Source organism: Pseudonocardia sp. CA-142604 (assembly GCF_050948475.1).
In the GTDB taxonomy this organism is placed as follows: domain Bacteria; phylum Actinomycetota; class Actinomycetes; order Mycobacteriales; family Pseudonocardiaceae; genus Pseudonocardia; species Pseudonocardia alaniniphila.
The window spans coordinates 3,569,265-3,684,607 of the sequence record NZ_CP192045.1 but is presented as its reverse complement, the minus strand read 5'-3'; the positions used below and the strand labels follow the sequence as shown (position 1 = coordinate 3,684,607).

Genomic DNA, 115,343 nt, shown 5'->3' with positions numbered 1-115,343 from the left:
GATCCGGCGCCTCGCCGTGTAGTCGGAGTCGGTGATCGCGACGCCGGCCTGCAGGGTGTCGTTGTTGTTGACCAGGTAGCTCGGCGTCGTGCCGGTGAAAGTGCCGACGGTGTGCGAGGCGCCCTCGAAGGTCGCTGCCACCGACGGGGCGGTCACCACCGGCGCCACCGAGACCACGTCCGGTGCTGACGTCGGGTCCACGAGGGACTCCGCGTCCTGCAACGTGAGCTGCGGCTGCTGAACGAGCGTGCCGTTGTCCACAGTGGATGGCGCGGCCGCACCGGGCCTGCCTGCACCGCCCCCCGCTCCGCCCGCCCGGGCCACGCCGCCCCCGCCGAGCGCCCCCAGCCCACCACCCCCGCGCGCCCCGCCACCGCGACCACCCGCGCTCGTCGAGGTGGACGTGATCGTGAGCGTGTTGCTGCCCAGGGAGCTGACCGAACTCTGCACCGACGCGCTCGCGCCCGTCCCCGCTGCGATGAGGATGATCACGGCCGCGACACCGATGAGGATCCCGGACATCGTCAGCAGCGACCGCAGCTTGTTCGCCATCACCCCGCGAACGGCGAAACGGGCGCACTGCCGCAGGTTCACGAGGTACCCCGGGCCGCAGACAGGCGGTCCGCCGACCAGCGCGGGGGTGGGCCCGACACAGGCGCGGAACGCTCGTCGGAGCGCACCTTCCCATCACGCATCCGCAGCACCCGCTTGGCGTGCTCGGCCACTTCCTCCTCGTGGGTGATCACCACGAGCGTGCGGCCGGCGACGTTGAGGTCGTCGAAGAGCGCGAGAACCTCGGTGGTGCTGTGGCTGTCGAGCGCCCCGGTCGGCTCGTCGGCGAGCAGGAGGACCGGGTCGGTACAGATGGCCCGCGCGATCGCCACACGCTGCTGCTGCCCGCCCGACAGCTGCGACGGCCGGTGGTTCGCGCGCGCCGCGAGCCCCACCTGGTCGAGCGCGGCCAGCGCCCGGCGGCGCCGCTCACCGGGCCGCACCCTGGCGTAGGCCAGGGGCAGCTCGACATTACTCACCGCTGCCGTCCGCGGGATCAGGTTGAACGACTGGAAGACGAAACCGATCTTGCGGTTGCGGATGATGGCCTGCTGTCGCTCGTCCAGACGGCGGGTGTCGACGCCATCGAGCAGGTACCGCCCCCGGGTCGGGGTATCGAGGCAGCCGATGATGTTCATCAGCGTCGACTTGCCGGAGCCCGACGCCCCCATCACCGCGACGTAGTCGCCGCGCTCCACCAGGAGGTCGACGCCGTCCACGGCCCGAACGACGGTGTCGTCGCTGCCGTAGATCTTGGAGACGCCCTGCAGCGCGATGACCGGGCGCGCCGGGCGGGTCACCCGCGTCACCCGCCGGCCCGCGGGAAGCCCGCGCCGGCGCCCGCCGCGGTGGGAGCGGTGGTGCTGGGCAGCACCAGCACATCACCGGCCTGGACGCCGCTGGTGATCTCGGTCTGGGTGTCGCCGACGAGCCCGATCGTCACCGGCACAACCGTGTCGGTGCCGTTGCGCTGCACCGTCACGGTGTGACGGTCACCGAGCGAGGTGATCGCCAGGTTCGGCGCCTCCAGCACATCGGTGGCGGACCCGGCAGCGATGTTCAGGCTCGCGGTCGAGCCCACGCCAACACCCGGCGGGGCCGTGTCGAGAGAGACCTGGATCGGGTAGAGCACGACGTTGTTCGTCACCGTGCTCTGCGGCGTGATCTGGGTGACCGATCCCGTGGCCGTGGTGTTGGTGGCAGGGAACATGATCGTGGCCTTCTGGCCGAGCTTGATCTTGGCGGCATCGGCTTCGGCGATGTTCGCGGTGACCGCCAGCCGGCTGAGGTTGGCGATCGTGATGAACCCGCTGCCCGCCGACGTCGCCGCCGCGGAGGCCGCGCTGCCGGTGGAAGACCCGGTGCCGGCGCTGCCGGTGGTCGACGCGCTCGGCCCTCCGCTCGACGACTCACCCACCTTCCCGTTGACGGCCAGCACGACCCCGGCCTGGGGCGCGAGCAGGCTGGTCTGGTCGACGCCGAGCTGGGCGTTGTCGACCGTCACCTGTGCCTCGTCGACGCTGGCGGCGTAGCCGGCGATCTGGTCGTCGGTCATCGGGTGCAGGTCCGCCTGCTGGGCGAGTTGGGCGTTGGTGACCAGGCCCTGGTCGGTGATCACCGTCTGCTTGGCGGTGGCGATCGCTTGGTTGTCCTTGAGCAGGGTGTCGTCCTGGGTCTGCTGGGCCGTGGTGACGGCCTGCTGATCGGCGTCGACGGTCGTGGCCTGGGCCTCTTGTGCTGCGGTGACGGCGAGCCGGTCCTTCTGGAGGACGGAATCGCGGGTCTGTTCCGCGTTGTCGAGCGCCTGCTGCTGTGAGTTGCAGTCCGTGCGGGAGACGGTCGTGAATGCGACCGGGGCGGCCATCGTCGTATGAGGTGTCGCCGACGAAGAAGGTTGCGGCGTCGGACGCGGAGTCGACGTCGGACGAGGTGGAGCCGGCGGAGAAGATGCCGCCGGCGGACGAGGTGCCACCGACGAAGGCGTCGCCGCCGTCGTCGTGCCCGCGCTCTGGCATGTCTTCAGCGCTTGCTGGGCCTGTTCCACGGAGGCCTCGTGGTTCGCCTGGTCGACACCGAGCGAAGCCTGCGCGCTCTTCACGCTCGTGTCCGTCGAGGCCTGGTCGTCGGACAGCTTCTGCTGCGCGTTGCTGATCGCCGTCGCCGCAGACGTGGTGTCAAGACCGAGCTGGTTCTGCGCCGTCGTCACGTTCGCGTTGGCCCCGTCGAGTTCGGCCTGGGCCTGGGTGATCGCCGCCTTGTCCTGCTCGCTCTTCACCGCCGTCGGGCCCGAACGCGCCTGGGCCAGCGCCGCCTTCGCGCTGGCGAGCTGGGCCCGAGCCGTCTCGAGGCTGCCCTTCGCGCTGGCCGGGTCGACCGTCGCCAGCACCTCCCCGAGGGTCACGGTGTCGCCCGCCTTCACCTTGACGGCCGTGACCGTGCCCTGGGCCTGGAAGCTCACCGGCGTGCTCACCGAGGACTCGGTGTTGCCGCTGCCCGTCACGCTCGACGTCACCGTGCCCCGGACGACGGCGGCGGTGCGCACGGCCACGGTCGGGTTGCTGGGGTTACCGATGAGGGTGAACGCGAGCACGATCGCGAGGATCAGCAGAACGATCAGGATCAGGTTGAGCCACTTCGTACGCGGCGTCATGGAGTCCACGCGGGAGCGCAGCCTTCCCCACCGCGAGGGCGGCGGGCCTACCGGCTGGACGGAGATGCGCTCCGTGACGATCTCGCTCATGCAGGAGCCTCGGCCCACTGCAGACCACAACTCAGAATGACGTCCTCCTCGAACAGGTGCCGCGCGGTCAGCGCGGAGCGTCGCGGAGCGTGGCGCCGAAAGATCGGAATCACCTGTGGACTCACTGGGAGAACCCACTGAGTTGATCTCGGGCGAGGACGCGGGTTCGGACATGGATGCGGTCGACGTCCCGCACCCGGGTGCCGTAGCTCTCCGGCCACCCAGCGGCAACAGACTCCGAGCTCATGGGACCGCAACGGCGGCGGCCCTCCCGGGCCCGCCGGGCCCGCGGTCTCCCTCGTGGCACCTTCCGGCCGGAGTGCTCTCGTTCGTTTGCCACCATCCGGGAAGTGGCTGACGGACGCGGGGCCGCTTTCTCCATGCTGATCTGTCTGCGCCGAGGGATGCGCTCGCCGACCGCCGAGCTCCTGCCCACCCGACGTCCGCACTCGCGAACGCCGGGCGCACACGCGCCGGCACATCCGCACGTCACAGGAGACGCATGAGCCGCCGACGTCACACACTCGCAGCAGTCCGAGCGCACTGGGCGAGAGCATGAGGGCCGCGCTGGCGCGGCGGTGGTGGGCAGCGGGGGTCTCGCACCGGGTCGCCGTCCTGTCGTGGGTGCTGGCGGTAGCGGGGCCGCTCCTTCTGACCCCGGCCTTCTCGTGGCTCGACGCGTCGCCGGACGCCCCGCACGATGACCGGACCACTGCGGTCGTTCGCACCCACGAGGGCGACGTACAAGGTGTGGACCACAACGGTGTCGGCATGTTCCTCGGCATTCCCTATGCGGCGCCGCCGGTCGGCGACCTCCGGTGGCGACCACCGCAGGAAGTCGAGCCGTGGACACAGACGTTGGCGGCGACGAAGTTCGGCAACTGGTGCCCCCAGCAGCAGCCCGGCGTCTTCGCCGCGCCGAGTACGACCGAGGACTGCCTGTATCTGAACGTCTTCACCCCTGGCCCGGAGCCCAGCACATCGGACAAACGGCCGGTGATGGTCTGGTTCCATGGCGGCGGTCTGATCAGCGGTGAGAGCAACGACTACGACGGCAGCAAGCTCGCCCAGCGGGGCGGGGTGGTGGTCGTGTCGCTGAACTACAGGGTCGGCGCGCTGGGCTTCTTCTCCCATCCGGCGCTCAACGCCGAAGGCCACCCCCACGTGAACTACGGCGTCATGGACCAGCAGGCCGGCCTGGAATGGGTGAAACGGAACATCCGCGCATTCGGCGGTGACCCGAACAACGTCACGATCTTCGGCCAGTCCGGCGGCGGCACAGCCGTCATGGCGAACCTGCAGTCGCCGCTGTCGAAGAACCTGTTCCAGCGCGCCATCAACCAGAGCGGGACACGCATCACCGTCACACAGCCCTCGACGATGCTGAAGCTCGGCGAGGATTTCGCAACCGCCGCCGGATGCGCCGATCAGACCGCGGCCTGCCTGCGCTCCTTGTCCGTGGACCAGGTGCTGGCGAACCAGGCAGGGATCACCAGCGTGGTGCCCGACTTCCCGTCGGTGGACGGGACCGTCATCACCCAACCGGCGTTCGAGGCGTTCCGCGACGGGAACTACAACAAGGTCCCGATCCTGAACGGGCTCGTGCGCGACGAGCAGGCGTTCTTCCTGCCCGAACTCACCACGCACGTTCCGGCGACAGCCGAGGATTATGACCGCTACGCGGCCTCGTTCGGCGCAGCCCACAAGGACGCGCTGCTGAATGAGTACCCGCTAGCGAACCACCCAAGTCCCAGCCTTGCCCTGATCGCGATGGCACAGGGCGCCAAGGCCTGCACGGCGCGCAGCCTCGACCAGCAATGGGCCGAGCATGCCCCGCTGTACGCCTACGAGTTCCAGGACCGCACCGCGCCGTCGTACTTCCCGCCGGTGAGCTTCCCGATGGGCGCCTACCACACATCCGAGCTGCAGTACCTGTTCCCCCTGTTCCACGGCGGTCAAGGGACAGCACACCCGCTGAACACGGAGCAGGAGAATCTCTCGGACGCCATGGTGGACTACTGGACGAACTTCGCCCGGTCCGGATCACCGAACGGCGCCCGGAGTGGAGAAGGTCCGCCGGCCTGGAGCCGCTACTCCGCTGCCGAGGACAACGTGCAGATCCTCGACCTGCCCGCACCGAGGGCGGCGGCAACTGGTTACGGGAGCGAGAACGCCTGTGAGATGTGGGACCCCATCCTGTCGTGGAACTGACCATCCCGACGGCAGCAACCTCTGCACACGGCGGGGCTTGCCCTGATCGCGCGATCCGGCTGTGCGGCCGGCGGGGAGTGGTGGTGCTGCCGCTACTGCTTCCGGTCGATGCGGACGCAGTCCCGGTCGATCTCCTCGCCCTTCGGTCAGCGGCCCTTCGAGGTGGTGGGGACAACCGTCACCGTGACGAGCAGGTCGAGTACGGCGCGACGGCGGCCGACGCCGGATCCGGGACGCCGACCAGCCGCCCGGCAGATCAGGCTGCGTGCGAACGGACGCGCGGTCTCGACCTGCCGTCCCTGGTGCTCGATGACCGGGCAGAACCCCGCCAGGTGGGCGGTTCACGTCGAGCGGCCCGGCATCCGGCGGGAGTGCAGGCCGGGGGTTCGAGACGCCGGCCGGGCGCTACCTGCCCGACTTCCTCCTTTGCGAGCCGCCGCCAACTCGAGGCGGGACTGGCAGCCGGCCTAGTTGTTCTGCAAACTACGCGAGCGCTGCACTTCCGATTTGCCAACGACGACAAACGGATTCGAGGTCACGATGGGACAAGGTGCGCCGTCGACTCGTGAGATGACGGTCGTGCTGGACGGATACTCCTACCTGGAGTGTCCGCGGTGGCATGACGGCCGGCTGTGGGTCTCCGACTTCTACACCAACCAGGTTGTGGCGACCGACGGTCGCGGTCACGTCGAGGTCGTGGCCGAGGTGCCGGGCCAACCTTCCGGGATCGGCTTCCTTCCTGACGGACGCACGCTCATCGTGTCGATGCGTGATCATCGAATCCTGGTGCGCGATGAGTCAGGGTCGCTCACCGAGCACGCCGATCTGTCCGGCGCGGTCTCGGGGGTGCTCAACGACATGGTCGTCGACGATCGCGGACGCGCCTACGTCGGCAACTTCGGCTTCGACCTCATGGGCGGGGCCCCGTTGCGTTACACCACGCTCACGCGAGTCGACACGGACGGGACTGTGGCCACCGTGGCCGACGACCTGGGATTTCCGAACGGCATGGTGATCCTCGGCGGGAATGTGCTGGTCGTCGCCGAGACGTTCGCCGGGCGGCTGACCGCGTTCGACATCGCGGCGGACGGCGGACTGAGCAATCGGCGCGTGTGGGCCCAATTCGGTGAACCGCCGCAGACCGAGGACGTTGGGGAGGCCGTAGAGCAGCTCCAGGTCGGCCCTGATGGCATCTGTGCAGACGCAGAGGGTGCGATCTGGGTGGCTGACGCCCTCAACGCCCGCGTGATCCGGGTGCAGGAGGGCGGCGAGATCCTCGACGAGATCTCGACCGGGCTCGGGGTCTTCGCCTGCATGCTCGGCGGCGACGACGGCTGCACCCTCTTCTTGTGCACGGCTCCTTCCTTTCCCGAGCACGAACGCCGGCCGGTTCGCGAGGCGCAGCTCATGGCTGTCCGTGTTGAGGTTCCCCACGCAGAGCTGCCCTGATCGTCGACCCCCGCACCCGTATTCGGTGCTACCGACCGACGGTCCGTAGCACCCTTCCGATCTGTGGAATGGAGGCTCCTCATGGAGGTGTCTTGCGCTTTTCCGACTGCACTGGACTCCCCTGACAACATTGCTCTGGCCGAGCAACTCGGATACGCGCGAGCGTGGGTCTACGACACGCCCCAGCAGAGCCCGGACGTATGGATGACCCTGGCGCTGGCCGCTGAACGAACCGAGCGGATCGGTCTCGGTCCCGGTGTCCTGGTTCCCAGCTTGCGACACCCGATGGTCAACGCTGCGGCCACCGCCACCCTCGCCGCGCTCGCTCCGGGTCGTGTCTCGATCGCCTTCGGCACGGGGTTCACCGGCCGCCGCGCGATGGGATACCGCGCCATCACATGGGCCTACATGGAGTCGTACATCCGCGCGTACCGCGGGCTGTTGCAGGGCGAGGTCGTGGAGTGGGAGGGGGCGCAGATGCAGATGCTGCATCCCGATGGGCATGCGCCCGCACGCCCGGTCGACGTCCCCATCCTGGTCGGCGCGCTGGGTCCCAAGGGCCACAAGGTGGCCAAGGAACTCGGCGACGGGCTGTACGTGACTCTTCAGCTGCCCCCGTTCATGAACGAGTACTCGTGGGTGCCCAACCTCGTGTGGGGCACGGTGCTCGACGAGGGAGAGGCCACCGACTCCGAACACGCGCGGCTCGCCGCTGGACCGGGGTGGGCGCTGGCCTATCACGGGGCCTACGAGTTCGGGGGGCCTGCTGCCGTGCGTGACCTGCCGGGCGGCGCGGAGTGGATGGCCGTGGTGAACCGGACTCCGGACGAGCGACGGCACCTCGCGGTTCACGCGGGTCACTGCGTCGAGATCGGTGAAGCCGATCAAGCGGCATGGGACGCCGGCGGTCACGCGATCCTTCGGGACGTGACGATCAGCGGTACTCGCGATCAGGTCAGGCATCGCCTCGACGAGTTCGCCTCGAAGGGCGTCACCGAGATCGTGTTCCAACCATGCGGGCCCAACCCCCGGGCCGAGCTCGAGAGGTTCCTCGACGCAGCGACCGCCTGACAGGACCTTCGCTCCGCAGTCGTTGCCGTGGTCGTCACGGCCGGCCGGTCGGAACGCCCAGGCTCCGCTGAAGACCGCGCCGCGCTCGGCGAGCCGTTGCTCGACCTGCGCGGCGGGCCCGGTGCGGACAGCCGTGACGATCCCGGAGCCGGCGAAGTGGCCGGTTAACCGGGTGGGGCGACGGTCGCGTCCGCCTGATCCGCGCGCCGAAGCGCATCGGCGATGAATCCGCCGGCTTTCAGCTCCTCGATGAAGGCCCGGAGGAACTGGACGGTCTCCGGGCCGCGGGTCCTGGTCGTGCCCATCGCCTGCCGGATCTCCATGAACCGACCCTCGATCAGACGAAACTCGGGGTGGTTCCTGACGTACTCGAGCATCGGCTGCTTGATGCCGGCGGCGACCTCCAGGCCCAGGTCACGGAACACGTCGACCCCGTCGTCGACGGGCACCGTTCGCGCGTGCTGGAGGGTGCGGGACAGAAACAGGTCATAGGCAGAACCCTCGTTGACGCCGATACGCACCCCATCACGATCGACGTCCGCCCTCGTCGAGATGACCGAGTCCCGGGGCACGACGAACACTCCCTCGATCACGACGTACGGCGCGGTGAAAGCGACCTCTGCCTCCCGCACGGGCTCGATGGCCAGGAAGCAGATGTCAGCCCACCCCGCTGCCATCGCCTCGAACGACTTCCGCGCCGCATCGAAGCAGACGAGCTCTACCGGGAGCCCCAGCCTCGAGCCCAACTCACGCGTGATGTCGACCGTCACGCCGGTCGGCGCCGTCGGCGTCCCCTGGACCAACACCGGGTTACCCAGATTGATCGCGGCCCGCAGGGTGCCTGTGGGCGCAAGATCCTCGGCGATGGCCGCAGGCACGATACTCATGGAGACGATCCTATGGACGATCCCCGAGGACCGAGGAGCGCAGGCGCGGTCTGAGACCTCCCCCACCACCGAGCCGCGATAGCTGTTCTCGCACTGCGCGTACGACCGTGTGACTCCGATCGCCACCGACCTCGCGGGCGGCGCGGTCATGCTCCCCGGGTGACGTTCGTGACTGTCATGCTCGTGAGGTCTCCGCGGGGGCGCCGTGTCGCTTCGGTTGCGGTCCTCGCAGACCCCTCGAACTGCGAGGACCGCATCCGCCGCCGGAGCACGGAGGGCGGCCACCGACCGCGTCCTCGGCCGCGCCAGCACGGCACGGGTTCGGGCGCCGCCGTGTCGGGGCCCTCACCCCGGCGGACATTCCGAAAAGAAGATGGGACGAGTCGTCAGGTAGATGCTGCGGATCCACACTCTCAATAGAGCCTCGGTTAGTTCTGACGCATCGTGCCGCGGGCCCGAGTTCGCACAGACCGCCAGCGTTGCGCGTTCGTTCATCAGATTGAGAGACATTGCCAGCTCCTCGGGGCATATATCTGACGGAGCCGCTCCCCGCTGCTGCTCAGCACGAATACGCCGGGCGGCTCGATCAATCCAGTACTCGACCATCCCGTCCCACGCCTGCCGGATTTCAGGACTCGATTCTCGCATCTGGTTGGCGGCAACAAAAACATTACGATTACGCAGGATTGCCGCCAGTGGCGCTCCGATCGAGTTGCGCCACACCACCACCGGATCGTCGGATGCCAGCTGGTCGATTCGCGCCTTGTACTCTTCGACAACTTCATCGAGCACTTCACCGAAGAGCGAGACGAGCGCGGCTTCTTTCGAGGAAAAATAGAAGTAGAAGCCTTGCCGAGTGATCCCTGCACCCTGGACCAGGTCACCTATCGAGATATCGTGGATATTCTTACGGTCAAGGAGCGTCCACAGGGTGGAGACTATTGCTTTTTCGCGGTCCGCGCCCGACGGACGTGGGACGCGCGATCGACGCCGTTGTCCACTTTGACCTGTTATCTTCATCAGGGCCTCCAAGGGCGCGCTCCGCATTGTGCAAATATTCGGCCCGCGCGCTCGAGCGCAAACAACGACTGTCATACACAGGCGGGCCACCGATCATCGCCGCAGCCCGAACTTCGAGGCAAACGCAAAGAGGCGCTCGATGAGCATTCAAATATCAGTCCGATACGGCGCTTGACCTCCGGGCTGATCGCCGGCGTCGACCTCGTCGCCGGTTGACAGTGTGTCAACCTGGTTTGCGGGATGTCAAGTACGGACGCTGCCATTCTCAGCCGTCGGCGAAAAGTGGGTTATGGCTAGCGCGGATGCCCTTAGGGGCCGTTGCTGTTATTACCCTACGCGTTGTACGAGGTGGGCGATTTGGCCGTAACGCACAGACAAATATCCAGCCAACGCCACCTCCCGCGCAAACCATCCCGCAGAAGATGTTTCACGCAGGACGTCGAACCGCTCGAGCTCTCCGATGCACCGGCGACATCATCATGATTCCCATAGGGCTCGGCCCTCCTCATCTCGTCGGCCCTCGACACCCGAGATACGTTACACTCCATGCGTGTAACGTTTGTCAGGAGGCAGTCCGCCGACTCCAGAGAGGAACATCATGGCTACTCAGCGGCCGACACTCGTTCTCATTCAGGACGCCTGGCACCTCCCGTCCACCTGGGATCTGCTACGCGGAGAGCTCGACGCCCTCGGCCATGCCGGCCGCACGGCGTAGCTGCCACCACCAGCCCCGACCCGGGTTGGGGCCCACGATTACCGACCAGGGCGCGCAGCGGGCCGGGCGCCGGCGTGGCGTGGCGCCCGACATGATCCGGCACGATTTCGCCTCCCGCTCCGCTGGGAGTGTTTCCGACAGGCCAGCGCCCTGCGCCCGAACTCCGCCGGCGACATCGCGCGAGGGACTTCACGATCTCTTCGGCTGTCTGGGCCCAGATGAACGGGCACGGGCGGGTGTTCCACGCACGGATATCGGCCTCCAGGACGGACGCTCATTTTCTGGTCGCTCAGGAAGCCGACCCACGTGCGTCTCCCCAGTTCCGATCTTCTGATTGCCACTCATCAGAGAAGTGTGATCCGGCCCCGTCTGGTCATTCTTGGACGCTCGACGGACCTGCGTGACCGCGTGGAGTCAGGGGGTTCCGGTCCGGTTGTCTTCGCTCCGAAATATTCGCACTAGCAACAGGAGGTATGTCGTGAGTATTGACGATTCGTCCCTGCCGCCGGTCCTTCCGGAGGATGCTGCTGCCCTCGGTGCCGCGGTGGCAGGTTCGGTTCTACTGCCGGGCGACGCGGGATACGACGACGAACGCGCCGTCTTCAACTTGAATCACGAACTGGCGCCCGCGGTGATCGTGGTGGCGGAGAGCGCCGCCGACGTCCAGGCCGCCGTCGCTTTCGCGGCGGGGCAGCACCGGCCTGTCCTGGTGAAGACGACCGGCCACCAGATTGTCGGCAAGGCGCACGGCGCCGTCGTGATCGCGACCCATCGGATGAATGACGTGGCCATCGACGAGGTCAGCCGCACGGCCCGGGTCGGCGCCGGAGTGATGTGGTCCGAGGTCATCCCGAAGGCGGTGAAGGCCGGGCTGGCTCCGCTGAACGGGTCGAATCCCACGGTGGGAGTCACCGGCTACACCATGGGCGGCGGCCTCAGCCCGACCCTCGGCCGTTCCCAGGGCTACGCCGCCGACCATGTGCGTTCGCTCGAGGTGGTGACCGCGGACGGCGAACTGCGCCACGTCGACGCTCAGTCCGAACCCGAACTGTTCTGGGCGCTGCGCGGCTGCAAGGGCAACTTCGGTGTTGTCACGGCTCTGGAATTCGACCTGTTCCCGGTGCCCCGCCTCTACGGCGGCGCCATCTACTTCCCCGGTGAACGGATGGCCGACGTGCTGCGAGCTTGGACCGCCTGGCTCCCGGGCACACCGGAGACCATGGTCTCCTCGTTCGCCGTGATGCGCCAGCCACCGGTGCCCGAAGTGCCCGAACCTCTGCGCGGCGCGTTCGTGGTGTCGTTGCGGTTCGCCTACAACGGCACCGCCGAGGACGGCGAGCGGATGATCGCGCCGCTGCGGGCGGTGGCTCCGACAGTCCTGGACACCGTGCGGGACATGCCCTACACCGAGGTCGCGTCGATCCACAATGAGCCGACCGACCCGGTGCCCTACTACGAACGGGGCGTCATGCTGCGGGAGTTCCCCGCCGAAGCGCAGGACAAGCTGATCGAGCTCGTCGGCCCGGACTCCGACGCCACTCTGGCGGTCGCCGAACTGCGGGCCCTCGGCGGGGCGTGGGACCGGGAGCCGGCGGTGCCCAACGCCGTGGCGACCAGGGGCCTGCCCTACAGCCTGTTGGGCGTTGCGGTGGGTCCGCTGCCGGAGGAGCAGCAACTCAAGAAGTCGGTCGCCGCGCTGCTCGACGGCATGGAGTCCTGGCGAGGCGACCAGCGGCTGGTGAACAACCTCGCGCCGGACGAGGCGGCCGACGCCGCCGCGATCTACGGCCCGGAGCGCTACGAGCGTCTGGTGGCCATCAAGAAGACCTACGACCCGGCCAACATGTTCCGGCTCAACCACAACGTGGTGCCGGCCGCCTGATCAGTCATTGGCCGGCCGGGCGGGGGCCGGATGTGATCGATTCGCCGATCGTGTCCGGCACCACCGTTCTCGAGGAGAACCAGTCCTGCCCGTCGCAGCCGGATCGCCTGGTCAGCCGTCTCCACGCATTCCCGCCCGGTCGGGGTGAGACGGCAGAGCCGCGGACGCGGTAAATCGGGAGAGGCACGGCGAGGCAGCCAACGGCTTCTCGAGCGTCGAGATGGGTCATCGCGGCAGCGGCAAGGAGGGCAGCATGAAGTACGGGGTCTTGAGTTTCGTCACCGATCAGGGGATCGGACCGGCGGTTCTGGGCCGGGCCGTGGAGGAGCGCGGGTTCGAGTCGCTCTTCGTGCCGGAGCACACCCACATCCCCGCTTCCCGCCGAACGCCCTTCCCTGGGGGCGGCGAACTGGAGACCGTGCACTACCGGGTTCTGGACCCGTTCGTCGTGCTGACCGCCGCGGCAACGGTCACCTCCCGGCTCGTTGTGGGCACGGGTATCGCGCTCGTGACGGAGCGCGACCCGATCAGTACGGCCAAGGAGGTCGCATCCCTCGACCTTGTCTCCGGAGGTCGGGTCGCCTTCGGCGTCGGCGTGGGCTGGAACCGTGAGGAGATGGAGAACCACGGCACCGATCCTCGGACCCGCGGCCGCCTCATGGACGAACGCGTCGAGGCCATGCGCCGGATCTGGACCGAGGAACAGGCTGAGTTCCACGGTGAGTTCGTGAACTTCGACCCGATCTTCTCCTGGCCCAAGCCCGTGCAACAGCCGCATCCGCCGATCTACTTCGGCGGCGGTGAGGCCACCTTTCCTCGCATCGCTCGCTTCGGCGCCGGATGGCTCCCCAACGTGGAATCGCCCGACGCTCTCGCGCCCCAGCTCGCGAAGCTCCGAGACGCGGCCGGTGCCGGCGTCCCGGTCCGGGTGGGGCACATCGGCCCCAAGGAACCGGAGAGCATCGCGGGCTACGAGGCGCTGGGCGTGGAACAGGTGACGATCGGCCTGCCGACGGCACCCGAGCGGGAGACCCTGGAGTCCCTGGACCGGCTGGCCGAGCTCGTCGCGAAGGTCGGGTAGGACCCCGGCGGGACGTCGCCGCTGCACCGTCATCGCGCTGGTCGGCGGTCCCGCCGCCGCGGGCTCGACCGCCTTCACCGCCGCTCGCTGCCGAGGAAGATCGCGTCTCCTGCCGCCGTGACCCAGAGCCCGTACTTGATCACCGACGGCGCCGGTTGGTGGCCTCGGCCAGATCTTCTACGACGTGGACGGCGGTGGGGACCTTGTAGGTGGCGAGCCGGCGCTTGAGTTGTCCCCTCAGTGCGTCAGCTGTCATCGGTTCGTCCGTCACGACGTAGGCGGTGACCGCCTCACCCCATACCGGGTCGGGCACACCCACCACGAGAGCGTCGCTCACCCCGGCCACGGCGAGGAGGGCGTCGCGCACCTCGTCGGGATACACGTGGAACGAACCGGTGTTGATCATTCCGTCGAGCCGGCCGGTCAGGTGCACGTAACCGCGAGGCGTCCGCACCGCGGTGTCGCCCAGGCTGCACCACCCGTCGGGATCTGCGAATGACGGGGAGACCATCGCGTTGCGAGTGCGGATCTCGCAGCTGGACGCGGTTGCGGGCACCGGATGGAGTTCGATCTCCACCTGTTCGATCGGTCGCCCGCAGCTGCCGACGATCTCCGTGTCGCCGCGGAGGACTCCGTCATGGTCGAGACCACTCAGCACCGTCAGGGGCCACCCGGCCTCGTACCGACCGTAGAGCTGGCAGAGCGCAGGTCCGAACACGCCGATCAGCCGCCGCAAGGCGTCGGGCTCGACCGGCGCGCCCCCGTACAACACCCGCCGCAGTGACGGGAGGGAGCATTCGGCCGGGTCCGCGGGGCTGGCGCGCTCCAGATGGTCGGCGATCCTGGTGAGCATGCCCGGCACCACGAAGGCCGTGGTGACGTGGTGACGTCGGATCGCCTCGATCGCCGCAGCGGCGTTGAACCGTGGAAGCATCACCTGCGGCAGGCCCAGGTGCAGGAACGGGAAGCTTCCGACCATGCCGGTGGCGTGCATCAGCTGGACGACGGTCAGGTAGCACTCGTCCGGTCCGAGCGTCGGTCCATAGCCACCGCTCTCGTAGAGCTCCCGGTTGATTCGGATGATCGACCGCCAGTTCGCGTAGCTGGTCGGAATGCCGAAGAGCTCGCCCCCGCGCACCGCCCTCGGATACACCACGAGCGGTGCGGACTCCTCGACCCAGGTGTCCGCACGCCGTCGCGGGCCGTCGAGCGGCCGGTCGACGGTATGAACGAGGGTCGCGTCCGAGAGAGGGCTCCACCTCGGGATCCTCGGGTCGGTGGCGGGGACGTCGTTGCGGTCGTCGTCGGTGACGACGACCCGAGCACCACCGGCTTCGTAGATGGCCCGGGCTTCGGCCGGAGCGGCCGACGGTTCGACCGGAAGTCGCGTGGCACCGATCAGCTCTGTCGCGATGAAGGCCTCGAGGGCCGCGGCGCTGTTGCGGTAGGACAGCCCGACGACGCCGTGTTCCAGCCCGAGATCGGCCAGGGCGCCGGCCAGGCATTCGGCGTGCTCGAGCAGCTCGGCGCCGGTTCGAGCGGCCGATCCGTCAGCGCTGAGCACCAGGACGGTGTCGGCTGCGCGATTCAACGCCTGACGGATCTCCTGCCCTGCCGCCATCATCGTCGCGACCATGGCAGGCCCTCCTCACAGCGCGGGTGCACATCGCCCGTCGCTTCCCGCCGGAGTCGGCCGAACTCGTCACCGAGGGCCTCGACGGTCCAACTCCTGTTCAGGCCACTCGGGTTCGGGAGCACCCAGACGCCGGTGCCCGCAAGCGTGAGCGTCTGACGGCCGATCACCGCGCGAGGCATCCTGAAGGCCACCCGGAACGCCGTGATCCCGAGGAATCCGAGCCACGCGGGACGGGTTCGGATCAGCAGGTCCGTCAGCCGTGGCACGTTGCCCACCAGCTCAGCAGGGCTGAGCTCGTCGGCTCGGGCGGTCGCGCGAGCGACAAGCGCGGTGATCCCCAGTCCCGCGCGCGGGAGCTTCCACTGCTCCTCGGGCGCCAGCACGGTCGGGGTGAAACCCGCGAGATGCAGCGCCCTCCAGAATCGATTTCCGGGGCGATGGAAGTGCAGTCCGGTCTCGACCGTGCTGAGCCCGGGATTGACGCCGCAGAACAGCACCGACAGAGGCGGATCCGCCTCTGTCGGCAGGAGATCCACGATGGTGGTTCGCACGGTACGTCCTCTCGGAGCCTCATTTGACCGGTAGGTCAAATATACCTACCATCAGTGCATGGCTGGACGACCACGAGAGTTCGACGACAAGGCCGCAGTGGACGCCGCCGTGGAGGTCTTCTGGCGGAAGGGTTACGCCGCCACCACTCCCCAGCAGCTCGCCGACGAACTGAGCATCGGCAAGGGGAGCCTTTACAACACCTTCAAGAGCAAGGCGAACCTGCTCTCCCTGGCCCTGCACCGGTACAGCGATCGCAAGCTGCAGGCCCTCGACGACGAACTCGACGCCGACGGCCCCGTGCGCGACCGGATCCGCTCCGCCCTTGCCATGCTGGCAGGCATCGGGATCCATCGTCGCGGATGTTTCGCCGTCAACTCCGTCGTCGAACTGGCAGGCACCGCCGGCGACGCGACGACGGTTCCCCAACAGCTCTTCGATCGCATCGAACAGGCTTTCAAGGACGCGATCGTGCGCGGCCAGCAGAGCGGCGAACTCGCTGCCGATCGCGACCCCGCGGTCGAAGCCAGCCTCCTGCTCTCGGCAGTGATGGGGGCCAGCGTTCTCGCCCGCTCCGGCGCCGACGCGGAACGGCTGCAGAGGGTCCTCACCGGCGCCGTCGCGAGCCTCTAGCGCTCGCTGCGGCCACGGATCAGCCGTCTCCGCGGACGACCGCGGCGGCGCCAGACCCTCGGCATGCGTGCGCCGCTCCGTGCTCGTCACCACTGACCTGCCTCCAATTATTGACCTCAAGGTCTAAAATAGCCTACCGTCCTCGCGCCGGCACGTCTCAGCGCGTCCCAGGCTCCGGCCACAAGATCGACGTGGACGCGATGGAAGTGGGCGACCGGCTGTGTCGATCAACGTGACGGGTTCGGACACCAGCAGCGCGTGGCCACCGGAGTTCGGCGTCAACGAGTGGATGCTCGATGAGCTCTACGACAGGTTCGTCGAGGATCGCCACTCCGTCGACCGGTCGTGGTGGCCCCTCCTCGAGGCTCACGCCGATCAGTCGAAGCCGGCACTCTCGACGCCACATGAGGTGACAACCGGCACCACTGCGACCCGCGCCGCCGACGAGCCCAGCGGCTCCGACGACGACACCCGTGTCGAACGGATCCGTGGTGTCGCGCGCAGCCTGGTGTCGTCCATGGAGGCGAGCCGGCAGATCCCGACCGCGACGAGCGTCCGCACGATGCCCGCGAAGCTCCTGATCGACAACCGGCTCGAGATCAACGAGCACCGCGTCCGCACCCGACGCAGCAAGGTGGGTTTCACCCATCTCATCGGCTGGGCCGTCGTGAAGGCGGTCACGCGGTACCCGGCCCAGAACGTGCATTACGAGGAGCTCGATGGCAAGCCGTCGATCGCCACTCCCCCACACCTCAACCTCGGGATCGCCGTCGACGTCGCACGGCCCGACGGCGCGCGGACGTTGCTGGTCCCGAACATCAAGGCGGCCGACTCCATGGGCTTCGCCGACTTCGTCAGGGCCTACGACGACATCGTCCACCGCGCCCGAACCGAAGCGCTCACGGTCGCGGACTTCGCCGGAACGACGCTGTCGCTCACCAACCCCGGCAGCATCGGGACCCAGCACTCGGTGCCGCGACTGATGCCGGGCCAGGGCTGCATCATCGGGGTCGGGGCACTCGAGTACCCGGCCGCCTTCCAGGGCGCCGACGCCCAACTCCTGGCCGATCTCGCCGTCGGCAAGACGATCACGCTGACCAGCACCTATGACCACCGGGTGATCCAGGGCGCCTGGTCGGGCGAGTTCTTGGGCATCATCGAAGACCTGCTCCTCGGACGGCACCATTTCTACGAGGACGTCTTCACCGCGCTCCGCATCCCCTACGCCCCGATCCGCTGGGCACGCGACCTCGAAATCGGGCCCGACAGCGGCGCCGACAAGGCGACGCGGATCCAGGAGCTGATCCACGCATACCGGGTCCGCGGGCATCGCGTGGCCGACGTCGACCCACTCGAGTACCGGCAGAAATCACGTCGGGACCTCGACATCGCGGGCCATGGCCTGACCCTGTGGGACCTCGACCGCGAGTTCGCCACCGGTCTGCTCGGCGGCGAACGCAGGCGGATTCCCCTGCGGGGCATACTCCGGGTGCTGCGGGACTCCTACTGCCGCACCGTCGGCATCGAGTACATGCACATCCAGGATCCGGCCCAGCGGGAGTGGCTCCAGCGGCGAGTCGAGTCGCCGGTCGAGGAACCTTCGCACGACCAGGTGCTGCGCATCCTCGGGAAGCTCAACGAGGCCGAGGCGTTCGAGACGTTCCTGCAGACGAAGTACGTCGGCCAGACCCGCTTCAGCCTCGAGGGCGGTGAGTCGACCATCGCTCTGCTCGACGCCGTCGTGTCCTCAGCCGCACACGCGGGGCTGGAGGAGGTCGCGATCGCCATGGCGCACCGCGGCCGGCTCAACGTGCTGGCCAACATCGCGGGCAAGACCTACGGCCAGATCTTCCACGAGTTCGAGGGCAGCGAGGACCCGCTGGCAGGCGAGGGGTCCGGTGACGTCAAGTACCACCTCGGCACCGAAGGGACCTACCGCGGCGCCGCGGGCGAGTCGATCGCGGTGACCGTCGCCGCGAACCCGTCGCACCTCGACGCGGTCGACGGCGTGCTGGAGGGGATCGTCCGGGCCAAACAGGACCGTCACCCCATCGGCTCGTTCCCGGTGCTGCCGATCATCGTGCACGGCGACGCGGCCATGGCCGGCCAGGGCATCGTGGCCGAGACCCTGCAGATGTCGCAGCTGCGCGGCTACCGCACCGGCGGGTCGATCCGGGTCACCATCAACAACCAGGTCGGGTTCACCACGCTGCCCGGCGACGCCCGGTCCTCGATCTACTCCACCGACGTCGCCAAGGCCGTCCAGGCCCCGATCTTCCACGTCAACGGGGATGACCCCGAGGCCGTCGTCCGGGTGGCCGAGCTCGCCTTCTCCTACCGGCAGGAGTTCCACCGTGACGTCGTCATCGACCTGATCTGCTATCGGCGCCGGGGCCACAACGAGGGCGACGACCCCTCGATGACCCAGCCTCGGATGTACTCGGTCATCGGCACCAAGGAGAGCGTGCGCCGGATGTACTCGGAGGCGGCACTGGACCGCGGCGCCATCTCCGAGGCCGAGTACGAGGCCACCCAACGCGACTTCCAGGACCGGCTCGAAGCGGCCTTCGCCGAGATGCGCAAGCCGTCGGCCGCGGCCGCCGAGAGCATGGCCGACGGCGATCGCCCGTCACTCGTACAGGAACCGGCCGACACCGGTGCTCCGCTCGACCGGATCGCCCGGGTGGGTGCCGTCTTCGCGAGCCCGCCCGAGGGCTTCACCGTGCACCCGAAGCTTCAGCAACTGCTGATCAAGCGCGAGGAGATGAGCCGCGACGGCAAGATCGACTGGGCCTTCGGCGAGCTGCTGGCCGTCGGCACCCTGCTCATGGAGGGCGTCCCGGTGCGGCTGGCGGGCCAGGACTCCCGCCGGGGCACCTTCGCGCAGCGGCACGCGGTCCTGCACGACTACCAGGACGGACGCGAGTGGAGCCCGCTCGGCGACCTCACCGAGGACCAGGGCCGATTCTGGATCTACGACTCGCTCCTGAGTGAGTACGCCGCGATGGGCTTCGAGTACGGGTACTCGGTCGAGAACTCCGACGCCCTCGTGCTGTGGGAGGCCCAGTTCGGGGACTTCGTCAACGGCGCCCAGATCGTCGTCGACGAGTTCGTGAGCTCCGCGGAACAGAAGTGGGGCCAGCCGTCGTCGCTGGTGCTCCTGCTCCCCCACGGCTACGAGGGCAGGGGCCCGGACCACTCGTCCGGGCGGATCGAGCGGTTCCTGCAGCTGTGCGCCCAGCAGAACATGACCGTCGCGTGCCCCTCGACGCCCGCCTCGTACTTCCATCTGCTCCGACGCCAGGCCCGGACGCGGCCGCGCAAGCCGCTGGTCGTCTTCACCCCGAAGTCCGTGCTGCGGACCAAGGCGGCCAGGAGCGACGTCCAGGAGTTCGTGGCCGGCCGGTTCGAACCCGTCATCGACGACGCGTCGGTGCGCGAACCCGGCCGGGTCGAGCGGGTCGTCCTGGTCGCCGGGAAGCTCTACTACGAGCTCCGCGCCGCGCTGACCCGATCACCCGACCCGCGGATCGCCCTGGTGCGGGTGGAGCGGTTCTTCCCGCTGCCCGCCGACGAGCTCGCGGCGACGCTCGCGCGCTACCCCGGTGCCGAGGTGGTCTGGGCCCAGGAGGAACCGCGCAACCAGGACGCCTGGAGCTACCTGCTCACCGAGACGACCGCGACCGGGTTCAGCTCCTCGCTCCGCGTGATCTCGCGTCCGGCCTCGGCCTCGCCGGCGACCGGTTCCGCGGCCCGCCATCAGGAGGAGCAGCAGAAGCTCGTCTCACGGGTCCTCGACGTCGACGACGCGAAGGGAGCCGGCCGCGCGCGCCGATGAGCGCCGGTGCGGGGCGGTACGGGATCAGGTGGTGCTGCCGGACGACGCGGCGAGTCGCGGCCGGGCGCCCACCCAGCCTGCGACCCGGTCGGCGACGTCGTGCGCGGTGATCCCGAGGGTCGTGAGGATCTCCGTGCGGCTGCCGTGCGCCAGAAACTCCTGGGGCAGGGCGACATCGCGCTGGACGACGTCGACCTCGCCGGCCCGCAACGCGTCGGCGAGCGCAGAGCCGAACCCGCCGTGGTGCCCGGAGTCGGCGATCGTCACCACGAGCGGGTGCGCGCTTGCCATCTCGACCAGCGCGGCCGGCACCGGCAGCACCCACCGCGGATCGACGACCGTCGCGGAAACACCCTGCCGCGCAAGGATGTGTGCAGCCTCGACACCCAGCTCGCCGAGAGCTCCCGCGCACACCACCAGAACCGTCGGCTCCGGCGACTCCCACAGCACGTCGACGCCGCCCGTGCGGTAGAGCGCCGGCAGCGACTCGACGACCGGGCCCTTCGCGAAGCGCACCGCGGTGGGCCCGTCGTCGACGGCCACGGCCTCGGCCAGTTCCTCGCGCAACGTCACTGCGTCGCGGGGTGCGGCCACCCGCATCCCCGGCACGACGCCGAGGATCGACAGGTCCCACATCCCGTTGTGCGTGGGCCCGTCGCTGCCGGTCACCCCGGAGCGGTCCAGCACCAGGGTCACCGGCTCGCGATGCAACGCGACGTCCATCATCAGCTGGTCGAACGCCCGGTTCAAGAACGTCGAGTAGAGCGTGACCACCGGGTGCATGCCACCACGGGCCAGGCCCGCCGCCGAGGTCAGCGCGTGCTGCTCGGCGATGCCGACGTCGATGCAGCGCTCGGGGAACTCCCGCTGGAACGCGCCGAGTCCGGTCGGGTGCAGCATCGCCGCGGTGATCGCCACGACGTCGGGCCGCCGGTGCCCGATGCGCACCATCTCCTCTGCGAACACGTCGGTCCAGCCGAGAGGCTTCGGCTTGCTCGACCGGCCCGTCCCCGCGTCGAACGCCGACGGGCTGTGCATCTGCTCGGTCTCGTCGTTCTCGGCCGGGGCGTACCCGTGGCCCTTACGCGTCACCACGTGCACCACGACCGGCCCGCCGAAGCCACGGGCCCGCGCCAGCGCGGACTCCAGCGCGGCGATGTCGTGTCCGTCCACCGGACCGAGGTACTTCAGGCCGAGATCGCCGAACAGCACCTGCGGGCTGATCGCGTCCTTGAGCCCGACCTTGAGCGCGTGCAGGCCGGCGTAGACGGCGTTGCCGACGACCGGTGCGCGGCGCAGCCGTTGCTTGCTCGCCTCCAGATAGGTCTCGTAGCCCGGCTGCAGGCGCAGGGTGGCGAGCCGGTCGGCGAGGCCGCCGATCGTGGGTAGGTACGACCGGCCGTTGTCGTTGACGACCACCACGACGTTGCGGTCCTTGGCCGCGGCGATGTTGTTGAGCGCCTCCCAGGCCATCCCGCCGGTCAACGCGCCGTCGCCGATCACCGCGACGACGCGGCTGTCCTGGCCGCGCAGCGCGTAGGCGTGCGCGATCCCGTCCGCCCATGACAGCGACGACGAGGCGTGGCTGGACTCGACATGGTCGTGCGAGCTCTCCGCCCGGCTGGGATATCCGGACAGCCCGCCGGTCATCCTCAGCCGATCCCACCCGGTCTGACGGCCAGTCAGCAACTTGTGGACGTAGGCCTGATGCCCGACGTCCCAGATCAGGGTGTCGCGCGGCGAGTCGAAGACCCGGTGCAGCGCGATCGTCAGCTCGACGACGCCGAGGTTGGGGCCGAGATGGCCGCCGGTGCGCGACACCGCGTGCACCAGGAACTCGCGAATCTCGGCGGCCAGGCCCGGCAGCACGGAGTGTTCGAGCCGCTTGAGGTCGGCCGGAGACCCGATGGTGGCCAGCACGTTGAGCGCGCGCGACGCCGGCGTGGAAGTGGCACGGCTCGCACCGCCGGGCGGCGCGTCCGGGACGGCCGCCGGGGATCTACCCGGTGGCGTCCGTGTGCCGGCCGGAGCCGGGGTAGCGTCCACCGGGAGCGGCTGTGAAGCTGTCGAGCCGAATCCGGTCCTCGGGGCGTGCGGGGGCTGCTCCTTGAACTCCACGGACCCAACCTAGTTATTCTTGACCTGCGGGTCAAAGAGCTGGCGTGGCCCGGTACTGCCCGCTGGACGGCGTCCCACCCCTCGCCGTCATACTTGACCCGTAGGTACAGAAATGGCTAGTGTCTTCACCTGACGGGTGATCGGCGCCGGCGACAGCCGGGTTGATCGCCCGGAATCGTCGAACCGTCCGGGTGCCGACCCAACGGACGGCCCCGTTTCCATTCCGTGTCGGTTCCTACAGTTTATTTGTTCGGATATTCGGCCGGGCAGATCGTGCATGCCGCCGACGGATCCGGCGTGCGATGTCGAACCGTCCACCCCGAACGTCTGCTGCCGTTCGGCGGCAGTGCGGACACCCGGCCCGTCGGCGAGGAATTCGCCTCGTTTCGCCGCCTGATGCGGAAGTCCGATGGGCCAACAACAGGAGTTCTGTAGATGTCTTCGTTGTCAGTACCGCGTCCGAGCGAGCCGACGGAAACCCACCGTCGACGATGGTGGGGCCTGGCGGTACTAGCAGTCGCGCAGTTGATGCTGTTGGTCGACACCACCGTGGTCAACCTGGCACTTGCCCCCATCCAGCAGGACCTGCATTTCACTCACCTCGGGCTGTCGTGGGTGGTCAACGGCTACACGCTGCCCTTCGGCGGCCTGTTGCTACTCGGTGGGCGGATCGCTGACGCGCTCGGCCGCAGGCGCGTCTTCCTTGCCGGCCTGGCCCTGTTCGCGGTCGCGTCGGCGATCGGGGGACTCGCCGGCTCGCCGTTCGCGCTCGTACTGAGTCGGGTCTTGCAGGGCGTCGGCGGAGCATTGGTCGCGCCGGCGGCGTTGTCACTGGTGGCGGTGCTGTTCACCGGGCCGTCGGAACGGGCCAGTGCATTGTCGATCTGGGGAGTACTGCGCGGGCTCGGGGCCGTACTCGGCGCCGTACTCGGCGGAATCCTCGTGAGCTATCTGTCGTGGCGATGGGTCTTCTTCATCAACCTGCCCATCGCCGCTATTGCCCTTGCACTCGCGCCTCGCCTCGTGCCGGAGAGTCGTGCCCCTCAGCGAGGACGTCCCGACATTGCCGGCGGGGTCCTGGTGACCGCAGCGATCACCTTGTTCGTCTACGGGCTGCTGGCAGAGGCTGATCACGAGTGGGCGTCGGCCTTCGTGATTGCTCCGGTCGCGGCGGGCGTTCTCCTGCTCGCCATCTTCTGCGTCGTCGAGTCGAAGGTGCTCAACCCGTTGGTGCCACTGAGCTTCCTGCGATCCCGGCGCCGGGCGATCGGCAATCTCGTGTTGCTGTCATACAGCGCGGCGATGGGCGTGCTGTTCTTTTCCATGGCGCTGTACCTGCAAGAGGTGCTGCACTATCCGGCGTTGTGGTCCGGCCTTTCGTTCCTTCCGATCGGCCCGTTCTTCATGCTGACCGGTGGACTGAATGCTCGCCTGGTACCCAGGATCGGCACCCGCCCGGTCATAGTGACCGGCCTCTTGCTGATCACGGCGGCGTTCGCACTGTTTGCACAGGTGGGTGTCGGTGGATCGTACGTGCGGACGGTGTTGATCGGCATGATCCTCTTCCCGATGGGCGCCGGCTTCGCCGTCATCTCTTCCATGATCGCCAGCGTCGACGGCGCCACGGGAGAGGACGCCGGCCTGGCCAGTGGCATCAACAACACCGCGCAGCAGGTCGGCACAGCACTTGGCCTGGCCGCGCTGGTGTCCGTCGGTGACAGCCACACGGCCAGTCTGTTGCGGGCCGGCGTCGACGCCGGCCAGGCGGCTGCCGCTGGCTACGCGACAAGTTTCGCGGCCACCGCAGTCCTGATGGCCGGCACCGCCGTGCTGGCGATGGTCGGCATGGGCGCCGACCGCGACCGCAAATGACCGACGGAGATCACCAGAGCGAGAAGAAGCTGCGCAGCGGGTGCGGATGGTAGGAGTCGAACAGCGCAAAGTTGATGAATGGGGCAGCGGCCACTCCGAGCAGGGCAAAGGTGTGGTTGAGCCTTGTCATCGTCTGCAGGTAACGGCGGTTGCCATCGACGTCGATGGCCTCGTCAGGGGACGGCTCTTGGTCCCCCGAGTCGGGCGGGCCGGCTGGGGGTTCGCGTCGCGTGACCACCGTGCCGACCAAGGCCGCGGCGCCGGTGAGAACCGTGCCGGCGACGAGCACATCCTTGGCCGTCACCATGACCTTCGCGTCTCTGTCGAGGGACCGGCCGCGCAGAGTACGTCGCTCACTCAGCCATCCGGTCGCGATGGCGGCGTTGACGAGCAGTTCGGGTCCACCGGCGGCTCGGGGTCGCCCGCCGCGGGCGAGCGTCGGTCCGCCGAACGCGGCGGCGGCCAAGCCGAGGCGGCCGATCGAAGCTGCCGTGGTCTGCATGATCGTCATCATTGTTACCACCCTTTCATCAGGTGAACAGCCGGAAGATTGTTCCAGGCCGGTAAGAGCGCAATACGTTGAAGTTCACGCGAGGCGTGAAACCGATTGCACCGGCCGCCAGGGCGCGATTGAGAATCTTCAGCGCCATGAACCATTCGTAGTAACGTTTCCCGCGGCGGGAGGCGGCGGCCGCGAGGTTGCCCTCCGCGTCCAGCGGCGGCCCCTGCGGGAACTCCCGCTTGACGAGTTGACTCGCGGCGATAGCGGCGATGTTCGTGAGCGCGGATCCGATGACGGCGAGATCCTTCAGCCTGACCGCATCGTCGGTGGCTTGATCGAGGTGACGTTCCGTCCTCAGGGTGTGCTGCTCGATCAGCCAGCCCCCGACAAGCATCGCGTTCGCCGCGACATCGAATCCGCTCCACAGTCCGCCGGCCCGGGCGCGACCTGTCGCACCGGGGTCGGGAGGCTGCGGACCGCCGACGAAAGCGGCGGCAGCGCCCAACTGATGGATGGATGCCGCGGAGGTCGTGAGCAAACTCATCAGTGCTCCTCGCGTCGAATGTGTGATCTAGAAGTAGATGTCCGTTCACATGCCACGCTATGAATTTTTGACCTGTGGGTCAAGTTTGACGATGGATATTAATCGTGACGGCAGTCACACACCTCAGGACCGCTGGTCGTGACGCCGTAGCCGCCTCCCGGCGTCATCCCGCAAGATCATCGATCTCGCCGAGACTGCGCAGCGAGCCGCGCCGGAAACGGTCACGAGCACCCGTGCCACTTTCGCGGTGATCACGATGGGCCAGCTGTCCCGTCGCTGTTTAGCTGACTATTGCGCACTATGGTCGCTCAATGGAGCTGAGGCAGGTCGAGCACTTCCTCGCGGTGGCGCGGTGCGAAAGCTTCACGGGGGCCGCGCAGGAGGTGCACGTGGTGCAGTCGGCGTTGAGCGCGTCGATCCGCAAGCTCGAGGCCGAACTGGGGACGGCGCTGTTCGAGCGGACCACCCGCCGCGTGGCGCTGACCGAGGCAGGGCGGGCGCTGATGCCACTGGCGCACCGGATCGTCGCGGACGTGGTAGCCGCGCGTGGCGAGATGGCGGCGGTCACGGGCCTGACGAGCGGGCGGGTGTCGATCGGGACGATCCAGACCCTGAGCGTTGTGGACCTGCCGGTGAAGCTCGGAGACTTTCGGGTGCGCTATCCGGGTATCCGGATCCACGTACGTGACGGCACCGTGCCCGACCTCGCGGCCGCTGTCGCGAGCGGTGAGCTCGACCTGGCGTTCCTGGCCGGCGACGGACCCCTGGCCGAGGAACTGTTCGGCTTCGGACAGTGGAGCCAGCAGTTGGTGCTGCTGTGCCACCCGGGCCACCGGCTGGAGCGCCGCCGCCGCGTCCGGCTCGCGGAGCTCGACGACGAGCCGTTCCTCGATTTCAGCGGCAGCGGTATCCAGGCGATGGTCGCCCGCCGTTTCGCCGACGCGGGGCTGCGGCAGAACCGCGTGTGCGAGGCGACGCATATGCCCTTGCTGGTCGAGCTGGTGTCGGCGGGACTGGGCGTGACGATCGTCCCGCAGCCGGTGGCCGAGAAGTCCGGGCTGCCGTTCGCGCGGCTCGAACAGCCCAGCTTCAGCCGCGCGATCCACCTGGCGGGCCGGGGTCCGACGCCGACGAACCCGGCGGCTCGAGCGTTGCTGGCGCATCTGCTGGCGTGACCTGGTGCGGCTTGACGGGCGCGAACAGGAACCCGCACCCGACGAGCGCGAGGGCCATCCCCACAGTGGTGTAACCAACCAGAACGGCGACCACGGCCAGTGCGAGCGATTGGACGCCGAACCGCCGCAGCAGCCGAACGAGGTCGGTGGTCTCGGTGTCCGCCATGGTTCGAATGTTGGCCTCGCGGCAGTGATGAGTCCAACGCACAGTAATGCTGCAATTCAGCTCTCGAATCGCTGAATCAGACGCAGAAGCAGACCAGGCGGTGCTCACAGCCCGACAGCCGATCACCATCCAACGCCGCGCCTCCGACAGCGGAGTCGTCATGATCACCGGAGACTCGAACGTCAAGCATCAGGTGGGACCGGACAGCGGGGTTGCCCGGTGCGACAGGGATGGGCTCGGCGTCACCGAATAATCAACCCCGTCGGGGAGTCCAGGAGGTGTCGAGTCCAGTGGACCACTGCCTAGGCTCGCGGGCATGCCGGACACGCAGTACGAAGATCTGCTCCGCCGCGTGCTCGACACGGGCGCCCGCAAGGAGGACCGCACCGGCACAGGTACGCGGTCGGTCTTCGGCCACCAGCTGCGCTACCGGCTGTCCGACGGCTTCCCGCTGATCACGACGAAGAAGGTCCACTTCCGCTCGATCGCGTATGAGCTGCTGTGGTTCCTGCGCGGCGACGCGAACGTCACGTGGCTACAGGAGAACGGCGTCACGATCTGGGACGAGTGGGCGGCGCCGGACGGTGATCTCGGCCCGGTCTACGGCGTGCAGTGGCGGTCATGGCCGACTCCGGACGGCGGGCACGTCGACCAGATCAGCGAGGTGCTGCGCACGCTGCGCGAGGACCCCGACTCTCGGCGGATCATCGTGTCCGCGTGGAACGTCGCCGATATCCCGCGGATGGCGCTGCCGCCGTGCCACGCGTTCTTCCAGTTCTACGTCGCCGACGGCGAGCTCTCCTGCCAGCTCTACCAGCGCAGCGCAGACCTGTTCCTCGGTGTGCCGTTCAACGTCGCGAGCTACGCGCTGCTGACGCACATGGTCGCCGAGCAGGTGGGCCTCGGCCTCGGCGACTTCGTCTGGACCGGAGGCGACTGTCACATCTACGACAACCACGAGGACCAGGTCCGCACACAGCTCGCACGCCAGGCGCGACCGTTCCCCACGCTGAGCCTGAAGCCGGCGGACAACCTGTTCGCCTACACCTACGAGCACATCGCACTCGACGGGTACGACCCTCACCCCGGCATCAAGGCACCGGTGGCGGTGTGATCGGGCTCGTCTGGGCGCAGTCGGCGAACGGTGTCATCGGCCGCGACGGCGCGCTGCCGTGGCACCTGCCGGAGGACCTCAAGCATTTCCGCTCGCTGACCGCAGGCGCGACCGTGCTCATGGGCCGCCGTACATGGGAGTCGCTGCCGCCGCGGTTCCGGCCGCTGCCGGGCAGGCGCAATCTTGTGCTGTCGCGCACGCCGCAGGAGGGCGTGGAGACGTTCCCCGACCCGCCGCAGGCACTCGCTGCGGTGTCGGGGGACGCGTGGGTGATCGGCGGCGCGGCGGTGTATCGGGCGGCGCTGCCGTTCGCGGATCGGATCGTGGTCACCGAGATCCGAGAGTTCTTCGACGGTGACACCCACGCGCCGGATGTCGGCCGCTCGCCGGACTCCGTCGGAGCATGGCAGGAGTCGTCGACCGGGCTGCACTACCGGTTCCTGACCTGGGACCGGGCTTCGAGATCGGCGCCCTAGCCGCTGGACTGCAAGATCGATCTCGGCTAGCGATATCGCCATGCATTAAATCGCCTCGAAACTTTTCACGTCCTTCGGCATGGTCCAACACTCGGCCCACGACGTCGTGGGTTCTGCCTACGACGAAGCCACGCGATGCTCGCCGGAGTCGCCTGGAGTCGCCGGGGGAAATGGCTCAGGTTGCCGTTACCAGGAATACGTACCGGTTCATGCTGTACAGGTAGTCGCCTTCAGCGCTGCGAGCGCGAAGATCGGCGCGCCACGCTTGGGCATCGGCCTCGGTCAGGCCCTGCCGACCTACGACGAAGTCGGCCATCGTGTCCATCATGCGGCTGCTGAACGAATCCGCCGCCATCTGCGGGTTGAACATCACGTACACCTGCTGTCCGGTGATCTCGAATCCGGATCGGCGCAGCAGCCCGGGGAGGGTCCGCGGCAGGCGCGGGTGCGCGAGGTGCTCCTCCCACGCCGCCAGGACGCGTCGGTGCAGCTCCCGGTCGGCCGTGTGCCACACGAGCGAATCCGCGTCCGTGTCGAGGATCAACGCTCGCCCGCCGGGCCGCAGGACCCGTCGCAGCTCGCTGAGCGCCCCCGTGATGTCGACAACGTACTCATAGACCTGTGTCGACACCGCGGCGTCGAATGTGCCGTCGGGATACGGCAGCGCGCCGGCGTCTCCTTCGTCGGTATGGGCCCATGGCATACCGTTGGTGCGAGCGGCCGCTAGCTCGTTCATCGCCGCGCTCTGCTCCAGACCGTGCGTCGCGCCCGTCGGGCCGACCGCATGTGCGATCGACGCCAGCAGATAACCCGGCCCGGATCCGACGTCGAGCACACGCTCGCCGGGCTGTGGGGCGAGCAACGACATCACATATTTCCGTTGCGCCTCGACATCAGGGCTCGCATACAGTCGCTCGGTACGTCGCGCGCCGTTGCCGTCGAACTTCAACATGGTCATATCTCCCGTACTACTACGTGGGCCCGTCGCAAGCCTCGGTGTCACAGTCGATCAACGCCACCGGATCCGTCCCGATCATTGTGTGGGGTACCCAGGGGCCGGCCGCCACGGTCGGGATGGGGCCGCGGCCGTCGTACCGGGAGGCGGCAGGGTCAACCGGTCAGTCGGTGCGGACCGCCGCGGGCCGCCGCGGGCGCCTGCCGTCAGGGGTTCCATGCCGTCATCGTCTAGCTGCCACCACAGTGGCGCCACGACCAGTTGCCTCCTTGCTGGGAGGCATGGCCTCCCAGCCGAGTTAGCATGGCGAGCGTGGAGCTGCGCCAAGTGCGCTACTTGGTTGCGGTCGCCGAGGAGCTGAACTTCAGCCGAGCTGCCAAACGCCTGCTGATCGCAGGCCCCTCCCTGTCCCAGCAGATCAAGGCGCTCGAACGGGATCTGGGCGTACGCCTGTTCGATCGCGACCGCCGCTCGGTGTCGCTCACTCCGGCCGGGGCTGCTCTACTGCCGTACGCCCGTGACCTGGTGGAACGGTCCGACGACCTCAAACGCCGCGCCGTCCGGCTGTCCGAGTCCGATCCGGTACGGCTCGGCTACGTCACGTGGCTTCCGGCCGACCTGCCCACCCGTACCGCCGCCGCGGTACGGCTGCTCCTCGACGTGTGGACCGGGCCCTCCCACACGCAGGCCGACCGAGTCGCCGACGGCAGCCTGGACCTCGCGGTGTGCTGGGTGCGGACCGAGGACGTGAAACGGCGCGGCCTGCACGCCCGGACCATCGGCGCCCACTGGCTTTACGCCGTTGCCGCCGATACCGATACCGGCGAAATTCCCGCCCGGGACACCGTCATCCTGGTCGACGACGACACCACGTCCTGGTCGTCCTGGAACGCCTACGCCGAGGAACTGGCCCGGGGCACCGGCGCACGCGTGGTAGGCATCTCCGACGGAGGCATCACGGGCCCGGCCTTCTTCGACCACGTCCGCCGCAGCAGCCGACCGGTGATCTACGCCCCCATGGGCCACTCCACGCCCCTGCCGCGCGACCTGGTGCGACGCCCGGTCGTCACCCCGGAAATCTATTGGACCTGGCTGCTCGTCTGGCGTGCGAATGAAGACCGGCCCGCCGTCCTCGCCGCCGTCGACGCACTCTGCGAGGGCGTCGGCGATATCGGCATCCACTCCTCTGACGCATGGGTCCCGGAGGGAACCGACACCGGCGCTCGGCACCACCGCTGACGTGGTCGACCCTGTGAACGACACCGCCGGCGCTCCGTGGCCCCGATGCCAGCGCTTGCGCGACCGCATCGCCGGTCCGCGGGTGCGCGGCCGCTAGATGCGGTGCTCGGTGAGCGCGTCGGCGCTGAGTTGCTGGGCCGTTCGCGACCGGTCGATGTCGGAGAGGAACACCGCGACGTAGAGGGCGTCGAGCACCGCGATGTGGGCGATGCGACTGGTGATGGCTTCCATGCGGAAGTCGGTCTCGCGGGACCCGGCGACGAGCGCGACGTCGACGAGTTCGGTGAGCGGGGAGTTGAAGAAACTGGTGATGGCGATGGTGGCAGCGCCGGCTTGCTTGGCGGCGCGGACCGATCCGAGAGACTCACGTGTCTGCCCCGTGTGACTGAAACACAACAGGACGGCGTCCGGGCAGAGCAGCCGGGCAGCGACGTGCTGGACATGCGGATCGTAGGGGGCCTCGGCCCGCAGGCCCGCCGTGCGGAAGCGGTAGCCGGCGTCCTGGGCGAGCGGTCCGGAGGTGCCGACGCCGATGCACAGGAGCTGTCGAGCACCACGCAGCAGGTCGACAGCCCGCGTGAAGGACGCGGCGCTGACCGTGTGGGCGGCCGCGGTGACAGCCGTCGCCGTGCTGGCGAGGACCTTCGTCAGGATCGTGGCCGTGGGGTCACCGACGACGACGTCCTCGTGCAGGCCGCGGTCGGCGGGGATGGTCTCGGCGGCCAGACGGATCTTGAGGTCGGCGAAGCCGCGAAGCCCGACGTCCTGGCAGAACCGCACCACCGTGGCCACCGACGTCTCCGTGCGTTGGGCGAGGTCGGTGACGGTGAGGTGGATGACGTCGAGTGGGTTGTCCAGAATCGTCTGACCGATGCGGCGCCCGCGGGTGGTGAGCGCAGGCATGCGGGCTCGGATGTGTGCGACGACGGAGCCTGCAGGCGGATCGCCGCTGGCTGTGGTCACGGGGCGAATGATGTCACGACCGCTGCCACAGGGCCGCGGTGGCGAGTTCGGCCCCCTGCACGAGGCTGCTGAGCTTGGCCCAGGCGAGCTGTGGCGACACGGCGAGGAAGGTGGCGTAGGACGCGAAGCCGCAGTCTGTGCCGGCGAGGACGTGTTCGCGGCCGACGATGGAGGCGTAGCGGGTGATGCGTTCGGCGACCAGTTCGGGGTGCTCGACGTAGTTGCTGGAGGTGTCGATCAGGCCCGGGATGATGACCTTCTCCTCGGGCAGCTGCACGTCGTGGAAGACCTTCCACTCGTGGGAGTGGCGGTGGTTGGCCGACTCGAACGCCAGCCCATTGGGGCGCAGCCGCAGGACGGTGTCGATGATGTTGTGGAGCTCGATGTCGCGATGGTGGGGCCCTTGGTAGTTGCCGTAGCAGAGGTGGACTCGCACCCGATCGGGATCGATGTCGCGGACTGCGTGGTTGATCGCGTCGACGTGCACGGCGGCACGCTGCTGGAAGGCGGCGACGTCGAGGTGGGTGTACTTGATGTGGCGGCCCATCGCGAGATCGGGCGCGTCGATCTGCAGGATGAACCCGGCGTCGGTGATGGCCTGGTACTCCTCGCGCATCGCCTCGGCGAGGGCGAAAAGGTAGGCGTCCTCTGTGTCGTAGTGCGCGTTCGGCAGGTAGAGCGAGATGACGCCGGGCGACGCCGCGTTCATGAACGGTTCGACTCCCGCCTCCTCCCCCAGCGCGGCGCGGAAGTTGTCCATGTCGGTACGGAGGTCCGCCTGCCCGATGTAGGTCACCTCGCCGGTACAGCTCGGGGCGGTGGTAGGAAGGCCTGCGAGTGAGGTCTCGGCCATTCCGGGGTAGTCGTCGAGGTCTGCGATGCGCAGGCCGCCGCCCTCGGGGACCTCGGCGTCCTCGAAGCCCGAGAGCCGCTCCGTCACGTAGGTCGCGTAGCCGATCTTGCTCATCTCCCCGTCGCTCACCACGTCGAGGCCTGCGTCAGTCTGGGTGCGAACCACGTCCGCGACTGCGGCGCGGATCGTCGCGGGCAGGCGATGCAGCGCGTCCGAGTCGAGGGTGCCGTTCTCGCGGGCCAGGACCGTTTCGGCGAGGTCGGCAGGCCGGGGAAGGCTGCCGACGTGAGTGGTCAGGATGCGGTCTGTGCTGCGTCTCATCGGATGCCTCCACGGCGGGGACGGAGATGTCGAAGTTAGGGAGCCGACGAAACCTGTCACCGAACGCGGCGTGAACACCGTAATGAAACTTCGTTTCATCGTTGGTTGCTCTCTTGAAGACCTCATCCGACGCTATCTAACGTCCGTAGCCATGACGACGACATCCCGGGCCGAGGAAGCCGGCGGGGCAACTCCGACAATCGAGCGCTACCGGTCCGCCGTCCTACGCCTCGCGGGGTTGTCGGCGTGATCTCCACCCGTGCGTCCGATCCCATGGTCGTGCTCGCCGTGGGCGACGTGGTCGGCGCAGAGGCGGCCGGCTGGCTGGCCGACCGGCTCCCGGCCCTGCGCGAAGAGGTCGCAGCCGACTGGGTCGTGGTGAACGCCGAGAACTGCGCCGTCACCGGCCCGTCGCCGATGAACGGGTTCGGGATGACCGTCGATGTCGTCGACACCCTGCTCGAGGCCGGCGTCGACGCGATCACCGGCGGCAACCACTCCTGGGACGGTCCCGACGTCGACACGGTGTTGGCCTACGCCCAGGTGGTGAGGCCGGCGACCCGACCATGCGCGGGCACGTCCTGCCACGTGGCACCGGCTTCGTCACGGAACTGGGCATGACAGGCCGGCTCGGTTTCACCGGTGGCGGCTTCGACCCCGCGCATTTCGCCGCGAGACTGCGAGGAGAGGACATCTCGGCGCTGCCCCCGTACGAGCTGGCGACCGGTCCACTCGCACTGGGCGCCGTCGCCATCCACCTCGACGTGGCCGGCTCCACCCGAACCATCACGCGAATCCACTAGACCCCGCGCCCGCTCGGGGTCAGCACAGAAGACACTGTTGATCGCCTGCCGTCTCGGGGCCGCTCTGCCGCACAGCACGCCTCCCGGACGAGCGCCGCATCGACAGATTGGGGAAGTCCGTACCAGTGGACACTGGTCGCAGCCAGCGGCAGCGGGCCATCCTCCGATTCGCGGTCGACCCCGCACAGGATCTGGTCGCATACGCTCGGCGGCTCTGACCGGTCGCTAGCCCTGGGCGCCGCGCGCGGCGCGCCATCAGTGCGAGGTGACGGGGACGCCCATCCTGCCGAAGAACTCGACCATTCCCCGTGGAGAGTCGTCGGCGAAACACAGATCGAGCCCACGGGCGGACTGCCGGGCGGCGGCCTCGGCGCGCGGGAACATCGCCGTCTCGTACTGGTGGAGCGCGCCCTCCACGTCGTCACCGTGCTCGATCAGCGCCAGCGCCAGCTCACGGGCGTCGTGCATCGCGGCGTTCGCGCCCTCGCCTGCGAATGGCGACATCAGGTGGGCGGCGTCGCCGATCAGGGTCACGCCCGGGATGCGCGGCCACGAGTGGCCGATGGGCAGGGCGTAGATCCGGCGAGCCACGATCTCGTCGTCGCAGTGGCGGATCAGGTTGGTCAGCGCCGGGGTCCAGTCGGCGAACTCCGCCAGCAGAGCGGTGCGGGCGGCGGCCACGTCCGACCAGTCGACGCCGCGCGTCTCGATCCAGTCAACGGCGGTCCGCAGCATGGCTCCCAGGTGCAGGTCGCGGCCTCCGTGCCCGCCGAGGTTCTTGTTGTCCGACAGGGCGAACAGGCTCCCGGTGCCGACCAGGGCGGCCGAGGCGGGCAGCTTGGTCGGGGCATCGGTGACGTGGAACTCGACGTAGCTGATCCCGGCGTACTCCGGGGAGGCACTCGAGAGCAGGGGCCGGACTCGCGACCAGGCGCCGTCGGCCCCGATCAACAGATCGGCGGTCCGGCGCGAGCCGTTGGCGAAAGCGAGCTCGAACCGTCCGTCGTCCAAGCGGTGGGCCCGGCTGAGCTTGTGGTCCCAGACGATCCGTCCCGGGTCGAGCGAATCCAGCAGCAGGGCGCGCAGTTCCGTCCGGTCGATCTCGGGTCGTCCGCTTTCACCCGACCCGTCGTCAGGGGCCTGGTCGATGAAGACGGTGCCCGCCTTGTCCATCACCCGCATCGCCTCCGCCTGCGGCCGGGTCAGCCGGCGGAACTGCTCGTGCAGTCCCGCTTCGCGCAAGGCCAACTGGCCGGACTCGACGTGCAGGTCGAGCAGGCCGCCCTGCCGCCGGGAGTCGGCGGTGGCGTCGAGTTCGTAGACGGTGCTGGCGATGTCGTGCTGCTGCAGGATGCGGGCCAGCACCAGCCCGCTGAGGCCGCCGCCTACGACGGCGATGGACAGGGCGGACGAAGAGGGCATGTCGATACCTCGAATTGCGTCGGCGGTAAGACGTGTACAGCGTATGCGACTGGTCGAGTACACCGTAAGCGTCCCGTAGGATTCCCGCAATCCACGCGAGGAGCGCTGCCGTGACCGACGAACCGCCGCCCGTCATCTGGGCACGTCTCTCCAGCCAGGGGCGGGGGCCAGCGCGCACCCTCGACCACAGGGCCATCACCGCGGTCGCGATCGCCCTGGCCGACGAGGACGGGGTCGACGCGGTCTCGATGCGCAAGGTCGCGGCGCGGATGGACCACAGCCCGATGGCGCTCTACCGGCACGTCGGCAGCAAGGACGACCTGACCGAGCTGATGTACGACGCGGTGCTGGGTGAGTTGGACCTGACCGGGATCCCGTCCGGGAGCTGGCGGGCCGACGTCGCCCGGCTGGCCCGGGAGACACGCCGGCTGCACCACGCCCACCCGTGGATCGCCCGGTTCGGGCACCGGCCGACCCTCGGGCCCAACGCCCGGCAGTTCCTCGAAGCCGGTCTGGCCTGCGTGGACGGGCTCGGTCTCGACATCGACGCGATGATGGACCTGCTGTCCACCGCCCTGCAGTTCACCCGGGGGTTCGTCGTGCAGGAACTGGGAGAGGTCGAAGATCAACGGCGCACCGGCCTGGACTTCGCGGGCTACCAGCGCCAGACCGGGCCGTTCATCTCGAAGTTGCTGCAGGAGGGCAAGCTCCCGTACCTGCGGCGGCTGATCATCGAGGCCGAGGACTCCCCCGATCCGGACGTGGTGTTCGAACGTCGCCTGACGATGGTGCTCGACGGGCTGGCGGCGGGGATCGGCCGCCCGGGCTGACGACGGGTTCATCTCCCGACCGATAGCGGAGGGCGGCGGGAGAGCTCAGCCCTGGCGCTCGTGGACCGGCTGGAGCTCGGCTCGGGGGCGGTGGCGATGCGGTACGAGCAGATCCAGACCCACGACGAGCAGAAGCGCCTGTCGAGAAAGATGTCGAAAACGACCCTGAGCGTTCCCAGGTCGCGAGGCAGCCTGGCGATCGCCGGACGCGGCCGCTACAGCGTCGCGGAACCAGGACGTCGGCGCAGCTCCCCGAAGACCAGCGGCACGAACAGGACGCACAGTACGGCGATGACCACGGCGACCCACTGGGTGGCGACCTCCAAACCGTGCTGTGCCGCCAGCAGCCCGAGCCCGATCACCGGAGCGCCGAGACCGAGGTAGCTCACCACGTAGTAGGTACTCGTGACCGCGCCACGCTCGGACGGCGGGGTGGTCTCGGTGATCTCCCGCAGCGCCCCGGAGTACACGAGCCCGTGCCCCACGCCGGTGCTCAGCATGGCCGGCACCGTGACGACAGCGCCTGCACCCATGTCCGCGAGCACGAGCAGAGCCAGACCGAGGGCCAGTGCGCCCAGTCCCCAGGCCTGTGCGGGCAGCGGGCGCAGCCGCCGGAACACCAGCTGCGCCGCGCCGGAGGTGCCGATCATGAGTGCCAGCGCACTGGCCGTGAGTGCCAGGTTGGTGGTGCCGAGCAGGTCACCGACCAACGACGGCAGCACCGCGGAGAACGCTCCGAGCACACCCCAGGCCAGGAACGACGAGGCGCTCGCCACGAGGAAGGTGCGACGGACATCCGCCGGGACACCGAGGCGGGCCGGGCGCCACCGACCGCCTGCGGCAGCTGCTCGTCCCGGCGCCGCGCAGACCACCGCCACCAGCGCGACCACCACTGCCGCGGCGTGCACGACGAACGCCAGCTGCAGTGGTGCCGGTGCGTACTGGGCCAGGAGCCCGCCGAGCAACGGCCCCACCGCCAGACCGAAGGTGATGCACGCTGTTGCGGTCATGGCCACCCGCCGATGGCCCCGCGCGGGGTCACCGGGCATGATCCGCCCGACACTGTCAGCCAGGGTCGCCTGGGCGGCCGCGGTGGCCGCCCCCATGCCGAACCCCTGGGCCAGGCGGGCCGCGAACAACCAGCCGACACCCTGCGCGGAAGCGAACAGCGCGTCACCGGCCAGGAACGCGAGAAGCCCGACGATCATCGGCACGCGCCTGCCCACCACGTCGGAGAGCGGTCCGAACACCAGCAGGCAGGGCAGGATCACCGCGACCGCGATGGCGTAGAGCAGGGTCTGCGTCAGCGCGGAGAATCCCAGATCGGCACGAAACGTTCCGTATAGAGCGCTGGGCAGGTTGTTGCCGACGTACAGCACGGCCAGAGCCACCGCTCCCGCCATGAACGCCGGTGATGCCCATGCCGCACGCGGAGCGGCGTGACGAATCCGGTTGAGCATGGGGAGCAGCGTAGGCCTTCAGACTTTCGTTTCACCAGTCAGCGAGGCACCGGCAGGCAGTGTCCCTCCCCACAGGTCCGACGTCAGATCGAGGTGAACGGGTCGTCGGGGTCCGGTCAGGGCCCGCGGCCTGAACGACGTCGTCCATCTCGGGTGAGATCACGTACGCCTCGACGTACGAGGGGTAGGACTCCCATGCGCAATCAGGGCGCGGGTACGAAGCGGGGGCCGCTGGTTTCAAAAGCGGAGAGGTTCTGCCGCACGTATTGTTCGACCGACAGCGGCGGCTGCCCACCCAGCTTCTCGATGTTGTCGTTGGTGCCGGCGAACACGCCGTTCTGGTAGTCGACGGCGACGTTGCTGAGGTGCTGGACGAGATGCTCGTCGTGCCCGCGCTCGCGCATCGCCAGGGCGAACTCCTCAACGCTGATCGGCTCGTAGTGCACGGGGATGCCGAGTGAGGTGGCCATTACCCCGGCGATCTCGTGGTGGTTCTGCTCGACCGGGCCGTGCAGGGTGTAGACCGCGTGGTTGTGCGGTTCGGGGTCGCGCAGCAGCGCGGCGATCACGCGGGATTGGTCGGCCGCGGCGATCGGGGCGTGGCGGCCCTCGCCGAACGGGAGCCGCAGATAACCCTCGCCACCCCGCCTCTCCCACTGCACCGTCAGCCATTCGGCGAAGAAGGTCGGCCGGATGTGTGTGGTGAGCAGGTTGGTCCGGTCGAGCAGACGCTCGCACAACCAGTGTTGCCGGGCGGCGTTGCTGCCCGCCTCGCGGCGGGCGGAGATCTGCGACATGTTGACCACCGACCGAACCCCGGCCTCGGTCGCCGCCTGGGCGAAGATGACGGTCGACTCCACCAGGCCCGGCAGGATCGGGTGGCAGAAGTAAACGCCGGTGACCCCATGCAGCGCAGTGGTCATGCCGTCGAGGTCGTGCAGGTCGGCCACGACGATCTCGGCGCCGGCCTCGGCCAGCGCGCGGGAGCGTTCGTCCTCCCGATGCACCATCGCCCGGGCGCGATGGCCGCGCTGGAGCAGCAGTTTGATCGCGCCGCCTCCGGTCCTGCCGGTCGCACCGGTGACCAGGAACAGCCTGTCATCGTGAGTCATCTGAACACCTTTCGTAGGACTACCACTTGCTGGCGAAGGGAGAACAGCGCGTCTCGGGGCTCGACTCTCGGACGCCGAGTGCTGTCCATGCGGTGACACGGCCTCTGTGGACGCAACAAGCCACTGGCCGTAGTCCTCGACGATCCGCACCACCTCGGCGGGCTCGCCGTCGATAGGGTGCGTCGCTCGTGTGGGTCCCGGAACTGTCACGGTTCCACAAATTCACGCCACGTCGGCGCTGTACGGACCTCCTGGACCGCCATCAACTGCGGATGAGATCGGCGGCTTTCTCGGCGATCATGATCGTGCCTGCGTTGGTGTTTCCCCGCACGATTCGTGGCATCACGGAGGCATCCACGACGCGTAGTCCGCCCATTCCGCGCACCCGCAGGTGGGGGTCCACGACGGCGTCGTCGCCTGTGCCCATCGCGCAGGTGCCGACCGGGTGGTACATGGTCTGCGTCCATCGGCGGGCATACGCGGCCAGGGCGCCCTCGTCGAGGTCGGTCGGGATCGGAAGCAGCGGTTCGACCAGGTACTGCGCCACAGGGTCGGTCTCCGTCATGGCGATCGTGTTCTGCAGTCCGTGGACGAGATCGTCGAGGTCGCGCTGGTCGTCGTACAAGGCGAGGTCGATCTCCGGACGGCCCAGGGGGTCGGCCGATCGCAGTTTCACGGCGCCGCGGCTGCGGGGCGCGAGCAGCGAGACGGCGGTCGTGAAGCAAGGGCGGCCGGGCGGAGCGAGGGTGTCCGCGAACGGCATAGCGCCGGCGTGCACCTGCATGTCGGGCACGGTCAGGCTGCCGCGGGTGGAGAAAAAGGCGCACATCTCGGAGGGGCTGGTGGCCAGGGGGCCGCGCCGGCGCTGGGCCCAGAGTGCCCGTGCCTCCGGGGTGGCGGCGAGGTCGGCGAGGTCGGGTCCCGTGATCACCTGGATCACCGGCACGGTGGGGTGGTCGTGCAGGTTGGACCCGACTCCTGCTAGGTCCACGACGACGTCGATGCCGAACTCACGGAGGTGGTCGGCGGGACCGATACCCGAGAGCAACAGCAGCTGCGGGGAGTTGATGCTTCCGCCGCACAGCAGGATCTCCGCGTCGGCACGGACGGCGACCTCGTCGTCTTTGCCGGCGCCGTCACGCTCGCGGTAGACGACACCGACCGCGCGGCCGTTCTCGACGACCACCCTGGTCACCTGCGCGCCGGTGCGGACCTCGAGGTTGGGCCTTCCCAAGGCCGGCCGCAGGTAGGCATCCGCCGCGGACCAGCGCTGCCCGTCGTGGCAGGTCAGCTGGAATGGACCGGCCCCCATCTGGGACTCGCCGTTGAAGTCGTCCGTGCGGCGCAGCCCCCACTCGGCCGCTGACTCCACCCAGGCCAGGCAGACCTCGTGATCGAACACCTTGTCCTCGACCCGCAACGGCCCGTCGGTGCCGTGAAGCGGCCCGGCCAGGCGGTTGTTGCCCTCCGCGCGGACGAAGTACGGCAGCACGCCGTCGAACCCCCAACCGGCCGCGCCGTGATGGTCACGCCAGCCGTCGTAGTCGGCGCGGTTGCCTCGGATGTAGACCATGGCGTTGAGCGAGGAGGACCCGCCGAGCATCCGGCCGCGCGGCATGCGGACCGAGGTGCCGGTGTGGGTCTGTCTGACGGTGCTATAGCCCCAGTCACACTCGGTGCCCATCAGCGTCGCGAAAGCCGCCGGGATCCGCACCGCCGGCGGCGTGTCCTCACCCCCGGCCTCCAGAAGCAACACCCGCCGGCCCGGGTCCTCGCTCAACCTCCCGGCCAGCACGCAACCAGCACTGCCGGCGCCCACGATCACGTAGTCGAACACGTCCATATAGGACACAAGGCTCCTTCAAGAATAGATCGAAACAACCGCGCCAGACCGTGAGCACGGATGCCACGAAACGCACCGGCATCCCAGCCCGCGAACGAAACCCTCGGCCCGACTCTCAGTAATCGAGCCCGGCCTATCCGCCCATCGCGGCGGTTGCGACCCCGAAGAGCTGCACGACCTGGTTGAGACTCATGAAGATGCTGATCAACTCGAAGACGAGCTGCTCCGGATGGTGGCGGCGGGCAGCCCACCCGCAGCCACCGCCTGGCTCACGTCTTCGGACAGCTGCCGCTGCCAGACCGCGAAGACCTCGACGATGTCGTGGATCGGTCCCGGCCGGATGTCGTACATCCCTCCCCAGCCCCCGTGACCCGGGAAGTCCCCGGTGACGAGCCGGTACTCGGGTTGGCTGCGCTCGGGCGGCGCCGTCGTGGGCACGCCCGAGCCGGGCGGGAATCCTGGGCTCCGCTAGTACTGCAGCGAGGGGTAGGCAGCGGACTCTCCGCGGCCCTCCGGTGTCAGGTCGAGAGCGCCCCAGATCGGCCAGATCGGGTCCATGGCCGTGGAGTCCCCGCGTGCGAAGACCTGCTCGCTCGCCCACCGATGGTGGATGCCGTCCTCGTCGCGGGAGAACACATTCAGGATCGGCAGCTGAACACCGTCCGCTGTTTCGGCGTGATAGTCGCGGTTGAAGGTGTTGTTCTTCGACGACAGGAGCCGCAGGTTCCGCCACTGGCGCTCCCAGGCGTAGGCGCCGAGCCGAGCCGCGTCCGTCTTCGCAATCACGACGAGGTTGATCCGCTCGGCGAGGTGGAAGGCGGCACCTTCGAGCCCGTCGACGACCGAGGTGCACGACGGGCACGGCTGCTCGACGAGCGGCAGCAGAGCCGTCTGCCCCTCCACAGCACCCGCTCGCGGGTCCTCCGCCCAACGCGGGAACATCATGTTGTAGATGACAAGCGTGTTCTTGCTCGACGCGAACAGTTCGGAGAAGCGCACCTCGCTTCCGTCGGCGGCGGACTCGAAGACGTAGTCCTGAGCGAGGAGGCCGCCGGACGGCAGAGCCCGCCGCTGCGCCGCTACCTGCTCGTTGATCTGCCGAAGCCTTTCCTCCGCTTCCAGCAGTTTCTTGCGTGATTGCCGGTATTCGGTCGACTCGCCAGGAAACTGAATGTTCGGATCGCGCAGCATTGCCGACCACTTGCTCATATCACGTGGACCACCCTTGAGGGCCATCGGCTCATCCTTTCCTCGTGCTTCGATCGCCCGGTTGTCGGCCTCGGACACGCGTCGAACCTTTTTGAGATAATGCGTTGACTGGACCCGGCCCAACGACCTGCGATATCCGACTTGCAGACAGCGCGGTACTACCGTGACAACAACTCCGCCGGAGGCTCAGCACCCAGCGCCGAAACGATCCCCGCTACCTTCGCGTCCAGGACACGGCCGACCTCGGCGATCCTGTCATCACCGAAACCTTCATAGAGAGTGCTCCGACACCTCATACGGCATGCCGAGCGAAACAGCGAGCCGGCGTTGATTCACCGAGCTGACCGGACGACCGACATCCGTCATCATCACTCCTCTACAGCGAACCTGAGCCATCCTCGATACGAGAACCGGAACCTTCCGACGAAGTCGCCGCATCGTCGCGGAGCACAACCTCAGCGTCCCCCACCACCTCACCGCAGCTGGCGCACACCACGGCCGGCACCAAATCGTGGTCGCGATGACGCAGCTGCCGAGTCGGCGACGACACCGCCCACTGGTTGCCCCACGAAATCAGCCCCTGGATGACGGGCGCCAGATCCCGCCCCGCCGCGGTGAGGAAGTAGCCATCACGACCACCTCCCTCTCCCAACGGGCGTCGCTCCAAGATCCCGGCAGTCACCAGCTCGCGCAGCCGCTTGGCGAGCCGATCTGTCGGAGCACCGGTGTTGCGAGCAATCTCGGTGAATCGATGTTGGCCGAGAACAACTTCACGCACGGCCAACATCGCCCAACGCTCACCCACGAGCTGCAACGCTGCCGCCATTGCACACGGCCGGCCAGGCAGCGACGCGGGATCGATCCGAGTCGTACTCACGCCACGAACCTAACGCTGGACGCTTTGAAAACCAAAGTGTTATGCCCGGCGTCACACCCGCCACCAGCAGCGACCCGCCACATCGGGCGGACTGACCGAATCATCCGGTGCTCCATCACCGGCTGCTCGAGTCGGCCCGCGACCGCCGCCGGGGCGGGCGCATCCGGCTGGTCCCTGACGAGCACGGCTCGGATGGGTAGGCCGCTCCGGCCGGATGATCCGGCGCGCCGGCCCGAGCCATGCCGCGCTGCGGCGCTCAAGCGGACCCTGCTCATTGGGACGAGGTCGTCAGGGGCCTCGGCCTCGAGCACCTGCGACGGCACGCCCTCCGTCACACCGGCCTGACGTGATGGCAGATGCCGGCGTCCCTGTGCACGTGCTTCGCACGATCGCCGGGCACGGACGGATCGCCGACCACCGCGCAGCGGTGCCTGCACCTGAACCGACGCCCGGTCACGGCGGCCGCCAACGCCCTGAGTGCCTTCCTCACGTACGCCCGGCGGGGCAGGGCCGGGCCGCGTCGCCCTTGGCCCGGCGCAGCCGGATGCCTCGAGGGGCGTGCTGGTCATCGATCCCCTCGAGGCACCCGGCATGGGCCCTGCCCGGCCGTCAGAGGACGGGGTACTGGTCGCGGACCGGGCTCAGCGACTCCAGCAGCGAAGCGATGTGCAGGATCGTCGACTCCGCGTGCCAGGTGGCCGCCAACTGCACACCGATCGGCATGCCGTCGCTGCTCGTGCCGAACCGCATGGACAGGGCCGGGAGGCCCGTCAGGCTGAACGGGACGGTCGTCGAGCTCACGTGGAAGGCGTCCACCGTCCGTCCGTCGAGGGTGAACTGCCCGAGCTGGTGCGCGTGCGCAGGGATCGTCGTCACCGGGAGCAGCAGCACGTCGTACCGCTGGAAGTACTCCGCGAACCCGTCCCGGAGCCGCTCGATGCCCTGCTCGGCCAGGACGTAGTCCTCCACGGACGTGTCGGGCAGGGCGAGCAAGGTCTTGGAGTAGCTGAACATCTGGTCCTCGTGACCCGCGGTGACCTCCCGGAAGGCCGGCTTCACCTCCATGACGTGCTGCCGCATGAAGAGGTCGAGAGGGTTGTCCCGCTCGAGAGCCGGGATGCTCACGGCCTCGACCCGGGCCCCTGCTCCCTGCAGTGCGTCGGCGGCCGCCTGCACGGTTGCCGCGACCTCCGGGTCGGTCGGACCGAGCCCGGAGTCGACCAGCCAGCCGACGCGGACCGGCCGGTCCGGCGAGGCGCCCAGGCCGGCGTCGAACTCGCGCGGGACGGTGGCAAAGCCGTCGGCGCCGTCAGGACCGGCCAGCAGTGAATACGCCAGTTCCAGGTCGCGAACGGTGCGGGCCATCGGACCGGCATGCCAGTCACGGCGCGGCTCCCGCGGCCAGATCCCCGTCATCGGGATGCGCCCGTGCGTCGGCTTGAGGGCCGCGACACCGGTGTCGGCCGCCGGACCGCGCACCGAGATGGACAGGTCGCTTGCGAGTCCGAGCGGCGACATCCCGGCCGCGATCGCGGCGGACTCGCCGCCGCTCGAGCCGCCGGACGAGCGGTTGATGTCCCAGGGGTTGTTCGTCCTGCCCGTCAGGAGGTTGTCGGACTCGATCCAGTAGGAGAACTCCGGGAGATTGGTCTTCGCCAGGAGGATCCCGCCGGCGCGCTTCATACGCGCCACGCTGGTGGCGTCCGTGTCGGGGATACGCCCCGCGAAGATGGGCGAGCCGCGCTGGGTGAGCACCCCGGCGGTGTCGAACGCGTCCTTGGCCGTGAAGGGCACGCCGTGGAGCGGCCCCACCTGCGTACCCGCTGCGAGCTCCTCGTCCGCCGCCCTCGCGGCGTCCAGCGCACCGTCGGCGAGCGTGACGACGGCGTTGAGCTTCGGATTGATGGCCTCGATGCGGTCGAGGTGCGCCTGCACCACCTCGACGGAGGAAACCCTCCTGGCGCGAATCAGCTCGGCGAGCTCGGTCGCGTCGGAGTGGATGAGGTCGGTGGTCATGATGAATTCCTCTCTCTTAGACCGGTCTACTAGTAACCGACACAGCCTGGGCCCGGTGTGCCGCAGGCGGCGGTGTCTCGTCAGACGTGGAGAACCCGGCGCGTGACCGCCATGGCGCGGTCGAGCTGGCCGGGGTTGCTATGGATCTTCGCAATCATGCTCGCCCCGAGCCACAGGTCGTAGAGGGCCTCAGCCGTCGCGCGGGGGCTGTCGTCGACGGACACGGATCCGTCCGCGATGCCGTCGACGATCATCCGCTCCAGACGGTCGACGATCGCCGCGGTCCCGTCCTTCGTCGCGACGCGCATCGCCTCCGACAGGTCGGCGATCTCCGTACCCAGCTTGACGACCAGGCACCCGCCCTGGCAGTCGTCAGCGACCTGGGTGTCGTAGAAGTACTGCCAGTACCGCATCAGGTGCTCCGCCGAGCTCTTCTCCGTGTGGGCGACGATGCCGTCCATGGTCGCGAAGTAGTCGTCGAAGTAGCTCTTCATCATCGCCTCGCCGAAGGCGTCCTTGGAATCGAAGTAGTGATAGAACGACCCCTTCGGCACGCCGGCCTCGGCGAGCACCTCGTTGATGCCGACCGCGGCGTAACCCTTGGCGAGGACGATCCTCCGCGCGGCGTCCAGAAGGCTCTGACGGGTTCCCATCTTGGCTGGCATGGCGCCACGGTGGCACCGGATTAGACCGGTCGTCTAGAGACTGTGACGAGTGCCATCGCACCTGGGACCTGGTAGGGCTGTGTCAAGTCGTGGCATGCGGGTGACCGGCCCACCAGCGCTGAGAATGCTCGGACCACCCACCGCCCAACTCGACAAACTCGCCCAACTACGCGAACTCGGGGTCGACCAATTCGCCATCTACGCCATGCACGACGCACGCGAACAGACGATCGAGGCCTACGGGGAATCGGTGATCCCCACGCTGTCCTGAACACCGCTCGCCAGCCCGGCGCAGATGGGAGCGGAATGCCGCTCGTCGCCGCCGAGTTGGTTGCAGCGTGAAGAAGATAGGGTTCCTCTCCTTCGGGCACTGGTCGGCGGCGCCGCACTCGATGGTGCGGTCGGCGGCTGACGCGCTGCTGCAGTCGATCGAGCTCGCGGTTGCCGCGGAGGAGGTGGGCGCCGACGGCGCGTACTACCGGATACACCACTTCGCCCAGCAGCTCGCCTCCCCGTTCCCGCTGCTGGCCGCGGCCAGGGCGCGGACCAGCCGGATCGAGCTGGGCACGGCCGTGATCGACATGCGGTACGAGAACCCGCTCTACATGGCGGAAGACGCCGGTGCCGCCGATCTCATCTCCGGTGGCCGGCTGCAACTGGGTATCAGCCGCGGATCACCGGAGCAGGTGATCGACGGCTTCCGCTACTTCGGGCACGTGCCGCCGGAGGGCACGAGCGATGCCGACATGGCGCGCGAGCACACCAAGGTGTTCCTCGAGGTGCTCAAGGGCAAGGGCTTCGCCCAGCCCAACCCGCGCCCGATGTTTCCCAACCCGCCCGGCCTGCTGCGGGTCGAGCCGCACTCAGCAGGTCTGCGGGACCGGATCTGGTGGGGCGCAGGAACCCGAGCGACCGCGGAGTGGACGGCCGAGCAGGGGCTGAACCTCATGAGCTCGACGCTGCTCTCCGAGGACACCGGCGTGCCCTTCCACCAGCTCCAGGCCGAACAGATCCAGCGGTTCCGCAACGCCTGGGAGGCCGCTGGGCACGACCGCGAGCCGCGCGTCTCGGTCAGCCGCAGCATCTTCCCGATCGTCAACGACCTCGATCGGCAGCTCTTCTGGCAGCAGCGGGACAGCACCGACCAGGTCGGCTGGCTGGACGGGGGCAACGCCCGGTTCGGCCGGACGTACGCGGGTGAGCCGGACAAGCTGGTCGCCGACCTCGCCGAGGACGAGGCGATCGCCGCTGCGGACACGCTGCTCCTGACCGTGCCCAACCAGCTAGGCGTCGAATACAACGCCCACGTCATCGAGAGCGTGCTCACCCACCTCGCCCCCGAGCTGGGCTGGCGCTGATCCGGCGGGAGAGGTCGGCGCTGGACGTTGAAGCGGAACGAATCCGCTGGTGCCTCCCCGATCCAGGACCACCGCCAGGCCGGTCGGCGCCACACGTTCCTGGATCAACACGGGTTCCGTGTCAGAGAACTCGTCGCGACCACCGGCGGGATCGGGGTGCGTAGCGGGGTTGACGCCGATCGGGGACGCTGGGACGACCTGCGGCCGGCGGGGATCACCTCGTCTCCGTCGCACAGCTCCCCTGTCGGCGCGTGGCCTGCGGTCCTCAGGCGCGCTCCGCCCGGGAGAGGAGCGCGAGGTAGCGGCCGCCGGGTATGCCGTCCGGCGCAGTCCGGCCCGTCCCCGGGACGGACGGTATGAAAGACGCTTAGGAGTCCTCAGACCGCCTCGACGCCCTCTGGACCCTGCTGCTCATGCCCGGGCTGCGCCGCAGCGCGAAGCCTGCGCCCTGCACCGGGACGACGTCGACTCCGCCGCGCGCACCCTGCGGATTTCCAGAGCGCACAACGCGGCGATAGCCAACTGCGCGAGTTGCCGACCAAGACCCGGCGCAACAACCGCGCCGTCCACCTCCGCGCGCTGCGCCTACGCCCTCGCCGACCGCCACCGCCGGCTTCAGGAAGCCCACGGGCAAGAACCAGGCCCAGCCCTGGCCACTCGCCATTGAGGCGACCATGAACGCCTACGGCCACGGGAAGTACCGAATGCTGCCCGACGCGGGCACCCACGTTCGCGACCTGGTCCTGCAAGTTTCAAGAAGGAAATGCCCATCGGCTGACGAGGAAACGCCCGTCCCGAGATGGTCCGGTGCGGTCGACTGAGGTACGCCATCCAGGACCGCCTCGCCCTGCCATGAGGAACTCTGTTTACCTGCGCCAACCCGTCCGAACGGACCGAACTCGTCTCGCACGCCGCACCTGCGTTCGCAGACGTCCCGTTACGGTCTCGTTTTCAGGATGAAGGCCACGCCGGCAGCCCGATCACTGGTCCGCTGTCCCTACGGCGCACCGATCGCGGCTTGGGCAGACCCGCGGCTTTCCTGCCGCACGCTGTGACGGCCAAGCCGCCATCGATAGAGCTCGACGAGATCCAGAACGTGATCATTCCCTCCATAGAGCCAGTCGGAACCTGCCGACGTCACCGCTTGGCAGCCGAGGGAACAAGACCGCCGCGGAGCCGGTTCCGCGACAAATTCGTCACGCTGGTCAAGGCGAGCAGCGCGTGCGCGACGGCGCCGCATGGCAGCAGCCCTCAAACAATCATCACATCTAACATCGGCACAAAGGAGTACGAATGGAATTCGAGAACACCAACACGGCAGTTGTTTTCATCGACCCTCAGAATGACGTCCTGAGTGAACATGGAGTCAACTGGGGGGTACTGGGGGCGAGTGTCACAGAGAACAAGACCGTCGAGAACATGGAGCGAATCTTCGAGGCCGCAAAGACCCGTGGATACGAGGTCTTCATCTCTCCCCACTACTTCTATCCCACCGACAACGGGTGGCGAATGAACGGTCCGCTCGAGACGGCCGAGTTCGATACTCATACATTTGAGCGCCCCGGACAGCTCGACCTGACTGGCTTCACGAATTCGGGCGCCGACTGGCTGAACCGCTTCAAGCCTTACATCGAGGACGGAGCGACCGTCGTCGTCAGCCCGCACAAGGTCTTCGGGCCTCAAACCAACGATCTGGTACTGCAACTGCGCAAGCGTGGGATCGACAGGGTCATCCTGGGCGGAATGCTGGCGAACATGTGCGTCGAGTCCCATTTGCGTGACCTCATCGAGCAGGGATTCGAGGTAGCTGTCGTCGCGGACGCAACGGCTGCCCCCCGGCACCCCGTCTGGGGAGACGGCTATCCGGCGGCACTTGTCAACTACCGGTACTTGGCACACGCCGTGCTGTCGACGGACGAAGCCGTCGAGAGAATGTAAGAGGCACCGTCAACCTGCATCGCTGCTGATCAGCAGCGCCGGTGCGCCCGCCGGCGTCGAATCCGCCGCCACCGCCGCAATGGGGCAGGTCGCGTCTGTGACCGAGCCGGACCCGGTCGGGTCAATCGGCACCGGCGATCGCAGCCTGGACCACTGGAGCCGCCGTTCCGCATCGCGGCGTTCCCTCGCGGCGCGCACATCCACCGGCCCCGCGGCGCGAGCACCTGCCTCCCCGCAGGTGGCCGGGGGCGACGGCGCTGCGGATCGTCCCTCCGATTTCCGGGTTTGCGCCGTCCCGGCTGGTCCCGGCGAGCGCGTCGGCAAGGGTCTGGCGGCCGCACGCTCAGTCCGTTGTGGCGGCAGAGGTCCGCTCCATGAGGCGCTCGCGTGCCTCCGTAGGTTTTGTGTTGCAATCGTGAAGTGTCTCTGGACGAGCTTCGTGTGCTGCTGGACCGGCATGCGCGTCCTGATCTGGCTACCTCCATCGACGGCGTCCGGATCTGCAAGGTCGACTACGCCGCTGCGCCGGAGTCCTCGATGTCCGGGACGGTGCTGGCGGTCATCGCCCAGGGCGGCAAGCGTCTTGCGCTAGGCGACCGCTTCTACGACTACGGCGCCGGTCAGTATCTCGTCGCCTCGGTCGACGTCCCGGTCACCGGACATGTCATGGACGTCGCTCCCGGCATGCCCACGCTCGGCTTCGGAATGACTCTGGAACCTGCCGTCATCGCGGAGCTGCTGCAGGCCGAGCCGGGGGATCTGCCGTGGTCTCCTGGCACGGCGCAGCCAGGGATCGCGGTGAGCGACGCCCCGGATGAGTTGCTCGACGCCGTGGTGAGGCTGCTGCGCCTGCTCGACCGGCCACGAGACCGGAAAACACTGGCCCCGCTGTACGAGCGCGAGATCCTCTGGCGGTTGATGACCGGGGAACAAGGTGACGTCGTCTGCCAGCTCGGCGTGGCGGACAGCAGCCTGGCCCACGTCAGACGTGCCGTGCGGTGGATCCGGGAGAACTACACCCGGCCGTTCCGGGTCGAGGAGGTGGCACAGCTGTCGGGGATGAGCGTCTCCGCCTTCCACCGGAACTTCCAGGCGGTGACGGCAATGAGCCCGATTCAGTTCCAGAAGAACATCCGATTGCAGGCGGCGAGACTCCTTCTGACGAATCGTCCGAACGACATCACAGGCGTCGGCCAGCGTGTCGGGTACGACAGTCCGTCCCAGTTCAGCCGAGAGTACCGGCGCCAGTTCGGTGTCCCGCCCAGCGTCGATGCGGCTCGATTGCGTGGTGGAGCGGGGCCCGCTGGCGCAGCGCTGCCGTGAACGCCGCATGAGCGAAGAGGAATGTGCAAACACGCGAGAGGATCTTGCTAGCCCGGCGTCAGCAGCGCTGATTTCCTGAGAAGTATGAAGCACCGCAGGCTGGGCCGGACCGGAGTTGGGGGCGACGACGTATCCCCCGACAACGAGCGGCAGAGCGGACTGTGACCATGGACGACGCTGTAGCCCGCGCTCTCGACATCGGGCCGCACTCCTCCACGACCGAGCGCACAATCGACATCACCACGCTGGGCAGGCGCAGCGGTATCCCGCGACGCATCGAGGTCTGGTTCCACCGCGTCGACGGTCGTTGGTACCTGACCGGCACGCCCGCTCCCCGCAGCTGGTGCGCGAACTTGCGCGCCAACCCGCGGTTCGTCGTCCATCTCAAGCACGGGGTGACGGCCGACCTGCCCGCGACCGCGAGGCCGGTGGACGAGCCGACACGACGGCGGGTGATCACCGCTGTCCTCGACCTGCAGAACCAGCCCGAGATCACCGCGCGGGTCAGCCGACGCCAGGACCTCGACGAGTGGCTCGCGCGCAGTCCGCTGGTCGAGATCGTGTTCGACGACAAGCAGTTGCGGACTGAGCCTTCGGCGCGATCCGAATGGTCCGAATCTCAGTAATCGGTGGCGTCGGGCCCGTCTCCGGGTTCTCAACGTCAGCATGTCGGGTCCGCCCCGTCGCACGGCGTCTACCAACGCAGGCCGCCGCAACACGCGTCTGCCGATTTGCGCGTATCGATGGCACTCACTCACGCTCCACGACCACGTCCACAGGAGAAGCATGAAGTACCGCACGCTGGGCCGGACCGGAATCGAGGTCAGCCCGTACTGCCTGGGCACCATGATGTTCGGGGCCGTGGGAACGATCACGACGACTCGGTCCGGATCATCCACAAGGCCTTGGACGCAGGGATCAACTTCGTCGACACCGCCGACGTGTATTCCCACGGTGAATCCGAGGAAATCGTCGGCAAGGCGCTCAGGGGCCGCCGCGACGACGTCGTGCTCGCCAGCAAGGTGCACTACCCGATGAGCACCGGCCCGAACCACAAGGGCAACTCACGGCGCTGGATCGTCACCGCAGTCGAGAGCTCCCTACGCCGCCTGCAGACCGACCACCTCGACCTCTACCAGATCCACCGCCCCGACCCGACGGTCGATGTGGAGGAGACACTCTCGGCCTTGTCCGACCTGATCCACAGCGGCAAGGTGCGTGCAATCGGTACGTCGAGCTTCCCGGCCTCGGAGATCGTCGAGGCGCAGTGGGTCGCCGAGCGGCGCGGCCTTGAGCGTTTCCGGACCGAGCAGCCGCCGTACTCGATCATCAACCGGAACATCGAACGCGAGGTGCTGCCGATCGCTCAGCGCCACGGCATGGGCACGCTGGTCTGGAGCCCGCTGGGTCAAGGCATGCTCACCGGCCGATTCCGCAAGGGCCGGCAGGCCGACAGCCACCGGTCCGGCCTCATGCCGGGGCACTTCGGCGAGCGCAAGCTCGACGTGGTCGAACAGGTCATCCCGCTCGCCGAGAAGGCCGGCCTGCGGATGACCCACCGCGCGATGGCGTTCGCGCTCGCGCACCCGGGCGTCACCTCGGCGATCATCGGGCCGCGCACCATGGAACAGCTCGACGACCTCCTGGCCGGCACCGACGTCACCCTGGACGACGAGATCCTCGACCGGATCGACGAGATCGCCCCACCGGGTACCGACGCCGACACCAACGACGTGGCCTACACGCCTCCGGCCGTCTCGAACGTGAGCCTGCGTCGCCGACCCGTCGCTGAGCGCTCCGCCGCCTGAACGACCACCAGGTGACGCTCCGTCATACGGAGCCCCGTCGCCGAACCGGCCCCGCTACCGTGACGCCGACCGGGACTGCCATGCGCGATGGTCCCGCGGCGAGGGTACGGGTGCCGGAAACCATGTCACCGCGGATCGTGGGTCGAGGTGTCGCGCATCGATCGGTTACGACTGCTCCGCCCATGCCGTGGCCAGCAGTTCGTAGGACCGCACCCGGTCGGCGTGTCCGTGCGTGATCGTGGTGATCAGCAGTTCGTCGGCCGCGGTGACGTCACGCAGCGCTCGTAGCCGGTCGACGACGCCACCCGCCGAGCCCACGAACTGGGTGGCCACCCGGTCGGCTACGAGCTTGCGCTCCTCGTCGGTCCAGGTCAGCGCTGCGGCTTCGGCGGGGGTGGGGAAGGGGATCGCTCCCACGCCGGTGCGGATGCTGCGCACCCACGGGGCGTAACCGGCCGCGAGCTCACGAGCCGTCTCGTCGTCGGGCCCGACGACCACATCGGCCGAGACCATCACGTACGGAGCAGCCAGGCGAGCTGACGGCCGGAACGCGCCCCGGTACCCCTCGACGGCCTCGAGCACTGAGCTGGGACTCACGTGGTAGTTCGCTGCGAACGGCAGACCCCGCGCCCCGGCGACCTCGGCGCTCTCCCCTCCGCTGCTGCCGAGGATCCACGGCTCGACGCCGGCCTTGCTTCCCGGCACGGCCTGCACCGCCACTCCCTCGGGGGTGCGGTAGCTGCCTTCGAAGAGCGCCAGCACCTGCTCGACGACCTCGGGGTACGGCGGCGTCCTCGCGTCGGGCTGGCGGATCAGGGCAGCCTGTGCCCGGAACCGCGGCGAGGCGAGCAGGCCCGCGTGGGAGAACCGCGAGGGGATGACCACCCCGCCGACCGTTCGCGTGCCGACGGCGACGCTCTCGACCGGAGCCGGGGCCCTGCTCGGGGTGCGCGGCCCACCCGAGCGGCCGAGACCCAGGTCGATCCGGCCCGGGTACAGCGCGTCGAGGGTGCCGAACTCCTCGACCACTGAGAGGGGGGTGCGGTGGCCGGTCTGGACCGCTCCCGAGCCGACCCTGATGCGGTGGGTCTCGCGCGCGACGGCGGCGATGAGAAGCGCAGGGACGGACCCGGCCACCCCTGGGTTGAGGTGGTGCTCGGCGAGCCAGAAGCGCCGGTAGCCCAGCCGCTCGGCATGCCGTGCGAGGTCGACGGTGTGCTGCAGCGCCTCCGCGACCGTCGAACCTGAGGAGATCGGGGATAGGTCGAGAACGGACAGGGGAGTGACCGGCACGGTCATCGGGGGAACTCCAGGGTGTGGGGCACGGCCCGAGCGCCCTGCACGTCACTCACGGTGGGGCAGCCCGGGAAGGGACTGACGGGGAGATCCGGGTCAGCGACAGAACTCGTCGAACGCGAGACCGCGCCGGGACGGCCAGAACCCCTCCAGGAAACACCCTGGCTCCATGACCATCATCGTCGTCCGGGACGGTCGTGCAGACAAGTGGCCTCGGTGCACGCCGACGACACGGTCACCTGAAGACGTCGGCGATCCGATCCTGACAACGGCGAGCTCCGGTGGCGGGCTGGAGCAGCTGCACGGGCACGCACAGGGGCGGGTCGAAGGGCCGCACCGCGAGAGAGCAGGAGCTGGGATCGCCCTGCTCGCCGACGACCACGGTCCACGCGTCGGCCCCGGCGGCGATCTCGAGGGCGGCGTCCTCGACCGAGACGACGTGGCGACCACGGCCGGGTACGAAGCCCACCTCCGCGCAGCGGGCGATCACTGCGTCGTGGAACGCAGGGTCACCGGCGGCCGACGGCAGTCGCAGGCGCAGGTCGGCGAGTGCCTCGACCTGCACGGCCGGTTCGGCGGCGGCGGGGTGCGCGGCCGGCAGGACCGCCAGCAACTCGTCGGCCCCGACCTGGGTCGCGCGCACCCCCGCGGCAACGACGGGGCCACGGACCAGCGCCATGTCCAGCTCCCCGGCAGCGACGGCTGCTGCGTGTGCCGGGCCGGCGCCGTCGACGAGGACCAACTCGACGTCCGGCGCCATGCCGCGCAGTGTGGTGAGCCCGTGCAGCAGCCGGCGCCCCAGCCCCGGTGCCGTCCCCAACCGCACCACGTTCGCCCGGCCCCTGGCGAGCACGCCTGCGACGTCGCGGATGCGGTCGACGGCGGCCAGCGCAGCACGCACCTCGGCCAGCACACGGATCCCGTCGTCGGTGAGGGCCACCCGGTGGGAGGTGCGTTCGAGCAGCCGCACGCCCAGCTCCCGCTCCAACCGGCTGAGCTGCTGGCTCACGGCGGGTTGCACGAGGCCGAGCCGGGAGGCGGCTCGGCCGAAGTGCAGATCCTCGGCCACTGCCACGAAGGAACGCAGCTGCCGCAGTTCCACCTGACCTCCCACGATCACTGCTCGTTATCGTGCGCAGGGTAGTTGCCCATTGCCGGCTGTGATCCCCCACGCTGTGCTGGCCGGTATGAGAATCGGACTGTCGATCGAGGGCTCCGCACCGCTGCCCGAGGTGCTCGCGAGGATCGAACGGGCAGCGGCGGACGGCTTCGCCCGGGCCTGGCTGAGCGACGTGGGAGGCTGGGACCCGCTCACGGCGCTGGCGGCGCTGGGTGAGCGCGCACCGGGGATCGAGGTCGGCACCGCAGTCACCCAGCTCTTCGGGCGCCATCCCCTCCTCCTCGCCGGCCAGGTCCTGACGGCGCAGGCCGCGGTGGGCGGTCGGCTGACGCTCGGCGTGGCGCCCAGCCACCAGATGGTCGTCGAGCAGCGACTGGGTCTGCCGTGGGATCGCCCGGTGAGCCGGGTGCAGGAGCACCTCGACGTTCTCGTCCCGCTGTTGCAGGGCAAGGACGTCGAGTTCCACGGGCGCACGGTCACGGCGGCGGGTGGGGTCGACGCACCGGGCGCGACCCCAACAGCGGTCCTGCTCGCCGCCCATGGTCCCCGCATGCTCACCCTCGCCGGGGAGCGGGCAGATGGTGTGCTCACGCTCTGGGCCCGCCCGGATCTGGTCGCCGACTACATCGTCCCGACGGTCACCACCGCGGCCGCGGGCCGGGCGGCGCCTCGAGTGGTGGTGGGGCTCAACGCGACCGTGACCGCAGACCCGGACCGCGCGCGGCGCTACGTCGCCGAACACCTCGCACTTGCCGCGACGCTGCCCAGCTATCGCGGCTCGCTGGATCGGCAGGGCGCCGCGGGGCTGGAGGACGTCATCGTCGCCGGGGACGAGAAGGACGTCGAGGCCGCCGTGCGGCGCTACGCGGACGCCGGTGCGACCGAGCTCGTGCTCCTCTCCAGCGGGCCGCAGGACGACCGCGCTCGCACGATCGCGTTCTTCGCCGATCTCGCCCGACGAGCCCGTTGACCCGCCACCGCGAGCCACGCCGGAGGGTCCGGACCTGCCCGCCCTCGCGATGCCCTACCGGCCGCTGAGCAGCCAACGGGCGAGCGTGTCCAGCACGAACCCGAGTAGCCCGATCACCAGGATCAAGGCCATCACCTGGTCGTAGGCGAGCTGGTCGCGGGAGTTCAGGATCTCGTACCCCAGCCCGGAGGTGACGCCCAGCATCTCGGCGGGCACCAGCACCACCCAGGCGATGCCCAAGGCGAGCCGCAGCCCGGTCAGGACGTGCGGTCGGATCGCCGGCAGCACGACGGTGGTGAGGGCCTCGGCACGGGTCGCGCCCAGCGACCGGGCGGCTAGCAGGAAGCCAGGGTCGATCGAGCGGACCCCGGCGATCGTGTTGAGCACGATCGGCCAGATCGCGGCGGCTGCCACGAGGAAGTACACCGGCCGGTGCCCGATCCCGAAGAGCCCGATCGCCACCGGCGCCCACGACAACGGCGAGACCATGCGCAAGAACTGGAACACCGGCCCGGTTGCGGCGTCGAGGAGCGGGAGGAGCCCCACCGCGAGCCCGATCGCGAGGCCGAGCACGGCGGCGACGAGGAGGCCGACGAGGAGCCGCCACAGGCTCGTCGCGACGTCGTCGAGAAGGACACCCTGCCGGGCAAGGTCGACGACGGCGGGCAGCGCGTGCTGCGGGGCGAACGCGCGCAGCATCGAGTCCGGTGCCGTCAGGACCGTGGTGATCGTCCACCACACAGCGGTGGCGACGAGGATTCCGGCAACGGCTGGGAGGAGCGCGCCCGTCGGGCCTGCGACCCGCTGCTGCGCGGTGTGGGCGCGGGGAGAGGCGGTCACCGTCACGGGAGGAGCCCTTCGGTGCGGGAAAGCGAGGAGGACAGGCCGAACGCCGCGGGTCCGCCGACCGTGTCCAGGCTCGCGGTCACGAACCGGTCGTCGACCAGGTCGGCGTGCACGGCGGCCGGATCGAGACGGTCGAGGAAGCTGGTGTCGCCGTCGACGACGGTCTCACGCATCGCTGCGACGAGAGCCGCGGTGTAGGTCGGGAAGGGGTAGGGGGCGAAGCCGATGCGCTCCCCGTGCCATGTCGGCTCCTGGAGGACGCTCGCGTACTGGGCCGCCGAGCGGTTGAGCGCCTTCGCGACCGCGGGCCGCGGCTGGGGGAGGTACCGGCCGTTCGTGAGCAGGGCGGCCGCCTCGTCGCGGTGCCCGCCGATCCACAGCTGGGCTCCGACGAGCGAGTCGGTGAGCGCCCGCACGGTGTCGGGCGACCGCTCGACGAGCTCGCGACGGACCACGACCACGCAGCAGGCGTGGTCGCGCCACACGTCACCGAGGAAGCGCAGCACCCGGCCGACCCCGCGCAGCTCGGCGGCGGCGTTGAACGGATCCGCGACGACGTAGCCCGCGATCGTGCCCGTGTCCAGGGCGGGCAGCATGTCCGCCGGGCTCATCACGACGAGCCCGACCGTGCGCCCTGCCGCGGACGGCTGACGGCGCACCACCGGAACGAGACCTGCATCGCGCAGCATCCGCTGGAGCAGCACGTTGTGGATCGACCACCAGAACGGGATCGCCACCTGGCGCCCGGCCAGGTCCGTGGGGGCGGTGACCTCGGGGCCCACGGTGAGGGCGGAGCCGTTGGTGTGGTTCCACGCCAGCACGCGCAGCTGCGCGCCCAGCGCGTATCGCAGTTGGACCGCGAAGGGCATCAGCATGTGCGCCACGTCGATCTCGCGGGCCAGGAAGGCCTGCGCGAGCGACTCCCAGGCGCGGAACAGCACCGGTCGATCGACGGACAGGCCTGCGGAGGCGAACCGCCCGTCGGCGTGCGCGACGAGCAGCGGGGATGCGTCGGTGATCGGCAGGTAGCCGATCCTCACCGACCCGCCGGCCGTGCCGCCCCGCGCCGTCGAGCGCGGCGCCGTCACCAGGTCGGCGACACCGGCCACCCCGCCGGCCGCACCGGCGGCGCCCAGCGCGACGCCCCCCGCGAGCAACGCGCGACGCCCGATGCGGCCGGCCGTCACGTCACCGCTCCCCCGGCCGCGGCGCCGACCTGCGACCGGTAGCCGGCGAACAGCTCCGCCCGCAGGGGGTGGGTGGCGAGGTCGTCGTGCGCGACCGGGGGCAGCTGCTGCCAGTGCCCGGCGAGCGCGCCCGAGCCGTCGAGCAGCGCGATCTCGGAGGCGAGGTAGAGCGCCTCGTCGACGTCGTGGGTGACCAGCACGACGGCGACACCCAGCCGGTCGGCGGTCTCCCGCAGCCAGGTCTGCATACCCCGGCGGGTGGCGGGATCGAGCGCACTGAACGGCTCGTCCAGCAGCAGGACCTCGGGCGCCACGGCCGCCGCCCGTGCGATCGCCACCCGCTGCGCCTCCCCGCCCGAGAGCTGCGCCGGCCGAGCCGGTGCGAGGTCGGCGAGCCCGAACAGGTCCAGCAGCTCGTCAACGCGCGTCGGTTCGAAGCGCTCGCGGTTGACCCGGTAACGCCCGCCCAGCGCCACGTTCTCCCGAACACTCAGCCACGGCAGCAGCAGGGGCTGCTGGAACACCGTGCCCATCACCCCGGTGCCGCCGTCGGGCCTGCTCACCGTGCCCGCGTCGAGCGGTTCCAGCCCGGCGAGCAGGCGAAGCAGCGTGGACTTCCCGCTGCCGCTCGGACCCAGCACGACGAGCCGGGCGTCCCGCTCGACGTCGAGGTCGACGCCGTCGAGCACGGTCTTGCCCGGGTAGCGCTTCGTGGCGCCGGTCAGGCGCAGCGCGACAGTTCCCACCGCAGTTGCCCTTCCGTCGGAGCCTGCACGGGCAGGAAGGACGCCTCGCGCAGACGCCGGGCCACCGCGCTGCCGGATCGGTAGCCGGCACCACCGCGAAGCGTGGCCTCGAGACGCGCCGCTGCCACGGCTACCGCGGCAGAGTCCAGCCGCAGCCGCAGCAGCTCGGCCTTCTCGGGCTCGTCGGGACGGGCGGCCCAGCGGTGCAGTCGGCGCCGCACGTCGAGGAGGCGGGCGCCGAGCTCGTCGTGGTCCGGTTGCAGAGCGAGGTTCACGCCGGTGAGGTGCGCGGCGCTCTCCGTCACGCACCGCGTGGCGAGGCCGGCGCAGAAGGCCGTCTGCAGCAGCAGGAACGTGGGGCGGACCGTCGCGACGAACCCCGCGAGGTCGGTGGAGAGCAGGGCGTCGGGCGCCACGGCCACGCCGTCGAGCCGGGCGGACGACGACGCGGTGGAGTCCAGCGCGAGCAGCGGCGGGGCCGGGGCCACCTGCACACCCGGATCGGAGAGCCGGATCCGGACGACGGCGCGCTCCGCGGTGCCGGGGTCCTCGCCGATGCGCACCGGGAGCACCACCAGCGCGTCCGGGTAGAGCTGGGACGCCCAGTGGATCGGTCCGTGCAACCGCAGCCCGCCGGACGTGCGTTCGGCGACGACGGGAACCGGGGCGATCCCTGCGACGTCCCGCAGTGCGGGAGCCATCGCGGTGCAACCGGGCAGGGCTCCGCTGCCGACACCCTCGATCAGCTCCGCGTCGGCGCAGGCGGCGGCGCGGAGATAGGTGAGAACCATGCGCTGCGCCCACAGGGAGAACGCCGTGCTCAGGCACTCCCCCGCCACCTCCTCGACGAGACCGGTCACCCGCACGAGCAGGGTGTCGAGTAGCCCGAGGCCGCCGGCGAGCCGGACGGTGGCCCGCGGGTCCGTCCGTCCTGCGTCGATGTCAGCCGCCAGCTCCCGGGCCTGGGCCACCACGAGAGTGGCGGCGTCGGCCGGTGCCGCGGCGAGCGTGGCGGAGCCGTCCTGACTCATTCGGATGTCCCGGCGTCGAGCGCGTGCAAGCGGTCGATCGGGGTGTCGACGGCGGCGCGGCCGCGGCGCACCACGTCCTCGTCCGGGGCGTCGTAGAAGCACAGGCACTTCTCCATGTCCTCGCGCACGTAGGTGCGCAGGAAGCTCACCTCGGGCACGTCGGCGTAGCGGGGAGCCTTCGTGCGCTTGCGCTCGAGGTAGGTCTCCATGTCCAGATCGGCGGGCAGATCCCACTCGACGAGGTAACCCGCGCTCGGACGAGCGGCCTTGAGCGCGGCCAGGTCGGCGCCGACGAGCCGGACCTGGTCGGGGCCGCTGACGTCCGCGGCCGAGGAGACCGTCGTCCGGTTGATCCCCGCGGACAGCGGGGCGGAGCCGGCGGCCTCCACGACGGCGAAGACGCGGTCAAGTCCGGCGGTGACCTGCGACTCGATGAGATCGGCTCCAGCGTCGGCGGCGGCCTTGCTCACCTCGTCGACGAGTGCGTTCACGGCCGTGCGCTCGGCAGGGACGACGGTCAGCTCGAACAGGAACAACGGCATGGCTCTCTCCCAGAAACGACGCAGGCGTCGGCCACGGCGCGACGCGGCAGCGCGACGCCCTCAGATGAGTGGCGGGGGAACGGGTCGGCTCAGACCGACAGGGACAGCGAGGCCCGACACGCCGCGGAGACGACCCGAAGCAGGTCGACGTGGCGGCGCTGCACCAGCAGGGCGGGGCTCACGCGGCCGACAGTAACAGACAGAATGGTCGGTCTGTAGTGCGTCGGGCCTATCCTGATCAGGTGCCTTCTCCCAGCACTCGTCCACTTCCGGCGGAAAGGCTCGTCGCCAGCGCGGCCCGACTGTTCGACCGGCACGGCATCCGCGCGGTGGGCGTCGACCAACTCGTCACCGACGCCGACGTCGCGCGGGCGAGCCTCTATCAGAACTTCGGCTCCAAGGACGGGCTGGTCACGTCGTGGCTGGAGCAGCAGGACCTGCTCGACCGGGAGGGATACGAACGGGCGGTGCGCGCGATGGCCGACGACGCGGCCCCCCGGGTGCAGGTGCTCTTCGACAGGGCTGCCGCGGCCGCGCGGCGGCGCCGGTTCCGTGGCTGCCTCTATCTCAACGCGGCCACCGAGTTCCCCAATCCCACCCACCCCGTCCACGCCGTTGTCGCCGCTCACCGCCGCTGGCTGCACGCCGTGCTCGCCACCACGCTGCGGCAGGCGAGCGCGACCGACCCGGAGGAGGCGGCCCGGCGCATCCAGGTCATCTACGACGGCGGACTCGCCGGCAGCAAGGCCGCACGCTCCGACGACCCGATCCGGCTCGCCGGCGCCATGGCTGCCGAGGTCGTCGCCACCGCGCTCCGGGACACCAGGGCGACGGTCGGCGAGCCGGCGACGGCCGACTGAGCCAGATCCGGCACCCCGCGATATCGAGGGAGCCCGCGAGCACACCCACACACAATGTCCGGGCATATTCACCCATGTAGTGATACCGATCACAGCCGGCTGTGTGGTTTCAACCACCCGCTTAGCGTCACCAACGTGACGGGCGTGTCATCTACCACTCGCCTGACGAGCAGGCTGTTCGTGGACCTCATGCTGGTCCATGCCGCACGCTGTTCGCGCTCATCCCACTGACGCCGCCGCACGAGTTCGCGGCGTTCCCCATTCCCGCCCGGCCCGGGCACCTTTTCGGCATGCTCGCAAACACTGAGGAGTGCAATTCACGATGACCACGTCCGTCTATTTCGAGGTGCAGCGCACCAGCCCGCGCATCGGCGCGGAAATCGTCGGCCTCGATCTGAGGCACGACATCGATCCTGCGACGGCCGAGCAACTGCGCGCCGCCTTCCGCGAGCACAAGGTGCTCGTGTTCCGCGACCAGCACCTCTCTCCCGGCCGGCACGTCGAGGCCGTCCGGATCTTCGGTGAGCCGTTCGACCACCCGACCGCTGTGCGCCACCCGGACAACCCGCTCGTGTACCCCTACCGGGTGGAGCAGACCGGCAAGGCCAGCCACTGGCACGTCGGCGGCACGTGGCGCACCCCACCGTTCCGGATCGAGTCGCTCACCTACCAGGAGGTCGCCGACGTCGGGGGCGACACCCTGTGGGCCGACCTGCAGGCTGCCTACGACGACCTGTCGGAACCGCTCAAGGTACTGACCGGCACGCTCGGCGCGCTCTACGACGCCGATCCCGCGCACTACGCCCAGGGCAGCGAGAAGGGCGCCGTCACGACCACCGTCGAGCACCCGGTCGTGCTGGCCCACCCGGACACGGGCCGCAAGGGCCTGTTCCTCTCCCACGGCGCCCTGCGCCTCACCGGCGTCACCCAGGCGGAGTCCGACACACTGCTGCCCTACCTGCTCCGCCATGCCTCCTCACCGGACTACACCGTCCGCTACAGCTGGAAGCCCGGCGACTTCGTGCTCTGGGACAACCTCGCGACCTGGCACTACGCGGTCGACGACTACGGCGACGGACCGCGCGCCTACCAGAAGGTGATCGCGGCGGATCCGGCGATCTGAGACGCCGCCCACCCGGCCTCCGTCCCAGTCGCGTGGGCGCGGCGGTCGGCGGGTCGGCGAGCCGTGTGCGCGTGATCGCGGCGGCTGCATGGTCGTGGGTGCGGACCTCCCGCCAGAAGCGGTCGGGCCCGACGCTGTTGCCGGTGGCGCGGGCGCCCGTCACGTCGAAGACGCGGGCGGTGACGTCGCCGGCGATGAGCGCCGCCACCTCGCCGCGCTCGCCGAACGTCAGCGGCGCGCCCGCGTGCCCGTCCCCACTCCAGCGCCTCGACGAGCACGGCCGCGGCCTGCACAGCCGCGACCGGCTCGCCGGTCCGGGTCAGCGCACCGGGGAACCCGTCCCGCCGGTGTGCGGGACGGGAACGGGGAGCAACGCAGTCAGAGGCCGATCAGCGAACACGGCCGCCTCACCCGTCCGCGCAATTCATGGCGTCGCTGCCGGCGCCGAGAATTCTCGATTTATCGTTGATCGACATAACCGCACGTTGGCGATCCAGGTCCCCTGTCCGACCGGCGGATCCGCGTTCCGAGCGACGAACAGATGGAAACAGGGGCGTTCACGATCGTATTCACAGAGATTCGTCCGAACAAATCTGCCGACGCTCCCGATAGACAGACATCGATCCTCCGCTTCTGCGAGCGGGACAACCACGAGAAACCGTTTGTCGCTCGCGTCGCTCCCCTCGCACGGAATGAAGGGCCGCGCGGCCACTCCCCCGTTGCAGCCGACGTCTCATCGTGTTCGTCGCCCCGTACCTGCCCCGGCCACGACGACAGACGAGCGGGGCCCGGTGGCGGCTACCGCAAGCCTCCGCGGAAACGCCGGCAGTATGCGTCGTTTCACCGATCGCGCTGGACCTCTCGCCGGCGGCGCCGCAGCCGGCGCCGGCCGGTGGATGGTGCCGTGCCGCCGCCCGCCCGTCGGAGGTGACGGGGTGGGAGGCATCCGGGGTCCGGGGCGGTGTCACCGGCATCCGGAGCGGGTCCGGGCGGCCGGGCACGGCGGTGTCGAGTGCGTGGGCGGCGGCATCGACAGGACGTCGTCCCGACGAGGGAGTAGTCGATGTGGCGCCGCCGGGTCAGCCCGGTAGCCGGCACGTCACGGAGCAGCGACGAGCGGAGCCTCGCGGGCGGCTTGTTCAGCCTCCTTCTCCCTGATGATCGGGAGCACGTGGCGGCCGAAGTACTCGACCTCCTCGTGGTAATGGAGGAAGCCGAGCAGCAGCAGGTTCGCGCCACGCCGCTTGTACTCGACCGCCCGATCGGCGATCTGCTCGGGAGTGCCGATGAGCTGGCTGCGGAAGCCGTCGTTGTACTGGACGAGGTCGTCGAACGACGAGTCGGCCCACATACCGCGCTTGTCCCCGGTGGAGGCGCCTGCCTGCTGCACGGCGCCTCGGAAGCCCTCCACAGCGTCGACGTCCGCCTTCGCGATGATCTCGCGGAGCGTCTCGCGAGCCTCCCGTTCGGAGTCACGGGCGATGAGGAAGGCGTTCAGCCCGAACCGGACCGCGCCCGCCCGGCCCGCGTCGGCCGCATACCCGTTGACCTCCTCGACCTGCTCGATGAAGCCCTCGTAGTCCTTGCCGTTGGAGAAGTACCAGTCCGATACACGGCCGCCGTTGCGGCGCGCGGCCGTCGAGTTGCCGCCCTGGAAGATCTCCGGGTGCGGGCGGCCCGGCACATCGAGAGGCTTGGGCTTGAGGTCGAAGTCATGCAGGCGGTAGAAGTCGCCGTTGAACTCCGCGTGGTCACTCGTCCAGATCTCCCGCAGGACCCGGATGAACTCCTCGCTGCGGCGGTACCGCTCGTCGTGCTCGAGCCACGGCTCCCCCAGCTTGGTGAACTCGTCCTTGAACCAGCCCGAGACCACGTTGACGGCGGCCCGGCCACCAGAGAGGTGGTCGGCGGTGGCGACGAGCTTGGCGAGCACGCCGGGTTGCCACAGTCCTGGGTGCACGGCGGCGATGACCTTCAGCCGCTCGGTCGCGAGAAGCAGCGCGAGCGAGAAGCTCGTCGACTCGTGCTGGTACGCGGCGCCGTAGCTGGCGATGTAGCGCACCTGGGAGAGTGCGTACTCGAAGCCGTTGTCCTCGGCGAGCCGGGCGAGGCGCTTGTTGTAGTCGTATCCCCAGTCGGTGCGTTGCTCGATGGCGCTCGTGACGAGGCCACCGCTGACGTTGGGCACCCAGTAGGCGAACTTCAGCGGTTCGTGCGCAGGCATGCGTGTCTCCTCGAACGTGGTGACCGGTGGCGGGAGCGCCGATCAGCGACATGCACAAGAGACGACACGCAGATGATCCACATGACGCCTGCGTACGAGCGGCGATGTGGTCATGGCTCGAACACACCAGACGGTTCTCCGGGCTGTCAAGCTGGTCACAGAGGATTCCCGCGATGCGGTCCAGGCGGCCGACCGGGCTGCAACGGTACGGACAATCCCTGCTGCTTCCGGCTCGGGCTCGACGTGGACGTGACCCGCTACGGCGGCGGCGAGGTAGGCGCGGATCGCGATCGCTGTTCATCGGCCGTGCAGCGCACTCACCAGCGTCGAGAGGGTCCCAGCGGGCCGTCCAGCGCCCGTGTCCACATGCCCCGAGCAGCAGTATCACGGGCCGGGAATGCCGCGCCCTTGCCATCGGACCACGATGGGTGCACCGTATCCCGATCCGAAGCGGACCCGGCCGTGGCCGAATCAGGAGGCCGGTCATGGGTGACCCCTGGGGGTTTCTCCGCACCCCCCGCGAGGCGCCGCCGCGGCGCCCGATCGGCCTGCGCCTGCGCGACTGGCGCGAGGTCCACGAGCCGATGCCGGACGACCAGCTGCGTCGACAAGCTGGTCGGTGCATGGACTGCGGCATCCCGTTCTGCCACCAGGGCTGCCCGCTGGGCAACCTCATCCCCGACTGGAACGACCTCGTCCGGCGCGCGGAGTGGCGCCGGGCGATCGAACAGCTGCACGCCACGAACAACTTCCCGGAGTTCACCGGCGTTCTGTGTCCGGCACCGTGCGAATCGGCGTGTGTGCTGGCGATCAACACCGACCCGGTCACGATCAAGCAGATCGAGCTACAGATCATCGACCACGCCTGGGACGAGGGTTGGGTGACGCCGCTCCCAGCGAAATCGCGGACGAAACGGACCGTCGCCGTCGTCGGCTCCGGTCCGGCCGGGCTCGCCGCCGCCCAGCAGCTCACCCGGGTGGGCCACGACGTGATCGTCTATGAACGGGCCGACCGGTTCGGCGGGCTGCTGCGCTACGGCATCCCCGAGTTCAAGATGCAGAAGCGCCGGCTCGACCGCCGCCTCGAGCAGATGAAGGCCGAGGGCACGATCTTCCGGGCCGGAACGGAGGTCGGCATCGACCCCGACGTGAAGCAGCTCCGGTCCCGGTCCGATGCCCTCGTCCTGGCCTGCGGCGCCACCGCCCCGCGCGAGCTCCCCGTACCAGGTCGCGAACTCGACGGAGTCCACTCGGCGATGGACTACCTGACCTGGGCGAACCGGGTGCAGGAAGGCGACCTGGAGGTCTCCCCGATCACCGCCGAGGGCCGCGACGTCGCCATCGTCGGCGGGGGCGACACCGGAACCGACTGCCTCGGCACCGTCCACCGCCAGCGGGCGCGGTCAGTCGTGCACATCGACATCCGGCCACGCCCGCCCGAGCAGCGCACCGCGAACATGCCATGGCCGACCTACCCCGCGATCTATCGGACGTCCCCAGCACACGAGGAGGGCGGTGCGCGCCTGTTCAGCATGGACACCCTCGAGTTCCTCGGCGATGCGAACGGCAGTCTGCGGGCGATCAAGATCATCGAGGGGTTACGCGACGACAACAAGCGGTTCTACCCGACCACCGCATCCGCGACCGAGATCCCCACGCAGCTCGCGCTACTGGCCCTCGGTTTCCTCGGCCCCGAGCGTGACAGGCTCGTGACCGACCTGGGCGTTGAGCTCGACGAGTGCGGCAACGTCTCCCGCGACGAGAACTTCATGTCCAGCGTCGAGGGCGCCTTCGTAGCAGGCGACATGGGCCGCGGTCAGTCGCTCATCGTGTGGGCGATCGCGGAAGGCCGCGCCGCCGCGGCATGCGTCGACAAATACCTCACCGGACGAGACGTCCTTCCCCGCCCGATCGACCCCACCGACCGCCCGATCGCCTGACCCAGGGAGGCCTCCCGCTCCCGGGTCCTGTCGCCTGACCAGCGGCGATGCCAGCGCCGGGGCAGGCTCTAGTCCGCGTCGCGGGCCGCCGACGTCCCCCGTTGCGCGCCTCACCTTGAAGGCCGGCCGCGAGCCCCGGGCGATGGTGCCCTCGTCCTCGTAGGGGTTCGAAGAAGGCTCGCGGTGCCCACGGGCAGCAGGATCCATGACGGGTCGGCCGCGGGATCGCCTGCGCAAATCTCTCCGAAGTCGATCACCCCGGAGAGCGTCCCCTCCTACGCGGTCACCGGCGGAGCCCGGATGGACAGGTTTCCACCCAGCACCGCCTTGCACGCATCGGCACGTTTATTCGCACACAGTCACTGGTCGACTACGCGTCGCGCTCCGATGCTTAGCATTACAACCTAACGGGGTGTACTCAGCCCCCCATCGGGCGACAGCTGTCTGACAACCGACCCGCAGGGCCGAACAGCCTTCCGACAGCCCGCGAACCGACGACGCTCAACTCAACGGAGAGTGAGTGACAGCCATGCGGTTGCGAACGCGAATCCTCGGCCTCGTTACGGTGGCGCTCGCGCTGATGGCGTTGGCTGCTTGTGGCGCCGTCGGGGCGAACGACCGCTCGACCGTCCCGGCGAATGAGAAGGTGAAGGAGCTCGATCCTTACGGTGGCAACCTGGCCGCCGAAGGCACCCCTCGCCGCGGCGGCACCCTGATCATCGGTAACGACCGGGAAATCGTCAGCTTCGACCCCACGGTCTCCAACGCGAACCTTGCGTCTACCGCCGTCTACGACATGTTGCTGAAGATGGCCCCCGACGGCACGGTGAAGCCTTACCTCGCGCAGTCGATGGAAACCCCGGACAACGGTCTGACCTGGCGGATGGGTTTGCGACCCGGTGTCCAGTTCAGCGACGGCACCCCAGTCGATGCCGACGCGGTCATCGTCAACACCCAGCGGCATATCGACAAGGTCGCCTCGCCGGCGCACTCGTTCGCCGAGCACATCGCTTCCATGCGTGCGGTCGACCCGACCACCGTCGAGTTCACCCTGAAATCGCCGCTCGGCGATTTCCCCGTCTATTTCGCCCAGCCGTTCAGCGCCACCCTTGGCATGCTCGTCTCGCCGACCGCGCTCAAGAACGGCACCGACATCGGTAAGCAGCCGGTCGGGACCGGACCGTTCGTCCTCGAAAGCTGGCAGCGCGACAACAGGATGCGGCTCACCCGCAACCCGCACTATTGGCAGCCAGGCATGCCCTACCTCGACGGTATCGAGATCCGGCCGCTGTCCGACACCGAGACGCGCTACGCCACCATGCAGAACGGCGACGTCGACATGATCAATGGTGGCTACAACGCCGAGGTGGTCCGTGCGTTCGCCAACCCGAACCTGAAGGTCTACTTCGGTCCCGGCAACTCCGGAACGTACTTCGTCTTCAACTTCACGCACCCGCCCTTCGACGACCTGCGCATGCGCAAGGCCGTGATGGAGGCTCTCGATCTCGACGCGGCGTCGGCGAGCCTGTACATGGGCCAGCGGGTCCCCACGGACTCGCTCTTCCGCGAGGGCAGCCCGTACCACACGCAGCAGGCCTCCGACATCTTCCCGAAACAGAACCTCGAGGACGCGAAGAAACTCGTCCAAGAATACGTCGCCGACGGCGGGGATCCGAGCTTCTCCTACACCACCAGCACGAGCCAGGTCACACAAGGGGAGTTCGTCCAGGCACAGATGGCCAAGGCCGGCATGAAGGTGACGCCACGCTATTACGACCTCGCGCAGTTCACCACGGAAGTCCTGCAAGGCGGGAACTTCGAGCTGACGAGCAGCGTCACGCCGATGGACTACCCGTTTCCTGCGGTATCGCGGACGTTCCGCAGCGATGGCAGCGCCAACTACGGGAAGTACAAGAACCCTCGGGTCGACGCGCTGATCGACGATGCCGCTGCCACCACCGACCCGGCCAAGCGGACGAGCGACTACCAGCAAATCGAACGGATCTTGAACGAAGATGTCGTCCTCGGCTGGATGACCTCGAGCTACCTCTCGACGATCACGAAACCGGACGTACGGGGCATCGACCGGTACATCACGCGCGACCTCTTCTTCGCCAGCATCTGGTTGGATCGGTGAACTGACTATGGACCGAGTGATCGACGCGAACCTGCACGCCGTCGTTCCGGGGATATCGGCGCTCCTTCCGCACCTGCCGGCCTTCTGGCGGGAGCAGATCGCGACCACCGCGTTTCGGGGACCCACCGAGTCGGCCTGGCCACCCGGGATGCCCATGTCCGAGCATCCGAGCGCCCTGCGCCCAGAAGGCGGTCCGGCCGGTAGCGATCTTGAGCTCTTGCGGATGCAGACGCTGGATGCTTGGGACCTGGAGCAGGGGATCCTCAACTGCGGCTACGCGATCGAATCGATCCGCAACCCGGACGCCGCCGCGGCACTGGCCGCCGCGGTGAACGACTGGCAGATCGCCCGATGGCTGGAGCCGGAACCGCGTCTTCGGGCCTCCGTAGTGGTGCCGAGCCAGAGCCCGGCGCTCGCGGTCGCCGAGATCGAACGGATCGGCCATCACCCTGGCTTTGTCCAGGTGTTTCTGCCCATTCGCTCGGCGATGCCCTACGGCAGGCGGGAGTACCACCCCGTCTATGCCGCTGCGGTCGATCATGGGCTGGCGGTGAGCCTGCAGTACGGCGGGTTCACCGGGAACGCCCCGACGCCGGTCGGCTGGCCGACCTACCTGATCGAGGAATACGTCGGCATGGCCTCGATCGCCCAGTCGCAGGTCATGAGCATGATCATCGAAGGTGTGTGTGACGCCTTCCCCGACCTGCGGGTCGCTGTCGTCGACGCGGGATACACCTGGCTCCCGGCGACGATGTGGCGCTTCGACAAGAACTGGCGCGGACTGCGCCGCGAGGTGCCGTGGCTACGCCATCCACCGTCGGAGTACGTGCGCGAGCACTTCCGGTTCGTCAGCGGCCCGCACGACGCGCCGCGCGACGGCGCCGCGCTCGCCCACGTCCTGTCCGACATGTGGGGGGCCCAGCTGTTGCTGTTCGGATCCGGCTACCCACAAGACCACCACGCCCAACCTCGCGACGCGGTGCCCAGCCATTTCAGCCCTGCGGAGGCGAACCAGATGATGTTCGACAACGCACGCGACTTCTACCGACTCGACGCCACCATGCCCACCGGAGGCCGGTCATGAGCGCGGCTACCGACACCGCGGTCCGGACTCGACCCCGGCAACGCACCACATGCATCGACTGCGACGTCCACATCACGATGCACTCTCCCGCCGTGCTGCGCGAGCACCTGCCCGAGCAATGGCGTGACCGACACGACCGCTACGGCGGCAACCCTTACCACGCCTCGCTGTACCCGCGGATGGCCAAGGGCGCGGCGCGCGGCGACGCCTGGCCGCCCACGGGCGGCGCACCCGCCTCGGATCTGCCGTTCTTGCGTGAGCAACTGCTGGACCAGTGGGACATCGAGTACGCGGTGCTCGGCCCGCTGGTTCGGGCTGACCAGTCCGGGATGCGCAACGCGGAGTACGCCGCCGCGCTCTGCCGTGCGACCAACGATTGGGCGGCGCGCGAATGGCTCGACGCTGAACCACGGCTACGCAGCTCGATCGTGCTCCCGGCCGAGGACACCGAATACGCGGTCGCCGAGATCGAACGCGTTGCTCCTGACCCGCGGTTCGTCCAGGTCTATATGCAGATCAAAACCCCGCTACCGATGGGCAACCGCAAATACTGGCCGATCTACGAGTCCGCCGCCCGCCACGGCCTTCCGGTCGGAGTGCACTTCGGCGGTGTCGGCGGCCAGCCAAGCACCGCCTCCGGCTGGGCGTCGTACTACCTCGAAGACCACGCCGGAAATGCCCAGTCCTTCCAGGCTCAGGTGGTGAGCTTGGTGTTCTCGGGGATCTTCGAGCGGCTGCCGGACCTACGCATCGTGTTGATCGAGGGCGGGATCGCCTGGGCACCGCCGCTTGCCTGGCGCATGGACGCCGCGTTCGAGCGGATGCACGACGAGGTGCCGCACCTTTCGCGCCGCCCATCGGAGTACCTCGCGGAGCACTTCTGGTTCACCACGCAGCCGGTGGAGGAACCGCCGGATCCACGCAGCTTGCTGCGCGTGTTCGAGGACTTCCCGGCGCTGCAAAAGCGGGTGATGTTCTCCAGCGACTACCCGCATTGGGACTTCGACGCCCCCGACCAGGCGCTGCGCACGGTGCCGTTCTCCCCGTCGGTCCGGGCACAGATCATGTCCGAGAATTCGCGGGCGCTCTACGGCCTGCCCGGCGATCCGGCCTCGGACGGTCCCCGTTGAGCCGGCATGTCGTGGGGGTCGCCGCGCAGCTGCAGCCGGGGGAACACACGATCGTGACCGTCGAAGGGCGGGAAATCGGCGTGTTCAACATCGACGGCACCTACTACGCGGTGCGTAACCGGTGCCCCCATCAGGCCGGACCGCTGTGCGAAGGGCTGCAAACCGGCGCCGTGACATCCCCGGGCCCTGGCATGTACGAGTTCGACCCGCGGCCCTCCATCCTGCGCTGCCCGTGGCACCAGTGGGAGTTCGACATCACGACGGGACGCTCGTGGTGCGACCCTGAACGGCTGCGCGCCCGTGCTTACCCGGTCGAGGTCACAGCCGGAAGCGAGTTGACCGGGCCGCCCGGGAAAGTTCCTGGCCCCTACACCGCCGAGACGTTCCCCGTCTCCGTCGAAGAGGACTATCTGGTGGTCGACCTGAGCGGGCATGTCGATGGCTGACCTGGTGCTCGGCGTCGCACTCGCGACCGGCTACGCGCTCGCCGGCGATCCGGGCCACCCACTGCCCGACACCGCCACCGCGTTCGATCGCCACCGCATGCGCACCGCGCTCGACGCACTGGAGCGAGCCGGCGTGCACTTCCTACTCCTCGACGACGACTTCGGTCCCTTGCAGGAGGGGGATCGGTGGATCCCGCGACCGGACCCGACGGTGTTCTGCTCGTTCATCGCGCAGCTGTGCACCCGAATCGGGTTCGTCGTCACCACACAGACCGCGCAACTGGAGCCGTTCCACGTCGCCAAGCATCTGCAGACTGTCGACAACGCGAGCCACGGCCGCGCTGGGTGGAGTGTGCGCGTCGGCCAGAGCGCGATGGCCGTCGCGCACATCGGGCGGGGCACGAAGATGTCGGCGCAGGACGAGCTGGCGGAAGCCGGTGAGTTCGCGGATGTCGTCACGAAGCTGTGGGACTCCTGGGAGGCCGGCGCGGTGATCCGCGACGTCGAGCGCGGCCTCTACCTGGACCTCGACCGGGTCCACCACATCAACTTCCGCGGCCGCTTCCTGTCCGTGCGCGGCCCGTCGCTGCACCCGCGTTCGCCCCAAGGCCGTCCCCCGATCTTCACCCGCGTTGTCGACGCGGGAACGGCCGGATTCGCCAAGGACTGGGCCGACGTCGCCATCGCGGCGGACGACGCATCGACACCAGGTACCCCGCGAACGCTCCTGGAGATTCCGCTGACCGGTCGGGAGACCGCGGCGAGCCTGCGGGAACAGGTTTCCGCTGCGGGCGCGGATGGCCTCGTGCTCGTCTGCCCGACGGGGAGGGCGTTGCCCCTATCCGCGATCGCGGAGCTGGCCGCGGGCCTGCCCCTTCGCCAGCCCCCACTCGGAGCGAGCTTGCGCGAGGCCCTCGGCCTCGACGTCGCGGACAACCAGTACACGCGGGCCAGGAGGGCGTGATGGGACGTCGGCAGTTGATCCTCGGGGCGCACTTCCCCGGCAAGGAACAGGTCGCATGGCGGCACCCGGCGAACATGAGCCTCATCGATGTCGACACGTTCCTCGCGAACGCCCGGGCCGCCGAACGCGGCAACATGCATTTCCTGTTCCTCGCCGACGCGCTCACACTCGCCGAGAAGGACGGCACCGTGCTCGCGCACACCCTCAACGGGCGGCCGGACACCTTGAACATCCTGGTCACGCTGGCCGGTGCGACGACCAACATCGGCTTCTTGACAACACTCAACGTCACCTACAACGAGCCGTATGACCTCGCCCGCCAGATCGCGACCTTCGATCACCTCTCCGGTGGACGGGTGGCATTCAACCTTGTGACCTCCGCCGAGAGCACAACCCACCCGAACTTCCGCCGGGGTGACTTCCTGGACCCCTCGCAGCGCTATGTGCGCGCCCAGGAGTTCCTCGCCATCTCCCAGGAGCTGTGGCACAGCTGGTCAGGCGGGCGGGCGCCGGATCCGGTTGAAGCGCACACGACGCAGTTCAACCTGCGCGCCACACCGGCGCTCCCGGAAAGTCCCCAAGGGCACCCGGTGATCGTGCAAGCGGGGGCGTCCTCGGAGGGCGCCGAGTTCGCCGCCCGGTTCGCCGAGGTGAAGTACATCATTCCGCGCACCATCGAGCAGGCGCGCGCGGACTACGCCGACGTGAAAGGCCGTCTCGCGAAGTACGGCCGCAGCCGCGACGACTTCAAACTGATCGTCGGGCAGCGGTTCGTCGTGGCCGACACCGACGCCGAGGCTCACGAGAAGTTCGACCACCTCCTCGATCTCGAGTTCACCGACCAGGCCGTCATCGAGGAGCTGGAGCGACTCTGGCTGCGCGATCTGTCCGGAGTGGACCCCGATGGCCCGTTGCCCGCGATCGAGCCGGACTACGCTGCACTCGGGGTGTACCTGCGCCGGAGCCCCTCCGCCCAGAAGGATCCGTACGTGTACATCGCGGAGCGGCGGGCCATGGCCGAGGAGGCGGGCTGGTCGATCCGGCAGTTCGTCCGTCGGGCGACTGTGCGGCCGGCGATCGTCGGCTCCCCGACGACGGTTGCCGACACCATCGAACACTGGATGGACACCGACGCCGCCGACGGGTTCATCAGCGCGCCCCAGGTCGTCCCGATGAGCAACGTGGAGTTCGTTGACCGCGTTATTCCCCTCCTTCAGGAGAAGGGCATCTTTCGCACCGAATCGCCACGGCAGACCCTCCGGAAGTCACTCGGCCTCCCACCGGGCGGCGTGCGGCTGCCGGCCGCCGCGGTGAGCCAGTAGCCTGCGACGCTCCGAGGTCGACGGCGTGCTGAATGGGATGTGTTCGCCGCACCACCGCCGGCGCCTGCCACACCCACCATCACCGAGGACATCTCCCACCTCGTCGGCCACAGCGGCACCGCGGCGACCGAACGGATCTACCGCCACCGACTCCCGGCCGTGCGGATGGTCACGTCACGTCTTCGTTGCGCAGGGTCAGGTGCCCAGCACCCGCATGACAGTGCGCAGGTCACGAAGGGAAGTCCGTGCTCACGGTCGTGGCCTCCCAGGCGTCGAGCTCCGCGCTCTGCCGATTCAGAACCGACCTGAAGCTACGCAGGGCGTCCGACCCGAGTACGAGGAGCTCAGGTGCATGGCCGGACCCCACCACCTCGATGATCGCGGCGGCCGCGCGGGTGGGGTCACCCGGCTGGGTCCCATGGACGGTGTCGTTCTCCTTGCGTCGCTTGCCCGCGGTCTCGGCGTAGTCGTGGATCGCCTGCGCCGACTGTGTGAGAGAACGGCCGGCGAAGTCTGTGCGAAATGCCCCGGGCTCGACAGCCAGCGCGGTGATACCGAGAGGTTGCACCTCCTTGCGCAAGGAACTCGTCATCGCCTCCAGGGCCGCCTTGGTCGCCGAGTAGTACCCGGAGCCGGGCGGGCAGCGGCGCGCGCCGATGGAGGAGATGTTCACGATCGTCCCGGACCTGCGGGCGCGCATGCCCGGCAGCACGGCCCTGATCATCGCGATTGCGCCGAAGAGGTTCGTGTCAAACAGCTGCCGCACGTCGGTGTCCTCGCCTTCCTCGACCGCGGCCCGGTAGCCATAGCCTGCGTTGTTCACCAGCACGTCGACCTGTCCGAACCGTTCCTCGGCGCGTCGGACGGCAGCGCACACGTGTGCTGGTTCGGTCACGTCCAGCGTGAGCCCGAGAGCCGTGTCGGTGTGCGCCGTGACCAGGTCGCGCACCGTCGACTCGTCCCGTGCGGTCACGACCGCGTCGTGGCCTGCGTCGAGGACGGCCTCGGCCAGCGACCGGCCGAGGCCGGTCGAGCATCCCGTGATCAGCCAGGTGCTCATCGTCGTCACACTCCTCATCAGTCGATCTCCGAGCCCCCAGTCAAGCGAATCGTGCGGGACCGCGGGAGGCACCGCCAGGCCCGGTCTCGTGCGCGAGCGCGGGGCAGCGGCCACGGCCGGAGGGGACGCACGAAAGGGGGCAACGGCGGGACCTCCGTGGGAACGCCGTCCTTCTCCTGGCCTGGGGGTACGACGACGAGGCTGTCCCTGAACATCGGGATTGTGATGCCCGCGCACGGTTTCGGTGTGTCCAGACGCCGCCCGAGGAGACCGTCGAGTCGGTCGTGACCGCACTGTGCACTGGCTACGCCACATCGACGAGGCCGCCTACGGAGAACGAACACGAGGTCAACCTCGACGTCCGAACGCGCGGTCCGCGGGCTTCATCGGCAAGCTCAACATGAACGCGGCGTGCGCCTCACCGCCGGCTTGAGCTACCGGGCCAAGACCTGGCCTTTACCCGCCGCACCGGCCAACCGCTGCGCCACGAATACGTGCTGCGCCACCTTCACGAGCTCACTTGCGACGCTGGCCTGCCGCGGATCCGGGTGCACGACCTCCGCCACTTCGCAGTGACAACCATGTTGTCTTCGCAGGTTCCCTTGGCGATGCGCGTCCAAGACGATTCGACACCATGTCGACCACTACCGAGGTCTACGGAGCAGCTGTTCACAGCCACCTCGTCGACAACGCCACGGCCGTCGCCACGGCCGACCCGGAAGCGATCAGCAGACGAGCCGGCACAATCCTGGAGTCATCCCCGGCGGCGCGGGTGGTCTACATCGTTGGGACTCATCGGTGTCGGCGTCGCAGACGGCCGAAGGGTTTGAAGTATGCGAGCAGGATCGTCACGAGCAACACTGCGCAGGCGCCTCCGGAGTCCTTGACCAGCGCGAACGGGTCGGAAAGGGCCCGCCGGGCGAGCGCGTCAGTGGCCGCCGCATCGAGCGTGGGCACCAGCACGAACACGGCCAGCACAGTTCCCCCGGCGGTGAGCACCAGTTTGATCAGGATCCACCAGTGCCGCAGCAGCCCCCACGGGGTGAGCAGCCCCAGTGCCACACCCGTGGTAAGGGCCAGCAGTGCAAGGGGCACGATCAGGGCCTGGCCGAGCAGGTACGCGGCGGGATAGACCGTCAGCGGCTCGGAGCCGCCCCAGCCTGCGACGACGAGGGCGAGGACGGCGGCGTCGGCGCCGAGAAGGCCCACCGATGACACAACGTGCGTGGTCAGGAGCGTCTTTCGCCCCGTCGGGGACAGACGCCGGCCACGGTTGCGTCGATCCACTCGTCCGCCTGCATCCCGGCCGCCGGGACCCGGTGCGGTGGCGGCCCAGGATGTGCGGGAATCCCGTGTCATGTTCACCCTCGGTCTTCGAACGACGTGTGACCGCTCCGCCTGGCCGAACACAGCGATCGCACCGAGGGTCACGACGAGACGCAGGACGTTCCCGAGAGCACTCGCGCTCCGGACCGGAGTGGAAATCGAGGTCGTCATAACAGGATGATCGCGACACGGTCACTGAGGCGCGTCCTGCCTCGGGCAGCTGTTCGCCTGCCCCACAGAGCACAGCACACGAGAGCCGCATACACCGTCAGGAGTACGGCCGCAGACTCCCGGAGGATGACGCGGCGGCGGCTTGCACGCGCCCGCGGCGGTGTACGCCGCGAAGCTGCGCGCACGTCGAGACACTCGCCGCCGGCCTGCGGTGCCTTACGTGGGCGAACTGACGGCCGGCGACGCCGGCGGCGTCTCTGTCATTGCTCGGCTACGAGTCCGTCGGACGCCGGCGATTTCGCGATTCCGATCCGCCTCGTGACCGGTGGCCGCCGGTGACGGTCCCACGACGTGTGCCGCTTCGCCGGCGCCGACATGGCTGCCTTCGCCGGCACGGTCGGTCCGGGCTTGTGTACTCCCGGCAGTGCAGCGGGATAGCCAACCAGGGAATGATGACTCGTCACAGCGACAGTCGCAGGCTCGTCCCATGCCTAGAGCACGTGCAACAGGCACGAGCGCGACATGAGCGTGACGATCGTCGACGGTGCTGCCGTCGACTCCATATCTCCGCAGGGGTATCGCCGCGGCCACCAGCAGCACTCGGTACTGGTGCAGCTGGTCCGCTTCGTCTTGGTCGGCGGGCTGATCGCCACCCTCAACACCGTGATCTTCCTGGTGGCCCGCGTCTGGTGGGACGCACTACCAGCCAACCTCGTCGCGGTCATCCTGAGCACCGCGGCGAGCACTGAGCTGAACCGGCGCTTCACCTTCCGCGGCGCCAGGGTGCGCGGCAGGCGTCTCCACGCGCAGACCGGCATCGCGGTGCTGTGCTACGCGTTCTCGAGCTCCGCCGTGCTGCTCGTCCTGCATCTTCTGGTGACCGGCGGCACCACCCCGGCCCAGGAGTCGGTTGCAGTGTCGATGGCAGGCGTCCTCGCCGCGCTCGGGCGGTTCCTCGTGCTGCGGAACTGGGTCTTCAGAAGATCCGAAGCCGTCGATGTCGGTGCTCTTCAGAACGTTGACGTACGCCATCCGAACGGGGTCGGGCTCGACAGGGTGCTCTTTCTGACCGCAGATACCGGCGGTGGGCATCGCGCAGCTGCCGAGGCGATCAGTCAGGCCCTGCACAGCCGGTACCCAGGCCGGTTCGTCGCCGTGGTCTGTGATCCGTTGACGGGCTCAGAGGCCCACCGCCTCCTGCGCCGATTGTGCCGCTGGTACGGCCCGTTGACCCGTGGAGCGCCTTGGCTGTGGTCCGTCATCTTCCACGTCACCAACGCGCCGGTGACGCTGTGGATCATGCGGCCGCTGGTGAGATGGCTCGTGGTGGTACCGCTGGTCGCCGCGCTGGACCGGCACCGGCCGAGGGTGGTGGTCTCGGCGCACCCGCTGATGGTCGACGCCGCCGTGGCGGCACGGAGGAGGAGTGAGCACCACCCGTCACTGGTCACGGTCGTGACGGACTTGGCCACGGCGCACCGCACCTGGTGGCACTCGCAGGTGGATCGGACGGTCACCCCGTCGGACGAGTTGTTGCGGGCAGCGCGCCGCGCCGGGGCGGCCAACGTGCACGGTCATCCGCTGGGGATTCCCGTGCGCGAGCAGTTCCGCTCCGGATCCCCTCCGAGTGAGGACAAGGCCACGTTGCAGGCAATGCTGGGCGTCCGACCCGGGAGGTTCGTCGTTCTGGTCACCGCAGGTGCCGAGGGCGGTCGCGGCTTGGAGGTATGGGTACGGACGATCGTCAGTGGACTGCCCGAGGTCGACGTCGTGGCGGTCTGCGGTCGGAACGAGTCCCTTCGTGCCGAACTCTGTGAGCTCGCCGCGCCCGCCGGTGGCCGGCTGCTGGTGACAGGCTATGTGGACACCATGTCCGACTGGATTCGTTGCGCCGACCTGGTGGTCACCAAGGCCGGCCCCAGCATCATCGCCGAGGCGACGTCGGTCGGGGTGCCGTTGCTGTTGCCGTCCCACATACCGGGCCAGGAAAGGGGAAACGCCGACATCACCGTGGCTGCCGGTGCGGCCCGGCGGGTTCGCGGTCGGCGCCACCTCATTCGACAGATCGATGCGCTGAGGCAGGACGCGGCGGCCATGGCGGATATGCGCGCCGCAGCCACCCGCTTCGGTCGACCGCACGCAGCAATACGGATGGCGGAGCTCGTCGCCGACGCGGCCTCGACGAACGCCGATGCCTCCGCAATCGCCCCTCTCCGAAAGAAGGCACGATGACCCCGCGCACCATCGTCTCCCGGGCGCTACTGGCCGCCGGGCTGGCTACCGCAATTCCGCTGGTGTCCGAGATGCGAGCCGGGCCGGCGGAACGAGTGCTCACCGACCGCTGGAACGTGGTTCCGATCGAACCTCGCGGGCAGGTCGAGCTGGGTGTGAGCTTCCGTCCCCGGCAGGCCGAGGCCCTGGGCCTCGGCGTCCGTCAGACCCTCACGACTCTCCTGGCCTACCCGTTCGAGGTGATCCGCCTGTCCGCGTACTGGGACCGGATGGAACCGGCCGCCGGGGTGTTCGACACCACGGAGCTGGACTGGCAGCTGGACGAGGCCGAACGATCCGGCAAGCAGATCATCCTCTGCCTGGGCGCCATCAAGTCCTTCGGCTACCCCGAGTACTTCGTCCCGCGGCACCACGTGTCCGGCGGTCTCCCCGAGGGCCGGCTCGTGGACGAGAAGTCCCACCCCGCATTGCTCGAGGCAGTGACGATGCACCTGACCAGGCTCGTGCAGCGCTACCGGGATCGTCCCGGCATCCGGGCATGGCAGGTGGAACACGAAGCGGCCGACCCGCTCGGCATGGAGCATTCGTGGCGGCTGGCGACCTCCTTCATTCGGCACGAGGTGCAGGCCGTCCGCGCCGCGGACCCGACGCGGCCGATCCTGATGAACGGCTTCCTGCCCACTTCCACCGCTGTCCTGGCCCAGCAGTGGTGGCGCACCCGCGACCAGGGCGACTCCCTGGCCGTCGCGGCGGAACTGGCCGACATCATCGGCATCGACTTCTACCCGCGCCATGCCGTCACCAGCCTCGGCCGCTGGAGCCTCTACCTCGACGGCGCCAAGGGGCTCCTCCCCGCTCTGCGGCGCCGAAGATTGCTCGCCTGCCGGCAGGAACTCGTCGTGACCGAAGGGCAGGCCGAACCGTGGGAGTCGATCACGGTGCCCCCCAGCCCGGACGGCCGTGCCTCCTCCAGCTGCCCACCTGATCGGATCATCGACAACTACAACGAGTGCCTTCGCTGGACCAGGGACGACACGAGGCTGGGCGCGTACCTGTTCTGGGGCGCCGAATACTGGGTGATGCGCGACCGTCACGGCGACTCCCGCTACCTCGACGCCTTCGCAAGGATCCTCGAGCAGACCTGAGGTCACGGGAGATGGCACACACCCTGGTCGCATTCCACGCCCACCCCGACGACGAGGCTGTCCTCACTGCGGGAACCATGGCGCGGGCCACCGCAGAGGGGCACCGCGTCGTACTCGTCATCGCGACCGACGGCGGCCGCGGACAGGCCGACATCGACGACGCTCGGCTGGGCGAACGTCGGCTGGGCGAGGCCCGCGAGAGCGCGCGAGCCCTCGGCGTCGCCCGGATCGAACACCTTGGATACGCCGACAGCGGCATGGAGCCGGGGGCCGGCGCCGACCCGGCGGGACGGACGACGTTCGTCCAGGCGCCAGTGGCCGAGGCCGCACAGAAACTCGCAGCCATCCTGCGCGAGGAGACCGCGAACGTCCTGCTCAGCTACGACCGCAACGGCGGCTACGGCCACCCCGATCACATCCGGGCCCACGAGGTAGCCGCCATGGCAGCGCACCTGGCGCGCACCCCACGGGTGCTCCAGGCGACCGCTCCGCGCGACACCCTCTGCCGCGCCCTCGATCTCCTCGCCACGGTCCGCTGCCTCCCGCCGGGGCTCGACCGCTCGAGCTACGACTGCGCCTACAGCGCGCGCTCCGAGATCACCCACCGCATCTCGGTGCGCCGCTACGCCGGTCAGAAGCGCGCGTCCCTGCGGGCCCACGCAAGCCAGACGGCAGCACACGGCGGCACCGACCGGACTTTGGCCACGTTCCTGCGGATCCCCCGCCCCCTCTACGACATCGTCTTCGGGCAGGAGTGGTTCATCGACCCCGACCACCAGGGACCGGTCGCACACGACGTCTTCGAAGGACTGCCGTGACAGCCGCCGCCTACTGAACTCGGCCGGCTTCTCACCGGGCTCGCAGGCGACGGTAGCGCCGATCAGCGCCCAGCGTTTCGGCCAGTCGCGCGGCAGCCCGGACGACCATCCCGACCAGCCGGGCGGGAAGATACGGCGCCTGGACCTCCGCGCGGAAATCGCACATGAACAACATCAGATCCACCGGCCGTGGCATCGCGCTCGCTCGGCGGCGTTGCTCCTGGGCGAGCCCGGCCGCGGTCCGCAACAACTGCTCCATCTGCAACGCCGGCCGCGTCTCGACGTACACCACGGCCTCGACGGACCCCACGTTCGCGAAATGATGGGCCGTGCCCGCCGGCACGACGACCGAATCACCCGGCCCCACCACCACGGTGCGCCCCGCGATCCGGAAGCACAGCCGTCCCTCCCGAATCGTGAATCGCTCCTCCTGTCCAGGGTGGGTATGGCCGCTCGGAACCCTCCCTCCTGGTGCAAGCCGGAGATCCCAGGCCAGCAACAGCCCGCCGGTCTGGGCAGCCGACTGACGGATCACGATCGTCTCCCCGCTGACAGGGTTGTGGATCACTTCACCTGCCAGTGCCTCATCCGTGGTCATAGCCGCGATGATTGCGAGCGGGCGCCGTCCGCCGCGTCCCCCTGGCGCAGGCATACGACATCATGCGATCGACGTAGCCTCGAACCGGCAACTACAACGGCAGGCGTACGGAGCCCTACGTCGCGCACGTCAAAGGCCCACAATCGCCTCGAACTCGATGATCGGCGAGATAGGCGATCCGGCGAGGGAAGGATCCGCAAGATCCCGGGCGTCGAGGTGCTCGGCTGCCTCGGTCGCCGGCCTGGTCGCCGTCGGCTTCGTACTGGCCCGAGCAGGACAGAAGTACGGCACCGAGCAACTACTCCGGATCGGACTCGCCGTGATCTCGCTGGCTCTCGGGTTGTGCCGTGTTCGGCGAGGAACGGATAGTCGAATGCTTCGCGCAGATATCCGGTAGGTGATCCCGAACAATCGAGAACGGAGGATTTCGGAGTCAGCCAGCGCATCGGATACTGCTGGATCGGTCATCGCGCCACAGGTGATCAGGCGATCCGGGCGGTCATCGCGTCGCCGGTCGTACCCACGATCGACGAGCCTGACTTCCGATCACGCCGGTGAACGTTGGCGGCCGGTTGGGTGGTGTCTGTCCTCGGTTCGGTCATTGTCCGACCTTGACCCCGGAATCGTCGGCGGCGTACTGGATCGAGAGGAGCGCACTAGTGTCGAGATGCGGGTGCCGGCGCCGTTCTCCGATGGGAAGGACGGGTCGCCCAAAGGTGGCGTGCAACACCATGGCGCCGGCGACGTACCAGGCGAGCAGGGCACTGGTGATCAGCTGGTAGGCGCCGATGATCAGGACCGTGGCCTGGGCGTCGAGCAATCCGATGGCCAGGAGTGTGCAGCCGGCGGCGAGCATCGAAAGCACGCCGGCAAGAGCGACGTTCTCGGTGATCGCGGCGGCGGCCCCGATCCAGGTGACGACGCCGAGCACGACGAACCAGGAGCCGTAGGCGCAGGCGGCGCTGCCTCCGACGAGGATCGGGGGAAGGACACCGAGGGCCGTGAGCAGGGTGTAAAGACCGTAGGCCATCCAGAAGGAACCCCAGAGTCCGTGCATGACGGCGGCGAGGGCATCACGGGAGTGGTAGGCCCACATGCCGGCCAAGAACTGCGCAACGCCGCCCGAGGTTACAGCGCAGTAGGCCCACATGCCGGCCAGGAACTGCGCGATGCCGCCGGCTGTCCGAGCGAAGGGGAATAGCGCCAGAGGAGGGTCGGTGCTGCTGCGCCAGGCGGCGAGGTCGACCGCAACCATCGAGATGACCGCGACGATTCCGAAGAGGCCGAGAATGGAGCGCGTGAAGACGCGAGAGGGTGTGGTCATACTGTTGCCGCGCCAGAAGTCAGCCGTATCGGTCCCGGCTAGGTCCAGGCCGACTGGATTGGTCACGTTTCTCCTCCGGATGCGGTGCGGCTCCTGGCTGCCTCTGAGTTCATGCGAACTCGATTTGCGGTGGGCAGCTGTATCTTGGCATTCCTCGACGCACGCTGTGAGCGTTTCTACGCGGGTCTCGGCGATTCGCAGAACGTTTCGTCGACCTGAGTGGGGCGACGATCCGTTTGGGATTATCACGCCGTCCTGCCATCGGTAATCTTCCAAGTGCGGCCGATGCCCCGGCGGTGCCAGGAAAACAGTCGGTGTGACGTCACGGGTTCGTACATCGATGATCAGCAGCGCCGGGTTGGCCAGGGAGGTGAACAGTAGCTCACCGTCCGCCGCCGGGCAGCTCGCCTGGCCGCCGACGAAAGGATCCACCACATCCGGAGAAGTCGTCTTCTCGGATGTGGTGGTGACCTCGGCCTTCATGCTCACCTACGACTTGCCATTTCCTCACCTCCGACGTGGTCCGACTTCTTCCGCGCAAGCAGGCTGCTGTGGATCAGGCCGATCTACTGGTCCTCACTGCGGCCTGTCCTGGGCCTCAGCTGTCGAGCCGCCGGCTCGGTCTCGCCGTGGGTGCGTCGCGGCGCCCGTTCCGGAAAGGGTGCACGACCGTTTCTCTGAGTCTGGCCTCTGCAGGATCGAAGAGAGCGGCTCGGACCACGGTGTGCCGGGCATCGTCGATGTGCTGCCAGTCGAGCATCTCGCCATCGACGCGTATCACTGACGTGGGCGAGGCACGGGTGGCGGCGAGCACCCGACGTGCCCATGCGAGCTTGCTCGGCGCCGGTGCGAACGCCGAATTGGTCGTGCGAAGCTGCCGGGAGTGCAGACACAGCTTGCCCGTGAAGCCGAGTCCGACCGAGTGCCGCAGGTCCTCACCCAACCCGACGATGTCGTCGAAATCGAGACTGGGCCCGTCGATCGGCCCGGGCAGCCCGGCCGCGCAGCTGGCCATCACCAGTCGTGAACGTGCATACAGCAGGGCAGCCGTCCCGCCCGCGATCCCCAGCTCACGGCCAAGGCCTGGCGATCCGAACGCGAGCCGCAGCGTGCCATGAGCAGCGGCGATGCCATCCGCGTTCTCGATTCCCGCGGCTGTCTCCAGCATCGCCACGATCATCACACCCGCGCGCAGCTGCGCTTTGACGGCCCGGACCTGATCGGCCGACTCGGTTCTCGGCAGTACGACCCCCCGCAATCCCGGGCCGGCGACGACCGCGCGAAGGTCACCGCTGCAGAGGTCGGTGTCCGAACCATTCACCCGGACCCACGCGTTACCGCCTCCGGCAAGGTGCCTCGCGACCGCGTGGCGGGCAAGTTCCACGTTCTCGGGTGCAGCGTTGTTCGCCAGATCGAGAACCAACGCGTCCGCCTCGCAAACCTCGGGTGTGCTGAACTGATCGGGACGGTCGCCGGGAACGAGCAGCCACGTGCGAGCGTCGACTCGGCTGATTCCTTTCACAGATCTCCTTCATCGATTGCGCCGATGGAAACGGCGTCTACTTCCGGGTCGTGCTGATACAGGAAACTTTGGATCAGATGCGCTGTCACGGCATTCAAGAAGTGCCACACGTGGCCGGCGACACGACTGCTTCCGACGAGTGCGGCAATCTCGCACTCAACCTGCACCACGACGTTCTTGTCAATTTTTTTGGATGCCTGATCCGGATCGTCGGCCTGCCGGATCTCGGGATACTCCACCAAGGCTCAGACCTTTCGTGCGAGATTGGTTGAAAATTGGCGCCGAGGCGACGTGTCAACACGCAGAGCCGCTGGCCGGCTCGTGCCGTGAGTTGCCCAGTAACAGACACGACGACAGTTCATGCAGGCGCAGCAGTCAACAGACTGCAGAACAGTCCAGACGGCGGAGTGAGTCGCTTCCGCAGCTCCGAACCGAAAGCGGAAGCAACTCTACTGCTGCCCAGGTCGGCCAGCATATGCACGACGGGCCGAGCGCGGGCGTGGCCCGGCAGATATCCTCATCAGCGCAGGAAACACAGATTGGGAAGGACATGGTCAGCTGGTCACCTCAGGCGGGGTGTAGCGGCCGGGAACGCCGCGCGATGTCACGCAGAAGCGGTCCATGCGTTGATGACCGTGATCGCCGCGATCAGGTACGCCGGCGCCACCTCCTCGAAGTGCTTCTCGGTGATCGCATCGGTCAGCTCGATGGCTCCCTATCCGCCATCGAACACCGCGCGGGCCGACGCCACGGCCTCGTCGATGTCTTCCGGACCGCCGTCCGCGAGTCGCGCACATGCAGTGCCGGTGTAAGGCTGCTGGGACCCGAACGTTCGGCCGGAACTGGCATCGACGGACTTGCCGTGAAGAGCTTCAGCCCCTCGAGCTGTGCTGGTTGTGCGGCCGTCGTCATCGACCTCTCTCCGTCGGAGCCGACTGCTGCGCCTGGAGGCAGCAGGTGCGCGGGCCCATGTTAGGGACGGGGCGCCCATATCCGATATCCGACGACGGCGGACCTGGATCCGTTGAGCGCAGGCGCGTGGTACTTCGCTGCGCGGATGGCGCGGCCGAAAGCTCAGAGGTAAGGCTGCCTGGGACTTCTTCGCCGGATTGACCGACTCCTTCCGCCAGGGCTTCCGCGATGCTCTCGGTATCGCTTCCTGTCCACCGTTTTCGCCGATTTCGGTCGAGGTTGATTGAAGCTGATCAACGAGGGAACCTTTCATTCAACGGCTGGTAAGCTGAGCCAAGGTTATAGCGGCTCGCATCTCGCAGAGGCCGTAACACACATGGGGGCGTCGAGACGGAATGAGTGCACTTTCAGAACAAATCACCGGCGCAGACACCGAAATGCCGCGCTTGACCCGTTTCCCGGTGCTGCGCACGAAGAGCTTGGACGAGGCACGTGACGCCGTCTCGCGTGTCTACCTCGACCACGAGCTGACTGCGCAGAATGACGCCCTCCATATGACGCTCAACGCCGTGTCGCTTCGGCTGTTCACGCTCGGATACCTGAGGTACGAATCCTCCGCGAAAGCCGTCGTGCCCCCGCCGGGGGACTGCTACCAAGTCAATCTCACCGTCGCCGGTCGCACCAACGCCGACCGCACCGACGGCGACCGGGCCACCACGCTCGCACACAGCAGCGGCATCGTGCTCTCCCCCGAGCAGCAGAACACCGTGCGCTGGTCACCCGACGCACAGCATCTGATCCTGAAGATCCCTCGACTGAGCCTGGAGAACCACCTGGGCGACCTACTGGGCCGCCGCGTCCGCGAGGTTATCGACTTCGACTTCGGCATCGACCTGACAACAGGTCGGGGCAGAAGTTTGCTGGCATCGGTTGAGTTCCTGGCACGCGAGCTCGATCGGCCAGGAGGGCTCACCGACATGCCGGTGGCTCGCGAGCAACTCGAAGCGTTCGTCATGACGCAGCTGCTGCACACCGGCCGGCATCAGTTCGCCGACGAGCTGGCCGCCCCGGCCGAACCGGTCCGGCGCGGCCGGCTCGCACCGGTGTTGGACTACATGGAGAAACACGCCGACGAGCCGCTCACTCCACAGGAACTCGCTCGGGTCGGCTGCATGAGCGTGCGCACCCTGCACGCCACTTTTCAGCAGGCGCTGGGCGAGTCGCCAATGAGCTATCTGCGCCGGATCCGGCTCGATCACGTCCGCGCCGAGCTGCAGCGCAGCGACCCCACCTTCGTTCGGGTCACCGACGTTGCCATCAGATGGGGCTTCCTGCACCAGAGCCGCTTCGCCCAGCAATACCGCGCGCAGTTCGGCGAACTGCCGCGGGAGACGCTGCGCGCAAGCGCCGGCGGATGGCCCCAACCAGGTCCAACCCGGACGCGACGCCAGCGCCGGATCGGGTCAACCGCGACCGAATCGTCGGCAGGACGGACTTACCCCTTCCACGGCTGCTCTCCGCCGTTCTAGACGACCGCACGCTCGCCGACGCTCTCCTACACCGCCACACAGAAGATCGCGTTGCAGCCGCAAGGCCCAGGTCGCGCTCCAACCCAACGGGTCCGACCGTAGCGAGTTTCCCCGGCAGCCAAGCCGAGGCCTGGGCCGCCGCCGACACACGAGGTCGTGCCCACCGGGCAGGAACGGCCCACAGCATGGACGCCGCGTGGCGGACCGAGACACGGTGCCGCCTCCCGGAGGCCGACCCGGCCAGCCTCCAACTCAGAAATCCAGCTCACCGACACCCCCGACCGGGCGGCAGGTCGACCTGTGTCAGCTCCAGCCCATCGCGGTAGATGACGAACTCGGCGCCGAACCCATGGGTCAGGCGGTCCCCCCGATCGGGACGACGACCGCCGCGCGTGCGCGCGCACTCGGCGGTTTCGGGCCCGACGAGGCCTCCGCGCCGGCGACGATCACTCCGGTCACACCACCACAGACCGGCCAACGGTTTTGACGTTGTGATCAGTTGTCGGGAAGTGTTGAGCCTCTACCGGCGTCGGCCAGCCGGCCGGCGGCGATGTCCTCGATCATCCCGACACCCAGACCCGCTCGGCGCCCGACCGCGCGATCTCGTACTCAAGCCCCAGCCGCGGCACCCGCGACGCGTCCCAAGATGCGAGCGCTAACCGACGGCGCGCGTCGGTCGCCCGATACTCCAGCGCGCAGTGTCGGACGTGCAGTGCGGCGCTCGCTTCGAAGATCGGCAGGCCGCTGGCGAAACGACAACGCGGCGACGAGAAAGGTGGATAGATCAACGCGATCGGTGTCTCGTCGTTCCGATCCCCCAGTCCGGCCGGGACGCGTGTGCGTTCTCGCTGTCCGTGCTCACGAGAACTCCTCGCTGCCGAGTTGCCGACGATCTCGAACGGCAAGGGGGTGGTGGCGGAGGGCGCGCGGTGTGCTGGTGGGGATCGTCTGCTCGTTGCCGGGCGCTGGATCGCCGACGACCGGGGCGTCACGCGTCGGTTGCGCCCGCGGGCCGGGGTCGCTGATCGTGTAGGGCAGGTCTCCGGGCAGGAGCATCTGCGGCACCTGCGCGAACCGCCAGCCGTCGCCGTCGCGGGTGAACGTCCACACGACGTCATAGCGATCGGCCGGCCAGTGCGGGGGCGGGGCCGGAGTGACGTCGCCGAGATGTTCGACGATCTTGTGGATTGATTCGTGCTTCCACGCCACCACCGTGGCACCCGGGCGCGTGGTCAGCTCCCTGGCCAGTTGTTCCTCCTCGCCCGCGGCGTAGCGGGTGATCACATCGAGCCCGAGCCGCGCCGCCAGTGGCATGACCGTCTCCACCGATCGTTTGCTGTGGCCTTCCTCGAACGCCGGCCCATAGACCGTGTCGGGCCGGTGCAAACCCGCCGGCGGTTCCCCACGCGACGGGGCGAACAACCCGACCAGGGCCCCCGCCCTCACCCACCCGTTCACCGTGAGGGAGTACCGGTCCACCTCCCCGTCGGGCTTGATACCACGTACGTTCCCCGACGGGTGCGGCTTCTCCGCATGCCGGATGATCATCACCACATGCTTGACCAGGGATGACCCGCCCATCATCTGGCCACCTCCACCGACCGCATCGGCTGCCGCGGCGCCCGCGTCGGCGCCTCGTCCAGGACACCACCCCGGCGCAGGTAGACGGTGCGCGTGGCCAAACGGGTCAGCGCCGGTTGATGGGTGGTCATCACCACGGTGCGACCCTCGACCAGACGGGTGAGCGCCTGCACCACCAGCTCCTCGGCGGTGACGTCCAACCCGGCGGTGGGTTCATCGAGCAGCACGACCGGCGAGTCGACGAGCAAGGCACGGGCGATCCCGACGCGCTGGCGCTGCCCACCCGACAACCCGATACCACCGGCGGAGATCACGGTGTCCAGGCCGTCGGGCAGCCGGTCGGTGAACTCGGTGACCAGCGCAGCCTGCGCCACCTCCGCCACGACCTCATCGGTGGCGTCGGGCCGGCCGTAGCGCAGGTTGTCGGCCAGCGTGCCCGAGAACAGGAAGGTGTCCTGCAAAACCATGGCCACCTGCTGGTGCAACCAGTGCTCCGGCACCTCGGGCACCGACAACCCGTCCAGCGACACCCGCCCACTCGTGGGCGGATACAGGCCGCCGATCAGTGAGAGCGTGGTGGACTTACCGGCCCCGTTGTCACCCAGCAGCGCGATCCGCTCCCCCGCCCGGATACGCAGGTCCAACCCGCACAGCACCGGCCCTCGCCCGTAGTCCAGGCCCACGCCCCGCAGTTCGATCTCGCCCTCGACCCTGCTGGGCAGCCCTTGGGCGCGGCCGAGGTGTTCACGGGGCTGGTCCAGGATCGCGCCGATCCGCTCGGCCGAGGCGGCGGCCTGGGTGAAGGTGGGCAGGAGCTTCGCCAACTGCTTCATCGGTTTGAGGATGTTCTGCAGGTAGCTGGTGACCACCACCAACAGCCCCACCGACCACCAGTTCTGCAGGACCCCATAGCCGCCGACGAACAGCAGCACCGCGGTGCCGATCGCCGCGACCGACTCCAGCGACGGGGTGAACCGTGCGCTGAGGTCGACCCCGCGCAGACCGATGCTCAGCACACGGTCGTTCGTCGACCCGAACCGCCGGTCCTCCACCGCCTGGCTGCCGAACGCGTGCACGGTCCGGATGCCCTGCAACGACTCAGTCACGAAACCGGTCAGGTCACCCACCGCGGCCCGGCGCTGACGCGAGTTCACCCTGGTCAACCGGGCGTAGCGGACAGCGGTGAGGAACACCAGCGGGGCCGCGCACAACGTGATCAACCCCAACCGCCAGTCCACCGACACCACCACCGCGGCCGTGCCCACCAACGCCAGAATCCCCGGCACCAACGTGGAGAACAGATCCGTCAAGCTGGTTTCGATGCGCTCGGTATCGGTGATCACCCGATTCGTCAGCTCACCGGTGGACTGATGATCGTGATATTCCTGGGGAAGCCGCTCAACCCGACCGAACACGTCCGCGCGGATGCGCGAGCTGATCCGCTCACCCGCACCGTTCATGAACCGATCGCCCAGATAGTCGAAGACCCCCGACGCGACGGTGAACACCAGCACAGCCACCGCGGCAACCCCGAGCATGGCGATCGCCGATCCACCGAACCACTGGGCCACCCCATGCAGCGGACTGCTGCGCTGCCGGCCCTGCAACAGATCATTGATCACCAACGCCAACGGCCACGGAGCCGCCAGATCTGCGGCCAACTCACACGCCCGCATCACCACCCCGACCAGCAACCACCGCAGCTCCGCCCGCCCGTAGCCGCGGAACCGCCACAACCCACGGATCGTCCCCACATCCACCGCCGCACCGCGGCCACCGGAATGCGCCGACGCACCGGCCGTCACGGCGGTCGAAGCGACATCACCGGATGCGCCGGAGGGATCTCCACCCTCGCCATCTCTCACAAGTCGAGAGGTATCTCCGATCACGGTTCTCGGCATGGGATTCCCCGTCAACTCTGTTCGTCCGGCAAGGCAGTAAAGCTTATTCGGAGCGCTCTCGCTGGCTCATGGCGTCGCCTGCGGTCAGCAAGGACGCCCCCAGAAAGACGATGTCTTTCACCAAGAACTGCCCCGCAGGGGACAACCTGGGATCCTTGCGCCGCTCTTCCCAAGCCTCCGGTGTTGTCGCCAGAAAGCTCAGCGTAGTGGCAAACATGCCCGCGCCCGCCGCACTGCCGAGTGCTGACAGCCGAGGCGACAGCGGCTTCGCCGCTATCATCGCTCCGATAACGATCTCGGTAGTACCGATGATCCTGGCGAGTTTCCGTTCACCGAGCATGTTAGCAAGGCGGGAGAACAGCGGACTCCCATTGATCAGCGGCCGAATGTTCTCGACCTCAAACTCTTCGAACTTGAGGCGGCCGATTACCATGAGATTCAACGCCAAGCCGTAGCGAAGTGTCGCCATCCCGAGCGTCTGACCTTTTCCGACGGCCGTCTTCCGCAATCTCACGCCGGTCTCCTCCCGCACGCCATCACCAATCCTTCTCGCTCGCATTCAGTGTGATCGTGTCTCTGGGCTGGGTTGTGTCTTCGCGGTCGCCAGCTCGGAGGGCGCGGCCCGGCCGCTGGCGTGTGCCTCGCGGCGGTAGCGCTCCACCATGTGCGGGTAGTGCAGCTCGAACGCCGGGCGCTCGGAGCGGATCCGGGGCAGCTCGGTGAAGTTGTGCCGCGGCGGCGGGCAGCTGGTGGCCCACTCCAGCGAGTTGGCGAAGCCCCATGGGTCGTCCACCGTGACGATCCGTCCGTAGCGGTAGCTGCGGAAGACGTTCCAGATGAATGGAAGCGTGGAGGCACCCAGGACGAACGCGCCGATCGAGGAGACTGTGTTGAGTGTGGTGAAGCCGTCGGTGGGCAGGTAGTCGGCGTAGCGGCGGGGCATGCCCTCGGCGCCGAGCCAGTGCTGCACCAGGAATGTCAGGTGGAACCCGACGAACGTGAGCCAGAAGTGCACCTTGCCGAGGGTGTCGTCCATCATCCGGCCGGTCATCTTCGGGAACCAGAAGTAGATGCCGGCGTAGGTGGCGAACACGATCGTGCCGAACAGCACGTAGTGGAAGTGCGCGACCACGAAGTAGGTGTCCGAGACGTTGAAGTCGACCGGTGGTGAGGCCAGCAGAACTCCGGTGAGGCCGCCGAGCAGGAACGTGACCAGGAAGCCGAGCGCGAACAGCATCGGTGTCTCGAAGGTCAGGTGGCCCTTCCACAGGGTGCCGATCCAGTTCACGAACTTGATGCCGGTGGGGATCGCGATCAGGAAGGTGGTGAAGGAGAAGAAGGCCAGCAGCACTGCTCCGGTGGCGTACAGGTGGTGGGCCCAGACCGCTACCGACAGCGCGGCGATGGCGATCGTGGCGTAGACCAGGCCCTTGTAGCCGAAGACCGGTTTGCGGGCGAACACCGGGAAGACCTCGGAGACGATGCCGAAGAACGGCAGCGCAATGATGTAGACCTCGGGGTGGCCGAAGAACCAGAACATGTGCTCCCACAGGATCGTCCCGCCGTTGGCGGGGTCGAACACGTGGGCGCCGAGTTGGCGGTCGGCCAGTAGGCCGAGTAGCGCCGCTGTGAGCTCGGGGAACGCGATGAGGATCAGGATCGCGGTGATGAGGATGTTCCAGGTGAAGATCGGCATCCGGAACATCGTCATGCCGGGGGCGCGCATGCAGACGATCGTGGTGATGAAGTTGACGGCGCCGAGGATCGTGCCCAGTCCTCCGACGACCAAGCCGACGATCCACAGGTCCGACCCGCTGCCAGGCGAGTGGAGGGCGCCGGACAGGGGCGTGTAGGCGGTCCAGCCGAAGTCGGCGGGCCCGCCCGGTGTCAAGAAGCCCGACAGTACGATCAGCCCGCCGAACAGGAACAGCCAGTACGAGAAGGCGTTGAGCCGCGGGAACGCCACGTCAGGGGCGCCGATCTGCAACGGCACGATGTAGTTGGCGAAACCGAACACGATCGGCGTCGCATACAACAACAGCATGATCGTGCCGTGCATGGTGAACAGCTGGTTGTACTGCTCGTTCGACAAGAACTGCAGACCGGGGCGGGCGAGCTCGGCGCGTATCAACAACGCCATCGCCCCACCGGCCAGGAAGAACACGAACGACGTCACCAGGTACAGGATGGCGATGTCCTTCGGATCCGTCGTCCGCAACATCCTCGCCAGAACGGTCCCCGTGGCCGCACGGCGCACCGGTGCCGCACGAGCACGAACCGGAACCGGAACAACTTCCGTCATATCGCCTCCCGGACCAATCAGCCCACCGGATCAAGCGGTCTTCTACGAGCGAGTCCTCGGCAGCCGGCACAGGCCTCTTTGCCGCTGATGCGGCCCGTGGCTACAGGCCCCACCGCCGAACCGTGACAGTCCCAGAAGGCCCGATTGCCTACCCCACCACTGCTGGCATCACCGCTGGGAATGGCCGTCGGGTCGGGACGGGACGAGCCAACGTCACTGGGGTCGCCCGGCCGACTATCGTCGTCCCGCGAACGGACTGTCAAGTCCACCTTCGCGACTCGTCGACACCCGAGATCGATAGCGCGCGCCGAGCCGTCGACTGGCGTTTTGTCACTTATCGCCTGGTATGATGCCGATAACCGTGGGCGCTCCCGCACATACACTAGCGCGGACAGACTCCCGATACTGGACTTGACGGTCCGAGTTTTGCCGGGTAGACAGGGTCCGCGCGGTCTCGTGAGCATGTCGATCCTTGACCGCTGCCTCCTGTCGGCGCGTCGCGGGGCCGGCAGCCCATAGCCGGCATCCGGCGCCTGCCGTCGCGTTGACTGCGTAGTCACGCGGCTGGGCGGGTTGTGCCGGCTGAACTCAATCGACGACAGCGGCGGCACAGCACACACCTGCCTTCGCGACTTGTAGTTCGTGTCGTCTGTATCTGCGCCTCGATCACGGATCGGCGCGAGAAGGGACAGAATGATGACCGACGAGTTCGAAGGTCAGAAGCTCGTTGTAGTCGGGGGCAGCAGCGGTATGGGTCGTGCTGCCGCGCTCGACGTGGTTGCGGGCGGTGGTAGCGCCGTGATCATCGGGCGTGATCGAGGGCGCGTGGAAGACACGGTGAGAGCCCTGTCGGCGGGCAAAGCCTGGGGTATCACCGCCGACATCACGCGGCGCGACGAAGTGGAGAATGTGCAGAAGCAGCTGGCGGGTGAACATGCGGACGCCACGCTCCTGGTGAATGCGGCCGGGTTCTTCATCCCGCGCGACTTTGTCGACTACGACCCGGCCTTCTATGACTCCTACCTCGAGCTGAATCGTGCACTGTTCTTTCTGACACAGACTCTGGTGAACGGAATGATCGCGGGCGGTCGAGGCGGTTCGATCGTGAACATCGGGAGCATGTGGGCACATCAGGCGATCGGTCTCACGCCCTCGTCCGCGTACTCGATGGCCAAGGCCGGGCTCCACGCGCTCACCCACAACCTTGCGATCGAGCTCGCCTCGCACGGCATTCGCGTCAACGCGGTCGCGCCGGCGGTCGTCGCCACCCCACTGTACGAAGGGTTCATCCCGGCGGAGCAAGTGCATGAGACGGTCGAAAGCTTCAGCGGGTTGCATCCGCTGGGGCGGGTCGGCTCCGCGCAGGACATCGCCTCGGCGATCACCTTCCTGCTGTCCGGTCAGGCGTCCTGGGTGACAGGCGCGATCCTGAACGTCGACGGCGGGGTCATGGCGGGCCGGAACTAAGCCGCCGCTTCGGCGGCACGAGCACCGGGTCGTCCGATGTCCCGGGGCCTTGCGGCGCCCCTGGACGGAGACCGTGATGTCTACGTCTGCGGGTCCGCCGCCTTCTGCGATGCCGGCACCCAGCTGGTCGCGGCGGCCGGTGTGCCCGCTGAAGGAATCGCCCTTCACCTCGAGCACTGCGCTGGTCAACTGTCTTCACGGCCGACGATGGGTCGAGCAGACGACAACTCGTTGGCCGCTGCACTTGACCAACGCCGTCAGCGAGCAATCTCAATGCCGGTCGCAGCGAACCGGATCGGCACGCGCACCGCTCATTGCCCGCGCGGCGCGCCAAGGCCGCTCGCTGCGGACGGCGCCGAGTGGGAGCAGGTCTGGCCACAGCCGGCGAGCTCGCTGCGTGCCGAGTCGAATTCCCCAAGCGTTGACCTCGAGAGGCGAGAGCTGTCTGTGTGAACACCGTCGGTGCTGCGCTGCGTGACACGTGCGCCACCGTCCGGGACCAACACTCTGCGGCACGACCATCGCTGCCGTCGACGCGCGGCGGCACCCCACCTTCTCCCAAACTGGACCGGATAGTCACGGAATCAGGGAGAGCGCCGAACCGTCAAATCCAGTATGAGAGTGCTGATACTGGTCTCGAAGACTGGAGGCGCGCTTGCACGCCGGGCTCGCCGGACCCGAGCGACGCTCGATGTCCTCCGATGTCCACACGCCGACGCGCTCTGACCATCCAGCCGACTATCAGGTCTTTTCGTCGAGCTGTCAAGGCCACTGAGACCTGACTCGACCCGTGTTCGGACAGAGCCGGAGGCCGGACCACCGCGGTGCAACTGGCGAGTTATGTTCCCATTGCGCACCTACACGGTAGCGAGCGCAGGCGGTGGAAGAGGATCTAACCCGTCTATACACTGGACCTGGCAGTACTAAACTTGACGGGCAGTTAGATGGCGCACGGTCTGGCGGGCACCGCGTCAAGTTGTCCTGCGGTCGCTCGTGCTGGCCGGATGACCGGCAAGATTCGAACACCGACAGTGACGTCGTGGCGGCCAGTGCGAATCGCACGGCCGAACACGGACGAGAGGAACCGCCATGCCGGTCACCAGAGGCTTCGCGGGGCGTGGCCACACGGCGCGTGATTCGCACCTGCCGCCGGGTCAGTACGACGCCGGCGACGGGTGGCCCGTGCTGCACGCGGAAGCCACCCCGTCCATCCGCACCGATCGCTGGACCTTCACCGTCGACGGCCTCGTTCAGTCGCCCACCACGTGGAACTGGCAGGAGATCCAGGCACTCCCGGGGTCCCGGTACGAGGGCGCCATCCACTGCGTCACCACCTGGTCGAAGTTCGGCATGACATTCGACGGGGTCTCCGTCGACACCCTGCTGACGTCAGCCGGTCCACGCGACGACGCAGCGTTCGTGCTCGCCCGTTCACACACCGGCTACACCACCAACCTGCCGATCGAGGACGTGACCGACGGCAAGGCCTGGGTGGTCTGGAACGTGAACGGAACACCCCTGGAGGAGATCCACGGAGGCCCGGCCCGGCTGCTCGTGCCCCACCTGTACTTCTGGAAAAGCGCGAAATGGGTGTCCGGGCTGACGCTACTGGCCCAAGACCAGCCCGGCTTCTGGGAGCGCAACGGGTACCACGACCGGGGAGACCCCTGGCTCGAGCAGCGCTACCAGGGAGATTGACATGTCCACAGAACCGCGGGGTCGGGGACGTACTGGACGAGGGCTACTCCCCTCCGGACCGTCCGTGGGAGCTCAACGACTACGGCCTCACCGCGAGAGAAGCGGCCGAACACGAAAGCCTCGACGGCCGCCTGGCACGCGAGCTGCCCGACATCATGATCCCCGACGGGGACGGGCTGGGAGACACCTCCGACACCGACGGCGAGCTGTACGACAACGAAGCCGGCACGGCCCGCTCAGGGAGGTTGATCGACGTCGAAGCCACCGGCGAGATCGACGACTACGCCTACCTCTACGCGGTGGACATCGGTCGCGACGGCGGCGCGGCCTCCGCCGAAGAGGCCGCAGCACACATCGTCGCCGATGAAGACGAACCCGAACCGGTCTGAGAACGCCAACGCGCCTGAAACGACAGTGCTGCTACCCGATCAATCAATCGGTGAGCCGCCGGCTTGCTACCGGGTTTCGTGGCAGCTACCTGGACCGGACCAGACCTGCAGGCGACGACGAGCTTCAGGCCAAGAACCGACTCGCCGGACGATCACCTCCTGGCCACTGGACGCAACCAGCTGGAGTATTAGGGTGAGTACGGATGCGATCCGGCTGGGGATCCATCTACAACCGGGGAAGACCGACGGGCAACACCGTCGGCCACCAACCGCAAGCATTGATCGTCGCCGCGACGGCAAACCCACACCTGGAGCATGACGAACTCGACCCCGGCCCGTCGATCTCGATGGGATTCAGGTCGACGATATGAGCAACGGACCGAGCACCGCCCGAGCCCCGGCCACTTCCCAGGTCATGCGACGAAGTGGGGCTCTCGTGGGGCAGGGAGGTCCGATGACGACCGAAGATCCGGAGTTGCGGGTCCTGGCCCAACAGGTCGGTACCGCTGACATCGTCGACGCCATGGGACGGTTGCACCGGCACCGATGTGACCTTCTTGACCTGGTGAGCCCGACGCCGGACAGATTGCTCTTCGGCCCGGCGGTCACGATCTCGTACTTTCCGTCCTGCGAAGTGGCACTGCCACCCGATCGGTACAACTTCGGCAAGTTGTTCGACGAAGCGGTGTCCGATGGTGGCATGGGCAGCGTGCTGGTGTTGGCGAGCAACGGTCATCCCGATGCCTCGATGGCGGGGGGCACGAAGCTGAGCCGGCTGGCCCGTCACAATTTGGCCGGTGTGCTGACCGACGCGCGGCTACGCGACTTCGCAGAACTGTCAACGTACGGCTTTGCTGCGTACTGCCGAGGTGAGGCGGTTCACTGGGGAGGTGACGTCGTCACTCCGTTCGAGGCGAACCGGCCCGTAGTGGTGAACGGTGTTGCCGTTCGGCCAGGCGACTACGTGTTCGCAGACGCGTCAGGCGCCGCGGTCATCCCGCACCTCCAAGTGAGGACGGTGCTTCATGGGGCCCTCAGCGTGGTCTCCGACGACGCTGCGACAGTCAAAGCATTGCTCGACGGCGACCAGGGGACGGACGCGAGTGCCTCGGAGCGGTGACATCCTTGGAGCCAGGCGTCCGCCGCGTTACTGGGTCGAGCGCGTGTTCACCGCCCCGGCGATCGCTTGTATCAAGGACCTGTCCGGCGAGGTCGAACGAACGACCTCACTCGCTTCGAAGGAATTCAGATGGATCTTCGTTTCGATGGCCTCCGAGCCTTGTTCTTCAACGGAACCCTAAAGCGGTCTCCAGAATCGAGCAATACAGAGGGCCTGATCCGGCTCAGCGCCGACCTGATGAAGCGGGAGGGCGTGGAAGTGGAGGTCATACGGACCATCGACCACGACATCGCAGTCGGGGTCTATCCCGACATGACCGAACACGGTTGGACGACCGACGAGTGGCCTGCCCTCTACGACAAGGTCCTTGCTGCCGAGATTCTCGTGTTGTGCGGTCCGATCTGGCTCGGCGACAACTCTTCCGAGATGAAGAAGATCATCGAGCGGCTCTATGCGTGCTCACACCTGCTGAACGACGCCGGACAGTACGCCTACTACGGTCGAGTAGGCGGCTGTCTCATCACGGGCAATGAGGACGGCGTCAAGCACTGTTCGATGAACGTGCTTTACAGCATGCAGCACATTGGGTACACAATCCCACCGCAGGCCGATGCAGGCTGGATCGGGGCCATCGGCCCTGGCCCGTCTTATCTCGATCCGGGGTCGGGTGGACCGCAGAACGACTTCACCAATCGCAACACCACGTTCATGACGTGGAACCTCATGCACCTGGCGCAGATGATCAAGAACGCCGAGGGCATCCCTGCATATGGCAACCGGCGGTCGGAGTGGGACCGAGGTCGCCGATTCGACTTCGACAACCCCAACCCCGAGTACCGATGACGAGCCGCCGACCAGCGCCTGCTGCTGTCCCCTCACTCACCACACCCAAGCCGCTACCCAGCGCCACTAGCGGCGCGCTGACATTCATCTCGGCCTCTCCGGCCTGAAGTGGCTACGGCCACCAGGAACGATGCCGGCGTGCCTGCCCCTCACCCTCTCGAGTTCCGTTGTCGTGCTGTCGAGCCGGCCCGTGAGCGGACCAAACCCGCGGGCGCAGGACGACGGCTCCGACGGGTGCGCGCCCCGCGTACGTCAGGTCGCCGCGGCCCGCGCCTGCGCCGCGCCGAGCAGCGCGTCGGCGTCGCCGTCACGCAACTCGTACGAGGACGAGGCATCGAGCGTCAGCAGCGTGTGCTCGCGCATCAGCCACCGCCCGTCCACCATGGAGTCGACGACGGCGTGCCCGCTCCCGCCGTAGACCAGCGCGGATTCCAGTGACTGCATCCGCACCGGTCCCCGGCACAAATCCGCCGTCGCCACCGCGATGAGGTCGGCGGGTGCGCCAGGGACGATCGTCCCCGCGGCCGGTCCGGTGCCCAGGGCGCGATGCCCCGCTGTGGTCGCCATCGCGAGCAGGGTGCGCGCCGGGACGGCATCGGGGACACGGCTGACGAACGACGCCAGCCTGCCCATCGCACGCATCTCGGCGAACATGTCGTAGCTGCCGTTGTTGCACACGTTGTCCGTGCCGAGCGCGACCGTGACCCCCTGGTCGAGGGCCTCCCGGAACGGCGGCGGAGACGCTCCGCTCGCCATGCAGACGTTGGGCGCGAACACCAGGGAGACATCCGTGTCTGCCAGCAGCGGCAGGTCCTCCGGGAGGACGGTGCAGCCGTGGGCCAGCAGGACCCGCCTGTCGAGCAGCCCGAGCGCTTTCATCCGCACCAGCGCAGTGGTGCCGACGGTCTCCCGGCACCACGCGTCCTCCTCGCCGCTGGTGGCGAAATGGGCGTGCAGACCGGTGCCGTGGGCGTCGGCGAGCGCCAGTTCCGCTTCGATCGTCTGCTCGGAGTTGTCGACGAAGAAGGCGTGCGGACCGACCCAGCCCCGCACCAGTGGTCCCGTTCCCGTCGTGCGTTCGAGGAATTCGCTGCACGCGGCGAGCTCCCGCTCGCGTGCGGCGTCGTCGCCCAGCTCGACGATGCCGTACGCCACGGCCGCCCGCAGGCCGCTGCGGACGACGGTCGGCACGATCTCCTCCGCGAAGAAGTACTGGTCGGCGAAGGTGGTGGTGCCGGACGCGATCATCTCCGCGCACGAGACCGCGACCGCGCCAGGGATCGCGGACGGCGTCAGCCCGGCCTCCAGCGCCCGCACGCGGTTCAGCCAGCCCTCCTTGGTGAGCAGTGACCAGCCCTCCGCGACACCCTTCAGCAGCGACATCGGGGTGTGGGTGTGTGAGTTGACCAGGCCGGGCATGAGGATGCGGCCATCGAGGCGGATCGTGTCCGGCCCGGCCGGTGGTCCGGCAGGACCGATCGGATCGGCCGCCGTGATCGTGCCGTCCTCGACGCGCACCACGCCCGGGCTCAGCACGCCGTCGGGGAGCAGGACGTGGTCGGCGGTCAGTGTCGTTCTCATCCGATCTCCTCCGACGAAGGCCTCCAGGAGCTTGTGACTGATGACAGCACCGTCCGGCCCGTCGCGGCCAGCCGGCAGCAGGTCGCAGGCCGGCGAGCAAACCGATCGGGATTCACGGCCGGTGATTCGTGACCAACTTCGGGGTTTCCAGTGGCGCATCATTCCCGGCGGAGAGCGTCCGCCTCGTCTGCTCGATAGCCATGTCGAGTGCGATTTCGAGCGGGCGCGGGCTGCGCGCTGTGCGGGCGAGGAGTAGACCGCCCGCGAGCGCTGCCATGACGCCGGCCGCAATCGTGGCCGGTTCGGCGTCGGACACGACCCCCTCCTCCCTGCAGATTCGAGCCAGGCCGGCTGCGAGGTGGGCCTGCGAGTCCCGGATTCCGTCCAGCGCCGCTGGACGGCCGCACCCGCACGGCCCGCCGGCAGCACAAGTCAATATGGCGGTCACGGAAGCGACGACCGACTCCTGCCAATCGCGGAGATCGTCAAGAGTTTCCAGGTCTCGGAGGAGGGGCTCGGACGGGCACACATGAGCCCAGCCGTCAGTTCTCATTCCGCAGTCGCCTCATCGCACTGGAGTGGCAGGAGTGGCGCAGAGAACTTGGTCACGTGGTCGTCCAGCTCTGGCGAAAAATTCAATGCCGGAGCCCAGGGATGACCGTTCCGGCGGCCCGGTCGGTCACCACGATCGCTTTCATCTGAAACCTCTTTTGTATCAGTTCTTCGCCTACACGGCGCTTTGAGTCTGCGAATGTTGGCGGCACCAGACCTCGATGTCTTATCACGTGCACCTCGGCCTCATCGGAGGTCACGCCCGGTCGCTTGCCGGCGCTCACATGCGATGTGAACCGGTATTCGCAGGCGTGCGGTGGGGCCCGGAGCACCCGCTGCACGTGGAACCTCACGGGGGGCGGACGACGGTCGCGGGGAGCCCGACCGGCGAGCCGCCGGAGCCTTAGGCGCCGGTGCCCCGGTCCGACCGAGCCCGAAGAGCACGGACGACCGCATCCTCGAGCCAGGCCTCTGCCGGATCGAAGCGGGCACACGAGCCACGATGTGTCGTGCGGCTCCGACGCGCTGCTGGCCGCGATCTCTCTGTCGACGCGCACCGCCGGCTCGGCCGAACCGCGGGTCGCGCGAGCACCCCCCGGGCCCACGCAAGCTTTTGGGGGGCGTGAACGCCACATTGGTCATCCGAAGCCGGCGCGGGTGCAGGCACGCCTTGCCGGCGAATCCGAGGGCCGACGCCGCGATGTCGTCCGGATCGAGGCTCGGCCGGCGATCGACCCCGGCAGGGCCGGCCGCGAAGCCGGCCATCACCAGCCACGAACGCGTGTAGAGCAGGGCCGCAGCCTCACCGGCGATCCCCGATTCATGTCCGGGTCCGCCGATCCGAATGCGAGCCGCAGGATCCCGTGGACGGTGGCGATGGAGCCGGCGTTCCCCAAGCCGGCTGCCGTTTCCAGCAGCGCCACGATCGTCACGCCCGCGCGCAGCCTGCCCCAAGGAACGTCGTGCCCGGCCCCGTACGCGACTGTTCACGGTGCCCCGCACTGCACGATGCCGGTCGCAGGATCAGCATCCGGAACGGCGACGGCCAGGCGACAACGCCGTGCGAAGCACACCGGGGACGGCACCAGCGCAGTTCGACCGTCAGATGCGCACGAGAGGCGTGTCGACCAGATGCTCAGCCAGGAACCAGCACTGCAGCTCTCCGGTCCGGATGACCTGCGAGACGAGCAAGTCGTTGGTTCCGTCGTCGCCGAGCTCCGCGCTCTTGGCAGCCGCTTTGTGGGCGTCGATCAAGATGCGCTCATGCGCGTCGAGCAGCCGGGAGAGCATCGCGGGAACCTGCTCGACACCATCCGGCGGTCGCGGAATGCTGCTGAGCTCCGCCGCATGGCGCGGATCGCCCACCGCTACGCCACCTAGGCTCTGGATGCGTTCGGCGATCGCGTCGACGAGAGCGAGTTGCTCGTCAGCGTGCTTGTCGAGCAGGAGGTGGAGCTGGTAGAAGGTCGCACCTCGGACGTTCCAGTGACTCTTCTTGTAAAGAGCGTAAAGAATCTGAGTGTCGGCCAATGCCCGGTTGAGCATTTCGGCCGCGTACATGCGCGCGTCATAGGATAATCCAACGGGGAACTGCTTCACGGTCCCGAACTTCTGGATCTCCCCTCCCCCGTGCTGATGCAGCCACGGCTGGCTCGACGGCGAGACGCGATTCTTTGCGCCCTGAGTTGCGGTCATCGGTGGACCTCCTCCACGTTCACGGTTCGTACCGACACGCTTTTGCGCTGATCTCGCTTCGCATTGCGCACCCACGTGCGCCAGCCACGGCGAGCCCCTACTCGGCCGCTTCCATGGACCGCCCGACGGTCTCATGCAGCTCCGCCCAGGAGCGGGCGAACCGATCAACGCCGTCACGTTCCAGGACCGTGAAGACCTCTGAGAGATCGACGCCTGCGGCAGCTATCGCGTCGATCACCTCACGGGCCTCCGGGGCACGACCGGTGACGGCGTCACCGCCGTCTGCTCTGCGCAGTGAGCCGTGATCGGCGAAGGCGTTCAGCGTTGCTTCTGGCATCGTGTTCACAGTTCCGGACACCGCGAGCTCGGTGACGTACATCGTGTCCGGGTAGGCAGGATTCTTCACGCCCGTCGAGGCCCAGAGCGGCCGCTGAACACGAGCGCCCTTTGCCGCGAGGCGCTCCCAGCGCCGACCGGCAAACGTCTCCCGGAACGCTTGATACGCAAGTCTCGAGTTCGCGATGCCGGCCATGCCCCGCAACGCGAGCGCTTCATCCGACCCGATCTTTTCAAGGCGTTTGTCCACCTCCACGTCGACACGCGAGACGAAGAAGCTCGCGACCGAGTGGACTGAGGTCAGAGGCACGCCGTCGTCGAGCGCCCGCTCGAGGCCGTCGAGGTACGCCGCCATGACCTCCCGGTACCGCTCCACCGAGAAGATGAGCGTGACGTTGATGTCGATGCCGAGCGCGAGAGCTTCCGTGATGGCCGGCAGGCTCGCCCTCGTCGCGGGAATCTTCACGTACAGGTTTGGGCAGCCGACCGCTCGCATGAGGCTCACCGCCTCGACGACAGTCGCTTCGCTGTCGCCGGCCAGATCGGGGTTGACCTCGAGCGACACCCGCCCGTCCACACCGTTGCTCGCCTCCCAGACGCCGTGGAACAACTCGCAGGCCTGCTGGACATCCACGACCATGAGCTTTCGTACAGCGTCTCCGACCGTCGCCCCACGCCGCGCGAGTTCCCGGATCTGCGACGTATAGACCCCTCGGTGCGCGAGCGCAGCCGCGAAGATGGTCGGGTTGGTGGTGACGCCGACGACGTGCTTGTCGTCGATGAGTCGCCGAAGATCACCGCTGACCAGGCGATCACGCGACAGGTCATCAAGCCAGATCGAAACACCCGCCGCGGTGAGCGCAGCAAGTCGGTCGTCTGCCATGGGGATTCCTCTCTGGACTCTCGGGGGGCGCTGACCTCCACCCTGGCGTTCCAGCCGGGCTTGCGACCGTCCACGACTTCCCCGTCGGCACGACTCAGCGCTCCGTCGATCTACTCAGGGCGGGATGCGGCCCTCGTCGAGCAGCCAGCACAGCAACTAGACTGACTGTTCCAGACTATGGCATCAAACAGGCGGCCCACAGGAGGGCGCCAAGTGGCGCGCATCACATCGCCCAGGAGTCCCCCGGTCAGCGCGTGGGCACTCTCGGTGGCCGCGCACCCAACCCGCCCACCTGCATGAACCCGGGAAACCAGCGTCGTCCTCCCCGTAACGGCGAGGACCCGCGCAGGCACCCAAGGGACCGGCGATGCTCCGATTCGATCGTCCAACCGGCCGTCCGCCCTCCCATCCACGCCGGAGAGCGATACAAAGATGGACCAGATAGCACCAACGAAGCGGCCACAGGTGCGGTTGGCGCCTGGATTCGCCCAAGTCCACGTAGATGACGGAAGGCGTCACAGCGCGTCACCCCGCCTGGCAGGCTGCCCAGGCACCGATCCCACACTGCCCCACACCCGAGGCGATCGATACGGGTGGCAGATGGTCGGCAGCCGGGCGCGCGTTGCCATTAACCGTTTAGTCCAATTCGGTCACCTGCTCGCCGCCCCGGGGCAGAGGCCTGCCGCCACGCGCTCGTCGCGGCATTCGCCTGCGCCTGCAGCGTCACTCGGCGATGAGAGCGGCCGCCCGTTCCGCGATCGCGCAGACCGTGGCGTTGGTGTTCGCGGAGACGACCGACGGCATCACGGACGCGTCGGCGACCCGGAGCCCGTCGATCCCGCGCACTCGCAGCTCCGGGTCGACCACGGCCATGTCGTCGATCCCGATCCGGCAGGTGCCCGCGTAATGGAAATAAGGCATCAGGCTTCCTCGCAGGTACTCCCGGACGGCAGCCGGGCCGTCGGGGTCCGACACCGCGGGTGCCTCCTCGCCCCGCCAGGGGGCAAGCGCCTCGGCGCGCCCGATCCGCCTGGCGAGGCGCAGGCCCGCCGTCATCGTCTCGACGTCACGGTCGTCACCGAGATAGTTCGGGTCGACGAGCGGCACGGCCTCGGGATCGGCGCTTGCGAGCCGCACCGACCCTCGGCTGCGCGGAGTTATCGCGCTGAACATGATCGAATACCCCTGAGCCACGTCGGTGCGGGCGGCCGGATGGATGGGCCGGCTGAGGAAGAGCATCTGCAGGTCCGCGCCGCCCAGAGCGGGATCGCTGCGCACCAGTCCCATGGCCTCACCCGGGGGATTGCCCGGCATCAGTGGCACCGGACGGGAGGCGCTGTAGCTCACCATCGCCGCCGGATGGTCGTGGAAGTTGGCCCCGACCCCGGGAAGGTCGTGCACGACCTCTACGCCGACGTCACGCAGGTGATCCGCCGGCCCGACACCGGAGAGCAGCAACAACTGCGCCGACCCGATCGTCCCCGCCGTGAGCACCACCTCCCGCGAGCACTCCGCGACGCTCACTGTGCCGTCCAGCGAGTACTCGACCCCGGTACAACGACGACCGTCGAACCGGAGCCGGTGCACCACGGCGCCGGTGACCACGTCCAGGTTCGGCCGGTCCAGCACGGGGCGCAGGTAGGCATCGGCCACGCTCTGCCGCACCCCGTCGACGATCGTGTTGTCGCAGCGCCCGAAACCTTCCTCCAGGCCGCTGCTCACGTCCGTCGCCGCCGGACACCCCACTTCGACGGCCGCGTCGAGGCACGCGCTGATCACCGGATGTGGCTCGGGCGGTGGCGACACGACCATCGGCCCGTCCGTGCCGCGGACGGCCGGATCCCGCCCCACCGCGCGTTCACTGCGCCGGAAGTAAGGCAGGAGGTCGTCGAACTCCCACCCCTTCGCCCCCATCGTCGCCCACCGGTCGTAGCTCGAGCGATGGCCGCGCAGGTAGTTCAGCCCGTTGATGGCCGATGAACCCCCCAGGGCGCGTCCGCGCGGCAGGACGATCGATGAGCCCAGGAAGGCCTGCTCGGTGGACGGGGTGCACCAGTCGGCGGAGCTGCCCAGCAGGGCGAGCCAACCAGCCGGGCTCGCCATTGCCGACAACTGATCACGTCCTCCGGCTTCGACAAGAAGTACGCGGATGTCGTCGTTCTCCGACAGTCGAGAACCGATCACACAACCGGCGCTCCCGCCGCCCACGACAACGAAATCATAACCAGAACCCGATTTTAATGCGCTCACGACCTCATCATCGCCAGGTCAACGCTCGGCGGCAATACCGTTTCTCATTCGGTGCCACACCGGTCCGCAAATGCCGATTTCGCAAGAGTCCGATTCGCGAGCCCGGTTCATTTATGTCGCAAAACGTCGACCCGCCGACGGCGTGGCCACGAGAACGTCGCGTGTGCGACGAATCACGACGCCGTCCACCTCGAGGTGCGCGATGACCACCTCGGGTCATCACCGGCTCGACCTCCGCGCGTCGAGCTGCAACGGGAGCCCGAACATCGGGAACAGCGTTCGGCTCGGGTCCGACCATGGCAGCACCGCCGCCATGCGCGAAACCGCCGGAGCCAGCAGCACCAGATGGGTTTCCGCCGTCTTGTGGAGGGTCCGGGCACGTGAGTCGGAAATCTTGACCACGTGAGGTGTGGTGGTACCCGGCCGATAGCCCGTTCATGAGAGTGGGAACCGGGTCTTGTGTGATGCGGGCGGCTTCATCATGTGGTGGTGGTTGTCGGCGCCATCGCGGAGGGGTGTGGTGGGTGTGTGTCAGGCGGGGGGTTGTCGTGTTGCGGTGCCGAGGGCGTTGTCGATGAGGTATCGCCAGCGGCCGTCGGCGCCGCGGCGCAGGATGTCGGCGGCGGCGCCTTCGAGGTGTACGTGTGTGCCGTCGGGGCCGGTGCCCTCGATTGACCAGTCCAGGACGATTTGGGCGATGTCGCCGGCGACGAACACGTGGCGGGTGGTGGCCTCGAGTGGCAGGCCGAGTTTGAGGTCGCGTTCGAGTTCGGCGGCGATCTCGGTGGGATCGGTGACCGAGCGTCCGTCTCGTGCGACGAACACGGCTCCGGGCTCGTAGTGGATCATCATGGCGCTGACCTTGCCGGAGTTGAACCGCTCGACCAGTGATGCGGCCATGTTTTCGGGTTCGGTCGGGAGTGAATAGGACTCGGACATTCCGGTCTCCTGTTCATGGTGGTTGATCTGGGATGCGGCGATGACGGCGCAGCGTGTCGTCGATCGAGCCGGGGCCCGGATGCGGCCCGCGGAGCGCAGTCGGCAGCCTAACTGGACTGCCTGTTCCAGGCTATGGCATCAGTTAGGCGGCCCGCAGGAGGGCACCGAGTGGCGCGCGCCACATCACCCGGGCGTCCCCCGGCCGGCGCGTGAGGCATCCCCGGCGCCCGTACACACACCCTCTCTCACCTGCATAAACCCGAGGAACCAGTGCCCGGTCTCCGCGCAGTGGTGACGAGCCGCGCAGGTGCCCGGGTGGCCGGCGATGCTCCGATTCGCTCGTCCGCCCCGCCGTCCGTGCTCTCCCACCTACGCCGCAGGGAGCTACAACTATGGACCATCTAGACCAACGAGGCGGCCGCAGGTGCGGCTGACGCCCGGGTCCGCCGGAATCCACGTAGACAACCGACCCACCATCCGGGCCACCGGGAAGACACCACAACACCTCAACCCCTGCCTCACCGCCTGCCCAGACACCGATCCCACCCGCTACCGCCCCACACCCGAGGCGATCGATACGAATCGCAGACGGACGGCAGCCGGCCACACATGGCCTTTGACCGTTCGGTCCAACATCGCACACACCACCTGGACGGGCTGGACGCAATTCATGTCCTCGAAGAGGGGCATGGTTCAGGGCGGGACGCGAAGGTTGCGGTCGGACACGCGGCGGCCCCGTGACGCAAGCCTTCATCGGAGCAAGCGCCGAAGCTGACGGCCGGACGGGCATTCGCGACGCGGCACGGCCCCGTTCGATGCCCACCCCCGCGACGCCGAGCCGGAAGACAACCTCCGCAGCGCCCCGCACAATGCGGTCCCGCGTCGCCGCATGCCAGCCAACCCGCCCCGAGGCTCGCTCCTCGGGTTCCCCTCTGGACACGCGCAAATGCTCTGGAACCGGTACTGGGTGGTCCGTTTTGACTGTCACATCTTCGGTGGTGTCGAGCGACGAGCGCTTGTGCCGCTCCAACACGAGCCTCCTGAGGTGCGCAGGAGGGCAACCGGTCCACAGACCCGATCTCCAACGCCACGCGACGGGCCTCCGTATCGCACGGCGTACGGGATCCTCTAGACTAGTCGGTCTACAATGTCGCGTTTCAGACGTTCAGCATCACGTCGTCAGGCTAGGATCGCGTCCGTGACGAGTGCCCGAGCCGAGCAGCCTGCGCGGCGCCTGACCGCCCGCGGCGCCCTCACGCGCGACCGCATCGTCCAAGCCGCGGCCGAGCTCATGCACGCCAACGGGGTCGCCGGCACGACCATGGACCAGGTGGTCGAGGCCTCCGGTACCAGCAAGTCACAGCTCTACCACTACTTCGACGACAAGGACGCCCTGGTCACCGCGGTGATCAAAATGCAGACCGCACGTGTGATGGAGCGGCACGAACCCCACCTCGAACAACTCAACTCCCTGCAGGGTCTGCGGCGCTGGCGCGACGCGAGCGTTCGTTTCGTCGACGAGCGCCACGGAGCCCACGGCTGCGCGATCGGCTCGCTGGCCAGCGAGTTGGCGGACCAGTCCGAACCAGCCCGGATTCTGATCAACGCTGCGTTCCAGAACTGGGAGTCCTACCTCGCCGCGGGCATCCGACGTATGCAGGACCGTGGCGAACTCGACGCGCAGGCCGACCCTGCCGAGCTCGCCACCGGCATCATGGCGGCTTACCAGGGCGGCTATCTCCTCTCACAGGCCGCACGAAGCGCGCGGCCGATGGCACTGGCGCTCGATTTCGCGATCCACAACGTGGAAGCGCTCGCGCTACCGCAGAAACGTGCATCCGACGCAGCGAGCTGATCAGCCCAACTCGGGGAAAGTCCCGCCGACATGCGGACACTTCGGTCTAGTACTGGCATGTCATGCGATCGCCAGCCCGGGGCACCGGAGATCAACTTGCCTGTCGAGTTGTCGCCCGGCAGCGGCGTCTCCGGCATCCTCCACCGTCTGGTCGAGTCCAGGGGCGTCCCCGATGTCCCCCGACTGATCGGCGGCCACTCTTGCCTGGACCAGCGACCCGCCGTCGCAGTCGTCGGCGGGCCTGACACGCGGGGAACGATTGTCGCGGACAAACCTGCCGCAGCGCGTTAAGAGCGATCTGTCCTACAAGTTCGGAGTAGTCCTGCAGGCCTACCTGCGCCTACCGCCGCCGTGCGCACCGCCGGGCAGCTGGAAGCGTCCTGGCATACCGCGACCGAGCGAGTCCGCCGAAGAACGCGCGATCGCAGAACCTGAGCTCGCCCCGCTGGGTCGACTCGCGCGCGACCGCCGCGCCGACATCGTCGAGCGGATCGACCAGGCAAGCGCCGTCGTGCAAGTCGTACAGCGGGCGCTGGAGGACTGGCTGCGGCGCAGCGGCGCCCACCCGGACGGCCCTGTGGGACCGCATGCGAGAGCTCGAGGTGCTGAGGCCCGGTATGCGGGGTGATCGGACTGGGCGCAGGCACCGGCGAGGCCACGATGCGGCTGCTCCGAGCCGGCGCCGACGTCGTGGCGGTCGTCTGCCCAGACTGCGCGAGACGGCACCTGCGCGACATCGAGGCGAGGCTGCCTGCCGGTTGGCACTGAAGCGGGCGACGACGGTGGCGGGTCGGCCCGGATATGGCGCGTTCCGGCTCGTGCTGGGGCTCGGCGGCGGGGGCCACGAGACCAGCACCGGTACATCCTGACCCGCGCCGACGCCGCCGAGCGCGACCATGCGCCTGCATGGCAAGCAGCGCACCGGCGCGACCAGGAAGCCGCCGAGGCGTCGTACCGGCGCGTCGCGTCACCGACCAGCAGCTCGCCCACACCGAACATGTCGCCGCGCTGGAGCCGAGCACGACATGCGCGAGCGGCAGCCGCCGGCAGTCCATACGGACGTCCCGGGGCTCACGCTGTACCAGGAGCAGGCAGGCCACGAGATACCGGGGCCACGGCGAGGGGGCCACCGTGACGAGCCCGAACGCGAGCCGAGCACGAGGTTGGGCGTGAGCCCGATCATGGGCCCGGGCACAAGCACGAGCCGGGGCGCGAGCACAACCACGAGCCCCTGCTGTGCCGCGCCCGGGGCGGGATCACGGACGAGGGGCGCGCCGGGGCTTGCGCTCCTCGAGCTCCTCGGCACTCACCGGGATCAGCATCGGCTGGCCGGGGACGCCGAACATGGTGACCACGAACCGGGTCTCGGCATCGGCGAGATTGTTGCCGTCCTGGTAATGGATCACGTCGCCGCCCGGCTCCCCGAACGTCTCGCCCGCACGCACGACACGCTCGGGCTCACCCTCCAGCTCGAAGATCATCTCGCCCTGGACCACGTAGCCGAAGGCGGGACCGGTGTGCCGGTGGGGCGGGGTACCAGTGCTCCCCGGGGGCAGCGTGACCTGCAGGATCATCGCCTCGGAGGGGTCGGGAATCGGCGGGGTCGGCACCGAGACCAGGACCTCGATCTGCGGCGGGGGTGTCGTTCGGTTCGGGTCGTCGATGTGGTGCGAGTGGTGGACAGACATGGATGCTCCCAGCTTCTTCAGCGGTTATCTGGAATCACCGACATCAGCACGGACAGGCGCCGGTCCTGTCCGTGACAGCGATGGCGGGGGCGTGCGTCGCACGGTGACGGTCGGCCGTTCTGCGCCGAACGGCCTGCACGACTACTGCTGTGCGAGCCACCGGTCGACGGTGAGGTGGTAGCGCTTCGCCGCGTCGGCAGCGGCGGTTGGTCCGCGACCATGCCGGCCTGCGGTGTCAGCTCCGGTCGGCTACTCAGCCGCGGTAGGCCTCCAGGAGACGCAGCCAGACCTCGCTGATCGTGGGGAAGCAGGGGACGGCGTGCCAGAGCCGGTCGACAGGCACCCGGCCGGCGACGGCAACCGTGGCCGAGTGCAGCAGCTCGCCGACGCCAGGGCCGACGAACGTGACCCCCAGCAGAACGTTCTCGTCGAGGTCGACCACCATGCGGGCCCGACCCTGATAGCCGTCGGCGTACAGCTTGGCCCCCACGACGACCTCACCGATCTCGACATCGACCACGCGCACCCGGCGCCCGGCCTGTTCAGCCTGCTCGGCCGTGACCCCGACGGAGGCCGCCTCAGGAACGGTGAACACGACCTGCGGAACGGCGAACGTGTCCGCGGTGGCGGTGTGGGCGCTCCAGGCCGCGGTCTCCACTTCCTGTCCGGCAACACGTGCACAGATGACATCACCGATGATCCGTGCCTGGTACTTGCCCTGGTGGGTGAGCAGAGCCCGGTGGTTCACGTCGCCGGCCGCGTAGAGCCACCCGAGGTCGGGCGCCAGCACCCGGCCGTCGTCCGCGATCTCCAACCACGACCCCGACATGAGCCCCACCGTCTCCAGCCCGATTTCCACGGTGTTGGGCGCCCGGCCGGTTGCGAACAGCACCTCGTCCGCCTCGAACTCCGAACCGTCCTCCAGCAACACCGTGGTAGCCCCGGCGGGCCGGCGAAGCTGCAGCTCTTTCACCGACACACCGGTGCGCACCTCCACCCCAGCGCTGCCGAGCGCCTCAGCGACCAGCTCACCGGCGAAAGGCTCCATGCGGTGCAGCAACCGCCCCTCGGGCTCCAGAAGCGTGACCGATGCCCCCAACCCGTGCCACGCCGTCGCCATCTCAACACCCTGCGGGCCACCGCCGATGACTGCGAGCCGGTCGGGAACGGCGCTGCTTTCGGTGGCCTCACGGTTCGTCCACGCGTGCACGGCCTCGATACCCGGGATGTCGGGGATCGCCGCCCGGCTGCCGGTGCAGATCACGACCGCATGCCGCGCCTCGAGCACGACCACCTTGTCGTCCGGCATAGCAACGGCGACCCGACGGGCACCATCGAGCCGGGCATGCCCGCGGAACAGTTCCGCACCGATCTCCTTGACCCGGTGTGCACGGCCGTCGTCGTCCCGGTTGGTCACGTAGCGCTCGCGACGCCCGAACACGCCGGCCACGTTGAGCGGACCGGAGACCGCATCCCGCGCGCCGTCGACGCTGCAGGTATCCGCGAGGGCGATGACCGGCCGCAGCATCGCCTTGCTGGGGATACAACCCCAGTACGCGCAGTCACCGCCCACCAGTTCCTGCTCGATCACCGCAGCCTTGAGCTCCGCAGCTCGGACCCGGTCGGCGACGGTCTGCCCCACCGGGCCGGCGCCCATGATGATGACGTCGAAGACGTTGTCCGTTGTCCCGTTCATTCCCCGTCCTTCCCGCAACGATCGTCGTGCTGGTTCTTGCTCGGACTGGTGGTGGCCGTGCCGGACGCGTTCCGCAGTGAGAAAGCCGCTCTCCGGCCGGGCTGAGGCGCGCGTCGAGCGCGCTGCCCCTGGTACGACGACGCCCTCCTCTCCGGCTGCTCACCAGCGCGGCGAAATGGCCACACCCGGCATTCGTCCGGCCCCCTCCGCGGAAGCGGAGGACAAGTAGAGAGACGACCAGCAGCAGCGAGGGCGCCGTGCACCTCGGCCATGAACGGGGCCGGGCCGCAGCCGTCGGCCGCTACAGCGGCCGACACGCCCGGCCTGTCGGGCCCCGGCGCACTGAGCCGCCCCGCGGTCGCACCCGTCGCGGCCAGCTCGTCCGCGGTGACCTTGCTGAAGATGCGGACGCCGGCCGCGGGCAGGGCATCCGGGAGGTCGGCGGCCTCGCGCGCGAATGGGTGCTCCGCTGGGCCGCGGGCGGCGTGGATCCACCAGACCTCCCGCGCACGGTCGTGCGAGGCCGGGTGGTGGAGCACCGCCAGCCGTCCTCGACGCCGACCCGTCACCGTACGGCTCGTTCGCCCTCGTGGTGGCCCGGAGCAGGAGTCCTGATCATGAGCCTTCTCCCGACTCCAGCTCGACGTGGCCTGCAGGCGCCGCGGCGAGCGCCATCCGGTCGAGGGCCAGCCCCAAGGCCGTCCGCACCGGCTGCTCGCTACGCCTGGCGTGGGCCAGCACCAACCCGCCCTGCAGTGCGGCCATGACCCCGGTGCCAAGTTCGGCGGGGTCGGCCGCGGCGTCGAGTTCGCCGCACTCTTGCATGCGGCGAAGCGCGGCGGCGAGGTAGGACTCCCACGTGCGGAATGCGTCCTCGAGCTTGGCCCGTGCAGCACTGGACTGCTCGGCCAGCTGGCCGACCAGAGCGCCGATCGGGCAACCGTCGACTCCATCCCGCGTCCGGTTCATGGCCACGACGGCATCGGCCCACTCGCGCAACCCACTGACGGAGTTCACCCGGGCGAGCAGCGACTGCTGGCCGGCGAGCACGGGGTTCACCTGGAAGTCGACCACCGCCTCGATCAGCGCTTCCTTGTCCGCAAAGTAGCGGTGGAGCTCCGAGCGACTGGCGTTCGACGCGGTGAGAACCTGCTCGATGCTCATTTCCGCAACACCACGGCTGAAGACGATGCGGGCGGCAGCGCGCACGATCCGCTCGCGCGTCACCGCGCCCCGGTGAGTCCGCAGCGGGGCCTCCTCCGCGGCATCATCTCTAGGCATCGACCGAATGCTAACCAGTGCAGACCAGTCGGTCCACTTTCAAGCCGTGATACGCGGCACTACGACGGGGAAAAGCGGCCGCTACTCGGTCATAAGGGTACGAATCGGCTGGACTGATTGGTCTGCAAGATCTCGGATGGTAGGCGGTTGTCAAGTAGTCGGACCAGCATGGCCACCGTGACAGGTTTCGGACCCAGCCTCCTACGCGGCGCCCGACCGCGCTTGGAGCGTTGACTCGGTACTGCATCGTCCGTGCCGCAGCGGATCTCGTGCATGCCGCAGGCGTTGCCGACACCACCATGGGCCGGTGGTCGACGCTCGGGCATGAATTGCGTCCAGCTCCTCCAGGTGGTGTGTGCAATGTGCAATGTTGGACCAAACGATTGCACGCAATGTGCGCCTGGCCCGCGTCCGTCCGTGATTCGTATCGATCGCCTCGGGTGTGGGGCGATAGCCGGTGGGATCGGTGTCTGGACAGGCGGTGAGGCAGGGGTTGAGGCGTAGCGGTGTCTTCCGGGTGGCTCAGATGGTGGGCCGGTTTTGTGCTAGCCGGTCCATCGTCGTATCGCTCTGCGGCGTGAATGGGAGAGCACGGACGGCGGGGTGGACGAGCGAATCGGAGCATCGCCGGCCACCCGGGCACCTGCGCGGCTCGTCACCACTGCGCGGAGACCGGGCACTGGTTCCTCGGGTTTATGCAGGTGAGAGAGGGTGTGTGTACGGGCGCCGGGGATGCCTCACGCGCCGGCCGGGGGACGCCCGGGTGATGTGGCGCGCGCCACTCGGTGCCCTCCTGCGGGCCGCCTAACTGATGCCATAGCCTGGAACAGGCAGTCCAGTTAGGCTGCCGACTGCGCTCCGCGGGCCGCATCCGGGCCCCGGCTCGATCGACGACACGCTGCGCCGTCATCGCCGCATCCCAGATCAACCACCATGAACAGGAGACCGGAATGTCCGAGTCCTATTCACTCCCGACCGAACCCGAAAACATGGCCGCATCACTGGTCGAGCGGTTCAACTCCGGCAAGGTCAGCGCCATGATGATCCACTACGAGCCCGGAGCCGTGTTCGTCGCACGAGACGGACGCTCGGTCACCGATCCCACCGAGATCGCCGCCGAACTCGAACGCGACCTCAAACTCGGCCTGCCACTCGAGGCCACCACCCGCCACGTGTTCGTCGCCGGCGACATCGCCCAAATCGTCCTGGACTGGTCAATCGAGGGCACCGGCCCCGACGGCACACACGTACACCTCGAAGGCGCCGCCGCCGACATCCTGCGCCGCGGCGCCGACGGCCGCTGGCGATACCTCATCGACAACGCCCTCGGCACCGCAACACGACAACCCGCCGCCTGACACACACCCACCACCACACCCCTGCCGTGGCCGGCTCCACGTCCTCGTGCACTGGCCGACGGAGCGCTCGGCGAGCCCGCGCGCTGGTACTTGCGCCGCTCCACATCGGCGATGAACCCGCCCGTCATCATGTGGCGCCGACAATCACCGCCACATGATGAAACCGCCCGCATCACAGAAGACCCGGTTCCCACCCAAACCCCAGATTAACGGGCCACCGGCCGGGTAACACCACCACGCCTCATATGACCGAGATTTCCGACCCCCGCGCCCGAACCCTCCGCAAGACGATGGAAACCATCTGGTGCTGCCGGCTCCGGCGGTTCGCGCACCGCCATGCCGGCGTGCAGGGCACCCACTCCTCGCTAATCTGCGGACCATGAGATCTTCTGCCACATCAATGTGGATGTTGCGCTGCTACTGATTTCCGGAGTATCAGCAGGGAGTCATGAATGAGGAGCGACGACGATTACGTCTCCCGTGGTGCGCCGGGACCCGGAGTGACCCTCTGCGTGCCGGGGCCGGGCCTCCGGCCCCGGCACGCGGGCCGGTCAGACAGGGATCACCGTGGGCACGATCATCGGCCGCCTGCGGTAGGTCTCCCCCACCGACCTCCCCACCACGCGGCGCACCGCCTGTGCGATGCGGTGGGTGTCGGTGATGCCCTCGGCCTCGGTGCGGGACAGCTCGTCCTCCACGAGGGGCAGCACCGCGTCGAGCGCCTTGGGGTCGTCGGAGAACCCGCGGCCCGACAGCGTGGGGCGCGACACGGCCCGGCCATTGGACTCGACGGGCAGCGTCTGATCGCGACAGCGGCTGGCGCAGCCTAGGGCACTCGCGCGAGCTGTCGGTCTATGCGTGCTCATCGGCAGTGTTGCTCGCACGGAGCAACCGGAGTGTGGGCCCGCCGCGATCCCCAGTTCCCGGAAGAGGAACTCGACCTGACCGAGAACACTTTTGCCGGCAGGCACCCGCTCGGCCGGATCGGCACCCCGGAAGACGTCGCGAACATGGTGTCGTTTCTGCTCTCGGACAAGGCGAGCTGGATGACCGGCGCCATCGTCGACGTTGACGGCGGCGTCATGGTCGGACGCAACTGACCACCTAACTGAGGACGCGAGAAGGGCCACCAGGATTGGTCATCCTCTATCTTTTGTAACGGTAGTGCTGTGATCTTCTGCCTGACTTGGCAGCTTCCCGGCCGTGCAGGGCGCCCGGCGTCGGCCAGGATTCGCAGCCGCAGCCGTTTCGGCTCGTTGGTCGCCCCGTTCGGGGGCAGTGCGAGGCGGGCGCACCAGGCCGGCAGGTCCGCGGCGAGCGCGCTGGTCGCCAGCCGGATCCGGTTCTGGTATGCGTCGTGGAAGGACAGGTTGCGCAGCCCGGTGTCCGTCGCGCAGGTGTGTTCCTCACGCCCTTACGACCACATTTCAGCGCCGGATACGGACTCATGAAGGATGTCGGAAGGCTTTGATGATGTCGATTTTCGCGATTCGGCCGTCTCGGGCAACCGCGGAGAAGCATCGCGCCGCGGACGTGTGGCGCGACTCCGGGCCCATCGGGGATCTGCGTCGGTGGCGTGACGAAAGCCCTGATGCCATCGCGATCAGGGCCTATCGGGCCGGCACCGCGCCGGCGGAGATGAGTTCGGTGGAGCTCAGCTACGCCGACTACGCCCACTACGTCGAGCGGTTCGCTGGAGCGCTGTACGAACTGGGCGTGCGGCCCGGCCAGGTGGTGGCGTTCCAGTTACCGAACTGGTGGCAATCCGGCGCGCTCTTGCTGGCAGCGATGCGGCTGCAGGCGGTGCTGGCACCGATCATGACCACGATCCGGCCCCGCGAGCTGGAACCAATGCTGGCCCGAGTGGGCGCGAACGTCTGCGTCACGGTGGACGAGTGGGACGGGTTCCACCACGCCGCCGCACTGCGCGAGATGGCGCCGCGGCTGCCCGAGCTGCGCCACCGGGTGGTGATCGGCACGGCGGACGACGGTGAGACCGAGTTCAGCTCGTTCTTCGAGGACACGCCGTGGGAGCAGCGCCATCCGGTCGCGCTGGATGGTGCATCCGAAGATCCGGACCGGGTGGCCATACTTTTCTTCACCTCGGGCACGTCGGGCGAGCCGAAAGGCGCGCTCCACAGCCACAACACGGTGCACGCCGGTATGGCTTGCCTGGGGGACCCGGGAGTCGGGCAGCAGGACGTGATTTTCACGCCTCATGCGCTGATGCACACGCTTGCGTATCGCAGCACGCTGCTTTCCCTGTGGAGCGGGGCGTGCAGGGTGCTGCTCGACTCCTGGTCCGGCGAGCGGGGTGCAGCGATACTCGCCGAAACCGGCACCACGATCATGCTCGGCGCGCCGACGTTCATCCAGGACGTGATCGCGGCCTGGGACGGCGAGCCGCAGCGCCTGCCCGCGCTTCACGCGCTCGTCTGCTCCGGCACCACCATTCCGCGGCCGCTGGTCTCGCAGGCCCGGCGGGTGTTCGGGGTGCCGTTGCAGGCCGGGTGGGGGATGACCGAGACCGGGCTGATCACACGGACCCGCGAGGACGACTGGCCGGAGTGGGCCACGCACAGCGACGGACGCCCGTGCAAGGGCGTGGAGATCGACCTGCGGTCGGACACCGACATCACCCACGCCCAACCCGGCCGCGCCTTCGTCCGAGGCGGTGGCGTGTGCCTGGCAACCGTGGGCCGCGACACCGGCAAGGTCGTGGTCATCGCCGATCAGAACGACGGCTGGTACGACACCGGAGACCTCGCCGCGCCTGACGGATGCGGCGGGTTCAAGCTGATGGGCCGCGCCGCCGACCGGATCGGCGGGGTGTTCATGATCCCGGTCAACGACGTCGAGTCCGCGCTGCTGGGCCATCCCGGCGTCGCGGACGTCGCCCTGGTCGGCTACCTGACCGATGACGGCGGCGAACTGGCCTGTGCGGCGATCGTCCCGGCGACCTCGCCCCCGGTCACCCTGGATGAGCTGTGTGAGTACCTCGGCGGCCAGGGCATGACGCAGTGGTACCTGCCCTCTCGCCTGGCGCTCGTCGAAACACTGCCGCGCAACACCAACGGCAAGGTGCGCAAGGAACTGC

At 68.4% G+C, this 115,343-nt stretch carries 93 protein-coding genes and 2 pseudogenes (2 of these 95 cut by a window edge); 44 read left to right on the top strand and 51 right to left on the bottom strand.

The genetic code is table 11. The features are described 5' to 3' along the window. The 3 genes in view from ACQPZQ_RS16815 to ACQPZQ_RS16805 are tightly spaced (at most 5 nt apart) and all read right to left on the bottom strand, a layout consistent with a single transcriptional unit that may run on beyond the window. On the bottom strand, positions 1-594 hold the 5' end (the start) of the coding sequence (locus ACQPZQ_RS16815) for an ABC transporter permease (RefSeq protein WP_433296733.1). It extends 750 nt beyond the left edge of the window; the window shows 594 of its 1,344 coding nt (coding positions 1-594); its start codon is at positions 592-594; the stop codon falls past the left edge of the window. Beyond that, positions 591-1,352 (bottom strand): ABC transporter ATP-binding protein, encoded by a 762-nt coding sequence (locus ACQPZQ_RS16810; protein ID WP_433296731.1) that lies wholly within the window; start codon positions 1,350-1,352, stop codon positions 591-593. The genes ACQPZQ_RS16815 and ACQPZQ_RS16810 overlap by 4 nt, the downstream gene beginning before the upstream one ends. 5 nt (positions 1,353-1,357) lie before the next feature. Beyond that, complete coding sequence (locus tag ACQPZQ_RS16805) at positions 1,358-3,292, bottom strand: HlyD family efflux transporter periplasmic adaptor subunit (protein WP_433296729.1); 1,935 nt, start codon at positions 3,290-3,292, stop codon at positions 1,358-1,360. Between the two features lie 555 nt (positions 3,293-3,847). On the opposite strand from ACQPZQ_RS16805, the gene ACQPZQ_RS16800 reads away from it, so the two are divergent. From ACQPZQ_RS16800 to ACQPZQ_RS16790, 3 genes are all read left to right on the top strand, one after another. Further along, a complete protein-coding gene (locus ACQPZQ_RS16800; RefSeq protein ID WP_433296727.1) occupies positions 3,848-5,503 on the top strand; it encodes a carboxylesterase/lipase family protein in 1,656 nt (551 codons plus the stop codon). Positions 5,504-6,073: 570 nt separating this feature from the next. Next, complete coding sequence (locus ACQPZQ_RS16795; RefSeq protein ID WP_433296725.1) at positions 6,074-6,952, top strand: SMP-30/gluconolactonase/LRE family protein; 879 nt, start codon at positions 6,074-6,076, stop codon at positions 6,950-6,952. An 81-nt stretch (positions 6,953-7,033) separates the two neighbouring features. Continuing rightward, on the top strand, positions 7,034-8,023 hold the full coding sequence (locus ACQPZQ_RS16790; protein WP_433296723.1) for an LLM class flavin-dependent oxidoreductase: 990 nt from the start codon (positions 7,034-7,036) through the stop codon (positions 8,021-8,023). A gap of 164 nt (positions 8,024-8,187) precedes the next feature. On the opposite strand, the gene ACQPZQ_RS16785 is transcribed toward ACQPZQ_RS16790, so the two are convergent. Together ACQPZQ_RS16785 and ACQPZQ_RS16780 are read right to left on the bottom strand one after the other, a co-directional pair. Beyond that, positions 8,188-9,060, bottom strand: coding sequence for a transporter substrate-binding domain-containing protein (locus ACQPZQ_RS16785; RefSeq protein WP_433296720.1), 873 nt, complete (start codon positions 9,058-9,060; stop codon positions 8,188-8,190). 195 nt (positions 9,061-9,255) lie between these two features. Next, positions 9,256-9,942: a TetR/AcrR family transcriptional regulator gene (locus tag ACQPZQ_RS16780; protein WP_433296718.1), complete on the bottom strand. Its 687-nt coding sequence runs from the start codon at positions 9,940-9,942 to the stop codon at positions 9,256-9,258. A gap of 1,181 nt (positions 9,943-11,123) precedes the next feature. On the opposite strand from ACQPZQ_RS16780, the gene ACQPZQ_RS16775 reads away from it, so the two are divergent. After that, positions 11,124-12,527, top strand: a complete 1,404-nt coding sequence (locus ACQPZQ_RS16775; protein WP_433296716.1) for an FAD-binding oxidoreductase — start codon at positions 11,124-11,126, stop codon at positions 12,525-12,527. A 253-nt stretch (positions 12,528-12,780) separates the two neighbouring features. Further along, entirely contained in the window at positions 12,781-13,608 is an 828-nt protein-coding gene (locus ACQPZQ_RS16770; protein ID WP_433296714.1) for an LLM class F420-dependent oxidoreductase, read from the top strand. A gap of 139 nt (positions 13,609-13,747) precedes the next feature. On the opposite strand, the gene ACQPZQ_RS16765 is transcribed toward ACQPZQ_RS16770, so the two are convergent. After that, positions 13,748-15,244: a class I adenylate-forming enzyme family protein gene (locus ACQPZQ_RS16765; RefSeq protein WP_433296712.1), complete on the bottom strand. Its 1,497-nt coding sequence runs from the start codon at positions 15,242-15,244 to the stop codon at positions 13,748-13,750. Then, positions 15,229-15,795: a G/U mismatch-specific DNA glycosylase gene (mug, locus tag ACQPZQ_RS16760; RefSeq protein ID WP_433296710.1), complete on the bottom strand. Its 567-nt coding sequence runs from the start codon at positions 15,793-15,795 to the stop codon at positions 15,229-15,231. The genes ACQPZQ_RS16765 and mug overlap by 16 nt, the downstream gene beginning before the upstream one ends. A 58-nt stretch (positions 15,796-15,853) precedes the next feature. Between mug and ACQPZQ_RS16755 the strand changes: the two genes are divergently transcribed. Further along, positions 15,854-16,426, top strand: a complete 573-nt coding sequence (locus ACQPZQ_RS16755) for a TetR/AcrR family transcriptional regulator (protein ID WP_433296708.1) — start codon at positions 15,854-15,856, stop codon at positions 16,424-16,426. A 232-nt stretch (positions 16,427-16,658) separates the two neighbouring features. Continuing rightward, positions 16,659-20,264 carry a multifunctional oxoglutarate decarboxylase/oxoglutarate dehydrogenase thiamine pyrophosphate-binding subunit/dihydrolipoyllysine-residue succinyltransferase subunit gene (locus ACQPZQ_RS16750; RefSeq protein ID WP_433296706.1) on the top strand — a complete coding sequence of 1,202 codons (3,606 nt, stop codon included), beginning with the start codon at positions 16,659-16,661 and terminating at the stop codon, positions 20,262-20,264. A gap of 24 nt (positions 20,265-20,288) precedes the next feature. On the opposite strand, the gene dxs is transcribed toward ACQPZQ_RS16750, so the two are convergent. Continuing rightward, the gene (gene dxs, locus ACQPZQ_RS16745; RefSeq protein WP_433299251.1) at positions 20,289-22,184 is read right to left on the bottom strand and encodes a 1-deoxy-D-xylulose-5-phosphate synthase; all 1,896 of its coding nucleotides are present in this window, start codon (positions 22,182-22,184) and stop codon (positions 20,289-20,291) included. 633 nt (positions 22,185-22,817) lie between these two features. Between dxs and ACQPZQ_RS16740 the strand changes: the two genes are divergently transcribed. Then, entirely contained in the window at positions 22,818-24,254 is a 1,437-nt protein-coding gene (locus ACQPZQ_RS16740) for an MFS transporter (protein WP_433296704.1), read from the top strand. 10 nt (positions 24,255-24,264) lie between these two features. Here ACQPZQ_RS16740 and ACQPZQ_RS16735 read toward each other — a convergent pair whose 3' ends face one another. Together ACQPZQ_RS16735 and ACQPZQ_RS16730 are read right to left on the bottom strand one after the other, a co-directional pair. After that, positions 24,265-24,756 carry a hypothetical protein gene (locus tag ACQPZQ_RS16735; protein ID WP_433296702.1) on the bottom strand — a complete coding sequence of 164 codons (492 nt, stop codon included), beginning with the start codon at positions 24,754-24,756 and terminating at the stop codon, positions 24,265-24,267. 28 nt (positions 24,757-24,784) lie between these two features. Then, entirely contained in the window at positions 24,785-25,300 is a 516-nt protein-coding gene (locus tag ACQPZQ_RS16730) for a hypothetical protein (RefSeq protein ID WP_433296700.1), read from the bottom strand. A 311-nt stretch (positions 25,301-25,611) separates the two neighbouring features. Between ACQPZQ_RS16730 and ACQPZQ_RS16725 the strand changes: the two genes are divergently transcribed. From ACQPZQ_RS16725 to ACQPZQ_RS16715, 3 genes are all read left to right on the top strand, one after another. After that, positions 25,612-26,475: a LysR family transcriptional regulator gene (locus ACQPZQ_RS16725; protein ID WP_433296698.1), complete on the top strand. Its 864-nt coding sequence runs from the start codon at positions 25,612-25,614 to the stop codon at positions 26,473-26,475. A gap of 482 nt (positions 26,476-26,957) precedes the next feature. Next, entirely contained in the window at positions 26,958-27,755 is a 798-nt protein-coding gene (locus tag ACQPZQ_RS16720) for a thymidylate synthase (protein ID WP_433296696.1), read from the top strand. Further along, entirely contained in the window at positions 27,752-28,231 is a 480-nt protein-coding gene (locus ACQPZQ_RS16715; protein WP_433296694.1) for a dihydrofolate reductase, read from the top strand. The genes ACQPZQ_RS16720 and ACQPZQ_RS16715 overlap by 4 nt, the downstream gene beginning before the upstream one ends. Positions 28,232-28,406: 175 nt before the next feature. Here ACQPZQ_RS16715 and ACQPZQ_RS16710 read toward each other — a convergent pair whose 3' ends face one another. Next, the gene (locus tag ACQPZQ_RS16710) at positions 28,407-29,180 is read right to left on the bottom strand and encodes a methyltransferase domain-containing protein (RefSeq protein WP_433296692.1); all 774 of its coding nucleotides are present in this window, start codon (positions 29,178-29,180) and stop codon (positions 28,407-28,409) included. Between the two features lie 318 nt (positions 29,181-29,498). Here ACQPZQ_RS16710 and ACQPZQ_RS16705 point away from each other — a divergent pair, with 318 nt between their 5' ends. Beyond that, complete coding sequence (locus tag ACQPZQ_RS16705; protein ID WP_433296690.1) at positions 29,499-30,425, top strand: LysR family transcriptional regulator; 927 nt, start codon at positions 29,499-29,501, stop codon at positions 30,423-30,425. A gap of 93 nt (positions 30,426-30,518) precedes the next feature. Here ACQPZQ_RS16705 and ACQPZQ_RS16700 read toward each other — a convergent pair whose 3' ends face one another. Both ACQPZQ_RS16700 and ACQPZQ_RS16695 read right to left on the bottom strand, forming a co-directional pair. Next, positions 30,519-31,388, bottom strand: a complete 870-nt coding sequence (locus ACQPZQ_RS16700; RefSeq protein ID WP_433296688.1) for a MurR/RpiR family transcriptional regulator — start codon at positions 31,386-31,388, stop codon at positions 30,519-30,521. 13 nt (positions 31,389-31,401) lie between these two features. After that, the gene (locus ACQPZQ_RS16695; protein ID WP_433296686.1) at positions 31,402-32,562 is read right to left on the bottom strand and encodes a cobalamin-independent methionine synthase II family protein; all 1,161 of its coding nucleotides are present in this window, start codon (positions 32,560-32,562) and stop codon (positions 31,402-31,404) included. Between the two features lie 246 nt (positions 32,563-32,808). Here ACQPZQ_RS16695 and ACQPZQ_RS16690 point away from each other — a divergent pair, with 246 nt between their 5' ends. Together ACQPZQ_RS16690 and ACQPZQ_RS16685 are read left to right on the top strand one after the other, a co-directional pair. Then, complete coding sequence (locus tag ACQPZQ_RS16690; RefSeq protein ID WP_433296684.1) at positions 32,809-33,183, top strand: YmdB family metallophosphoesterase; 375 nt, start codon at positions 32,809-32,811, stop codon at positions 33,181-33,183. Next, positions 33,180-33,365, top strand: a complete 186-nt coding sequence (locus tag ACQPZQ_RS16685) for a hypothetical protein (protein WP_433296682.1) — start codon at positions 33,180-33,182, stop codon at positions 33,363-33,365. Before ACQPZQ_RS16690 ends, ACQPZQ_RS16685 begins: the two co-directional genes overlap by 4 nt. 255 nt (positions 33,366-33,620) lie before the next feature. Here ACQPZQ_RS16685 and ACQPZQ_RS16680 read toward each other — a convergent pair whose 3' ends face one another. Then, complete coding sequence (locus ACQPZQ_RS16680) at positions 33,621-34,787, bottom strand: FAD-dependent oxidoreductase (protein WP_433296680.1); 1,167 nt, start codon at positions 34,785-34,787, stop codon at positions 33,621-33,623. A gap of 110 nt (positions 34,788-34,897) precedes the next feature. On the opposite strand from ACQPZQ_RS16680, the gene ACQPZQ_RS16675 reads away from it, so the two are divergent. After that, on the top strand, positions 34,898-35,617 hold the full coding sequence (locus ACQPZQ_RS16675; protein WP_433296678.1) for a TetR/AcrR family transcriptional regulator: 720 nt from the start codon (positions 34,898-34,900) through the stop codon (positions 35,615-35,617). 215 nt (positions 35,618-35,832) lie between these two features. On the opposite strand, the gene ACQPZQ_RS16670 is transcribed toward ACQPZQ_RS16675, so the two are convergent. From ACQPZQ_RS16670 to ACQPZQ_RS16635, 8 genes are all read right to left on the bottom strand, one after another. Continuing rightward, positions 35,833-37,077: an MFS transporter gene (locus tag ACQPZQ_RS16670; protein WP_433296676.1), complete on the bottom strand. Its 1,245-nt coding sequence runs from the start codon at positions 37,075-37,077 to the stop codon at positions 35,833-35,835. 203 nt (positions 37,078-37,280) lie between these two features. Then, entirely contained in the window at positions 37,281-38,189 is a 909-nt protein-coding gene (locus tag ACQPZQ_RS16665) for an NmrA family NAD(P)-binding protein (protein ID WP_433296674.1), read from the bottom strand. Between the two features lie 262 nt (positions 38,190-38,451). Next, positions 38,452-40,041 (bottom strand): GMC family oxidoreductase, encoded by a 1,590-nt coding sequence (locus ACQPZQ_RS16660; protein WP_433296672.1) that lies wholly within the window; start codon positions 40,039-40,041, stop codon positions 38,452-38,454. Between the two features lie 195 nt (positions 40,042-40,236). Further along, positions 40,237-40,470: a hypothetical protein gene (locus tag ACQPZQ_RS16655; protein ID WP_433296669.1), complete on the bottom strand. Its 234-nt coding sequence runs from the start codon at positions 40,468-40,470 to the stop codon at positions 40,237-40,239. Between the two features lie 30 nt (positions 40,471-40,500). Beyond that, positions 40,501-41,319, bottom strand: coding sequence for a DUF899 family protein (locus tag ACQPZQ_RS16650; protein ID WP_433296666.1), 819 nt, complete (start codon positions 41,317-41,319; stop codon positions 40,501-40,503). A gap of 298 nt (positions 41,320-41,617) precedes the next feature. Further along, a complete protein-coding gene (locus ACQPZQ_RS16645) occupies positions 41,618-42,067 on the bottom strand; it encodes a winged helix-turn-helix transcriptional regulator (RefSeq protein ID WP_433299249.1) in 450 nt (149 codons plus the stop codon). A gap of 660 nt (positions 42,068-42,727) precedes the next feature. Next, the gene (locus ACQPZQ_RS16640; RefSeq protein WP_433296664.1) at positions 42,728-44,134 is read right to left on the bottom strand and encodes an amidase; all 1,407 of its coding nucleotides are present in this window, start codon (positions 44,132-44,134) and stop codon (positions 42,728-42,730) included. 80 nt (positions 44,135-44,214) lie between these two features. After that, positions 44,215-44,799, bottom strand: a complete 585-nt coding sequence (locus tag ACQPZQ_RS16635) for a TetR/AcrR family transcriptional regulator (RefSeq protein WP_433296662.1) — start codon at positions 44,797-44,799, stop codon at positions 44,215-44,217. Positions 44,800-44,893: 94 nt separating this feature from the next. On the opposite strand from ACQPZQ_RS16635, the gene ACQPZQ_RS16630 reads away from it, so the two are divergent. The 6 genes and pseudogenes from ACQPZQ_RS16630 to ACQPZQ_RS16605 all read left to right on the top strand — a co-directional run bounded on the left by ACQPZQ_RS16630 (position 44,894) and on the right by ACQPZQ_RS16605 (position 51,226). Then, positions 44,894-45,070 (top strand): hypothetical protein, encoded by a 177-nt coding sequence (locus ACQPZQ_RS16630; protein WP_433296660.1) that lies wholly within the window; start codon positions 44,894-44,896, stop codon positions 45,068-45,070. Between the two features lie 67 nt (positions 45,071-45,137). Next, positions 45,138-46,157, top strand: coding sequence for an LLM class flavin-dependent oxidoreductase (locus tag ACQPZQ_RS16625; RefSeq protein WP_433296658.1), 1,020 nt, complete (start codon positions 45,138-45,140; stop codon positions 46,155-46,157). A gap of 1,293 nt (positions 46,158-47,450) precedes the next feature. Continuing rightward, a complete protein-coding gene (locus ACQPZQ_RS16620; RefSeq protein WP_433296656.1) occupies positions 47,451-48,095 on the top strand; it encodes an isochorismatase family protein in 645 nt (214 codons plus the stop codon). A 420-nt stretch (positions 48,096-48,515) separates the two neighbouring features. Continuing rightward, the gene (locus ACQPZQ_RS16615) at positions 48,516-49,418 is read left to right on the top strand and encodes an AraC family transcriptional regulator (RefSeq protein WP_433296654.1); all 903 of its coding nucleotides are present in this window, start codon (positions 48,516-48,518) and stop codon (positions 49,416-49,418) included. A 167-nt stretch (positions 49,419-49,585) separates the two neighbouring features. Then, positions 49,586-50,044, top strand: a complete 459-nt coding sequence (locus ACQPZQ_RS16610) for a nitroreductase/quinone reductase family protein (protein ID WP_433296652.1) — start codon at positions 49,586-49,588, stop codon at positions 50,042-50,044. Between the two features lie 160 nt (positions 50,045-50,204). Next, positions 50,205-51,226, top strand: a pseudogene (locus tag ACQPZQ_RS16605) (aldo/keto reductase). 165 nt (positions 51,227-51,391) lie between these two features. Here ACQPZQ_RS16605 and ACQPZQ_RS16600 read toward each other — a convergent pair. After that, a complete protein-coding gene (locus ACQPZQ_RS16600; protein WP_433296649.1) occupies positions 51,392-52,525 on the bottom strand; it encodes an LLM class flavin-dependent oxidoreductase in 1,134 nt (377 codons plus the stop codon). Positions 52,526-52,757: 232 nt separating this feature from the next. Next, on the bottom strand, positions 52,758-53,624 hold the full coding sequence (locus tag ACQPZQ_RS16595; protein WP_433296647.1) for a LysR family transcriptional regulator: 867 nt from the start codon (positions 53,622-53,624) through the stop codon (positions 52,758-52,760). A gap of 85 nt (positions 53,625-53,709) precedes the next feature. On the opposite strand from ACQPZQ_RS16595, the gene ACQPZQ_RS16590 reads away from it, so the two are divergent. Then, positions 53,710-54,612 (top strand): TIGR03564 family F420-dependent LLM class oxidoreductase, encoded by a 903-nt coding sequence (locus tag ACQPZQ_RS16590; RefSeq protein WP_433296645.1) that lies wholly within the window; start codon positions 53,710-53,712, stop codon positions 54,610-54,612. A gap of 54 nt (positions 54,613-54,666) precedes the next feature. Here ACQPZQ_RS16590 and ACQPZQ_RS16585 read toward each other — a convergent pair whose 3' ends face one another. From ACQPZQ_RS16585 to ACQPZQ_RS16560, 6 genes are all read right to left on the bottom strand, one after another. Beyond that, positions 54,667-55,458, bottom strand: a complete 792-nt coding sequence (locus ACQPZQ_RS16585; protein ID WP_433296643.1) for an ABC transporter permease — start codon at positions 55,456-55,458, stop codon at positions 54,667-54,669. Then, positions 55,455-56,645: an ABC transporter substrate-binding protein gene (locus ACQPZQ_RS16580; RefSeq protein WP_433296640.1), complete on the bottom strand. Its 1,191-nt coding sequence runs from the start codon at positions 56,643-56,645 to the stop codon at positions 55,455-55,457. The genes ACQPZQ_RS16585 and ACQPZQ_RS16580 overlap by 4 nt, the downstream gene beginning before the upstream one ends. Beyond that, positions 56,642-57,391 (bottom strand): ABC transporter ATP-binding protein, encoded by a 750-nt coding sequence (locus tag ACQPZQ_RS16575; RefSeq protein ID WP_433296637.1) that lies wholly within the window; start codon positions 57,389-57,391, stop codon positions 56,642-56,644. The genes ACQPZQ_RS16580 and ACQPZQ_RS16575 overlap by 4 nt, the downstream gene beginning before the upstream one ends. Beyond that, positions 57,367-58,422 carry a hypothetical protein gene (locus ACQPZQ_RS16570; RefSeq protein ID WP_433296635.1) on the bottom strand — a complete coding sequence of 352 codons (1,056 nt, stop codon included), beginning with the start codon at positions 58,420-58,422 and terminating at the stop codon, positions 57,367-57,369. The genes ACQPZQ_RS16575 and ACQPZQ_RS16570 overlap by 25 nt, the downstream gene beginning before the upstream one ends. Continuing rightward, positions 58,419-58,964: a DUF4242 domain-containing protein gene (locus ACQPZQ_RS16565; protein ID WP_433296633.1), complete on the bottom strand. Its 546-nt coding sequence runs from the start codon at positions 58,962-58,964 to the stop codon at positions 58,419-58,421. Before ACQPZQ_RS16565 ends, ACQPZQ_RS16570 begins: the two co-directional genes overlap by 4 nt. An 89-nt stretch (positions 58,965-59,053) precedes the next feature. After that, positions 59,054-59,146: a putative leader peptide gene (locus ACQPZQ_RS16560; protein WP_433296631.1), complete on the bottom strand. Its 93-nt coding sequence runs from the start codon at positions 59,144-59,146 to the stop codon at positions 59,054-59,056. A 60-nt stretch (positions 59,147-59,206) separates the two neighbouring features. Between ACQPZQ_RS16560 and ACQPZQ_RS16555 the strand changes: the two genes are divergently transcribed. Together ACQPZQ_RS16555 and ACQPZQ_RS16550 are read left to right on the top strand one after the other, a co-directional pair. Next, a complete protein-coding gene (locus ACQPZQ_RS16555) occupies positions 59,207-59,824 on the top strand; it encodes a TetR/AcrR family transcriptional regulator (RefSeq protein ID WP_433296628.1) in 618 nt (205 codons plus the stop codon). A 322-nt stretch (positions 59,825-60,146) separates the two neighbouring features. Then, positions 60,147-60,947 carry a TauD/TfdA dioxygenase family protein gene (locus tag ACQPZQ_RS16550; protein WP_433296626.1) on the top strand — a complete coding sequence of 267 codons (801 nt, stop codon included), beginning with the start codon at positions 60,147-60,149 and terminating at the stop codon, positions 60,945-60,947. Between the two features lie 1,099 nt (positions 60,948-62,046). On the opposite strand, the gene sfnG is transcribed toward ACQPZQ_RS16550, so the two are convergent. Next, a complete protein-coding gene (gene sfnG / locus ACQPZQ_RS16545; RefSeq protein ID WP_433296624.1) occupies positions 62,047-63,171 on the bottom strand; it encodes a dimethylsulfone monooxygenase SfnG in 1,125 nt (374 codons plus the stop codon). A 485-nt stretch (positions 63,172-63,656) separates the two neighbouring features. On the opposite strand from sfnG, the gene ACQPZQ_RS16540 reads away from it, so the two are divergent. The 7 genes from ACQPZQ_RS16540 (at position 63,657) to ACQPZQ_RS16510 (ending at position 72,194) form a co-directional block, all read left to right on the top strand. After that, a complete protein-coding gene (locus ACQPZQ_RS16540; protein ID WP_433296621.1) occupies positions 63,657-65,111 on the top strand; it encodes a glutamate synthase subunit beta in 1,455 nt (484 codons plus the stop codon). A 529-nt stretch (positions 65,112-65,640) separates the two neighbouring features. Further along, a complete protein-coding gene (locus tag ACQPZQ_RS16535; protein WP_433299247.1) occupies positions 65,641-67,248 on the top strand; it encodes an ABC transporter substrate-binding protein in 1,608 nt (535 codons plus the stop codon). Positions 67,249-67,264: 16 nt separating this feature from the next. Then, positions 67,265-68,332 (top strand): amidohydrolase family protein, encoded by a 1,068-nt coding sequence (locus ACQPZQ_RS16530; protein WP_433296619.1) that lies wholly within the window; start codon positions 67,265-67,267, stop codon positions 68,330-68,332. Continuing rightward, the gene (locus ACQPZQ_RS16525; RefSeq protein ID WP_433296616.1) at positions 68,329-69,462 is read left to right on the top strand and encodes an amidohydrolase family protein; all 1,134 of its coding nucleotides are present in this window, start codon (positions 68,329-68,331) and stop codon (positions 69,460-69,462) included. The genes ACQPZQ_RS16530 and ACQPZQ_RS16525 overlap by 4 nt, the downstream gene beginning before the upstream one ends. Next, positions 69,459-69,908, top strand: coding sequence for a Rieske (2Fe-2S) protein (locus ACQPZQ_RS16520; RefSeq protein ID WP_433296614.1), 450 nt, complete (start codon positions 69,459-69,461; stop codon positions 69,906-69,908). The genes ACQPZQ_RS16525 and ACQPZQ_RS16520 overlap by 4 nt, the downstream gene beginning before the upstream one ends. Continuing rightward, positions 69,895-70,872 carry an LLM class flavin-dependent oxidoreductase gene (locus tag ACQPZQ_RS16515; protein WP_433296612.1) on the top strand — a complete coding sequence of 326 codons (978 nt, stop codon included), beginning with the start codon at positions 69,895-69,897 and terminating at the stop codon, positions 70,870-70,872. The genes ACQPZQ_RS16520 and ACQPZQ_RS16515 overlap by 14 nt, the downstream gene beginning before the upstream one ends. Then, positions 70,872-72,194 (top strand): NtaA/DmoA family FMN-dependent monooxygenase, encoded by a 1,323-nt coding sequence (locus ACQPZQ_RS16510; RefSeq protein WP_433296610.1) that lies wholly within the window; start codon positions 70,872-70,874, stop codon positions 72,192-72,194. The genes ACQPZQ_RS16515 and ACQPZQ_RS16510 overlap by 1 nt, the downstream gene beginning before the upstream one ends. Before the next feature lie 229 nt (positions 72,195-72,423). Here the strand turns inward: ACQPZQ_RS16510 and ACQPZQ_RS16505 are convergent, their stop codons facing one another. Together ACQPZQ_RS16505 and ACQPZQ_RS16500 are read right to left on the bottom strand one after the other, a co-directional pair. Beyond that, positions 72,424-73,254, bottom strand: a complete 831-nt coding sequence (locus ACQPZQ_RS16505; protein WP_433296608.1) for an oxidoreductase — start codon at positions 73,252-73,254, stop codon at positions 72,424-72,426. A 792-nt stretch (positions 73,255-74,046) separates the two neighbouring features. Further along, a complete protein-coding gene (locus ACQPZQ_RS16500) occupies positions 74,047-74,463 on the bottom strand; it encodes a hypothetical protein (protein WP_433296606.1) in 417 nt (138 codons plus the stop codon). An 810-nt stretch (positions 74,464-75,273) separates the two neighbouring features. Between ACQPZQ_RS16500 and ACQPZQ_RS16495 the strand changes: the two genes are divergently transcribed. From ACQPZQ_RS16495 to ACQPZQ_RS16485, 3 genes are read left to right on the top strand one after another with little or no spacing between them, the layout of a single operon-like run. Further along, positions 75,274-76,983 (top strand): MGDG synthase family glycosyltransferase, encoded by a 1,710-nt coding sequence (locus tag ACQPZQ_RS16495; RefSeq protein ID WP_433296604.1) that lies wholly within the window; start codon positions 75,274-75,276, stop codon positions 76,981-76,983. Next, on the top strand, positions 76,980-78,128 hold the full coding sequence (locus ACQPZQ_RS16490; RefSeq protein ID WP_433296602.1) for a beta-galactosidase: 1,149 nt from the start codon (positions 76,980-76,982) through the stop codon (positions 78,126-78,128). Before ACQPZQ_RS16495 ends, ACQPZQ_RS16490 begins: the two co-directional genes overlap by 4 nt. Positions 78,129-78,139: 11 nt before the next feature. Next, positions 78,140-78,946, top strand: a complete 807-nt coding sequence (locus tag ACQPZQ_RS16485) for a PIG-L deacetylase family protein (protein WP_433296600.1) — start codon at positions 78,140-78,142, stop codon at positions 78,944-78,946. 31 nt (positions 78,947-78,977) lie between these two features. On the opposite strand, the gene ACQPZQ_RS16480 is transcribed toward ACQPZQ_RS16485, so the two are convergent. From ACQPZQ_RS16480 to ACQPZQ_RS16465, 4 genes are all read right to left on the bottom strand, one after another. Further along, the gene (locus tag ACQPZQ_RS16480; protein ID WP_433296598.1) at positions 78,978-79,544 is read right to left on the bottom strand and encodes a cupin domain-containing protein; all 567 of its coding nucleotides are present in this window, start codon (positions 79,542-79,544) and stop codon (positions 78,978-78,980) included. Positions 79,545-80,142: 598 nt separating this feature from the next. Continuing rightward, positions 80,143-81,351 carry a GPR1/FUN34/YaaH family transporter gene (locus tag ACQPZQ_RS16475; protein ID WP_433296595.1) on the bottom strand — a complete coding sequence of 403 codons (1,209 nt, stop codon included), beginning with the start codon at positions 81,349-81,351 and terminating at the stop codon, positions 80,143-80,145. 115 nt (positions 81,352-81,466) lie between these two features. Next, positions 81,467-82,390: an HpcH/HpaI aldolase/citrate lyase family protein gene (locus ACQPZQ_RS16470; RefSeq protein WP_433296592.1), complete on the bottom strand. Its 924-nt coding sequence runs from the start codon at positions 82,388-82,390 to the stop codon at positions 81,467-81,469. Continuing rightward, positions 82,387-82,629, bottom strand: a complete 243-nt coding sequence (locus tag ACQPZQ_RS16465) for a hypothetical protein (RefSeq protein ID WP_433296590.1) — start codon at positions 82,627-82,629, stop codon at positions 82,387-82,389. The genes ACQPZQ_RS16470 and ACQPZQ_RS16465 overlap by 4 nt, the downstream gene beginning before the upstream one ends. A gap of 1,119 nt (positions 82,630-83,748) precedes the next feature. Between ACQPZQ_RS16465 and ACQPZQ_RS16460 the strand changes: the two genes are divergently transcribed. Next, positions 83,749-84,831: a helix-turn-helix domain-containing protein gene (locus ACQPZQ_RS16460; RefSeq protein ID WP_433296587.1), complete on the top strand. Its 1,083-nt coding sequence runs from the start codon at positions 83,749-83,751 to the stop codon at positions 84,829-84,831. Positions 84,832-85,689: 858 nt separating this feature from the next. Here the strand turns inward: ACQPZQ_RS16460 and ACQPZQ_RS16455 are convergent. The 4 genes from ACQPZQ_RS16455 to ctaD all read right to left on the bottom strand — a co-directional run bounded on the left by ACQPZQ_RS16455 (position 85,690) and on the right by ctaD (position 90,615). After that, positions 85,690-86,415, bottom strand: a complete 726-nt coding sequence (locus ACQPZQ_RS16455; protein WP_433296585.1) for a hypothetical protein — start codon at positions 86,413-86,415, stop codon at positions 85,690-85,692. Continuing rightward, positions 86,412-88,172 (bottom strand): ABC transporter ATP-binding protein, encoded by a 1,761-nt coding sequence (locus ACQPZQ_RS16450; RefSeq protein WP_433296583.1) that lies wholly within the window; start codon positions 88,170-88,172, stop codon positions 86,412-86,414. The genes ACQPZQ_RS16455 and ACQPZQ_RS16450 overlap by 4 nt, the downstream gene beginning before the upstream one ends. Positions 88,173-88,356: 184 nt before the next feature. After that, complete coding sequence (locus ACQPZQ_RS16445) at positions 88,357-88,845, bottom strand: YkgB family protein (protein ID WP_433296581.1); 489 nt, start codon at positions 88,843-88,845, stop codon at positions 88,357-88,359. 27 nt (positions 88,846-88,872) lie between these two features. Then, positions 88,873-90,615: an aa3-type cytochrome oxidase subunit I gene (ctaD, locus tag ACQPZQ_RS16440; RefSeq protein ID WP_433296578.1), complete on the bottom strand. Its 1,743-nt coding sequence runs from the start codon at positions 90,613-90,615 to the stop codon at positions 88,873-88,875. A gap of 693 nt (positions 90,616-91,308) precedes the next feature. On the opposite strand from ctaD, the gene ACQPZQ_RS16435 reads away from it, so the two are divergent. The 5 genes from ACQPZQ_RS16435 (at position 91,309) to ACQPZQ_RS16415 (ending at position 96,132) form a co-directional block, all read left to right on the top strand. Then, the gene (locus tag ACQPZQ_RS16435; protein ID WP_433296576.1) at positions 91,309-92,082 is read left to right on the top strand and encodes an SDR family NAD(P)-dependent oxidoreductase; all 774 of its coding nucleotides are present in this window, start codon (positions 91,309-91,311) and stop codon (positions 92,080-92,082) included. Positions 92,083-93,171: 1,089 nt separating this feature from the next. Further along, a complete protein-coding gene (locus ACQPZQ_RS16430) occupies positions 93,172-93,780 on the top strand; it encodes a sulfite oxidase-like oxidoreductase (protein ID WP_433296574.1) in 609 nt (202 codons plus the stop codon). Then, positions 93,777-94,169: a DUF5709 domain-containing protein gene (locus tag ACQPZQ_RS16425; RefSeq protein ID WP_433296573.1), complete on the top strand. Its 393-nt coding sequence runs from the start codon at positions 93,777-93,779 to the stop codon at positions 94,167-94,169. The genes ACQPZQ_RS16430 and ACQPZQ_RS16425 overlap by 4 nt, the downstream gene beginning before the upstream one ends. Positions 94,170-94,623: 454 nt before the next feature. Next, on the top strand, positions 94,624-95,289 hold the full coding sequence (locus tag ACQPZQ_RS16420) for an RraA family protein (protein WP_433296571.1): 666 nt from the start codon (positions 94,624-94,626) through the stop codon (positions 95,287-95,289). 129 nt (positions 95,290-95,418) lie between these two features. Then, a complete protein-coding gene (locus tag ACQPZQ_RS16415; protein WP_433296569.1) occupies positions 95,419-96,132 on the top strand; it encodes a flavodoxin family protein in 714 nt (237 codons plus the stop codon). A gap of 252 nt (positions 96,133-96,384) precedes the next feature. Here the strand turns inward: ACQPZQ_RS16415 and ACQPZQ_RS16410 are convergent, their stop codons facing one another. The 6 genes from ACQPZQ_RS16410 to ACQPZQ_RS16385 form a co-directional block, all read right to left on the bottom strand. After that, positions 96,385-97,713 (bottom strand): amidohydrolase family protein, encoded by a 1,329-nt coding sequence (locus ACQPZQ_RS16410; RefSeq protein ID WP_433296567.1) that lies wholly within the window; start codon positions 97,711-97,713, stop codon positions 96,385-96,387. Positions 97,714-97,825: 112 nt separating this feature from the next. Continuing rightward, on the bottom strand, positions 97,826-98,029 hold the full coding sequence (locus ACQPZQ_RS16405; RefSeq protein ID WP_433296565.1) for a hypothetical protein: 204 nt from the start codon (positions 98,027-98,029) through the stop codon (positions 97,826-97,828). 1,337 nt (positions 98,030-99,366) lie between these two features. Further along, a complete protein-coding gene (locus ACQPZQ_RS16400; RefSeq protein WP_433296563.1) occupies positions 99,367-99,960 on the bottom strand; it encodes a Dps family protein in 594 nt (197 codons plus the stop codon). Positions 99,961-100,057: 97 nt separating this feature from the next. Beyond that, positions 100,058-101,179 carry a transaldolase gene (gene tal / locus ACQPZQ_RS16395; RefSeq protein ID WP_433296561.1) on the bottom strand — a complete coding sequence of 374 codons (1,122 nt, stop codon included), beginning with the start codon at positions 101,177-101,179 and terminating at the stop codon, positions 100,058-100,060. A 723-nt stretch (positions 101,180-101,902) separates the two neighbouring features. Beyond that, positions 101,903-103,429, bottom strand: coding sequence for a GMC family oxidoreductase (locus ACQPZQ_RS16390; protein ID WP_433296559.1), 1,527 nt, complete (start codon positions 103,427-103,429; stop codon positions 101,903-101,905). A gap of 531 nt (positions 103,430-103,960) precedes the next feature. Further along, on the bottom strand, positions 103,961-104,368 hold the full coding sequence (locus tag ACQPZQ_RS16385; protein WP_433296557.1) for a YybH family protein: 408 nt from the start codon (positions 104,366-104,368) through the stop codon (positions 103,961-103,963). A gap of 1,198 nt (positions 104,369-105,566) precedes the next feature. On the opposite strand from ACQPZQ_RS16385, the gene ACQPZQ_RS16380 reads away from it, so the two are divergent. Then, positions 105,567-106,223 (top strand): TetR/AcrR family transcriptional regulator, encoded by a 657-nt coding sequence (locus ACQPZQ_RS16380; RefSeq protein WP_433296555.1) that lies wholly within the window; start codon positions 105,567-105,569, stop codon positions 106,221-106,223. 1,256 nt (positions 106,224-107,479) lie between these two features. Here the strand turns inward: ACQPZQ_RS16380 and ACQPZQ_RS16375 are convergent. From ACQPZQ_RS16375 to ACQPZQ_RS16365, 3 genes are all read right to left on the bottom strand, one after another. Continuing rightward, positions 107,480-107,911: a cupin domain-containing protein gene (locus tag ACQPZQ_RS16375; RefSeq protein WP_433296553.1), complete on the bottom strand. Its 432-nt coding sequence runs from the start codon at positions 107,909-107,911 to the stop codon at positions 107,480-107,482. A gap of 253 nt (positions 107,912-108,164) precedes the next feature. Beyond that, positions 108,165-109,607: a dihydrolipoyl dehydrogenase family protein gene (locus tag ACQPZQ_RS16370; RefSeq protein WP_433296551.1), complete on the bottom strand. Its 1,443-nt coding sequence runs from the start codon at positions 109,605-109,607 to the stop codon at positions 108,165-108,167. Between the two features lie 615 nt (positions 109,608-110,222). Next, a complete protein-coding gene (locus ACQPZQ_RS16365; protein ID WP_433296548.1) occupies positions 110,223-110,888 on the bottom strand; it encodes a TetR/AcrR family transcriptional regulator in 666 nt (221 codons plus the stop codon). Between the two features lie 950 nt (positions 110,889-111,838). Between ACQPZQ_RS16365 and ACQPZQ_RS16360 the strand changes: the two genes are divergently transcribed. Then, a complete protein-coding gene (locus ACQPZQ_RS16360) occupies positions 111,839-112,246 on the top strand; it encodes a YybH family protein (RefSeq protein WP_433296547.1) in 408 nt (135 codons plus the stop codon). A gap of 551 nt (positions 112,247-112,797) precedes the next feature. Here the strand turns inward: ACQPZQ_RS16360 and ACQPZQ_RS16355 are convergent. After that, positions 112,798-113,031 (bottom strand): annotated as a pseudogene (locus ACQPZQ_RS16355) (ribonuclease J); the annotation flags it as partial. A 111-nt stretch (positions 113,032-113,142) separates the two neighbouring features. Between ACQPZQ_RS16355 and ACQPZQ_RS16350 the strand changes: the two are divergent. Both ACQPZQ_RS16350 and ACQPZQ_RS16345 read left to right on the top strand, forming a co-directional pair. Next, positions 113,143-113,346 carry an SDR family oxidoreductase gene (locus ACQPZQ_RS16350; protein ID WP_433296545.1) on the top strand — a complete coding sequence of 68 codons (204 nt, stop codon included), beginning with the start codon at positions 113,143-113,145 and terminating at the stop codon, positions 113,344-113,346. A 250-nt stretch (positions 113,347-113,596) separates the two neighbouring features. Further along, positions 113,597-115,343, top strand: the 5' portion of a protein-coding gene (locus ACQPZQ_RS16345; RefSeq protein WP_433296542.1) for an AMP-binding protein. It continues 41 nt past the right edge of the window; only the first 1,747 of its 1,788 coding nucleotides appear in the window; the start codon lies at positions 113,597-113,599; its stop codon lies beyond the right edge, outside the window.

Coding starts and splice junctions, on each gene's coding strand:
- ACQPZQ_RS16805 (WP_433296729.1), bottom strand. CDS start 3,292: ATGAGCGAGATCGTCACGGAGCGCATCTCCGTCCAGCCGGTAGGCCCG.
- ACQPZQ_RS16800 (WP_433296727.1), top strand. CDS start 3,848: ATGAGGGCCGCGCTGGCGCGGCGGTGGTGGGCAGCGGGGGTCTCGCAC.
- ACQPZQ_RS16795 (WP_433296725.1), top strand. CDS start 6,074: ATGACGGTCGTGCTGGACGGATACTCCTACCTGGAGTGTCCGCGGTGG.
- ACQPZQ_RS16790 (WP_433296723.1), top strand. CDS start 7,034: ATGGAGGTGTCTTGCGCTTTTCCGACTGCACTGGACTCCCCTGACAAC.
- ACQPZQ_RS16785 (WP_433296720.1), bottom strand. CDS start 9,060: ATGACCGCGCCGCCCGCGAGGTCGGTGGCGATCGGAGTCACACGGTCG.
- ACQPZQ_RS16770 (WP_433296714.1), top strand. CDS start 12,781: ATGAAGTACGGGGTCTTGAGTTTCGTCACCGATCAGGGGATCGGACCG.
- ACQPZQ_RS16765 (WP_433296712.1), bottom strand. CDS start 15,244: ATGGTCGCGACGATGATGGCGGCAGGGCAGGAGATCCGTCAGGCGTTG.
- ACQPZQ_RS16755 (WP_433296708.1), top strand. CDS start 15,854: ATGGCTGGACGACCACGAGAGTTCGACGACAAGGCCGCAGTGGACGCC.
- ACQPZQ_RS16740 (WP_433296704.1), top strand. CDS start 22,818: ATGTCTTCGTTGTCAGTACCGCGTCCGAGCGAGCCGACGGAAACCCAC.
- ACQPZQ_RS16735 (WP_433296702.1), bottom strand. CDS start 24,756: ATGCAGACCACGGCAGCTTCGATCGGCCGCCTCGGCTTGGCCGCCGCC.
- ACQPZQ_RS16730 (WP_433296700.1), bottom strand. CDS start 25,300: ATGAGTTTGCTCACGACCTCCGCGGCATCCATCCATCAGTTGGGCGCT.
- ACQPZQ_RS16725 (WP_433296698.1), top strand. CDS start 25,612: ATGGAGCTGAGGCAGGTCGAGCACTTCCTCGCGGTGGCGCGGTGCGAA.
- ACQPZQ_RS16720 (WP_433296696.1), top strand. CDS start 26,958: ATGCCGGACACGCAGTACGAAGATCTGCTCCGCCGCGTGCTCGACACG.
- ACQPZQ_RS16695 (WP_433296686.1), bottom strand. CDS start 32,562: ATGAGACGCAGCACAGACCGCATCCTGACCACTCACGTCGGCAGCCTT.
- ACQPZQ_RS16685 (WP_433296682.1), top strand. CDS start 33,180: ATGACAGGCCGGCTCGGTTTCACCGGTGGCGGCTTCGACCCCGCGCAT.
- ACQPZQ_RS16680 (WP_433296680.1), bottom strand. CDS start 34,787: ATGCCCTCTTCGTCCGCCCTGTCCATCGCCGTCGTAGGCGGCGGCCTC.
- ACQPZQ_RS16670 (WP_433296676.1), bottom strand. CDS start 37,077: ATGCTCAACCGGATTCGTCACGCCGCTCCGCGTGCGGCATGGGCATCA.
- ACQPZQ_RS16665 (WP_433296674.1), bottom strand. CDS start 38,189: ATGACTCACGATGACAGGCTGTTCCTGGTCACCGGTGCGACCGGCAGG.
- ACQPZQ_RS16645 (WP_433299249.1), bottom strand. CDS start 42,067: ATGGCGGCAGCGTTGCAGCTCGTGGGTGAGCGTTGGGCGATGTTGGCC.
- ACQPZQ_RS16640 (WP_433296664.1), bottom strand. CDS start 44,134: ATGACCACCGACCTCATCCACTCCGACGCGACCGAGCTCGCCGAGCTG.
- ACQPZQ_RS16635 (WP_433296662.1), bottom strand. CDS start 44,799: ATGCCAGCCAAGATGGGAACCCGTCAGAGCCTTCTGGACGCCGCGCGG.
- ACQPZQ_RS16630 (WP_433296660.1), top strand. CDS start 44,894: ATGCGGGTGACCGGCCCACCAGCGCTGAGAATGCTCGGACCACCCACC.
- ACQPZQ_RS16620 (WP_433296656.1), top strand. CDS start 47,451: ATGGAATTCGAGAACACCAACACGGCAGTTGTTTTCATCGACCCTCAG.
- ACQPZQ_RS16610 (WP_433296652.1), top strand. CDS start 49,586: ATGGACGACGCTGTAGCCCGCGCTCTCGACATCGGGCCGCACTCCTCC.
- ACQPZQ_RS16600 (WP_433296649.1), bottom strand. CDS start 52,525: ATGACCGTGCCGGTCACTCCCCTGTCCGTTCTCGACCTATCCCCGATC.
- ACQPZQ_RS16590 (WP_433296645.1), top strand. CDS start 53,710: ATGAGAATCGGACTGTCGATCGAGGGCTCCGCACCGCTGCCCGAGGTG.
- ACQPZQ_RS16570 (WP_433296635.1), bottom strand. CDS start 58,422: ATGAGTCAGGACGGCTCCGCCACGCTCGCCGCGGCACCGGCCGACGCC.
- ACQPZQ_RS16565 (WP_433296633.1), bottom strand. CDS start 58,964: ATGCCGTTGTTCCTGTTCGAGCTGACCGTCGTCCCTGCCGAGCGCACG.
- ACQPZQ_RS16550 (WP_433296626.1), top strand. CDS start 60,147: ATGACCACGTCCGTCTATTTCGAGGTGCAGCGCACCAGCCCGCGCATC.
- sfnG (WP_433296624.1), bottom strand. CDS start 63,171: ATGCCTGCGCACGAACCGCTGAAGTTCGCCTACTGGGTGCCCAACGTC.
- ACQPZQ_RS16540 (WP_433296621.1), top strand. CDS start 63,657: ATGGGTGACCCCTGGGGGTTTCTCCGCACCCCCCGCGAGGCGCCGCCG.
- ACQPZQ_RS16535 (WP_433299247.1), top strand. CDS start 65,641: ATGCGGTTGCGAACGCGAATCCTCGGCCTCGTTACGGTGGCGCTCGCG.
- ACQPZQ_RS16525 (WP_433296616.1), top strand. CDS start 68,329: ATGAGCGCGGCTACCGACACCGCGGTCCGGACTCGACCCCGGCAACGC.
- ACQPZQ_RS16515 (WP_433296612.1), top strand. CDS start 69,895: ATGTCGATGGCTGACCTGGTGCTCGGCGTCGCACTCGCGACCGGCTAC.
- ACQPZQ_RS16510 (WP_433296610.1), top strand. CDS start 70,872: ATGGGACGTCGGCAGTTGATCCTCGGGGCGCACTTCCCCGGCAAGGAA.
- ACQPZQ_RS16505 (WP_433296608.1), bottom strand. CDS start 73,254: ATGAGCACCTGGCTGATCACGGGATGCTCGACCGGCCTCGGCCGGTCG.
- ACQPZQ_RS16495 (WP_433296604.1), top strand. CDS start 75,274: ATGAGCGTGACGATCGTCGACGGTGCTGCCGTCGACTCCATATCTCCG.
- ACQPZQ_RS16490 (WP_433296602.1), top strand. CDS start 76,980: ATGACCCCGCGCACCATCGTCTCCCGGGCGCTACTGGCCGCCGGGCTG.
- ACQPZQ_RS16485 (WP_433296600.1), top strand. CDS start 78,140: ATGGCACACACCCTGGTCGCATTCCACGCCCACCCCGACGACGAGGCT.
- ACQPZQ_RS16480 (WP_433296598.1), bottom strand. CDS start 79,544: ATGACCACGGATGAGGCACTGGCAGGTGAAGTGATCCACAACCCTGTC.
- ACQPZQ_RS16475 (WP_433296595.1), bottom strand. CDS start 81,351: ATGAAGGCCGAGGTCACCACCACATCCGAGAAGACGACTTCTCCGGAT.
- ACQPZQ_RS16455 (WP_433296585.1), bottom strand. CDS start 86,415: ATGATGGGCGGGTCATCCCTGGTCAAGCATGTGGTGATGATCATCCGG.
- ctaD (WP_433296578.1), bottom strand. CDS start 90,615: ATGACGGAAGTTGTTCCGGTTCCGGTTCGTGCTCGTGCGGCACCGGTG.
- ACQPZQ_RS16435 (WP_433296576.1), top strand. CDS start 91,309: ATGATGACCGACGAGTTCGAAGGTCAGAAGCTCGTTGTAGTCGGGGGC.
- ACQPZQ_RS16430 (WP_433296574.1), top strand. CDS start 93,172: ATGCCGGTCACCAGAGGCTTCGCGGGGCGTGGCCACACGGCGCGTGAT.
- ACQPZQ_RS16420 (WP_433296571.1), top strand. CDS start 94,624: ATGACGACCGAAGATCCGGAGTTGCGGGTCCTGGCCCAACAGGTCGGT.
- ACQPZQ_RS16415 (WP_433296569.1), top strand. CDS start 95,419: ATGGATCTTCGTTTCGATGGCCTCCGAGCCTTGTTCTTCAACGGAACC.
- ACQPZQ_RS16410 (WP_433296567.1), bottom strand. CDS start 97,713: ATGAGAACGACACTGACCGCCGACCACGTCCTGCTCCCCGACGGCGTG.
- ACQPZQ_RS16400 (WP_433296563.1), bottom strand. CDS start 99,960: ATGACCGCAACTCAGGGCGCAAAGAATCGCGTCTCGCCGTCGAGCCAG.
- tal (WP_433296561.1), bottom strand. CDS start 101,179: ATGGCAGACGACCGACTTGCTGCGCTCACCGCGGCGGGTGTTTCGATC.
- ACQPZQ_RS16385 (WP_433296557.1), bottom strand. CDS start 104,368: ATGTCCGAGTCCTATTCACTCCCGACCGAACCCGAAAACATGGCCGCA.
- ACQPZQ_RS16375 (WP_433296553.1), bottom strand. CDS start 107,911: ATGTCTGTCCACCACTCGCACCACATCGACGACCCGAACCGAACGACA.
- ACQPZQ_RS16370 (WP_433296551.1), bottom strand. CDS start 109,607: ATGAACGGGACAACGGACAACGTCTTCGACGTCATCATCATGGGCGCC.
- ACQPZQ_RS16365 (WP_433296548.1), bottom strand. CDS start 110,888: ATGCCTAGAGATGATGCCGCGGAGGAGGCCCCGCTGCGGACTCACCGG.
- ACQPZQ_RS16360 (WP_433296547.1), top strand. CDS start 111,839: ATGTCCGAGTCCTATTCACTCCCGACCGAACCCGAAAACATGGCCGCA.